The sequence below is a fragment of the Thermococcus marinus genome (assembly GCF_055389025.1).
In genome coordinates this window covers 1,526,965-1,637,202 of the sequence record NZ_AP042417.1, presented here as the reverse complement: position 1 = coordinate 1,637,202, position 110,238 = coordinate 1,526,965, and the positions used below count along the sequence as shown (strand labels likewise).

112 protein-coding genes, 2 pseudogenes and 1 CRISPR repeat array (1 of these 115 only partly in view) are annotated in these 110,238 nt (G+C 54.9%); of the genes and pseudogenes, 59 read left to right on the top strand and 55 right to left on the bottom strand.

The genetic code is table 11. The features are described from left to right. Positions 1–34 precede the first annotated feature (34 nt). On the bottom strand, positions 35–754 hold the full coding sequence (locus ACZ5ER_RS09035; protein ID WP_464934260.1) for a biotin--[acetyl-CoA-carboxylase] ligase: 720 nt from the start codon (positions 752–754) through the stop codon (positions 35–37). A gap of 95 nt (positions 755–849) precedes the next feature. On the opposite strand from ACZ5ER_RS09035, the gene fba reads away from it, so the two are divergent. From fba to ACZ5ER_RS08990, 9 genes are all read left to right on the top strand, one after another. Continuing rightward, on the top strand, positions 850–1,695 hold the full coding sequence (gene fba / locus ACZ5ER_RS09030; RefSeq protein WP_050003610.1) for a class I fructose-bisphosphate aldolase: 846 nt from the start codon (positions 850–852) through the stop codon (positions 1,693–1,695). 134 nt (positions 1,696–1,829) lie between these two features. Then, positions 1,830–3,629 (top strand): sodium-extruding oxaloacetate decarboxylase subunit alpha, encoded by a 1,800-nt coding sequence (gene oadA / locus ACZ5ER_RS09025; RefSeq protein ID WP_464934259.1) that lies wholly within the window; start codon positions 1,830–1,832, stop codon positions 3,627–3,629. Between the two features lie 149 nt (positions 3,630–3,778). Then, the gene (locus tag ACZ5ER_RS09020) at positions 3,779–5,518 is read left to right on the top strand and encodes a carbon starvation CstA family protein (RefSeq protein ID WP_050003608.1); all 1,740 of its coding nucleotides are present in this window, start codon (positions 3,779–3,781) and stop codon (positions 5,516–5,518) included. A gap of 39 nt (positions 5,519–5,557) precedes the next feature. Beyond that, the gene (locus ACZ5ER_RS09015) at positions 5,558–5,848 is read left to right on the top strand and encodes a DUF7990 family protein (protein ID WP_050003607.1); all 291 of its coding nucleotides are present in this window, start codon (positions 5,558–5,560) and stop codon (positions 5,846–5,848) included. Positions 5,849–5,857: 9 nt separating this feature from the next. After that, complete coding sequence (locus ACZ5ER_RS09010) at positions 5,858–6,850, top strand: ArsA family ATPase (protein ID WP_464934258.1); 993 nt, start codon at positions 5,858–5,860, stop codon at positions 6,848–6,850. Then, entirely contained in the window at positions 6,840–7,130 is a 291-nt protein-coding gene (locus tag ACZ5ER_RS09005; protein WP_050003605.1) for an iron-sulfur cluster assembly protein, read from the top strand. The genes ACZ5ER_RS09010 and ACZ5ER_RS09005 overlap by 11 nt, the downstream gene beginning before the upstream one ends. Position 7,131: 1 nt before the next feature. Continuing rightward, positions 7,132–7,785: a hypothetical protein gene (locus tag ACZ5ER_RS09000; protein ID WP_050003604.1), complete on the top strand. Its 654-nt coding sequence runs from the start codon at positions 7,132–7,134 to the stop codon at positions 7,783–7,785. Between the two features lie 69 nt (positions 7,786–7,854). After that, positions 7,855–8,640, top strand: a complete 786-nt coding sequence (locus ACZ5ER_RS08995; protein WP_464935176.1) for an alpha/beta hydrolase — start codon at positions 7,855–7,857, stop codon at positions 8,638–8,640. Positions 8,641–8,725: 85 nt separating this feature from the next. After that, positions 8,726–10,777 (top strand): ABC transporter permease/ATP-binding protein, encoded by a 2,052-nt coding sequence (locus ACZ5ER_RS08990; protein WP_050003602.1) that lies wholly within the window; start codon positions 8,726–8,728, stop codon positions 10,775–10,777. Here the strand turns inward: ACZ5ER_RS08990 and ACZ5ER_RS08985 are convergent. Beyond that, positions 10,770–11,789, bottom strand: a complete 1,020-nt coding sequence (locus ACZ5ER_RS08985; RefSeq protein ID WP_050003601.1) for an adenylosuccinate synthetase — start codon at positions 11,787–11,789, stop codon at positions 10,770–10,772. The two genes, ACZ5ER_RS08990 and ACZ5ER_RS08985, sit on opposite strands and share 8 nt — an antisense overlap. Positions 11,790–11,943: 154 nt before the next feature. Between ACZ5ER_RS08985 and ACZ5ER_RS08980 the strand changes: the two genes are divergently transcribed. Both ACZ5ER_RS08980 and ACZ5ER_RS08975 read left to right on the top strand, forming a co-directional pair. Beyond that, positions 11,944–12,222 (top strand): hypothetical protein, encoded by a 279-nt coding sequence (locus ACZ5ER_RS08980; RefSeq protein WP_050003600.1) that lies wholly within the window; start codon positions 11,944–11,946, stop codon positions 12,220–12,222. Between the two features lie 48 nt (positions 12,223–12,270). Then, positions 12,271–13,197 (top strand): SDR family oxidoreductase, encoded by a 927-nt coding sequence (locus ACZ5ER_RS08975; RefSeq protein ID WP_050003599.1) that lies wholly within the window; start codon positions 12,271–12,273, stop codon positions 13,195–13,197. Between the two features lie 46 nt (positions 13,198–13,243). Here ACZ5ER_RS08975 and ACZ5ER_RS08970 read toward each other — a convergent pair whose 3' ends face one another. Continuing rightward, positions 13,244–15,754 carry a CDC48 family AAA ATPase gene (locus ACZ5ER_RS08970; RefSeq protein ID WP_050003598.1) on the bottom strand — a complete coding sequence of 837 codons (2,511 nt, stop codon included), beginning with the start codon at positions 15,752–15,754 and terminating at the stop codon, positions 13,244–13,246. Then, complete coding sequence (locus ACZ5ER_RS08965) at positions 15,751–16,506, bottom strand: hypothetical protein (RefSeq protein ID WP_050003597.1); 756 nt, start codon at positions 16,504–16,506, stop codon at positions 15,751–15,753. Before ACZ5ER_RS08965 ends, ACZ5ER_RS08970 begins: the two co-directional genes overlap by 4 nt. Before the next feature lie 121 nt (positions 16,507–16,627). Here ACZ5ER_RS08965 and ACZ5ER_RS08960 point away from each other — a divergent pair, with 121 nt between their 5' ends. Together ACZ5ER_RS08960 and ACZ5ER_RS08955 are read left to right on the top strand one after the other, a co-directional pair. Then, positions 16,628–16,762, top strand: a complete 135-nt coding sequence (locus ACZ5ER_RS08960) for a hypothetical protein (RefSeq protein WP_265100825.1) — start codon at positions 16,628–16,630, stop codon at positions 16,760–16,762. Between the two features lie 107 nt (positions 16,763–16,869). Continuing rightward, on the top strand, positions 16,870–18,072 hold the full coding sequence (locus ACZ5ER_RS08955; RefSeq protein WP_464934257.1) for a molybdenum cofactor synthesis domain-containing protein: 1,203 nt from the start codon (positions 16,870–16,872) through the stop codon (positions 18,070–18,072). On the opposite strand, the gene ACZ5ER_RS08950 is transcribed toward ACZ5ER_RS08955, so the two are convergent. After that, the gene (locus ACZ5ER_RS08950; protein ID WP_050003595.1) at positions 18,069–19,154 is read right to left on the bottom strand and encodes an ATP-binding protein; all 1,086 of its coding nucleotides are present in this window, start codon (positions 19,152–19,154) and stop codon (positions 18,069–18,071) included. The genes ACZ5ER_RS08955 and ACZ5ER_RS08950 overlap by 4 nt on opposite strands. Before the next feature lie 115 nt (positions 19,155–19,269). Between ACZ5ER_RS08950 and serS the strand changes: the two genes are divergently transcribed. Next, the gene (serS, locus tag ACZ5ER_RS08945) at positions 19,270–20,637 is read left to right on the top strand and encodes a serine--tRNA ligase (RefSeq protein WP_464935175.1); all 1,368 of its coding nucleotides are present in this window, start codon (positions 19,270–19,272) and stop codon (positions 20,635–20,637) included. Positions 20,638–20,698: 61 nt separating this feature from the next. Here the strand turns inward: serS and ACZ5ER_RS08940 are convergent, their stop codons facing one another. Then, the gene (locus tag ACZ5ER_RS08940) at positions 20,699–21,133 is read right to left on the bottom strand and encodes a DUF835 domain-containing protein (protein WP_050003593.1); all 435 of its coding nucleotides are present in this window, start codon (positions 21,131–21,133) and stop codon (positions 20,699–20,701) included. Positions 21,134–21,336: 203 nt separating this feature from the next. Between ACZ5ER_RS08940 and ACZ5ER_RS08935 the strand changes: the two genes are divergently transcribed. After that, the gene (locus tag ACZ5ER_RS08935) at positions 21,337–21,564 is read left to right on the top strand and encodes an oxygen-binding di-iron domain-containing protein (RefSeq protein ID WP_227738710.1); all 228 of its coding nucleotides are present in this window, start codon (positions 21,337–21,339) and stop codon (positions 21,562–21,564) included. Here ACZ5ER_RS08935 and ACZ5ER_RS08930 read toward each other — a convergent pair. Together ACZ5ER_RS08930 and serK are read right to left on the bottom strand one after the other, a co-directional pair. Then, on the bottom strand, positions 21,552–22,220 hold the full coding sequence (locus ACZ5ER_RS08930) for an HAD family hydrolase (RefSeq protein WP_464934256.1): 669 nt from the start codon (positions 22,218–22,220) through the stop codon (positions 21,552–21,554). The genes ACZ5ER_RS08935 and ACZ5ER_RS08930 overlap by 13 nt on opposite strands. 103 nt (positions 22,221–22,323) lie before the next feature. Then, positions 22,324–23,052: an L-serine kinase SerK gene (serK, locus tag ACZ5ER_RS08925; RefSeq protein WP_050003590.1), complete on the bottom strand. Its 729-nt coding sequence runs from the start codon at positions 23,050–23,052 to the stop codon at positions 22,324–22,326. Between the two features lie 309 nt (positions 23,053–23,361). Here serK and ACZ5ER_RS08920 point away from each other — a divergent pair, with 309 nt between their 5' ends. Beyond that, positions 23,362–24,531 carry a pyridoxal phosphate-dependent aminotransferase gene (locus tag ACZ5ER_RS08920; protein WP_464935174.1) on the top strand — a complete coding sequence of 390 codons (1,170 nt, stop codon included), beginning with the start codon at positions 23,362–23,364 and terminating at the stop codon, positions 24,529–24,531. On the opposite strand, the gene ACZ5ER_RS08915 is transcribed toward ACZ5ER_RS08920, so the two are convergent. Further along, positions 24,528–25,184, bottom strand: coding sequence for a metallophosphoesterase (locus ACZ5ER_RS08915; RefSeq protein WP_050003588.1), 657 nt, complete (start codon positions 25,182–25,184; stop codon positions 24,528–24,530). The two genes, ACZ5ER_RS08920 and ACZ5ER_RS08915, sit on opposite strands and share 4 nt — an antisense overlap. 131 nt (positions 25,185–25,315) lie before the next feature. Between ACZ5ER_RS08915 and ACZ5ER_RS08910 the strand changes: the two genes are divergently transcribed. After that, on the top strand, positions 25,316–25,531 hold the full coding sequence (locus ACZ5ER_RS08910; RefSeq protein WP_050003587.1) for a hypothetical protein: 216 nt from the start codon (positions 25,316–25,318) through the stop codon (positions 25,529–25,531). 46 nt (positions 25,532–25,577) lie between these two features. On the opposite strand, the gene ACZ5ER_RS08905 is transcribed toward ACZ5ER_RS08910, so the two are convergent. Then, a complete protein-coding gene (locus ACZ5ER_RS08905) occupies positions 25,578–26,795 on the bottom strand; it encodes a methionine adenosyltransferase (protein ID WP_464934255.1) in 1,218 nt (405 codons plus the stop codon). A gap of 327 nt (positions 26,796–27,122) precedes the next feature. Between ACZ5ER_RS08905 and ACZ5ER_RS08900 the strand changes: the two genes are divergently transcribed. From ACZ5ER_RS08900 to ACZ5ER_RS08885, 4 genes are read left to right on the top strand one after another with little or no spacing between them, the layout of a single operon-like run. Continuing rightward, positions 27,123–27,749: a translin family protein gene (locus ACZ5ER_RS08900; RefSeq protein WP_464934254.1), complete on the top strand. Its 627-nt coding sequence runs from the start codon at positions 27,123–27,125 to the stop codon at positions 27,747–27,749. Then, complete coding sequence (locus ACZ5ER_RS08895) at positions 27,742–28,323, top strand: endonuclease V (protein WP_464934253.1); 582 nt, start codon at positions 27,742–27,744, stop codon at positions 28,321–28,323. Before ACZ5ER_RS08900 ends, ACZ5ER_RS08895 begins: the two co-directional genes overlap by 8 nt. After that, a complete protein-coding gene (locus ACZ5ER_RS08890) occupies positions 28,320–28,955 on the top strand; it encodes a DUF120 domain-containing protein (protein ID WP_464934252.1) in 636 nt (211 codons plus the stop codon). The genes ACZ5ER_RS08895 and ACZ5ER_RS08890 overlap by 4 nt, the downstream gene beginning before the upstream one ends. A gap of 57 nt (positions 28,956–29,012) precedes the next feature. Then, positions 29,013–29,222: a PRC-barrel domain-containing protein gene (locus ACZ5ER_RS08885; protein WP_050003582.1), complete on the top strand. Its 210-nt coding sequence runs from the start codon at positions 29,013–29,015 to the stop codon at positions 29,220–29,222. On the opposite strand, the gene ACZ5ER_RS08880 is transcribed toward ACZ5ER_RS08885, so the two are convergent. After that, positions 29,219–30,682 carry a DHH family phosphoesterase gene (locus tag ACZ5ER_RS08880; protein WP_464935172.1) on the bottom strand — a complete coding sequence of 488 codons (1,464 nt, stop codon included), beginning with the start codon at positions 30,680–30,682 and terminating at the stop codon, positions 29,219–29,221. The genes ACZ5ER_RS08885 and ACZ5ER_RS08880 overlap by 4 nt on opposite strands. Positions 30,683–30,807: 125 nt before the next feature. On the opposite strand from ACZ5ER_RS08880, the gene ACZ5ER_RS08875 reads away from it, so the two are divergent. The 5 genes and pseudogenes from ACZ5ER_RS08875 to ACZ5ER_RS08855 all read left to right on the top strand — a co-directional run bounded on the left by ACZ5ER_RS08875 (position 30,808) and on the right by ACZ5ER_RS08855 (position 36,566). Further along, positions 30,808–32,496 carry a hypothetical protein gene (locus ACZ5ER_RS08875; RefSeq protein WP_464934251.1) on the top strand — a complete coding sequence of 563 codons (1,689 nt, stop codon included), beginning with the start codon at positions 30,808–30,810 and terminating at the stop codon, positions 32,494–32,496. A 171-nt stretch (positions 32,497–32,667) separates the two neighbouring features. Further along, positions 32,668–33,589 (top strand): annotated as a pseudogene (locus tag ACZ5ER_RS08870) (DMT family transporter). A gap of 204 nt (positions 33,590–33,793) precedes the next feature. After that, entirely contained in the window at positions 33,794–34,360 is a 567-nt protein-coding gene (locus ACZ5ER_RS08865; protein WP_050003579.1) for a CBS domain-containing protein, read from the top strand. Positions 34,361–34,440: 80 nt separating this feature from the next. Next, complete coding sequence (locus tag ACZ5ER_RS08860; protein ID WP_320407199.1) at positions 34,441–36,339, top strand: ABC transporter substrate-binding protein; 1,899 nt, start codon at positions 34,441–34,443, stop codon at positions 36,337–36,339. A gap of 38 nt (positions 36,340–36,377) precedes the next feature. Next, positions 36,378–36,566, top strand: a complete 189-nt coding sequence (locus tag ACZ5ER_RS08855; protein ID WP_050003577.1) for a hypothetical protein — start codon at positions 36,378–36,380, stop codon at positions 36,564–36,566. Here ACZ5ER_RS08855 and ACZ5ER_RS08850 read toward each other — a convergent pair. Genes ACZ5ER_RS08850 through ACZ5ER_RS08840 form a run of 3 tightly spaced genes read right to left on the bottom strand, consistent with a single transcriptional unit; the run spans position 36,526 to position 39,271 of the window. Continuing rightward, positions 36,526–37,245, bottom strand: a complete 720-nt coding sequence (locus tag ACZ5ER_RS08850; protein ID WP_464934250.1) for an ABC transporter permease — start codon at positions 37,243–37,245, stop codon at positions 36,526–36,528. The genes ACZ5ER_RS08855 and ACZ5ER_RS08850 overlap by 41 nt on opposite strands. Beyond that, complete coding sequence (locus ACZ5ER_RS08845) at positions 37,233–38,153, bottom strand: ABC transporter ATP-binding protein (RefSeq protein ID WP_050003575.1); 921 nt, start codon at positions 38,151–38,153, stop codon at positions 37,233–37,235. The genes ACZ5ER_RS08850 and ACZ5ER_RS08845 overlap by 13 nt, the downstream gene beginning before the upstream one ends. Continuing rightward, positions 38,135–39,271 (bottom strand): WD40 repeat domain-containing protein, encoded by a 1,137-nt coding sequence (locus ACZ5ER_RS08840; RefSeq protein ID WP_081947235.1) that lies wholly within the window; start codon positions 39,269–39,271, stop codon positions 38,135–38,137. The genes ACZ5ER_RS08845 and ACZ5ER_RS08840 overlap by 19 nt, the downstream gene beginning before the upstream one ends. A 56-nt stretch (positions 39,272–39,327) precedes the next feature. On the opposite strand from ACZ5ER_RS08840, the gene ACZ5ER_RS08835 reads away from it, so the two are divergent. Next, a complete protein-coding gene (locus tag ACZ5ER_RS08835; protein ID WP_464934249.1) occupies positions 39,328–39,564 on the top strand; it encodes a hypothetical protein in 237 nt (78 codons plus the stop codon). A gap of 11 nt (positions 39,565–39,575) precedes the next feature. Here ACZ5ER_RS08835 and ACZ5ER_RS08830 read toward each other — a convergent pair whose 3' ends face one another. The 19 genes from ACZ5ER_RS08830 to ACZ5ER_RS08740 are packed head-to-tail and all read right to left on the bottom strand — an operon-like array spanning position 39,576 to position 55,061. Beyond that, a complete protein-coding gene (locus ACZ5ER_RS08830) occupies positions 39,576–40,079 on the bottom strand; it encodes a 4Fe-4S dicluster domain-containing protein (protein WP_050003573.1) in 504 nt (167 codons plus the stop codon). Next, entirely contained in the window at positions 40,076–41,131 is a 1,056-nt protein-coding gene (locus ACZ5ER_RS08825) for an FAD-dependent oxidoreductase (protein ID WP_464934248.1), read from the bottom strand. Before ACZ5ER_RS08825 ends, ACZ5ER_RS08830 begins: the two co-directional genes overlap by 4 nt. After that, positions 41,128–41,481, bottom strand: coding sequence for a hypothetical protein (locus tag ACZ5ER_RS08820; protein WP_050003571.1), 354 nt, complete (start codon positions 41,479–41,481; stop codon positions 41,128–41,130). The genes ACZ5ER_RS08825 and ACZ5ER_RS08820 overlap by 4 nt, the downstream gene beginning before the upstream one ends. 1 nt (position 41,482) lies before the next feature. Continuing rightward, a complete protein-coding gene (locus tag ACZ5ER_RS08815; protein ID WP_464934247.1) occupies positions 41,483–43,024 on the bottom strand; it encodes a proton-conducting transporter transmembrane domain-containing protein in 1,542 nt (513 codons plus the stop codon). 5 nt (positions 43,025–43,029) lie between these two features. Continuing rightward, complete coding sequence (locus tag ACZ5ER_RS08810) at positions 43,030–43,515, bottom strand: Na+/H+ antiporter subunit E (RefSeq protein ID WP_050003569.1); 486 nt, start codon at positions 43,513–43,515, stop codon at positions 43,030–43,032. Next, the gene (locus ACZ5ER_RS08805; RefSeq protein ID WP_050003568.1) at positions 43,512–43,889 is read right to left on the bottom strand and encodes a sodium:proton antiporter; all 378 of its coding nucleotides are present in this window, start codon (positions 43,887–43,889) and stop codon (positions 43,512–43,514) included. The genes ACZ5ER_RS08810 and ACZ5ER_RS08805 overlap by 4 nt, the downstream gene beginning before the upstream one ends. Then, positions 43,886–44,608, bottom strand: coding sequence for an MnhB domain-containing protein (locus tag ACZ5ER_RS08800; RefSeq protein WP_050003567.1), 723 nt, complete (start codon positions 44,606–44,608; stop codon positions 43,886–43,888). Before ACZ5ER_RS08800 ends, ACZ5ER_RS08805 begins: the two co-directional genes overlap by 4 nt. A 1-nt stretch (position 44,609) precedes the next feature. Next, on the bottom strand, positions 44,610–44,852 hold the full coding sequence (locus tag ACZ5ER_RS08795; protein WP_050003566.1) for a Na(+)/H(+) antiporter subunit B: 243 nt from the start codon (positions 44,850–44,852) through the stop codon (positions 44,610–44,612). After that, positions 44,845–45,177: a monovalent cation/H(+) antiporter subunit G gene (gene mnhG / locus ACZ5ER_RS08790; RefSeq protein WP_050003565.1), complete on the bottom strand. Its 333-nt coding sequence runs from the start codon at positions 45,175–45,177 to the stop codon at positions 44,845–44,847. The genes ACZ5ER_RS08795 and mnhG overlap by 8 nt, the downstream gene beginning before the upstream one ends. Beyond that, on the bottom strand, positions 45,174–45,443 hold the full coding sequence (locus tag ACZ5ER_RS08785) for a monovalent cation/H+ antiporter complex subunit F (protein WP_050003564.1): 270 nt from the start codon (positions 45,441–45,443) through the stop codon (positions 45,174–45,176). Before ACZ5ER_RS08785 ends, mnhG begins: the two co-directional genes overlap by 4 nt. Continuing rightward, positions 45,440–45,691 (bottom strand): hypothetical protein, encoded by a 252-nt coding sequence (locus ACZ5ER_RS08780; RefSeq protein ID WP_050003563.1) that lies wholly within the window; start codon positions 45,689–45,691, stop codon positions 45,440–45,442. Before ACZ5ER_RS08780 ends, ACZ5ER_RS08785 begins: the two co-directional genes overlap by 4 nt. After that, positions 45,642–46,412, bottom strand: a complete 771-nt coding sequence (locus tag ACZ5ER_RS08775) for an NADH-quinone oxidoreductase subunit B family protein (RefSeq protein ID WP_050003562.1) — start codon at positions 46,410–46,412, stop codon at positions 45,642–45,644. Before ACZ5ER_RS08775 ends, ACZ5ER_RS08780 begins: the two co-directional genes overlap by 50 nt. Beyond that, positions 46,409–46,906: a 4Fe-4S dicluster domain-containing protein gene (locus ACZ5ER_RS08770; protein ID WP_050003561.1), complete on the bottom strand. Its 498-nt coding sequence runs from the start codon at positions 46,904–46,906 to the stop codon at positions 46,409–46,411. The genes ACZ5ER_RS08775 and ACZ5ER_RS08770 overlap by 4 nt, the downstream gene beginning before the upstream one ends. Further along, a complete protein-coding gene (locus tag ACZ5ER_RS08765) occupies positions 46,897–48,537 on the bottom strand; it encodes a hydrogenase large subunit (RefSeq protein WP_050003560.1) in 1,641 nt (546 codons plus the stop codon). Before ACZ5ER_RS08765 ends, ACZ5ER_RS08770 begins: the two co-directional genes overlap by 10 nt. 4 nt (positions 48,538–48,541) lie before the next feature. Further along, positions 48,542–49,414 carry a respiratory chain complex I subunit 1 family protein gene (locus ACZ5ER_RS08760; RefSeq protein WP_050003559.1) on the bottom strand — a complete coding sequence of 291 codons (873 nt, stop codon included), beginning with the start codon at positions 49,412–49,414 and terminating at the stop codon, positions 48,542–48,544. A 1-nt stretch (position 49,415) separates the two neighbouring features. Next, positions 49,416–51,227: a proton-conducting transporter transmembrane domain-containing protein gene (locus ACZ5ER_RS08755; RefSeq protein ID WP_464934246.1), complete on the bottom strand. Its 1,812-nt coding sequence runs from the start codon at positions 51,225–51,227 to the stop codon at positions 49,416–49,418. Then, positions 51,228–52,652, bottom strand: coding sequence for a hydrogenase 4 subunit D (locus ACZ5ER_RS08750; protein WP_144244854.1), 1,425 nt, complete (start codon positions 52,650–52,652; stop codon positions 51,228–51,230). It lies immediately after the preceding gene. Further along, positions 52,649–53,146: a 4Fe-4S dicluster domain-containing protein gene (locus tag ACZ5ER_RS08745; protein WP_050003557.1), complete on the bottom strand. Its 498-nt coding sequence runs from the start codon at positions 53,144–53,146 to the stop codon at positions 52,649–52,651. Before ACZ5ER_RS08745 ends, ACZ5ER_RS08750 begins: the two co-directional genes overlap by 4 nt. Position 53,147: 1 nt before the next feature. Further along, positions 53,148–55,061 carry a molybdopterin oxidoreductase family protein gene (locus ACZ5ER_RS08740; RefSeq protein ID WP_464934245.1) on the bottom strand — a complete coding sequence of 638 codons (1,914 nt, stop codon included), beginning with the start codon at positions 55,059–55,061 and terminating at the stop codon, positions 53,148–53,150. Positions 55,062–55,308: 247 nt separating this feature from the next. On the opposite strand from ACZ5ER_RS08740, the gene hydB reads away from it, so the two are divergent. Genes hydB through ACZ5ER_RS08710 form a run of 6 tightly spaced genes read left to right on the top strand, consistent with a single transcriptional unit; the run spans position 55,309 to position 60,049 of the window. Next, positions 55,309–56,412 carry an NADPH-dependent hydrogenase/sulfhydrogenase 1 subunit beta gene (hydB, locus tag ACZ5ER_RS08735; RefSeq protein WP_050003555.1) on the top strand — a complete coding sequence of 368 codons (1,104 nt, stop codon included), beginning with the start codon at positions 55,309–55,311 and terminating at the stop codon, positions 56,410–56,412. Next, the gene (hydG, locus tag ACZ5ER_RS08730) at positions 56,409–57,299 is read left to right on the top strand and encodes an NADPH-dependent hydrogenase/sulfhydrogenase 1 subunit gamma (protein WP_050003554.1); all 891 of its coding nucleotides are present in this window, start codon (positions 56,409–56,411) and stop codon (positions 57,297–57,299) included. Before hydB ends, hydG begins: the two co-directional genes overlap by 4 nt. 10 nt (positions 57,300–57,309) lie before the next feature. Then, positions 57,310–58,101, top strand: coding sequence for an NADPH-dependent hydrogenase/sulfhydrogenase 1 subunit delta (gene hydD / locus ACZ5ER_RS08725; RefSeq protein WP_050003553.1), 792 nt, complete (start codon positions 57,310–57,312; stop codon positions 58,099–58,101). Further along, positions 58,098–59,381, top strand: a complete 1,284-nt coding sequence (gene hydA, locus ACZ5ER_RS08720) for an NADPH-dependent hydrogenase/sulfhydrogenase 1 subunit alpha (RefSeq protein WP_050003552.1) — start codon at positions 58,098–58,100, stop codon at positions 59,379–59,381. Before hydD ends, hydA begins: the two co-directional genes overlap by 4 nt. A 50-nt stretch (positions 59,382–59,431) precedes the next feature. Further along, positions 59,432–59,641, top strand: coding sequence for a hypothetical protein (locus tag ACZ5ER_RS08715; protein ID WP_050003551.1), 210 nt, complete (start codon positions 59,432–59,434; stop codon positions 59,639–59,641). 12 nt (positions 59,642–59,653) lie between these two features. Next, positions 59,654–60,049, top strand: a complete 396-nt coding sequence (locus ACZ5ER_RS08710; RefSeq protein WP_464934244.1) for a type II toxin-antitoxin system VapC family toxin — start codon at positions 59,654–59,656, stop codon at positions 60,047–60,049. A 1-nt stretch (position 60,050) separates the two neighbouring features. On the opposite strand, the gene ACZ5ER_RS08705 is transcribed toward ACZ5ER_RS08710, so the two are convergent. Further along, positions 60,051–60,779: a hypothetical protein gene (locus tag ACZ5ER_RS08705; RefSeq protein WP_464934243.1), complete on the bottom strand. Its 729-nt coding sequence runs from the start codon at positions 60,777–60,779 to the stop codon at positions 60,051–60,053. Between the two features lie 109 nt (positions 60,780–60,888). Here ACZ5ER_RS08705 and ACZ5ER_RS08700 point away from each other — a divergent pair, with 109 nt between their 5' ends. After that, a complete protein-coding gene (locus ACZ5ER_RS08700) occupies positions 60,889–61,332 on the top strand; it encodes a hydrogenase maturation protease (RefSeq protein WP_464934242.1) in 444 nt (147 codons plus the stop codon). A 78-nt stretch (positions 61,333–61,410) separates the two neighbouring features. Then, positions 61,411–61,599 carry a hypothetical protein gene (locus tag ACZ5ER_RS08695; protein ID WP_050003548.1) on the top strand — a complete coding sequence of 63 codons (189 nt, stop codon included), beginning with the start codon at positions 61,411–61,413 and terminating at the stop codon, positions 61,597–61,599. A gap of 103 nt (positions 61,600–61,702) precedes the next feature. Here ACZ5ER_RS08695 and smsB read toward each other — a convergent pair whose 3' ends face one another. The 3 genes from smsB to lonB form a co-directional block, all read right to left on the bottom strand. Then, entirely contained in the window at positions 61,703–63,043 is a 1,341-nt protein-coding gene (gene smsB / locus ACZ5ER_RS08690) for an SUF-like minimal system protein SmsB (protein ID WP_050003547.1), read from the bottom strand. Further along, a complete protein-coding gene (gene sufC / locus ACZ5ER_RS08685) occupies positions 63,040–63,780 on the bottom strand; it encodes a Fe-S cluster assembly ATPase SufC (protein WP_050003546.1) in 741 nt (246 codons plus the stop codon). The genes smsB and sufC overlap by 4 nt, the downstream gene beginning before the upstream one ends. A gap of 106 nt (positions 63,781–63,886) precedes the next feature. Then, positions 63,887–65,791 (bottom strand): ATP-dependent protease LonB, encoded by a 1,905-nt coding sequence (gene lonB, locus ACZ5ER_RS08680; RefSeq protein WP_050003974.1) that lies wholly within the window; start codon positions 65,789–65,791, stop codon positions 63,887–63,889. Positions 65,792–65,903: 112 nt separating this feature from the next. Here lonB and ACZ5ER_RS08675 point away from each other — a divergent pair, with 112 nt between their 5' ends. From ACZ5ER_RS08675 to ACZ5ER_RS08645, 7 genes are all read left to right on the top strand, one after another. Then, positions 65,904–66,695, top strand: coding sequence for a DUF2666 domain-containing protein (locus ACZ5ER_RS08675; protein WP_050003545.1), 792 nt, complete (start codon positions 65,904–65,906; stop codon positions 66,693–66,695). Between the two features lie 63 nt (positions 66,696–66,758). Continuing rightward, complete coding sequence (locus ACZ5ER_RS08670; protein WP_464934241.1) at positions 66,759–67,145, top strand: RidA family protein; 387 nt, start codon at positions 66,759–66,761, stop codon at positions 67,143–67,145. Positions 67,146–67,168: 23 nt separating this feature from the next. Continuing rightward, positions 67,169–67,537 carry a Mov34/MPN/PAD-1 family protein gene (locus tag ACZ5ER_RS08665; RefSeq protein WP_464934240.1) on the top strand — a complete coding sequence of 123 codons (369 nt, stop codon included), beginning with the start codon at positions 67,169–67,171 and terminating at the stop codon, positions 67,535–67,537. A 56-nt stretch (positions 67,538–67,593) separates the two neighbouring features. Then, positions 67,594–67,977 (top strand): ArsR/SmtB family transcription factor, encoded by a 384-nt coding sequence (locus ACZ5ER_RS08660; RefSeq protein ID WP_050003543.1) that lies wholly within the window; start codon positions 67,594–67,596, stop codon positions 67,975–67,977. Beyond that, positions 67,970–68,260, top strand: a complete 291-nt coding sequence (locus ACZ5ER_RS08655; RefSeq protein WP_227738707.1) for a nucleotide pyrophosphohydrolase — start codon at positions 67,970–67,972, stop codon at positions 68,258–68,260. Before ACZ5ER_RS08660 ends, ACZ5ER_RS08655 begins: the two co-directional genes overlap by 8 nt. Positions 68,261–68,444: 184 nt before the next feature. Further along, entirely contained in the window at positions 68,445–68,894 is a 450-nt protein-coding gene (locus ACZ5ER_RS08650) for an Lrp/AsnC family transcriptional regulator (RefSeq protein ID WP_050003541.1), read from the top strand. 71 nt (positions 68,895–68,965) lie between these two features. Continuing rightward, on the top strand, positions 68,966–69,682 hold the full coding sequence (locus ACZ5ER_RS08645) for a DUF92 domain-containing protein (RefSeq protein ID WP_050003540.1): 717 nt from the start codon (positions 68,966–68,968) through the stop codon (positions 69,680–69,682). 108 nt (positions 69,683–69,790) lie between these two features. Here ACZ5ER_RS08645 and ACZ5ER_RS08640 read toward each other — a convergent pair whose 3' ends face one another. From ACZ5ER_RS08640 to ACZ5ER_RS08610, 7 genes are all read right to left on the bottom strand, one after another. Then, the gene (locus tag ACZ5ER_RS08640) at positions 69,791–70,855 is read right to left on the bottom strand and encodes an SPOUT family RNA methylase (RefSeq protein WP_464934239.1); all 1,065 of its coding nucleotides are present in this window, start codon (positions 70,853–70,855) and stop codon (positions 69,791–69,793) included. A gap of 98 nt (positions 70,856–70,953) precedes the next feature. Next, entirely contained in the window at positions 70,954–71,556 is a 603-nt protein-coding gene (locus ACZ5ER_RS08635; protein ID WP_050003538.1) for a 30S ribosomal protein S3ae, read from the bottom strand. Between the two features lie 15 nt (positions 71,557–71,571). After that, positions 71,572–71,832 carry a KEOPS complex subunit Pcc1 gene (locus ACZ5ER_RS08630; protein ID WP_050003537.1) on the bottom strand — a complete coding sequence of 87 codons (261 nt, stop codon included), beginning with the start codon at positions 71,830–71,832 and terminating at the stop codon, positions 71,572–71,574. Then, on the bottom strand, positions 71,822–73,240 hold the full coding sequence (gene gan, locus ACZ5ER_RS08625; protein WP_050003536.1) for a GINS-associated single-strand DNA-specific exonuclease: 1,419 nt from the start codon (positions 73,238–73,240) through the stop codon (positions 71,822–71,824). The genes ACZ5ER_RS08630 and gan overlap by 11 nt, the downstream gene beginning before the upstream one ends. A 31-nt stretch (positions 73,241–73,271) precedes the next feature. Beyond that, positions 73,272–73,727: a 30S ribosomal protein S15 gene (locus ACZ5ER_RS08620; protein ID WP_050003535.1), complete on the bottom strand. Its 456-nt coding sequence runs from the start codon at positions 73,725–73,727 to the stop codon at positions 73,272–73,274. Positions 73,728–73,859: 132 nt separating this feature from the next. Beyond that, positions 73,860–74,738 carry an AEC family transporter gene (locus ACZ5ER_RS08615; RefSeq protein ID WP_050003534.1) on the bottom strand — a complete coding sequence of 293 codons (879 nt, stop codon included), beginning with the start codon at positions 74,736–74,738 and terminating at the stop codon, positions 73,860–73,862. Positions 74,739–74,805: 67 nt separating this feature from the next. After that, positions 74,806–78,876 (bottom strand): MMPL family transporter, encoded by a 4,071-nt coding sequence (locus ACZ5ER_RS08610; protein ID WP_464934238.1) that lies wholly within the window; start codon positions 78,874–78,876, stop codon positions 74,806–74,808. Positions 78,877–78,986: 110 nt separating this feature from the next. Here ACZ5ER_RS08610 and ACZ5ER_RS08605 point away from each other — a divergent pair, with 110 nt between their 5' ends. From ACZ5ER_RS08605 to ACZ5ER_RS08580, 6 genes are all read left to right on the top strand, one after another. Beyond that, on the top strand, positions 78,987–79,466 hold the full coding sequence (locus ACZ5ER_RS08605) for a PadR family transcriptional regulator (RefSeq protein WP_050003532.1): 480 nt from the start codon (positions 78,987–78,989) through the stop codon (positions 79,464–79,466). A 168-nt stretch (positions 79,467–79,634) separates the two neighbouring features. Then, positions 79,635–80,048: an ArsR/SmtB family transcription factor gene (locus ACZ5ER_RS08600; RefSeq protein WP_050003531.1), complete on the top strand. Its 414-nt coding sequence runs from the start codon at positions 79,635–79,637 to the stop codon at positions 80,046–80,048. Beyond that, positions 80,045–81,337, top strand: coding sequence for a hypothetical protein (locus ACZ5ER_RS08595; protein WP_050003530.1), 1,293 nt, complete (start codon positions 80,045–80,047; stop codon positions 81,335–81,337). The genes ACZ5ER_RS08600 and ACZ5ER_RS08595 overlap by 4 nt, the downstream gene beginning before the upstream one ends. Positions 81,338–81,342: 5 nt before the next feature. Then, entirely contained in the window at positions 81,343–81,480 is a 138-nt protein-coding gene (locus ACZ5ER_RS08590; RefSeq protein WP_156961740.1) for a hypothetical protein, read from the top strand. Continuing rightward, positions 81,477–82,130, top strand: a complete 654-nt coding sequence (locus ACZ5ER_RS08585) for a DUF4097 family beta strand repeat-containing protein (RefSeq protein WP_464934237.1) — start codon at positions 81,477–81,479, stop codon at positions 82,128–82,130. Before ACZ5ER_RS08590 ends, ACZ5ER_RS08585 begins: the two co-directional genes overlap by 4 nt. Positions 82,131–82,194: 64 nt before the next feature. Continuing rightward, positions 82,195–83,454, top strand: coding sequence for an MFS transporter (locus tag ACZ5ER_RS08580; protein ID WP_050003528.1), 1,260 nt, complete (start codon positions 82,195–82,197; stop codon positions 83,452–83,454). Here the strand turns inward: ACZ5ER_RS08580 and ACZ5ER_RS08575 are convergent. Further along, on the bottom strand, positions 83,447–83,962 hold the full coding sequence (locus ACZ5ER_RS08575; RefSeq protein WP_464934236.1) for a cob(I)yrinic acid a,c-diamide adenosyltransferase: 516 nt from the start codon (positions 83,960–83,962) through the stop codon (positions 83,447–83,449). The two genes, ACZ5ER_RS08580 and ACZ5ER_RS08575, sit on opposite strands and share 8 nt — an antisense overlap. Positions 83,963–84,116: 154 nt before the next feature. On the opposite strand from ACZ5ER_RS08575, the gene ACZ5ER_RS08570 reads away from it, so the two are divergent. Beyond that, a complete protein-coding gene (locus ACZ5ER_RS08570; RefSeq protein ID WP_464935171.1) occupies positions 84,117–88,346 on the top strand; it encodes a DUF4350 domain-containing protein in 4,230 nt (1,409 codons plus the stop codon). A gap of 44 nt (positions 88,347–88,390) precedes the next feature. On the opposite strand, the gene ACZ5ER_RS08565 is transcribed toward ACZ5ER_RS08570, so the two are convergent. The 3 genes from ACZ5ER_RS08565 to ACZ5ER_RS08555 form a co-directional block, all read right to left on the bottom strand. Beyond that, a complete protein-coding gene (locus tag ACZ5ER_RS08565) occupies positions 88,391–89,218 on the bottom strand; it encodes a translation initiation factor eIF-2B alpha/beta/delta subunit family protein (RefSeq protein WP_050003525.1) in 828 nt (275 codons plus the stop codon). A 9-nt stretch (positions 89,219–89,227) separates the two neighbouring features. Beyond that, the gene (locus tag ACZ5ER_RS08560; RefSeq protein ID WP_050003524.1) at positions 89,228–89,926 is read right to left on the bottom strand and encodes an RAD55 family ATPase; all 699 of its coding nucleotides are present in this window, start codon (positions 89,924–89,926) and stop codon (positions 89,228–89,230) included. 125 nt (positions 89,927–90,051) lie between these two features. Next, entirely contained in the window at positions 90,052–91,902 is a 1,851-nt protein-coding gene (locus ACZ5ER_RS08555; RefSeq protein WP_464935170.1) for a prolyl oligopeptidase family serine peptidase, read from the bottom strand. A gap of 94 nt (positions 91,903–91,996) precedes the next feature. Here ACZ5ER_RS08555 and ribD point away from each other — a divergent pair, with 94 nt between their 5' ends. From ribD to ACZ5ER_RS08525, 6 genes and pseudogenes are all read left to right on the top strand, one after another. Continuing rightward, positions 91,997–93,079: a bifunctional diaminohydroxyphosphoribosylaminopyrimidine deaminase/5-amino-6-(5-phosphoribosylamino)uracil reductase RibD gene (ribD, locus tag ACZ5ER_RS08550; RefSeq protein ID WP_464934235.1), complete on the top strand. Its 1,083-nt coding sequence runs from the start codon at positions 91,997–91,999 to the stop codon at positions 93,077–93,079. Continuing rightward, complete coding sequence (locus tag ACZ5ER_RS08545) at positions 93,060–93,614, top strand: riboflavin synthase (protein ID WP_050003521.1); 555 nt, start codon at positions 93,060–93,062, stop codon at positions 93,612–93,614. Before ribD ends, ACZ5ER_RS08545 begins: the two co-directional genes overlap by 20 nt. Positions 93,615–93,800: 186 nt before the next feature. Then, a complete protein-coding gene (locus ACZ5ER_RS08540) occupies positions 93,801–94,871 on the top strand; it encodes a hypothetical protein (RefSeq protein WP_464934234.1) in 1,071 nt (356 codons plus the stop codon). A 60-nt stretch (positions 94,872–94,931) separates the two neighbouring features. Next, positions 94,932–96,092: a bifunctional 3,4-dihydroxy-2-butanone-4-phosphate synthase/GTP cyclohydrolase II gene (locus tag ACZ5ER_RS08535; protein ID WP_464935169.1), complete on the top strand. Its 1,161-nt coding sequence runs from the start codon at positions 94,932–94,934 to the stop codon at positions 96,090–96,092. 18 nt (positions 96,093–96,110) lie between these two features. Continuing rightward, positions 96,111–96,575 carry a 6,7-dimethyl-8-ribityllumazine synthase gene (gene ribH / locus ACZ5ER_RS08530; protein ID WP_464934233.1) on the top strand — a complete coding sequence of 155 codons (465 nt, stop codon included), beginning with the start codon at positions 96,111–96,113 and terminating at the stop codon, positions 96,573–96,575. Positions 96,576–96,685: 110 nt separating this feature from the next. Continuing rightward, a pseudogene (locus ACZ5ER_RS08525) lies at positions 96,686–97,497 on the top strand (mechanosensitive ion channel family protein). Positions 97,498–97,555: 58 nt separating this feature from the next. Here the strand turns inward: ACZ5ER_RS08525 and ACZ5ER_RS08520 are convergent. Genes ACZ5ER_RS08520 through thiC form a run of 4 tightly spaced genes read right to left on the bottom strand, consistent with a single transcriptional unit; the run spans position 97,556 to position 101,019 of the window. Then, positions 97,556–98,149, bottom strand: a complete 594-nt coding sequence (locus tag ACZ5ER_RS08520) for an IMP cyclohydrolase (protein ID WP_050003517.1) — start codon at positions 98,147–98,149, stop codon at positions 97,556–97,558. Further along, positions 98,146–99,078, bottom strand: a complete 933-nt coding sequence (locus ACZ5ER_RS08515; RefSeq protein ID WP_464934232.1) for a formate--phosphoribosylaminoimidazolecarboxamide ligase — start codon at positions 99,076–99,078, stop codon at positions 98,146–98,148. The genes ACZ5ER_RS08520 and ACZ5ER_RS08515 overlap by 4 nt, the downstream gene beginning before the upstream one ends. After that, complete coding sequence (locus ACZ5ER_RS08510; protein ID WP_050003515.1) at positions 99,075–99,734, bottom strand: phosphoribosylaminoimidazolesuccinocarboxamide synthase; 660 nt, start codon at positions 99,732–99,734, stop codon at positions 99,075–99,077. Before ACZ5ER_RS08510 ends, ACZ5ER_RS08515 begins: the two co-directional genes overlap by 4 nt. A gap of 4 nt (positions 99,735–99,738) precedes the next feature. Then, positions 99,739–101,019 carry a phosphomethylpyrimidine synthase ThiC gene (thiC, locus tag ACZ5ER_RS08505; protein ID WP_050003514.1) on the bottom strand — a complete coding sequence of 427 codons (1,281 nt, stop codon included), beginning with the start codon at positions 101,017–101,019 and terminating at the stop codon, positions 99,739–99,741. 88 nt (positions 101,020–101,107) lie between these two features. Between thiC and ACZ5ER_RS08500 the strand changes: the two genes are divergently transcribed. The 3 genes from ACZ5ER_RS08500 to ACZ5ER_RS08490 are packed head-to-tail and all read left to right on the top strand — an operon-like array spanning position 101,108 to position 105,130. Beyond that, positions 101,108–101,860 carry a sulfide-dependent adenosine diphosphate thiazole synthase gene (locus ACZ5ER_RS08500; RefSeq protein WP_050003513.1) on the top strand — a complete coding sequence of 251 codons (753 nt, stop codon included), beginning with the start codon at positions 101,108–101,110 and terminating at the stop codon, positions 101,858–101,860. Between the two features lie 4 nt (positions 101,861–101,864). After that, positions 101,865–103,148: a bifunctional hydroxymethylpyrimidine kinase/phosphomethylpyrimidine kinase gene (thiD, locus tag ACZ5ER_RS08495; protein WP_464934231.1), complete on the top strand. Its 1,284-nt coding sequence runs from the start codon at positions 101,865–101,867 to the stop codon at positions 103,146–103,148. Positions 103,149–103,186: 38 nt separating this feature from the next. After that, complete coding sequence (locus ACZ5ER_RS08490) at positions 103,187–105,130, top strand: ATP-binding cassette domain-containing protein (protein WP_464934230.1); 1,944 nt, start codon at positions 103,187–103,189, stop codon at positions 105,128–105,130. Between the two features lie 39 nt (positions 105,131–105,169). On the opposite strand, the gene mrtA is transcribed toward ACZ5ER_RS08490, so the two are convergent. Genes mrtA through ACZ5ER_RS08475 form a run of 3 tightly spaced genes read right to left on the bottom strand, consistent with a single transcriptional unit; the run spans position 105,170 to position 107,753 of the window. Next, the gene (gene mrtA / locus ACZ5ER_RS08485; RefSeq protein ID WP_464934229.1) at positions 105,170–105,769 is read right to left on the bottom strand and encodes a CPBP family archaeomyxosortase MrtA; all 600 of its coding nucleotides are present in this window, start codon (positions 105,767–105,769) and stop codon (positions 105,170–105,172) included. Between the two features lie 3 nt (positions 105,770–105,772). After that, entirely contained in the window at positions 105,773–106,675 is a 903-nt protein-coding gene (locus tag ACZ5ER_RS08480; RefSeq protein WP_050003509.1) for a hypothetical protein, read from the bottom strand. 43 nt (positions 106,676–106,718) lie between these two features. Continuing rightward, positions 106,719–107,753, bottom strand: a complete 1,035-nt coding sequence (locus tag ACZ5ER_RS08475) for an FKBP-type peptidyl-prolyl cis-trans isomerase (RefSeq protein ID WP_050003508.1) — start codon at positions 107,751–107,753, stop codon at positions 106,719–106,721. Between the two features lie 111 nt (positions 107,754–107,864). Here ACZ5ER_RS08475 and cysS point away from each other — a divergent pair, with 111 nt between their 5' ends. After that, entirely contained in the window at positions 107,865–109,295 is a 1,431-nt protein-coding gene (gene cysS / locus ACZ5ER_RS08470; protein WP_464935168.1) for a cysteine--tRNA ligase, read from the top strand. A 96-nt stretch (positions 109,296–109,391) separates the two neighbouring features. Further along, a CRISPR array of direct repeats spans positions 109,392–110,238; the repeat unit is 30 nt; unit sequence CTTTCAATTCTCTTCGAGTCTTATTGCAAC (it continues 1,069 nt past the right edge of the window).

Here is a 110,238-nt window from a genome sequence, read left to right as displayed (position 1 = left end):
CTTATCCCAAGAAGCTTGACAAAATGACAAAAACTTAGAAAAGCCTTAACGAGACATCTCCATACGTGATTCTCCTTAACTGCCCACCAATGTCCATAAGCAACGAGCCGTCGTCCAGCACGTCCAGTGCTATACCTGAGATTCTTTCCTCCCCTTCTATCACTGTAACGGGCTTCCCCAGTATGAACGTCCTCTCGCGGACTTTTGCCATCAGCAGGTCGGGCCTCTCAAGGAAGACCCGGTACCAGCCGTCCAGGTGCAGGAGAAGCCTCTTCAGGACTTTTTCAAGGGGAAGCTTCGAGCCTATGAGCTCCATCATCGAAGTTGCATTGTCCTTCAGCTCCTCCGGAATGGGGTTGTTCACGTTGAGGCCTATCCCCAGTATGCTGTATTCTCCAGCTTTTCCCTCTGCCAGTATGCCGGATACCTTCCTTCCGCCGACCCACACGTCGTTGGGCCACTTTATTCCCGCAGAAATCCCGAAGTCCGCGAGCGTGTCCACCACCGCCAGCGCCCCGACGAAGGCCAGCCTCGGGTCAACCCGCGGGGGCTTTAAAATCACGCTCATCCAGATGCCTCCCTCGGGAGAAGCCCACGAACGCCCCTTCCTGCCCCTTCCGGCAGTCTGCCGCTTGGCAATGACCACAGTTCCCTCTGGAACCTCATGGGCAATAGTCTTGGCGTATTCGTTTGTTGAACCTACCTCGTCGAGCTGGATAACCTTGACCCCGATAATCCGCCTCATTTTCTCCATCTCACCACCGTTCACAGCTCGACCTCGGGCTTAAACACCTTTCCGTCAAGGAAAACCTTAAATTCTCAAAAGATATATCACTCCCGGTGATTAGTATGGATGCGTACCAGAACGTGGGCATAAAGAGGAGGATGAGGCGCTTCTTCAGGAGGGACGGAAGGGCCCTCATATTCGCGATGGACCACGGCTTCGAGCACGGGCCTACCGACTTCGAGGAGCACTGGGAGCATGTTAACCCGAAGGTCATCATAAGGAAGGTCGTTAGGGCCGGAATCGACGGCGTTATGATGCTCCCGGGCCTCGCTAGGATAGCCGGTGACGAAGTAAAGCCCAACGTCGGCCTCATGGTAAAGCTTACCAGCAAGACCAACCTCCGCCCGAAGGGAGACCAGCTCCTCCAGAGCCAGCTGGGCTTCGTTGAAGATGCAGTGAAGCTCGGCGCCGATGCAATAGCTGCAACCGTCTACTGGGGCAGCCCGGCTGAGGACGTTATGATGCGCCAGTTCGCCGAGATAGCGAGCTACGCCCACGACCTCGGCTTCCCGGTCGTTCAGTTCGCCTACCCGCGCGGGCCGTACATCAACGAGCGCTATGGTAAAAAGGAGGACTACCGCGTCGTCATGTATGGGGCGAGGGCCGCGGCCGAGAGCGGCGCCGACATGATAAAGACCTACTGGACGGGCTCAAGGGAGACCTTTGCTAAGGTGGTCGATGCCGCCGCAGGAGTCCCAGTCCTGCTCAGCGGCGGTGCTAAGACCGACAACCCCGTTGACTTCCTCAAGCTCGTCTGGGAGGTCATAGAGGCCGGTGGTGCCGGGGCAGTCGTTGGGAGGAACATCTTCCAGCGTGAGAACCCCGAGCCGTTCATTAAGGCCCTTATCAGGGTTGTCCACCGCAACGAGGACCCGGAGGAGGCCGCCAAGGCCGAGGGGCTCATCTGAGCCCGTTTTGTCCGTTTTTACTACTTCCCTTCTTTCGACACTTGCCGTAACATGTCTCACCCCATGTCGGAACATTTTTAAAGTGGTTCTCTGGTTAGGTGGCATATACGGAGTGACTGGCAGAAATGCGGGTGATGGCAATGGTGGAGATAATAGACACCACGTTTAGGGATGCCCACCAGTCCCTCATAGCGACGCGCCTCAGGACGGAGGACATGCTTCCCATAGCCGAGAAGATGGATAAGATAGGATTTTACTCGATGGAGGTCTGGGGAGGGGCAACTTTCGATGTCTGCATCCGCTATCTGAAAGAAGACCCCTGGGAGAGGCTCAGACTCCTCAGAGAGCATATAAGGAAGACCAAGCTCCAGATGCTCCTCAGGGGGCAGAACGTCGTCGGCTACCGCCATTATCCTGACGATGTCGTCGAGAAGTTCGTCGAGCTGGCGCACAAGAACGGAATTGACATCTTCCGCATCTTCGATGCGCTCAACGACGTCAGGAACATGGAGGTGGCGATAAGGAAGGCCAAGGACGTCGGCGCAGAGGTGCAGGGAGTTATAGCTTACACCACCGGCAAAATCTTTACACTGGAGTACTATATGAAGAAGGTCGAAGAGCTCCTCCAGCTCGACGTTGACGTCATAACCATCAAGGACATGGCCGGCCTGCTGACGCCTAAAAAGGCCTACGAGCTGGTCAGGGAGATAAAAGAAACATACGGAGTGCCCGTGAACGTTCACACCCACTCAACCACGGGAATGGCTGTGGCAACCTATCTCAAGGCCGTTGAGGCTGGTGCAGACTACATAGATACAGCAATAAGCCCCCTCGCCTTTGGAACGGCCCAGCCGGGAATACAGACGATATGGCACGCCCTTCCGAAGGCCGTCGGGAGCCACCTCGACAGGGAGCTAATCCACGAGGTCTCCCGCTACCTGAAGAAACTGCTTGAGGAGAAGTACTGGGGTCTGCTCCACAAGGAGGCACTCATGGTCAACCCCTACGTCCTGAAGTACCAGGTTCCCGGCGGGATGTACTCCAACCTCATAGCCCAGCTCAAGGAGATGAACGCTCTCGACAAGCTCGATGAAGTGCTGAACGAAATTCCGCGCGTCAGAGAAGACCTCGGCTGGCCCCCTCTGGTGACGCCTACGAGCCAGATAGTAGGGACGCAGGCCGTCCTCAACGTCCTCTTCGGGAGGTACGAGAGGATAACCAACGAGGTCAAGAACTACATCAAGGGCTTCTACGGCAGGCCGCCGGCGGAGATAAACCCGGAGCTCAAGAAGCTCGTCCTCGGTGACGAGGAGCCGATAACGGTAAGGCCTGGAGAGCTGCTCGAACCCCAGCTGGAGAAGTGCAGGAAGGAGCTTGAGGAGCTCGGCTACCTCCAGAAGGAGGAGGACGTTCTCACCTACTGCCTCTTCCCGCAGGTTGCCCTTGAGTTCTTCAGGGTAAGGGCCGAGGGAATCAGAAAACCTGAAATCCCGAAGACCGCGCAGAAGTTCAGGGTGTACGTTGACGGCGTGGAGTTCGAGGTTGGGGTCGAGGGGGTTGACCTCAGCGCCCTCAGGTATCTGCCCCAGATAGCGGGCGCTGGGGCTACTGCTCCAGTTCCGTCCGCTCCAAGTGCTCCGGCTCCTGTTCCTGCGCCTGCTCCAGCGCCTGCCCCAACACCAGTTCCAAGCGCCCCTTCGCCGGCCCCTGCGCAGGCTTCGCCGAATACTGTTACGGCCCCGATGCCTGGCAAGGTTGTTAGGATACTCGTGAGTGAGGGGCAGGAAGTCAAGACCGGTCAGGGACTCCTCGTGCTCGAAGCCATGAAAATGGAGAACGAAATCCCAGCACCAAAAGACGGCGTCGTAAAGAAAATCTACGTAAAAGAAGGCGACGCCGTAAACACCGGCGACCCACTGATAGAACTGGGCTGACGAAGAACCGTGTTAACTTTTTATTTATCTAAAATCTCTTTTTCCTCTGTTTTTTAGTGAAAAGCCGAAGTATTCTCAGGTTTTTGCCGAAAGGCATTTAAGTACATAATTTGTACATCATAGTGCAAAACTTTGATGGAGGCGCAGAAATGAACTCCGCTGTTATAATCCTACTGGCTGCGGCCATATATCTGGCCATGTACTTTACCTACGGTAAGGCCCTCCAGAACAAAGTTGTTAAAGCCGACCCTAACAGGCCGACCCCCGCACACAGGCTCTACGATGGCGTTGACTACGTCCCAGCACACCCACTTGTTCTGTACGGACACCACTTCGCTTCGATAGCCGGTGCTGGGCCTATAGTTGGTCCAGCGGTGGCAATGGCATGGGGATGGCTTCCGGGACTCATCTGGGTCTGGTTCGGAAACGTCTTCATCGGTGCGGTTCACGACTACCTGGCATTGATGTCATCTGTCCGCTACGATGGTAAGTCAGTCCAGTGGATTGCAGGAAAGCTTATGAGCAGGAGAACTGGAATCGCCTTTGAGGTCTACATCTGGTTCACTCTGTTGCTCGTCGTTGCGGCGTTCGTTGCGGTGACGGCGAAGCTTCTCACTACGACCCCAGAAGCCGCCACCGCGACGCTCCTGTTCTTAGTGGTTGCAGTGCTCCTCGGCTGGCTGCTCTACAAGGTCAAGATTGACTTCAAGCTGGGAACAATAATAGGCATATTCCTCCTCGCCCTAGCGGTCTGGATTGGCCTCAACCACCCGTTGGTCTTCGTGGAGGGCCAGACCACGGTGGATACTGCCCCCTACAAAACTGCATACCACTACTGGAACATAATCCTGCTCGTGTACATCATTGTAGCAGCTTCCTTGCCAGTCTGGGTGCTCCTCCAGCCAAGGGACTACCTCAACGCGTACATACTCTGGTTCGGGCTCATCTTTGGAGGAATCGCCTTCGTGCTTCTCGCCAAGGACTTCACTGCCCCAGCGTTCACTTCCTGGAGCGCCTATGTGGTCAAGGGCACAGAAGCAGTTCCATCGCCGTTCTGGCCGACTGTGCCGCTGATAATAGCGTGTGGTGCCCTCAGCGGTTTCCACTCCCTTGTGGGTTCAGGAACGTCTTCAAAGCAGCTTGACAAGGAGATACACGGTCTACTCGTAGGATACGGCGGCATGTTCACAGAGGGCTTCCTTTCAACAATAGTCATAACCGCCATAGCCGTCTACGGTGTCCAGCTCACCGGTCTTGACCCCGGACAGTGGGCAACAGAGTACATCAACAAGGGCGGTCTCGGAACCTTCATCGGAGGCTACGCTAAGGGTGTCAGCGAGTTCTACGGCGTCAGCGAGACCTTCGGAAAGACCTTCGCTACACTGTGGGTCTCGGCCTTCACACTGACCTCGCTTGACACCGCCACCAGGCTTGGAAGGTTCGCCTGGCAGGAGCTCTTTGGAATGGTTGCAGACACCAGCCAGGGCATATGGAAGACCATAACCAACAAGTGGGTGGCGTCAATAATCATAGCCGTTCTCGGAACTTACCTTGCATGGGGTGCCGGTTACAAGGTCATCTGGCCAGCGTTCGCAGGAATGAACCAGCTCCTTGCGAGCATAGCAATGATGACCGCCGCACTCTGGGCCGCCAAAGTTCAGAAGGCCGGAAAGTGGAGCTGGGCCGTACTAATACCCGCGCTGTTCCTTTGGATAACAGTGACCGCGGCTCTTGTATGGTACATAGTCACCGTGCCGCTCAGCGGAAGCACCCTCATAGCAGTGAAGGGCTCGCTCCTCGTCGGCCTGATCCTGAACTTCCTGCTGGCGTGGGACTTCTACCTCGCCTGGAAGAAGCCAGAGGAAGAGTATGCTGCAGCTGCGGCCTGATTCCTTCTTTATTTCTCCCATTTTCATTAGGTGGTGAGAATGAAGGATAGAGAAAAAAGCCCGGTAGAAAACCTCAAAGCTTTTTTAAGGGGGTTTTTCGGCGCGTTTAAACACAGCTCAACCGAATATCTTGAGTTCGAGCTGAGAGAGCTTGAGAACGTCTTCGCGCTCATCCTTATGGGCGAGTTCGTGGGAATCCCCAGCCCACCCACTACCCTTGTGATACGGCTCCTTCCCCATATGACGCGTGAGCTTTACGTTATGCAGCGCAGGGTCGTTGATATGGACGACATCCTCGGCGAACTGGCCGGCATGTTTGAAATAACGTGAGGTGAGCACATGAGGGAGTTCTTCGTCCCCAAAAAAGGCTACCGCGTCGTCTTTTTCATAGGAAAAGGTGGAGTCGGCAAGACAACCAGCTCAGCGGCGGCGGCAATCGCCCTCGCTGAGGGGGGATACAAAACGCTGATAGTATCTCTTGACCCGGCGCACAACCTTGGGGACGTACTGATGGAGAAGCTCTCTGATAAACCGAAGAAGATAACCGAAAACCTCTACGCGGCAGAGCTCGACATGGAGAAACTGATAAAGGCCTATCTAAAGCACCTTGAGGAGAGCATGAAGCACACCTACCGCTACCTCACTGTCATAAACCTAGAGAAATACTTTGAGGTGCTGAGCTTCTCGCCCGGAATAGAGGAGTACGCCACTCTCGAAGCGATAAGGGAAATCCTGACCAGGGGCGACGAGTGGGACGTCATAGTCTTTGATACCCCACCCACGGGCCTGACACTCCGTGTCCTCGCCCTCCCCAAAATCTCCCTCATCTGGACGGACAAGCTCATTGAAATAAGGAGAGCCATTCTTGACAAGCGCGCTGCGATAGCCAACATCCACGGCGAGCAGGAGTTTGTTGTGGAGGGCAAGAAGTTCAAGCTCCCGACAAGGGAAGAAGAGGACGCGGTTATGAAGGAGCTAAAGACCTACAGAGAGGAAGTTGCATTCGTCGAGAGCGTGCTCACAGACCCAGAGAAAACGAGCGTCGTGGCGGTGATGAACCCGGAGATGCTACCTCTCTATGAGACCGAGAGGGCATACGAAAGCCTTAGGAAGTTCAAGATTCCCTTCAACATGATAGTTATGAACAAAGTCCTCGAACTGAGGAATGATGTTCCTGAATTGAAAGCAAGGCTTGAGGCCCAGCGGAAGGTGCTCATGGAAGTTGAGAGGCGGTTCAAAGGGCTGGAGATTGTGAAGATACCCGTCTTTCCGGAGGAACCAAGAGGGGTCGAGAGGCTTAAGGAGCTTGGGGGAATAATAGTTGGACGTTGAGAAGGAGGTATACCAGAGGCTTAGACAGGTTAAAGAACCGATAACGGAGATGGACATAGTAAGCCTTGGACTTGTTGAGAAAGTCATTGCTGACGAGGACGGTGTAAGGATTTACCTGCGCCTTTCAGAGGGGCTACGACACCCGTTCCAGAACGCCCTCAGCTGGCCTGTGAAGCGGAGAATCGTTAAGGACATCGTTGCTATCCTCGATGATATCGCCCGTCTTGAGATACTGGATTCAAGAACCCTTGAAAGGTATTACCCGCTGGAGGAGGATTAAGATGGACAACCAGGCGCTGTTTGCGGCAATATTTGTCTTAGCTGGAATCTCAGTTATCCAGTACTACCGCGGAAGGAAGCTCAACCTGCTTTTGATGGAGCACTACATAAGGGCGATAAAGGAGGTCGTAAAGCCCGAGAGCGAGGACTATACGTGGCTCGGCGGATACATCGGCTTCCGCGCTGAATACAAAGTCAACCGCAACAACACCAGGAAGTTCGAGTATACTTTAACACTCTTGCCGAGGCACAGCATCCTTTACTTCCCGATTTCCCTGCTAACCAGCAGACACGACAAGCTCTACATTGTGGTCAGGCCCTTTGCCCAGATAAAGCGCGAGGCGCACCTCATCCAGAAGGGCTACTACAGGCTGAAGCCGGACATCGAGAACGAAGACTTCCTCCAGAAGGAGACGATTGAGATTGCCGGGAAACAATACGAGGCCTTATACGAGAAAAAGCGGGACATCGAAAACCTTAAGGAGCTCGTTGAAAGCCTCTCCAACCCCCACAACGTCAAGCACGTTTCGCTCACGCCGAAGACCAACGTATTCTACGTCCTGATGAAGCCAGAGCCGGACACAATTGGTGAGGACGTCCAGAAAATCGTCCGCTTTGCCAACGAGAGGATAAAGGAGAACCGATTTTCATATTAATCCGCACTTCGGGGTTCGCACTGAAAACCTTAAATCTTCCTTTTCTAAATTTCCCGACTGGCGATGACTATGGCTGAAATATATAAAGCCAAGTTCGGAACCCCCGAGCGGGGCTGGGTGGTTCTTGTCCACGGCCTCGGAGAGCACAGCGGGAGGTATGGAAGGCTGATTAAAGAGCTCAACGATGCCGGCTTCGCTGTCTATGCCTTTGACTGGCCCGGCCACGGAAAGAGCCCCGGCAAGAGGGGACATACGAGCGTTGAAGAGGCCATGGAGATAATTGATTCTATAATTGCAGAAATAGGCGAGAAGCCCTTCCTCTTCGGGCACAGCCTCGGCGGCCTAACCGTAATACGCTACGCCGAGACGAGGCCCGACAAGATACGCGGCCTCGTGGCCTCCTCGCCCGCCCTCGCCAAGAGCCCGGAAACGTCTGGCTTCATGGTGGCCCTCGCAAAGTTCCTTGGAAAAATAGCCCCAGGAATAGTGCTCTCCAACGGCATTAATCCAAACCTGCTTTCCAGGAATCCCGAGGCGGTTAAACGTTACATTGAAGACCCCCTTGTCCACGACAGGATTTCGGCCAAGCTCGGAAGGAGCATCTTCGTGAACATGGAGCTGGCACACATGGAAGCAGATAGAATAAAAGCCCCTGTCCTGCTCCTCGTTGGCACTGGCGACGTCATAACGCCCCCGGAGGGGGCAAGAAAACTCTTTGAAGAGCTCAAAATAGAGGATAAGACGCTTAAAGAGTTTGAGGGGGCCTACCACGAGATATTCGAAGACCCAGAGTGGGCTGACGAGTTCCACAGGACGATAATCCAGTGGCTGGTTGAGGGGGCCTCCCGGAGCTAGTGGGTCGATTGTGATTAATTGTAAACGCCGAGAAACCCAAAAAATATTTATCCTTTTACCCCGTTTAATTATATGGGGATTTACTATGGCGTGGGAACCGTCTATGGTACTTCTGGCCCCCGAGGACCTCGTTGTGGAGGGACTTGCCGAGCTCATTGGGAGGGCAGGTTTCTCGGAGACAGGGAGGGAGTATAAAAAGAGGGGGAAGGCCAGGCTCGCCGTGGTGATAGGGGAGCGCAACGACCCGTTCTACGGGCGAGAGACCCTTGCGGTTGCCCTTTTAAGGGGAAAACCCAAAAAGGACTGGCTTGAAAGCGTGCTGTCGAAGTACGGCAGGGCAGTTCTCATAGCACTAGATGACCTTGACTACGAGCTTGAAGGGATTGCCGTTTTTGGCCCCGAGTGGCTCTCCGAGACCTTTAACCGCTACTCCATAGCACCTCCAAAGACGCTTCTTGAGAAGCTCCTTCCAGAGGGCGAGAAGCCGGAGGAGCTGAAAGAGTTCGTTCTTGATGGGCCGCTCCTTGAATCGGTATCGCCACAGAAGCTCATCGAGGAGGCAAAGAAGGTAGTCTCCTACCGGTTTGGTATCCGGCCCGAGGCTCTCAAACTTGAGGGCCTAACGCTGACGCTTAAACCCGTCTACGTCGTTCCCTGGGTGCGAGAAAACGGCAGTGGTAAGGCTTTCTACGATGGTGAGAACCTCGTTCTAAACGTTGAAGGAGAGCTGAAGGGCAAGGCAATGAAGGCCCTCCTGGAGGACGTTGCGACGGTTCTGGCAACTGAAATAGAAGTGGAGAACGACGTTGACCCCGTAAAACCCGTGGTTGAGGAGGCCGCGAGGCGTGGGTGGCTTGACCTGCGGGCCACCAGCCCAAGAAAAGCATACGTGCCCAAAAAAGCCCAGGTGACGTTCTCAGCAGGTTCAAAGCCCGTGGAAGTTCTCTTCGATTTTGCCATAGGCCGCGTGAGCGCCAAAGCCGAGCCCCTAAGCGGGGAGGAGCTCGTTGAACTGGCAAAGAACCATGTGAGGGCAGAACTTGGCGAAGAGCCGGTAACCGTTGAAATCGTCACCAAAAGGCGCTTCAGCCTGATAAGGGGCAGAACGAGCAGATACCTCTTTGAAATCGAGGTCAATTCCTACAGCGGGGACGTTAGGAGGTTCCAGTCGGCTCTGACCGAGGATGCCATACTGAACGCAGTCCTGTCCAGGTACGGCGACGGTCAGGTAATAGGAGTTGAGAGGCACTCCGGTGCGGTCGTTGTTGACATTTTGAGCGGTGGGAAGGTTCTTGCAGTCCACCTTGACCAGCGGACGGGGGAAATTATCAGCACCCGCGACCTCGGCTCCCCGAAGGAAGTCCTGAAGAGCATCGCGGGCTGGGCCCTTGAGGTCGTCAGGGACATTGAGCTGAAGTCGTGCAAGGTTGCCGGCCACGCCCTTGTCAGAGCTGAGTTCGAGGGGAGCGGCATCAGGGCCCGCCTTGAGTACGACGGCGAGACCGGAAAAGTCCTTGAGTCCTCGCTGGAGGTTGGAGCTAATCTGGCCGCCGAGCTTGCGGTCAGGAAGTATGGGGACTACAGGGCGATATTCACCGAAGAATCTGAAAACGGGTTTATAATAACCCTGGAGGGTGAGCGGGACATCGTTAAGGTCTTCGTATCCCTCTCGGGCGAGGTTAGAGAGACAGACAGGTTCCTCAAGAAGAAGCGCGTCGAGGAAATCGTGCTCGCAAAAATCCTGGAGGTCGAGCCGAACCCCTCCATTGAGTGCCTCAGACTTTCTGACCACTGGGAAGTCGAGTTTACGGGCTCAAAGGCCTTCGGAAGGCTCAAAGTCCACAGGACAACGGGTGAAATTCTCGAATTTGAGCACCAGTACATTGAGAGCGCCATCACCAAAGCGTTCACCCAGTTCGTGAGGGAAAAGTACGGGGACACCATAGAGGTTGAATGGATAGTCCACAACATCGAGGAGGGCTATGCAGGGGTAAAAGGTGTTGGAAAAAAGGGGATATACTTCGGAAAGTACAACACCCTCACAGGGGAGCTGGTGGACCACGACCTCGTCAGGGGAAGCGGCATCTCGTCCAAGTTCAGGCTGGCTCAGGTCGAGAGCAAGTACGCCGTCAAATGACGTCCCGCCTGTCAATGATGTGCTCCAGCTCGGGCCCGGTCTTTATCAGCCCGACCGGGACGCCGACCCTTTCTTCTATCTCCTCTATGAACTCCTTGGCCCTCTTCGGCAGTTTGTCGTAGTCGGTGACACCGAAGGCCTCTTTGTCGTATTTGTCGAGCATCGTCACGGCTAGCATCGTCGCGCCGTTTATCCTCGCCGAATAGCGCGCGAACTCGAAGTCGAACCAGCCGACCCTTCTCCTCCTGCCTGTAACTGTGCCGTACTCAACGAGACCCATTTTCTCAGCCTCTTTCTGACTCATCTCGGTCGGGAACGGCCCCTCTCCGACGCGCGTCGGGAAGCTCTTGAAGACGACTATGACGTCGTCAACCCTCGTAGGCCCTATTCCAACGTCGCTCGCAATGGCAGAAGCTGTTGTGTCCTTTGAGGTCACGTACGGGTAAGTCCCGTAGTAGAGGCTCAGTCCAAAGCCCTGGGTCCCCTCAACGAGGACGAGCTTCCCTTCGTCGAGGGCGTCGTTTACCTCCTGGGCGACGTCCGTCAGATAGGGCTCAAGCTCCTTGATGTCCCTCGCGAGCTTGGCCTTCCTCATGACCCTGTCTGCATTAGCGGGCCCGCAGCCGCTTCCAGTTGTCCCTATCTTTTCGTGCAGGTGGCTGTTGGAGCGGTCTAGCTGTTTGTGCTTCTCCTCAATTATAGCGCAGCGGTAGTCAATCCCGACCCTCTCTGCAACGTTGAAGTCCTTCAGGTGCTCAAGCTCGTGGAAAAAGACCTCCGGGTCAACGAGAACTCCCGCTCCGACGAGAAGCCTGGCCTTGGTCTGCATGAAGCCCGTCGGGAGCTGTCTGACGGCGTACTTCCTGCCGTTGATAAAGACGCTGTGACCAGCGTTCGTTCCCACTCCACCGCGCGCTATTACTTCAGGCTTATCCTTCAGGGCAAGGTACGCTATTATTGACCCCTTGCCCTCGTCTCCCCACTGACCGCCAACGACTATGTAGCTCGGCATGGCTCCTTACCCAGGTTTAAGTCAATAAGTGACTTATAATGGTTTCGGAATGGACAAAAATTTGTTAATCCAAACACGATGCACCCAAAATTTTCATAGTCCGGGAGCACAACCTTAAAGTACTTCGATGACCAAGTAAGTAACGTGATGCCATATGGTGGAGAGCCAGAAGACCGGCTTTAGGGCAGTCCTTAAGGACGGGAAGCTGTTGCTTGTTGAGTGTCCCAGTGAGAGAGTCATCTACGAGTTCACCATTGACGACCTAGCCGACATCATAGAGTTCCGCTATGCCACCCCTTGGAACAAGAGCAAGGACATCATTGAAAAACTCTCCATGATTATAAACGACCTTGTGAGCATCTACTCGAACGTCTCTGGAAACCCACCCTCAAAGGAGGACATTATGAAGGCCGTGAAGCTCAGGATGATTTAACGAGAGAAAGAAACTTAAGGTCTCTCCCCTACATCCCAGGGGTTGAGCATGAGGAACAAGTTAATCGTTGTCACCGGGGGAGCGGGCTTCATTGGCTCGCACATAGCCTGGGAGCTTGTCAAGGACAACGACGTCATCGTCATTGACAACCTGTACACGGGAAAGGAGGAGAACGTCCCTCCGGGGGCAAAGCTCGTCAAGGCGGACATAAGAGATTATGACGCGATAGCCGAGCTGATAAGCCACGCTGACTACGTTTTCCACGAGGCGGCGCAGGTAAGCGTCGTCGAGAGCATACGCGACCCCGTTTTTACGGAGGAGGTAAACGTCCTCGGGACACTAAACATCATCAGGGCTCTCCTTGAAGGCAATGGAAAGCTAATTTTCGCGTCTTCCGCCGCGGTCTACGGCGACAACCCCAACCTTCCGCTGAAGGAAACTGAACGGCCAAAGCCCCTATCCCCTTACGGAGTCACGAAGGCAACCGCTGAAGAGTACCTCCGCGTCTACCACGAGCTCTACGGCCTGCCAGTCGTTTCCCTGCGCTACTTTAACGTCTTCGGCCCGAGACAGAGCGCCAACCAGTACGCAGGCGTGATAAGCATATTCATCAACAGGGCCTTAGCTGGAGAACCGCTTGTTATTTACGGCGACGGCAAGCAGACGCGCGATTTCATCTACGTGAAGGACGTCGTCAGGGCGAACCTCCTCGTCGCCGAGAGCAGGAAAGCCAACGGGCGGGTCTTCAACGTCGCGACCGGAAGGCAGACAACCATTCTTGAGCTCGCAATGAAAATCATTGAAATAACCGGAACAACGAGCTCGATAGTCTTCGACAAGCCGAGGCCTGGAGACATAAGGCACAGCCAGGCGGACATAACTGAGATAAAGAAGCTGGGCTTTGAGCCGGAGTTTTCACTCGAAGAGGGTCTCAAGAAGACGGTCGAGTGGTACAGGGAGCAGAGGGAAACGTAATTCCTAGAAAAGAGATTTAAAGAAAATTGTAAAGGCGTCAAAGCGGTCAGAACGTGTAGTAGTCCACGCCACCGCGCTCCTTTTCATGTCTCCTCTTTCTGCCCTCCTCGAAGTTCTTGTAGTACTCGATCATGTACGGCGTTATGCTGGGCTTGATTTTCTTCAGGGCCTCCTCGAAGTCCCTCTTTGATACCTTGAGCCTCTCAAGGAACTCCTCGCTCTCGCTCTCAACGAGCTCCGTGGGCAGTTCGCGCATGACCCTGCGCATAGTGATGAGCGCGGCTTCTCTGACGAGGGCTTCGAGGTCAGCTCCCGAGTAGCCTTTGGTCTTCTTTGCCAGCTCCGCGAGGCTGACGTCTTCCGCGAGCGGGACGCGTCTCGTGTGCACCTTGAGTATCTCAAGCCTGGTCTTCTCGTCGGGCGCTGGCACGAGCACGAGCCTGTCGAACCTTCCAGGCCTCAGCAGAGCTGGGTCGAGGATGTCCGGCCTGTTGGTGGCGGCTATGACAACGACACCGCTGTTCCTCTCTATGCCGTCCATCTCGGTGAGGAGCTGGTTGATGAGCCTGTCGGTTACTCTGTCCCCCTCGGCACCCCTCGCCGGGGCTATGGCGTCAATCTCGTCGATGAATATGACCGTCGGAGCGGCCTGGCGAGCCTTCCTGAATATCTCCCTAATCCTCTTCTCGCTCTCACCGACCCACTTGCTCAGCACTTCCGGCCCGCGGATGCCGATGAAGTTGGCCTCGCTCTCGTTGGCAACGGCCTTTGCAAGGAGGGTCTTACCGGTTCCAGGCGGACCGTAGAGGAGTATTCCCCTCGGGGGCGTTATGCCGAGCCTCTCGAACGCCTTCGGGTACTTGAGGGGCCATTCCACTGCCTCGCGGAGCTCCTGTTTAACGTCTTCTAATCCACCTATGTCGTCCCAGCGGACGTTCGGAACCTCTATGAGAACCTCCCTGAGAGCGCTCGGCTCGACCATCTTGAGGGCCTCATAAAAGTCTTCCTTCCTGACACGGAGCTCCTGGAGGACTTCGGGCGGTATCTTATCCTGCTCGGGGTTTATCTTGCCTTCATTGATGAGCCTCCTCAGGACGACCATAGCGGCCTCTCTCGCGAGGGCGGCTAAGTCAGCACCGACGAAGCCGTGCGTCTTCTCGGCAATCTCCTCAAGCATCTTGTCTATGAGCCTGTTTCTGACCTCCGCGTATATCTCGCCTTCGCTCTTGAGGATTTCCTTGATTTCTGCCTCGTCTTTGGCCCCCTCAACCTTCTGAATCAGGGCCTCTAGCCTTTCCTCGTTAAAGGACTTCCTGGACTTCATCTCCTTCAGAACCTTCAGGACGGTTGCCTTGTCGTAGTCCGGCTCGAGCGGCATTCCTCTGGTGTGTATCTGGAGTATCTCCTTTCTACCCTGCTTGTCGGGAACGCCGACTTCGATCTCCCTGTCAAACCTTCCGGGCCTCCTGAGGGCAGGGTCAATGGCGTCAGGCCTGTTCGTTGCGGCTATGACTATGATTTTGCCCCTGCTCTTGAGGCCGTCCATGAGCGTGAGGAGCTGTGAAACAACCCTCTTCTCGACCTCGCCGACGACCTCTTCTCTCTTCGGCGCTATGGCGTCAATCTCATCAATGAAGATGATGCTCGGGGCGTTTTCCTCGGCCTCCTTGAAAATCTCTCTGAGCCTCTCTTCACTCTCGCCGTAGAACTTGCTCATTATCTCGGGGCCGTTGATGGCTATGAAGTGGGCGTTGGCCTCGTTAGCGACGGCCTTCGCTAAGAGAGTCTTACCGGTTCCGGGCGGACCGTAGAGGAGCACTCCCTTCGGCGGTTCAATGCCCAGGCGCTCGAAGAGCTCTGGGTGCTTGAGCGGGAGCTCAACCATCTCGCGTATCTTCTGGATGGCCTCGTCAAGACCGCCAATGTCCTCGTAGGTCACCTCGGGGATGCTCTCCTCGCGGACTTCGACCGCCTGCGGGAGCACCTCGACCTCTGTGTTGTAGGTTATCTGGACGATTCCCTTGGGAACCGTGTTCACGACGACGAACTTGAGCTCGCCGAAGCCGATGGGCATCGCCTCGAAGAGACCCCTCAGAAGGTCGTCAAACGGAGAGCCGCCGTAGTAGGTCTCGCTCCTGTTGCTGGCGACTACGAGGTCTCCCTTAACTACGGGCCTGCCGAGCAGGTTCTGCTTCACAAGGTCGCCTGGAATCTGAATGAAGACGCCCTTCTGGGCTGGAGCAAGGACTACTTTCTTTGCCTCCTTGACCTCCGCCCTCCTGACGGTCACGTAGTCGCCTATGCTGACCCCCGCGTTCCTCCTGATGTAGCCGTCCATCCTGATGATGTCCAGTCCGCGGTCGTCAGGGTGGGCGTTGGCCACTATGGCGGCGGTGTTCCTCTCTCCGATCAGCTCAACGATGTCGCCCGGCTCCACTCCGAGCTGTTTCTGGTACTTCCTGTCAAAGCGGACTATGCCCCTGCCGACGTCCCTCTTGAGGGCCTCCGCGACCCTAAGCTTGATCTCATCAACCCTCTCTTCCTTTCCGAATATCATCTTGAACGCCTCCTGTGAAGTTCAATCGCCTCCTCAAGGGTTAGATTCCCGAGGGCAACCTCCCTCGCGAGGCTTGAGGGAATTGTTATGTTGCCGCTCAGCTCCCGGCTCCTCCTCTTTATGTGCTCTATCTCCTTTTTGGTCGGCTCTTTGACCTCAAGGAGTTCCCCTATCGTTGTCTCACGCCCCTCCCTCAGGCCGATGTTGATTGAGGCTACGATGTCCACGACAGAGGAGCTTTCTATTCCCCCGACTTTGGGGGTCGTCCTGAACTCGTTCACGACGATTATGGGGTAATCGTAGCCGAGGGCTCTGCCGAGGGCCTTGAGGGTCATTGTCCTGTGCCTCTTCGCGCCGTGGCCTATCTTTATCCTCGCACCGGGGTACTTTTCGAGCAGGTCAACAACGATTTCAACATCTCGCGGGCTTCCGAGGCGGTGGACTTCTATGACCCTCCCGTCTGCAACGACGCTTAAGCCGGGTCTCTCTCCGGGGTCTATTGCGATGAAGACGTTCTTAAACCTCTCCCTCCCTTCCAGTCTCGCGAGAAGTTCGTCTATAAAGTTCTCATCTCGGACGATGACCTTGACCGGAAAGTCCACCTTATCCTTCTCGCCCGTGAGGACTACCTCAACGTCGTAGGGAATCCTCTCACCTACCCTCAGGCTCAGGAAGGGGATTCCATACTCCTTCAGGACTTTTGTGGCCGTGTAATACACTCTCGCGTCGCCCGTGACAATCGCGACTCTCATGGTACTCACTTCTCACGGCTGATATAAACCTTTTTCGAAATCGAGCTCGGGGCGTTTAAACCTTTTTAAGCCCTGTGGGCTAAAGTTCAGTAGGTCAAAACGAAGCCAGGGTGAGGAGGACATGGAGCCGCCCAAGAAGAAAAAGGTTGAAGTCGAAGAGGAGCTCCTCGACGAGGAGTTTGAGCTCGAAGAGTGGGAGGACGAGGACTGGGAAGAGGAGTGGGAAGAAGACTGGGAAGAGGAGGACGAGTGCTGACCTCCTCCCCGCCCTAAAGGGGCGGGGCTTTCAAAAGAAAAAAGTAAACGCCCCCGTTTACGCAACTCATTTATACTTCAGCACTTTTCTTTTCTTCCGGTGATACGATGGCGTTCCTGAAGGTCGTTCCCCTCGAAAAGGCCCTTGAGGTCATAGACTCATTCCCCTTGGAGCCAAAAGTTGAGAGAGTCCCCCTCGGCGGGGCCCTCGGCAGGGTTCTGGCGGAGGACATAACGTCGCCCATAGACGTCCCGCCCTTTGACAGGGCAACCGTTGACGGCTACGCGGTGAGGGCAGAGGACACCTTTATGGCGAGCGAGAGCGAGCCGGTGAGGCTGAAGGTCGTCGGTGAAATCAACGCCGGAGACGTCCCTCAGTTGGAACTGAAGCCGGGGGAGAGCGTTTACATCTCCACAGGGGCCCCCCTGCCGAAGGGTGCAGATGCAGTCATACAGTTCGAGGACGTGGACAGGGAAGGGGACGAGGTGGTCATCTACAAGCCCGCCTACCCCGGTCTTGGAGTTATGAAGGCCGGTGCGGACATACAGAAGGGCCAGCCCCTGCTCAGGAGAGGGACGAGGCTCGGCTTCAAGGAGACCGCGCTCCTATCGGCCGTCGGGTTGACCGAAGTCCCTGTCTTCAGGAAGCCAAAGGTCGCCGTGATAAGTACGGGCAACGAGCTGATTCTCCCTGGAGAGGATCTCAGGCCCGGCAAGATTTACGATATTAACGGGCGGGCAATCACCGATGCCGTGAGGGAGCTCGGTGGTGAGGCCGTCTTCCTGGGCATAGCCAGGGACGACCGGGAGAGTCTGAAGGCGCTCATAGAGAAGGGAGTGGAGTGCTGTGACATCGTGATTCTGAGCGGCGGCGCGAGCGGAGGGATAAGGGACCTCACCAGTTCGATAATAGGGGAGCTCGGCGAGGTGAAAATACACGGCATAGCGATTCAGCCGGGCAAGCCGACGATAATCGGCCTCATAGACGGAAAGCCGGTGTTTGGACTCCCGGGTTACCCAACGAGCTGTCTCACGAACTTCACCCTCCTCGTCGCACCGCTCCTCAGGAAGCTCATCGGAAGGGAAAGCGAAGTCAGAAAGGTCAGGAAGAGGCTCGCCCACAAGGTCTTCTCGGTCAAGGGGAGGCGCCAGTTTCTCCCGGTCAGGATAGAGGGCGATAAAGCCATTCCAATACTCAAGGGGAGTGGTGCAGTCACTAGCTTCGTTGATGCAGACGGCTTCATTGAAGTCCCGGAGAACGTGGAGATATTGGGAGCCGGAGAAGAGGTTGAGGTCACATTCTTTGGCTAAACACCGTACTCCTTTGCCCATTTCTCGTATTTTCTCAGAAGCTCCTTCTTTATGGGGCTCTTCACCCTTCTGAATGCATAGCGGAAGTCTTCCGCTTCGAGAGGCCTTACTGTGAGCTCTTTTCCTGCTATCGAGCCCACCTTTAGAGGGTCGCTCAGCTCGGGGTTCATCTCCTCCAGCATGTGGAGGACCGCAAAAGTGCAGGCGTTGGCTATTTCTCTACCCGAGTAGAGCTTCCTAACGGCTATCCTGGCCAGCGACTCCAGCGTGACCCGCAGGGGAAACCCCCTTAGATGTATTGCGAATATCTCCTTTGCCCCCTTCTCGTCGGGGAGGGGGACGTAAATCCTCAGCGGAAAGCGGGAGAGCATGGCCTCGTCCAGGTCCCAGGGGGCGTTGGTCGATGCGAGGGTGATTACCCTGTCCGAGTCATGGAACCCGTCTATCTCCGCGAGAATAGTTCCCAGAAGCCTTCTCCCTGCGTCTTCCATTGCGGAGCGCCTCATACCAAGGGCGTCGAACTCGTCTATGAAAACGACGCTTGGGGCTTTCTGCCTCGCGAGGGAGTAGATAGACGAGGCTATCTTGCTGGACTCTCCAAAGTACTTGCTGAGGACGTCGCTCACCTTAACTCCTATGAACGTGGCCTTCATGCTCCCGGCCAGGGCCTTCGCCAGTAGCGTTTTTCCCGTCCCCGGAGGGCCGAAGAGGAGAACCCCCTTCCAGGGCTTGAACTTTCCCGGAACCTTCGCCATTGCTATCCCAACGGCTTGAGCGAGGAGCTTTTTTGCCTCTTCTAACCCTCCAACGTCCTCCCACGTTACGTTTGATGTCGTTATAAGCCTTTCAATTCCGTTGGAGCGCTTTTTAATCTCCGTATCAACGTTCTCAGCTTTTCTTTCCCACTCCTCGGCCAGCTTGAGGTAGTAGTGCGAGAACTGTAACTCCTCGGAAGCGAGCTTCCTCAGGAGGCCGGCGCACTGGAGGGCAAAAAAACGTGCCTTTTCAGGGTTACCCTCTTCAATGGCCTTTTCATAGAGGCGCTCGTACCTCTGGAAAAGTGATGAGTAAGCCATCTTCATTGCGCCGGCCCTCTAAGGAGTTTCTCACTCATTCTTATAGCGCTTTTGTGTAGGTAGTTGTGTAGCTTAGGAAACCTTTTTTAAACGCCGTTCGTTCTCTGGTTAGGTGTTGGCTATGCTCGACATAAAGCTCATCCGCGAAAAGCCGGAGGTCGTTAAGAAGGACCTCATCAAGAGGGGCGAAACCGAGAAGGTCAAATGGATTGACGAAATCCTTGAGCTCGATGCCAAGTGGCGCGAAAACCTGAAGAAAATCAACCAGCTCAGAAAGGAGCGCAACCAGCTGGCAGTCCAGATAGGCAAGTGCAAGAAGGCCGGCGAACCGGTAGACGACCTTCTCGCGAAGAGCAACGAGATAGTGAGGCAGATTGAGGAGCTTGAGAAGGAAGTCGAGGAGCTTAAGAAGAAAATCGACTACTACCTCTGGCGCCTCCCCAACATTACCCACGAGAGCGTCCCGGTCGGGGAGAGCGACGAGGACAACGTCCCGATAAGGTTCTGGGGCAAGGCTAAGGTCTGGGAGGGCTTCCTCGAAAGCTTTAAGGAGCAGAGCCTCGGGAAGATGGACTACGAGGTGTTGAGCTGGAGGCCGAGGCTCCACGTTGACATGCTTGAGCTTTTGAGAGGGGCTGACCTTGAGCGGGCCGCGAAGGTGAGCGGTGCGCGCTTCTACTACCTCCTCAACGAGCTTGTCATACTCGATCTGGCCCTCATACGCTTCGCCCTCGACAAGCTCATAGAGAAGGGCTTCGCCCCCGTCATACCACCCTACATGGTCAGGCGCTTCGTCGAGGAAGGCGCGACGACCTTTGAGGACTTCGAGGACGTCATCTACAAGGTTGAGGGCGAAGATTTATACCTCATTCCGACGGCAGAGCACCCGCTCGCTGGAATGCACGCCAACGAAATCCTCGACGGCAAAGACCTACCGCTCCTCTACGTCGGCGTTAGCCCCTGCTTCAGAAAGGAGGCCGGAACCGCGGGAAAGGACACGAAGGGAATCTTCCGCGTCCACCAGTTCCACAAGGTCGAGCAGTTTGTTTATTCAAGGCCAGAGGAGAGCTGGGAGTGGCACGAGAGGCTCATAGCGAACGCTGAGGAGATATTCCAGGAGCTTGAGATACCTTACAGGGTCGTCAACATCTGCACCGGCGACCTCGGCTACGTCGCCGCCAAGAAGTACGACATCGAGGCCTGGATGGCAGGGCAGGGCAAGTTCAGGGAGGTTGTCAGCGCGAGCAACTGTACCGACTGGCAGGCGAGGAGGCTGAACATTCGCTTCCGCGACAAGACCCACGAGAAGCCGAAGTTCGTCCACACGCTCAACTCGACGGCGATAGCCACTTCGAGGGCCATCGTTGCAATCCTTGAGAACCACCAGACCGAGGAAGGCGTCGTAAAGCTCCCGAAGGCGCTCTGGAAGTACACGGGCTTCAAGGAGATTCTGCCCGACCACATGAAGGAGAAGTGCTGCGGGGAGTGAGCTTTTCTACTTTTTGCTTTCAACCCCATTTTGGGGCCGCAAAGCGCAACCAGGTGCGGTTTTAGCCTTCAAGCCTCTTTAGAAGCGCAAACTCTCTGGGATCCCACGAGGATTCGTCGGTTATCAGGTAAACTCTGCCTCCGTGGAGGATTGCGTAATCCCGGACGTCGTTGAGGAACTTAAAAAGGGCGTTGAAGCCGTTGTGGAGGGCAAGGTACTCGGGGCAGGCTATGACGATTGCCCTGTCCGGGTCTTTACTGAGGCTTGATACGATACCGTCAAGAACTCTGTGAAGCTCTCTAGGGCCAAAAAAGCCGCCGGCGGCACCCACAGTCACGAGCTCCCATTCCGGTGGAACCTTTGTTCCCACCCTGCCAATTACAACCGCCCTTTCTTCACGGACTTCGTTGAGCGAGTGGACTATCCTAAAGTGATGTGCGGGCTTGCGCTTGCCCGTAATTGCCCCTGAGAGCAGGGGAGCAAACAATTCCAGCATGCTTTCACTCTCCCGCATATAAGAGGGCCCATGTGTTTATATCTCTTTTTTGTAAGTGGTTATGTAGGTAAGCCCTCGGTCAAGGCCGATGTCATCACGTGTCAGCCGGTTAATCCTTCGTCATCGGGCCTGCTGTTTTCTCTGCTTATGATTTTAACTGTTTTGTTGCTGGCTCAAGACCTTGGCGGCGGGACGGGAATATAGTGGGGATACGACCTCCTGCTGGAGCAGACTGTTTCCACAGGCGCTACGTGAGCTCAACGAAGGCCTTGAGGGTGTGGGTGCGCTTTGTTAGAAAGCTGAACCCCAAAATAATAGCGCCACCGCACGGGGCGATATTCAGGGACGATCACGTTGAGAACTTCCTCAACTGGCTTGGAAACCTTAAAGTCGGAATCGACGTCTTTGAAAAAGAATTCTATGGGGATTGACCCCCCATCATCTTTTTCACGAGCTCCACGAGCTCCCACAGGTCTTTCACGTAGTAGTCTGCGCCCTCAACTTTTCCGAAGCGCGTGACATTAACCACCTTCATGCCGGCGCGCTTTCCGGCGAGGACGTCGTGGTGGCTGTCCCCGACCATCAGGGCCTCTTGAGGGGCTACACCCAACGCTTTGAGGGCCTTCTTGACGAGGTAGGGGTCGGGCTTGACGCCGTCGAGGTTTGAGTAATCCTTGCCGTAGACGACGTCAAAGTACTTCCTCAGGCCAAAGAGATCCAAAACGAACTCGGTGCACTCCTGGGAGGCGTTGCTGACCGCGGCCAGCTTAAGCCCCATCTCTTTCAGTTCTTTTAGGGCACCAACATCGGGAAAGGGCCTTATCCGCCCGAGCTCTGCCATCTTCTTGCGGTACTCAAGGTTTACACTATCAACAATCTGCCAGAACTCAACGTGGTCTATTCCAAAGCGCTCGATATAGCTCCTCGGGAGATTACCCGTTACTGTCTTTTTGTAGGTCTCGTAGTCAAGCTCGATGCCATGCTTCCTGAGGGCGGGCATGACCCAGTTCTCGTACCATTCGCGGTGGTCGTAGCCCTCATAGTAGACGAGGGTCTCATCAACGTCAAATATCAGTGCCCGCAACATCATTACTCCCCCGGACGCACCTCAGATAAGCCCATGCGTCATCATCTTTCAGTGGGTTGATTCCTCATCGGCATAGGAAGTGAGAAAGGGAAGTTAAAAACCTTCAGAAGAGCTCTTCAAGCTTGACGTCAATCTTGTCCGGGTTGAACGGGAGGACGTGCCTGGTGGTCTTCGGGGAGTAGACCTCGCCGCGCTTGACGAGCTCCATGACCTCCTCCTTGCTCGGAGCCTTCCTGATGAACACGTAGTCTATTTCGCCCTTGCCCATGTCCTCTCTGGCGTCCTCCTTGAGGCCGTAGTAGATGAGCTCGATCCTGCCCTCGACGCTCATCTCGTCGAGAACCTTGCTGACCTTCTTCTGCTCCTCAAGACCGCCAGGAATAGCAAAGACCTTCTCACCGACGATGGCGAAGGCTATCTCGCCCCTCTCGGCCTTCTCCTCGGCCTCGGGGTCCTCTATAACCTCAAGCCCCTCGGCTTTGAGCCTCTCAAGGACTTCGTTGAGGTCGCCCTTGAAGGCCGGGTACCAGGTGTAGACCTTAACATCGGCGCTGAAGTAGTCGAGGATAACGGACGGGGCCCTTTTCGCGCCGAGCTTCTGAAGACCGGCCCAGCGGTGGTGGCCGTCAACGATGAGGTACTCGTCCGTCCCCGGAATCTTTGCGAGGAGCATGGGCTTCCAGAAGAGACCACTTCCCGTGACGCTCTCAATAAAGGCCTCGAGCTCCTTCTGGACAAGCTGCTCGTGCGGCTTCATCTTGTCGAGGTCAATAAAAACGTAGTCGACCTTGATGGTCGGGATGTCGTATTTTGGAACCTTTTCAACTCCCATTTTGAGACCCTCCACAAGTATTCAGATGAAAGTCGAACCGTCCCATAAAAAGGCTTTCCGTTGAAAAACAAAACATATTTGTGGAAATATGTAGGAGAAAATTGCGGGGATTCAAAAGTTTACCAACGTATCCATCAAAAATCCGAAAGTTTATTCTCCCGAACTTCTACCCGGTGCCTTTTCATGTGGTCTGGAGAAATAAGTTTTCCGCCAGAATTATGCCTTGAGGTCCGTTTAAGTGCTCTGCTGTCTATCTTTTTGTCGAGGTAAGGTTATAAACATCGCCGAGAAGGGAGAACGGTGATTATCATGGCGCTGAGCGACAGGCTTGAGATGGTTAACCCCTCTGAGATTAGAAAGCTCTTCGACCTTGCCCAGGGCGTTGAGGGTCTCATATCACTTGGAATCGGTGAACCTGACTTCGACACGCCGGAGCATATAAAGGAATACGCTAAGGAGGCCCTTGATAAGGGCATGACGCACTACGGCCCGAACGCGGGTTTGCCGATGCTCCGCGAGGCGATAGCGAGAAAGCTCAAGAAGCAGAACGGCATCGAGGCCGACCCGAAGAGCGAAATAATGGTGCTCGTCGGGGCGAACCAGGCTTTTATTATGGGCCTTGCAACGTTTCTCAAGGATGGGGAAGAAGTCCTCATCCCGAGTCCGATGTTCGTCAGCTATGCCCCGGCCGTCATTCTCGCCGGAGGAAGACCGGTTGAGGTTCCGACCTACGAGGAGAACGAGTTCCGCCTTTCCGTTGACGACCTCGAAAAGCACGTGAGCGACAAAACCAGGGCGCTCATCATAAACTCCCCGAACAACCCGACCGGCGCGGTTCTGACTAAGAAGGACCTTGAGGAGATTGCAGACTTCGCGGTCGAGCACGACCTCATCGTCTTCAGCGATGAAGTTTACGAGCACTTCGTTTACGACGGGGTCAAGAACCACAGCATCGCTTCCCTCGACGGCATGTTCGAGCGGACGATAACGATAAACGGCTTCTCCAAGACCTTCGCCATGACCGGCTGGCGCCTCGGCTTCGTCGCGGCCCCCGCATGGATAATCGAGAAGATGACCCGCTTCCAGATGTACAACGCCACCTGTCCGGTTACCTTTGCCCAGTACGCGGCCGCGAAGGCCCTCGAGGACGAGAGGAGCTGGAAAGCAGTCGAAGAGATGAGACAGGAGTACGACAGGAGAAGGAACCTCGTCTGGAAGCGCCTCAACGAGATGGGCCTTCCGACGGTCAAGCCCAAGGGAGCGTTCTACATATTCCCGAGGATTAGGGACACCGGCTTAACCGACAAGGAGTTCAGCGAGCTCATGTTGAAAGAAGCCAAGGTCGCGGTCGTTCCAGGCTCGGCCTTCGGAAAGGCTGGCGAGGGATACATAAGGATAAGCTATGCGACCGCCTACGAGAAGCTTGAGGAAGCTATGGACAGGATGGAGAAGGTTTTGAGGGAAAAAGAACTTGTTTAGAGCTCCTTTAGCTTGACGTCCTCTACCTTTTTTCTTTTCTCGGCAAAGTCTATGACCGCGTAGTACCCCCTGAAGAGTGGGCCTGGGTTCACGATTACCGTTTCCCCAACATGGTCAACGCTCCTCGCCTCGTGTATGTGGCCTGTAATGACGAGCGGGGGCTGGTTGTCCTCGATGAACTTCCTCAGCGCTGAACTTCCAACGTGGAGCCCTGAATGGACGCGGTCTGCCTTTGTGTCCTTCGGCGGGGCATGGGAGACTATAGCGTCGCCGGGGCGGTAATTTCTCTCAAGGATTTCGCGGATTTCGTCCTCGGTCAGCTCCCAGACTGTGTTGAAGGGTGTGATGTTCGAGCCCCCGATTCCAACGAATCCAATGCCGTTGAGCTCCCGCCGTTTGTTGTGGATGCCGATTCCAAGCTCCTCAAGGAGCTCTGGCATGTCCCTGCCGTCGCAGTTGCCATGGACGGCCAGGATTGGGACGCAGGTCTCAAGGAGGGGTTCAAGGACTTTCCTAGCGACTTCTGCCCCGGAGAAGTTCGTTACGTCTCCTGCAATAATAAGGGCGTCTGGCTTCTCCTTCTTCAGGTGCTCTGCGAGCCTCTTCGCCATCCCCCTGTTGCCGTGGATGTCCGTCAGGGCCACGAGCTTCATTCTCCCTCACCTCCGTAAAGAGAAAAAATAGGGGGTGCTTAAGTTTTTATTTAGTCAATTGTCGAGATTAGCTTTAACATTCACCGAAAGCCTTATAAGATTTAACGACCTCCAATATAGCAGGTGATACCATGGAGAGGGTTAAGTCAATCCTCCAGAGGAGGCTTGAGGTCGTTAAGAGGAGGAAGGAGCTCCTCGTCCTTGAGGAGGCCAAGCTTGTTAGGCTTGCCAGGCAGAAGAAGAACGTTTCCTCCAAACTCTCCAAGGTTAGGAGGGAGAAGCTGGCCATAATGGCGGAGGAAGCCAGGCTCCTGAGGGCCCTCAAGCAGAGCAGTTACTCCTACTGACTTCTAAACTTTTGGATTTCAGAACAGTGGAAAAGATAGAGGGAATTCAGAAGACGTTGAGCTTGTCTTCGAGAATCATCTTCTGTATCTTGGTTATGTTGGCGAGCCAGGCGTCGGCGATCTCGTAGGCCGGCTTCTGGAGGACATCAATTGAGTAGCCCTTCTTCGGGATTATCTGGACGCTCGCTACGAGGGGCTCGTCAATGGGCTTTCCTATCTGGCTCAGAATCCTGACGTAGACCTCCTCGACGCCCTCGACCTGCTCGGCGATGTCGTTGGCTATGAGCATCGAGAGGAGGTTGTAAATCTTTCCAACGTGGCTGACCGGGTTCTTTCCAGCGGCGGCCTCCATGCTCATGTGCCTGTTCGGGGTGATGAGGCCGTTGACGCGGTTGCCCCTGCCAACGCTACCGTCGTCACCGGCTTCGGCGCTCGTTCCGGTGACGGTGATGTAGTAGATGCCGTTCTTCGGGTCGTCGGCGGTGTTGACGTAGATGTTGACCTTCCTCTCGGTGTGGGCCTCGACTATCTCCTTGGCCTTCTGGTAGATGGCCTCCTTGACGGCCATGTACTCGTCCGGGTTGGCGACCTCGCTGTCAACTATGGCTGCAGCTATGGTGAGGTCAATCTCGTCGCCCTTCCTGAGGCCCATGACCTTGATGTCCTCACCGACTGCCGGCCACTCCTTCTTGAAGTCGTCGCTGTTGAGGGCCTTCTCGGTCTCGAGGACTATCCTCTCCGTCTCGCTGAGCGGGGCGTAGCCGACACCGAAGGAGGTGTCGTTGGCGAGCGGAATCGGGTTCTCCTTGGCCTTGTTGAAGACTCCAACGAGGTCAACACTTCCCTGCCCTATGCGGGAGTCAATGATGACGTGGTTCTCGATGTCGAGGTGCCTGACGGCCTTCTTGAGGTAGTCCTTGGCGGCCTTTATCGCTATCTCGTGAACCGGGAAGAGCTCCCTGTCAACCATCTCAACGGCCCTTCCAGAGAGGAGGATGTAAATCGGCTTGATGACTTCACCACCGCCGAACTGTGGATAGGCCCTACCGCCAACGACCTCGACCTGGTCGGTGTTGTGGTGGAGGATTATACCGTATCTCTTGATGTACTCCCTGCTGAGGGCCCTGCTGACGGCCTCGGCTATACCATCGGCTATGCTGTCGGGGTGGCCGATTCCCTTCCTTTCAACGAGCTCGACCTGCTGCATCTCGACCGGGGTTCTAACGAGCTCCTCAACGACGATGTTCCTAACCTTCTCAGCCATGAGCGTCACCACCTTTTTTATTTAGCAAGGCCCGCTTCGATGAAGTCTTTATATAATTTTCGGCATGAACCTGTAAGACCAACATTCCTGGGAGTTATTAATTTCGAAACCCTTAAAATTCTGCACGAAAAATTTTCTACGACGGTCCCGCCCGGTTGGCCCGCCGGACGGAGTGGGCTCTGCCTCCGATGATGTCCCGTGGACGATGCCGGGCGGACAGGGCTTGGCCTCCGGACCGCCTGAGAGTGGCTTCAGCCTTCAATGAAGGTGGGGGATAGCCAAGCCCACATTTTTAAGCTCCCTTTTCTAACACCGCCGGGTGATACCGTGAGCGGGGACATCGAGGCGATTATAGATTCCATAAGAAAGACCCTCGACGAAAAGGACTCGCTTAGGGAAGAGGCCCTTAAGGTTACCAGAGAGATAGTAAGGCTCAGCGGCGACACGGTCAAGGCCCTCCACAGGGGCGACCTCAGACTCGCCGAGCAGAGGTGGAAGGAGGCCAGGGAGAGAGTACTAAAGGTCAGAGAAATGCTGGCCAACCACCCTGACCTGTACTACGCTGGCTACGTCCAGACGGCCCATCAGGAGTTCGTGGAGGCCTCACTCCTCATGAGCTACGTTACAGGCAGGCCGTATCCTGAGCCCTCTGAGCTTGGAGTTCCAGAGGCCGACTACGCCCTTGGGGTTGGCGATTTCGTGGGGGAGCTGAGGAGGTATTTCCTCCACAGGCTGCTTGAAGGAGACATCGCGACTGCCGAGAAGGTTTACAGCGAGATGGAGAGAGTTTACAACGCGCTCATAACCCTTGAGTATCCGAAGGGGCTTGTCAACGTGAGGCAAAAGCAGGACCAGGCGCGCTACGTTCTCGAGAGAACCCTCGAAGACCTAACGAGGGCCAAGCTCAACAAGAGCCTCGAGGAAAAGCTTGAGAAGGCCCTAAAGAATGACTGAATTAAAGGATTACATAATTACCGAAAAACTCAAAAAGATAGCCCAGCTCCAGAGGGAGTTCTCAAAAAGGGTAGTCGAGAGACCGCTTGACGTAGATTCCATTGAGACCGTCGGCGCTGTTGACGTCTCGTACAGAGAAAACACGGCCGTCTCTGCCCTGGTTGTCTGTACGTTTCCGGACTGCGAAGTCCTGGAAGCGAGAACGACCAAAGCCAGGGCAACCTTCCCCTATATCCCGACCTATTTCTTTCTCAGGGAGACGAGGCCGGTTCTGCTTGTTGCCAAAAACGCGGACTTTGACGTTCTCCTTGTTGAAGGGCACGGTAGGGCCCACCCAAGGGGCTACGGGCTGGCCTCTCACATAGGACTGGTGCTCAAAAAGCCCGTCATCGGCGTCGCGAAGAGGCCGCTGCGCGGCGTGCCGGAGGGCCTCTACAAAAAGGTAGGAAAAGCTTATGTAAGCGTCGGGCATCTGGTTGATTTGAAGTCGGCCGCCGGGGTGGTTGGAGCACTTGGCGGAAGCTATCCGAAACCTCTTAAGCTCGCTGACAAGCTCTCAAAGGTGAGAACATGAAGAAAGTAAGACTCCTTGTTTCCCTGGCGAGAAAGGGTGCTGTAGGGAAGAAAGTCCGGGTCACCGTGAGGGAGCTCGCCGAAGAGCTTGGTGTCTCCCCACAGACGGTTCTGAGGCTCCTAAATGAGATGGAGGAGGAAGACCTAATCGAGAAGAGCGTTGAGGGGAAGAGAACCCTCGTAGGGGTGACACCGGAGGGTGCGAACTTCCTCCAGGCGCTCTGCGACGAGATTTCGGAGGCACTATCAACCGGTGTGATTGTCGGTGAGGTGGTCTCCGGGCTTGGTGAGGGGGCTTATTACGTCAAACAGTACTCCCCCATGATTCGAGAATACCTCGGCTTTGAGCCGTATCCCGGAACGCTGAACGTCCGCGTCCTCTTCCCAAAGACGGTCTTTGATGCCCTCTGCAACGTGAGGCCCGTCATAATCCCCGGTTTTACCAGGGAAGGCAGGACTTTTGGTGATGTCAAGGCATACAGGGTCAGGATTGACGGCGTCGAGGGTGCAATCGTCGTGCCCTCAAGAACGGTGCACCCTCCGAAGATTGCGGAGATAATAGCGCCGGTGAACCTGAGAGAAAAGCTCGGACTCAAAGATGGCGACAGGGTCAGGATTGAAGTCGTGGAGTAAGCGCCCGTGAAAGCAACGCTTAAATATGCTCATCAATAACCTAAGGCGGTGATTGAAATGGTGAGGAGGCTCTCGAAGCTTTACGGAAAACAGATTTACAATACGAAGGGCAACTACGTTGGCTACGTTGATGAAGTGCTGATAGACCTCGACAGGGGTAGGGGGCAGGTTATGGCGCTCGTCCTTCCGGGTGAAAAAGTTGGTATCCCCTACGACCGCGTCACGGCCATCGGGGACATAATCCTCGTTAGGGCTAAGGAGGATTAACTTTCTTTCACCTTTAATGCTTCTAGGAATCTCTCAGTTACCGCTTCTTCCACGAGCCTGAGCAGGGAGTTCTTGTCCTTGGCGAGCTTGAAGATTCCGAGGTGTATCCTGGCGCCGCCTGCTCTCGCGTGCCCCCCTCCGCTTCCGAGCTCGCCAAAGGCCTCTTTTAGGACGGCACCAATGTTGACCCTGACGTCTCTTGTCCTCGCTGAGATTTCAATCTTGTCGTCCACTATGCCGAAGACGAGGACGGTCGTTATGCCTTCGAGGCGGAGGAGAAAGTCCGCGGCTTCTGCCAGGGCGTCGCGGTTCGTGATGAAGCCCACGTTGCTTATTATGACGTTCTTGTAGATTTTCCTGTGCATTATTGCCCTCGCGAGGATTTCCGCGGTTTCTGTGCTTATATCTGGGTGCTCAATCTTGTCGAGGAGCTCGTAGTCAACCTTTCCCGCCAGGAACTCAATCGCCTTGAGGTCGACCGGGCTCAGCTTTGAGAACCTCTTCGTGTCCACGTAGATGCCGTAGAAGAGTGCCGTTGCGAGGGACGGCGAGATGGGTATGTTAAGTCCTCTAAGATACTCGACGAGGATTGAGGAAGCCGAGTTGACCTCGGGCCTTATGTCTAGGAACGCGTCCTCTGGAATAATGTCAGGGAGATGCTGGAGTATCTGGTGGTGGTCTATGATGATTTTAATCCGCTCGTAGTCCAAGCTCTCAAGGATTGTGATGTTCCCGTTCGGCTGGCAGTCAACGAGCGCTATGAACGGGTAGCGCCTTATCTCGTAAGAGCCCCTTGAGATGCGCGTTACGTCAATGCCAAGGAGGTTGATGAAGGCCCTGTTTTCGTGGTGGGTTATTTCGCCCCCGTGGACGATTTTCGTCTTGAATCCGAGCGTCTGGGCTATGACGCTCAGCGCGGCGGCGCTCGCGAGTGAGTCCGGGTCTGGGTTGTCGTGCATGGCGATGAGGAGGGAGTCACCCTCATTTTTCAGCTCGAGGAGCTTTTTCACGAGAAGGTTTACGTTCTTCTTCTCTCCTATCTGCTTTACCATATCAATGAGCGCGTTCTTGAGTGCAGTTCTTGGGGATATGGCGTAGTCAACCTTAACATCGGCCTCGAAGCTCTCTTTTATGCTCTCGGTGAGCTCGTCCAGCCCGATATCGTCCGGGAGTACTGTCATGATTGGGACGTCCTTGTTGTTTGTTCTGATCACGTATATGGTCTTTTTTATTGTATCCACGTTCATAGTGGTTATCACAACAAGTTCGGACTTCTCGATTCCGGCCTTTAGGAGCGTGGCCGTGTAAGAGAAATCTCCCTGGACAACGTGAAAACCGCTCTCCTCAAGGGTTCTGGCGCGGATTTCATCCTTCTCCACGATAACCACATCGAACTCTCCCTTGAGGGCTTCGGCTATTGAGCGTCCAAGGGCCCCACCACCCAGGATAAGGACTCTCATAAGCATCACCCGTGTCCTGCACAACAATGTTTAAATAGGGGCTCTGGTATACTAAACCGTGACATCGCCCTAAGTTCTTTATGTGGATTCGGAATGGGGAGTATATATAGCTAATGGTGGTGGGGATGCAGTTACCTGACAAGACCCCATTAGTTGAGAACGTGGTGGTGACATCAAAAAAAGACCTCACTGAGCTGGCCAAAAAAGCCCTCAGTGAAGGGAAGGGAGCCTTTCTCAAAGTATTCGCCAAGGATCAGCGCGGCAAGTACTACATAACAATACTCCTGGACAGCTCAAAGGTGCTGGCGGCTGAATGTCTCGTCGTTGATAATAAGCAGACACTCGTTGGAGAAGACGCATTAAACCTCTTTAAGGCCCTTCTTGGCAAGCCCATGGTAGTTGATGCTTATTCACTCGACGAGATTGAAATGAAGCTTTCAATAGCCGAAAACCTCGACGTTTATTCAGAGACTCCTAAGATTCCCCTTGATGAGCTGTTCTCAGGTTCGGCGGTACAGGTTAGGTCTAAGGAGGTACCGGAAGCAAAAGAGCCTGCACCTAAGCCCGAGCCGGTCCCAGAGCAGAAACCCGTGGCCGAGAAAAAGCCAGGAGAAAAGGCTGTCCCCAAGCCTGCTCAGAAGTCGGGAGGAAAACCGGAGATAGTCGTCAGCTTCACCGGTGGCAAGCTCCCGGAGGAGGCATTCAAAAAATACGCCGAGCACATAGTTCGAGAAGTCCGCAAGATGAAAGGAGTTTCCATAGACAAGATCGAGTTCGACGCCAACGTTGGAGAGGGCGTCGTTTACCTCAATGTCCACGTTTACGGAAGCGCTGGGACAGGGGATAGGCGGAACCTCGAGGTGGCCGAAAGGAGAATCCTCCACATAGTCAGCAAGCACGCGCCCGTGATCCTAAGGGAAGCGGAGCACAAGCCCATACTCAGAGACATAAGCGTTGTCCTCAACGGTGAGGAAGCGAGGCCACAGGAAATAACCTTAAAAGATGAGAAAAAGACAGGGGCAGTAACAAAGGACGGAAGGGTTAAGCTTTCCGTCCTCAAAGACGTCTGGCCGTACTTCAGCAATTTTGCAAGAACTGTGGTACAGGAACTCGAGACGGCTGGGATTAAAGTGGACAGCGCGTACTTTGACGTTAAGGGGTGGAGAGAGTTCGAGGTAAACCTTTCCATTGTCGTTGAGAGCCCGTTTGACAGGGCAACCACAGAGAAGACCATTAGGACCGTCCTTACCAGGCATGTTAAAGAGCTCTCGCGTTCAATAGGCCGCTACATCACAGTCCACAGTGTTGAAGTGGAGCTCGTGGAGAAGCCTTCCCTGGGGCACGCTCCTGCGAAGAAACCGGTTGCATCAGGAAAGGCCGCAGAAGTCCTGGCCAAAAAGGCGCTCCTTGAGAAGGAGGTTGAGAAGCTCCTTAAGGAGGCCGGTATAGATGAGCTCGCCCCGCTTACCGAACAGAAGAAGAAGGAGGCAGAGGAAACACTGCTGAAGAGCAGGGTGGAGCCGGCCATTGAAACGCTAAAGAACAGGATACGCGCCGAGCTCAAGCTGATGCCGAGGGTCATCTTCAAGTGGCTTAAGATTAACCACGAAGTACATGGTACGACAGTTTACATAGACGTTGAGGCTTCCTTTGTTAAAGAGAACGTTGGTGGGCTCTTTGGTGCCTACTCTGGAGTCTCGGACGAGAAAATAAAGAAAGACGTTGTGGACGTCATAAACAGAATAATCCGCGAGGTGTCAAGCGAGTACAGCGTTGCAATAAAACCAAGGAGCGTAAACGTAATCCTCCGCTGAGTCCTTTTCTCCGCTTATATTTTCAGCACTCAAGATCCTCATCATCCTGGCGTCAGCTCTGCCGAGGTCATCATCGCAGAGGGTTCGGTAGGGGCTATTAAGGCCTTTTTCATATATTCATCTAAACGCTAAAGCATTAATTTTTTAAGGGTTGCCTCCCGAGCAGGGAGCATGCAGGAGCTAGTCCTTGGGATCTTCGCGGCACTGCTGTCGGCCTTTTCGTGGGCCTCAGCGACGATACTGGTGAGGACGGGCTTGAAAAAGCTCTCACCTGTAGGCGCCAACATATTGAGGCTGTACGTTGCCTCGACCATTTTCCTGACAATCTTTGCTTTAATCTGGAAATCTGGGTGTTTTCAGGCTGCCCGTTAAACTGCTTGCCCTCGCGTTCATCTCCGCCCAGTTCGGATTCGTCATAGGGGACTACTTTTACTTCGGCGCCCTCAAGAGAATGGGAGTTTCTAGAACTGTCCCGATAACTTCAACATACCCGCTCTGGACAATCTTATGGGCTATACTCTTTCTGGGTAAGAAGGTCGAGCCCCACGTAATTATCGGTGCCGTTCTCGTTGTCCTGGCCATAATAGTGGTGAAGAGGGCCGAAGAAGAGGAGCATACAGACCGGCTCGGTTTTGTCTTTGCTTTTCTGGCCCCGATATCATGGAGCATCGCCATAACAATAATGGAGCACCTCTCCAGCAGTATCCCCACCATCCAGCTGGCTGGAGTCAGGATAGTCTTTGCCTCCATTGGGATTTCGGCGTTCCTGCCGAAGTACGGAAGGGAAGTGAGAGGAGTAAGCAGGAGAGAGGTCGCAGTCCTCGTGGGTGCGGCCGTTCTCGGGCTGGTGCTGGGGCAGTACCTCTTCGTGTATTCGGTAACCCTCGTTGGCTCCCCAATAGCGGCGCCGGTCTCTGCGATAAATCCGGTAATAGCGTCACTTCTCGCGGTGGTGCTCCTTGGGGAAAAGCCGAACGCGAAGATATTCGAGGGGCTGGTCCTGGCCGTTCTTGGAGTTGTCCTGATATCCCATCGGCTAAAGCTTTTAAGCCCCTTTTTCTATCTACTACTGCCGACAGCGAGGGGACAATAAGTCTCCTCGCACGGGCTCGGTTTTCCCGCCTCCGTGAGGTACTCGGGTTCGATGAACGGAGCGTGCTCACGCCGAGCCCACAGGGCCGGGAGCATCCACCCGCGTGAGCGAATGAGCGCGGGCCTCTGTGCCCGGCCCACAATTCGACGCCCTTCTGAGGAAGGCTTATAACCCCCTCGTTGCTTCAATAACTGGTGGTTATTTATGGTAGTCATTCCCCGGCCGATTGACCCCAGGGAAATCAAGCGAATTCGAAAGGAGCTCGGCATAACGCAGGAAGAACTTGCGAAAAAAGCCGGCGTAACGCAGGCCTACATCGCGAAGCTTGAGGCGGGTAAGGTAGACCCCCGTCTGTCAACGCTGAATCGAATTCTCCAGGCCCTCCTCGAGTGTAAGAAGGCCCAGCCCAAAGCAAAAGACGTCATGTCATCGCCCGTTATTTCAGTCAAACCCTACGAGAAGGTGGAGCGCGTTATCAAGCTGATGAACGAGCACAACATCTCCCAGATTCCCGTCGTCTCTGGGAACAAGGTCGTCGGTTCGGTGACCGAGCGAACCCTCGTGAGGCAGAGCCTTGAATACGAGGACATCTACGACCATAAGGTCATGGAAGTGATGGAGGAGCCCTTCCCGATAGTCAACGAGGACGAGGACTTGGAAGTCGTTAAGTACCTCCTCGAGGACCATCCAGCGGTTCTCGTCCAGAACAGGGAGGGCAAGATAGTGGGGATCATAACGCGGGTTGACCTCTTCAGGGTCGGCAAAACCTGACTTTTCTCCCCGACCACAACTTTAAAAACCCTTCCCTCTCAACACCCTTGGACATTTAATCCGGACAAAACGTCCAGGTGATGGCAATGAAAAGGAGTGCACTCATTGTCGTCCTGCTCCTGCTGGGAGCCGTTGTAGCAACGGGCTGTATCGCCTCAAATGAGAGCACGAGCTCCACATCGTCTCCCTCGGCAATATCTACAACCACACCCGCCACCCCAACGACGAATCCCCAAACCTCGACATCACCGACGACATCAAGCACGCCCCAGACCGAGAAGGGCTACTACCCGATAACGATTAAAGACTTCGCGAACAGGACGGTCACAATCAAGGCGGAGCCAAAGCGCGTAATTTCACTGGCCCCAAGCTTAACCGAAGACCTCTACTACCTCGGCCTGCTCGATAGGGTTGTGGGTATTACCGGTTACGAGGACTGGCCGCCAGAAGCCGTGAACATAACGTCCGTTGGGGGCTACGGCGCCTATGCAAATCTTGAGACGATAGCAAGCTTAGGGCCAGACTTAATCATAGCTGACAACGCCGTGTTGTACAAGGAGGGCTTCCTTGAGAACCTTGAGAAGATTGCCCCCGTTGTAGTCGTCGCCCCCAAGAGTCTCAATGAAATACCCCGCGCGATAGAGCTTCTCGGGGAGGTCTTCAACAAAAAGAATAAGGCCGGAGAAGTTGTTGAAGAGTTCAACGCCAAAATCAGCGCAATGAGGGAGCTTATGGAAGACAAGCCAAAGGTCAAAACCTTCTACGTTGTCTGGAACGACCCGCTGACGACTGCCGGCGGCAACACATTCATAAGCGACGTAATCAGCATCGCTGGAGGAGTGAACATTTTCAACGACGCCTCAAACTGGCCGCAGGTAAGCCTTGAGGAGGTAATAGCGAGGGACCCCGAGGTCATAGTCCTGACGCCCCACTGCGGCATGACGGTGGAAGACGCTTACAAGCTCTTCGCCGGCACAACCGCAGTCAAAAATGGGCGCGTTTATATGATAGACAACGAGAACGACCTTATTCACCCCAGCCCGAGACTTATCCGCGGAATCGAGACGATGGCAAGAATCCTGCACCCGGACGCATTTGAGACCAGCTACCCGCTTACCATCACCGACATGGCCAACCGGAGCGTCACAATCCGGGAGGAGCCTGTGAGGGTCGTCTCTCTTGCACCCAGCATCACCGAGACGATATTCTACATCGGGGCGGGTGACAAGCTCGTCGGCGTTACCGATTACGCGGACTGGCCCCCGGCCGTCAAAAACATAACAAGGGTGGGAGGCTACGGCGCCTATGCCAACCTCGAGGAGATTGCAAAGCTCAACCCCGACCTGATTATAGCGGACAACGCGGTCTTTTACAAGCAGGGCTTCCTTGAAAACCTTGAGAAGATTGCGCCGGTTGTAATCGTCAATCCGGAGAGCATTGAAGGCATTTATCAGCAGGTTGAACTTCTCGGAAAGGTTCTCAACAGGGAGAAGCAGGCTTCCCTTGTAATAGCAGAGATGAAGGCCCAGATAAGCTACATTGAAGGCCTTGTCGCCAACGCTAGCCGGCCGAGCGTTATGTACCTCGTCAGCACCTACAACGGCTACTGGGTAGGAGGGAAGAACACCTTCGCCGAGGGCATAATCAGGATTGCCGGCGGTAAGAACGCCTTCGGAGACGTTGATGGCTGGAAGGCCGTCAGCGCTGAAGAAATCGTTGCAAGGAATCCAGACGTCGTCATCATTGCCTCGGCCTACGTTGACCCGAGTGTGTTCTGCTCGGAGCCGCTCTCGACGATTAAAGCCGCCACCGAAGGAAAGGTCTACACCGTGAGCAACCCCAACGTCTTCCAGAGGCCCAGCCCGCGGATTGTGCTGGCGATTAGGGAGACGGCGGAGCTCCTCCACCCGGAGCTCTTTGACTACCAACCAGAACCGCTCACCTGCCCTGTCGGTGAGACTGCAAACTCAACCGGCTGATTTTTAAGCCCTTCTCCTTTTTCTTTTCCGGTGGTTGCATGGAACGGAAGACGCTCTACAGGATTATGCTTGTGGTTGTTATTGTGCTCGCTATAATCTTCACGCTCGGAGTTGCTGGAATAGTTCCCTTTGTCTGGAGCGAGTACATAACGGTCTTCATGGTAATCCTGTTCTTCGTCCTTCGTCTCAATAAAGGCCTTCGAGCCTGGAGGTTGACAGGTAAATGAAGACCATGGCCAGCAGGAGCAGGACGAGGAAAGAGTACACTGGATTGACGACGTCGTAGTAGTGGAGCATCGCGAAGCGGACACCTTCAACCGCGTAGGTCATCGGCGTGAGCAGGCCGACCGCAATGAACCACCTCGGGAAGAGCAGGAGGGACACTATCGCCCCGCTCGTGAACATCATCGGCAGTCTTATGAGGTTGAGCCACGTCATTGCGTTTATCGGGTTCTCGGGCACGAGGGAGACGTAGAGGCCAAAGGCAGAGAATACAACCGCTGAAATTGTCAGAAACAACACTAACAGCGGAATGTTCCAGATTGGATAGACCATGAAAAAGTGGAGAAAGGTAAGGCTGACGAGGCCCACAAAGATTCCAAAGGCCGATGCAACCAAAACTTTGGCAAGGGTAATCTCCAGGTAGCTAACGGGCGCGACGAGGAGCCTTTCAAACGTCCTAAGCCGTCTCTCGAAGACTACGGAGGAGGACACGAAAGATGTCGTCCCGAAGAGAACCGAAATCGTGAGCAGACCCGGTGCCAGGTGGTCAACGTCCCCAAAGCGCACCGCGAAGGCGAGGGTAAATACGAGCGGAAATATCACTCCCCAGCTTATTGAACCCGGCTTAAGGACGTATTCTTTGAGCTCCTTCTCGGCTATCGCCAGAACCTTCAAAGTGGGCACCCCCCGCAGGAACAGCCCTTTGTCAGCTCGACGAAGACCTCTTCAATGCCGGGAATCTCGGTGCACAGCCCCTCAATTCTGAAACCGAGCTCAGTTTTGAGAGAGTATAACTCATCGAGGAAGGCATCAACATCATCTACCTCAAAAACGAGTCCCTCCTCTTCAAAGGAGGGGTTGTAACGCTCAAGGGCCCTCAAAAGGGACGACGTCAGGGGCTCAACCGAGAGTTTAACAATCTTTTTCTTCCCAACCAGCTTCGCCAGTTCGTTCCTCTTTCCCTCGGCAACTATCCGGCCGTCCCTCATTATCGCTATTCTCTGGGGTATTGTCTCGGCTTCAACCATGTTGTGGGTTGTTATGAAAACTGTCATGCCCTTCTTATTGAGGTAGCGTATCAGGGCTCTGACGGCCTTGGCGGAGTGGACATCGAGCCCGTTGGTGGGCTCGTCGAGGAACAGCACCTCCGGCTCGTGGACGAGGGCAGCTGCGATCGTGGCCCTTCGCTTGAAGCCCGTGCTCAGCCTGCCGAACTTCCTGTCGGCTGGGAGCTCGAACTCCTTTATCAGCTCGTCCACTCTGCTTGGTGGGGCATCGTAGAGCTTGGCCATGAAGAGCAGGTTCTCTCGGACCGTCAGCTCGTCGTAGAGGTTGGAGACGTCGGGGACAAGACCTATCGAGCGCCTCACCGCGAGCTTCTCCCTTTTGACATCGAAGCCGTTCACGTATGCCTCGCCGGAGGTAATTGAAGTCAGTGTCGTCAGCATCTTTACCGTGGTTGTCTTCCCAGCCCCGTTCGGGCCGAGGAGGGCAAAGGCTTCCCCTTTTTTGACCGTAAAGCTTATCCCCTTCACGGCCTCGAAGTCGCCGTAGCGCTTGACGAGGTTCTTCGCTACGACCGCTTCCGCCATAACAGTACCCCCATAAGGACTACGAGGGCGATAAGACCCCCTGTGATGCACGGGTTAACGCCGGTCTTTCTATTAGATTCTTGCGCCGTAACTGTGGGGGTTCCGGTGAGGGCCCATGCGTCGATGGTGCCGTAACAGTTCTGGACGTCATGGGAGCCGTGTTCCGTGAGAAAGTAACCCTTTGGAGAGAACGCGACGTGATAAACCGTTCCGTTGAAGCGCTCGAACCAGACGACGGTTCCGTTGGGGGCTATTAGCTCCACCGTCTTTCCATAGCCCACCACTGTATATTTTTTCATCGTTGCGACATCGTAGGCGTAGCCGATCAGTGGTTTCGAGTAGAGGAGTTTTCCATCAATACTGAAGAGGGTGACGTTCCCAAAGTTTCCGGCGACTGCGATGTTTTCCCCATCAGTGTCGACGGCCCTTGCGTATCCAGGAAATCTGTACCGCCAGAGGATTTTCCCGTTTAGATCAAAGGCAACCAGCTCGCTCCAAGACTCGGATCTGGGGACAACGAGGGCTACCACCACATCGTCGGCTATCGAAGTCTTTCTCACGGGCCCGGGATTGGTGTCCCAGATTAGCTCCCCTTCTGTTGAGAAGACTGAAAGGCCATTGTTTGAACCAACAAAGACTTTTCCGTCCTGGAACACAACGGCCCAGACATAGTCGCTGATCTTTTTCTCCCACACAAGGTTTCCATCTTTAAAGAAGTAGACCCAGCCCGATGCGTCGCCGGCGACGGCAAAATCTCCGTTGGGACTTATTGAGACGCTAACAACGGCGTTATTGAGCTCTTTTTCCCATATTATTTTGCCATTTTCAAAGGCCTGAATCCATCTGCCTTCCGTTCCTATCAGGAGGATATTGTTCTCAGAAAGGGCAGAGGAATAGGCTATTCCCCTCGTAGGGCCCTTCCAGAGGAGTTTTCCATCGGGGCCCAAAAGCTCAGCGTAGTAACCAAACGCCAGACCGATGGAGCCGTTAGAGTTCATCGAGAGCGAGAACACTGCGCAGGTGTCGGAATAACTCCAGAGCTTGACGGGTGAGGCACTCACTGGGATTGCAAGAATTAGGAGCATGAGCATTAGCAGTCTTTTCATCTTACACCCCATTGGAGTTTGGTTCGCCTAATAAAAACTTTCTGGACGTTCTTTTTATCCTTGGTCGTATGGAATGGAAGACACTCTACAGGGTTCTGCTGCCAGCTGTGCTCGTTCTGGCGGTTGTTTATACACTAAGGATAATCGGCGCTGTGCCTTTTCAGTGGAGCTACCCTCTTCATGATAGCCTGTTCATCTACTTTGGGCTGGACAAGACGCCAAGGGGGAAGCAGGGAGCCGGGCGTCCGTCAGAACACCGAGCGGTTTTCCCGCCGGCATACGGCGAACTTATAAACAGAAACTGAAAAAAAGAAGGTCAAAGCATCTGACCAAAGCTCTCGAAGGACTCCGACGAAATCCTCTCCCTCGCTATCTTCTCCGCGGTCCTCCTCCTGACCCTGTCCTCTACTTCCTCCGGCTTTCCGAAGAATATTGCCTCAGCTGGGCACATCTCCTTGCACGCCGGCTCCATTCCAAGCTCGCGCCTGTCTGCACACATGTCGCACTTTGTGATTGCCCTCACTTCCACGTTGAAGCTCGGGACGCCAAACGGGCACACTGCAAGGCACATGAAACACCCAATGCACCTCTGGGGGTCCACGATAACAGCGCCGTCGTGGTCCCTTGAAATGGCGCCGACGGGGCATATCTCCATACACGGGGCCTTTTCACAGTGGCGGCAGTTTATCGGGATTGGGAGACCGCTCATTGTGTAGTATATCCTTATGTTTGGCTTTCCGTGGTGGAGGAACTCACAGACCCCCTGGCAGGTCTCACACCCTATACAGAGGCTGTAGTCAACGTGGAGTATCCTCCTCATTTTCTCACCTCCATAAGCCAGTGGTGCATGCTTTCGGCCGCCAAAAGGCCGTCCAAAACGGCCCTTCCAACCTTCGAGGGGCCGGTGGCAACGTCGCCGGCGGCAAAAACTCCCTCTATGCTCGTCATGTGCCTTGAGTCCACTATTATCCTGCCCTTCTTGTCAACGGCAATTTCAGCCCCCTTGGGTGGGGTCGGCCTCTGGCCCACGGCGAAGATTACGTAGTCAACGTCTATCTGGAAGTTCGAACCCTCAATGGGTATTGGTCTCCTCCTGCCGGTCTCGTCGGGTTCGCTCAGTTTGCACTTCTGGAGCTCAATGGCCTCCACCTTGCCGTTCTCACCGATTATGCGGACAGGGACTGTCAGCTCAAGCCACTTGACGCCCCTCTTCTGGAGGAGGTTAATCTCGTATGCTCCGGCAGGGGCCTCCCTTATTGTCCTCCTGTAACTCATGTAGACCTTTTCAGCGCCGAGGAGCAGGCTCTCCATTGCGGCATCAACTGCAGTGTGGCCGGCTCCAATCACCATAACCCTCTTTCCTTCGATGGGAACGACCTCGCTCCAGTCCAGGTGGCCGAGTTTGGCGCTCTTTATCCTGAACAGGTAGCCCAGCGCCGGGTAGACGCCCTCAAGCTCGACGCCTTCTATGTCCGGGATAAAGGACTTCCACGTCCCCGTGGCGATTAGGACGGCGTCGTAGTTCTGGACGAGCTCGTTGAAGTCCACGACGTTCTTGACGAAGTCGTCTCCCTCTTCTTCCTCGTCCCCAAAGCTTACTTTGGTGTTCGGGTAAAACTTGACTTCAAAGACGTTTTCGAGCTCCTTGTATCCCTCTCTGACGCGGTAGATGGGGATTCTGAACTCGGGGATTCCGAAGAGCATCAGTCCTCCAGGCTCTGGGAGCTTGTCGTAAACGTGGACATCGTGGCCGTGGCAGACGAGATAGCCCGCGGCGCTGAGGCCAGCAGGCCCCGCACCTATGATGGCGACCTTCTTCCCGGTGGGGCTGGGCTTTTCTCTACACAGGAATGCAAACCGCATTCCGTTCATCTTACCACCTCCTTAACCAGCATCTTGTCAAGGTTTTTGACGGTTGGAAGGGCTCCTTTCATCTCCAACAACTTCGGAAGATGGCGTGAGAGGAAGTCCTCTGGGTCGTACAAAATACGAAAGTCGTCCATACCACCGAACACTTCGGGGTGGAGCGTGTCAATTGAGTCCGAGAGCCACAGCATTACGTCGTAGCCCTTCTCGGCGAGGGGTTCGAAGACGTTTTCAGCCGCATCGGCCAGCAGTTCGACCTTGTCCCCCTCCCTTAGTATTACCAGCAGGGTGTCCCTCACCTGCGCAACTGCAAGCAGGTTGTCGCAGTAGTGCCTTTTCAGGAGTTCAAGGGGCATTTCACTTCCCTCCAAGGACGTTTATGGCCGCCTGTATGTATCCCTCGACGTCGAGGGCCTGCACTGCGGTGGGGTCAATCACGTCTTCGAGTATCAGTGGCGAGAGGATTCCAATCGCAAGGCACAGCACGGCCAGCAACAGCAGCACCGCAACCATGCTCTTGGGCTCTTTCGCATCGGTGCTGTTCTCGGCCTTCTTAATCCAGAGCCAGTAGAGCATCTTCATGTAGCTTACCAGTGCAAAGACGCTTGAGAGCACGAGGACGACTACAAGGGCCACGCTCTTCTCCAGGTAGGCGTAGTAGAGCACGAGCTTGCTGAAGAACACGTTGGTCGGCGGAAGGCCGACGAGGGATATCGTCGCTATGGCGAGGCTTACCGTTGTGAGGGGCATCTTCTTGCCGAGTCCAGCGAGGTCCTGGAGTTTTCTGCTTCCGGCCTCGTGGATAAAGACACCGACCGCAAGGAAGAGGAGCGCCTTACCCAGTGAGTGGTTGAGCATGTGGAAGACCATTGCCTTGGTTCCGAGTTCAGTCCGCAGACCTACCGCCATTGCGAGGTATCCCATGTGGAGGATCGTTGAGTAGGCGACAATCCTCTTGACGTCGTCGTGTGCGGTCATTGCCAGAGATGCCAGCAGTGCCGATATTGCACCAAGCCCTATCAGCACCGTTGAGACTGCCCTCACAGCGTTTTCAAACTCTGGAACCCCTGTGAACAGCCAGATGAACCTTGCCAGACCGTAGATGCCCGCGTTGACCACAAGGCCACTCAGGACTGCCGATATCGGGGACGGTGCTGAGGAGTGTGCCCCCGGAAGCCAGAAGTGGTTTGGCATGATTGCAGACTTTATGGTGAACGCCCACGTTATGAGCGCCATCGCGAGGGCGAAGGCCATCAGGAGGTTGCCGGAAGCTTCTGACACCGGGAACGGGTAGCCCCTCGCTTTCGCCGCGAGGTCTGCGAAGTTCACAGTGCCGAAGCCGTAGTAGAGCACGCCGAGCGCCAGGAAGTAGAAGGTCGTTCCAATGGAGCTTATGATGGCGTACCTGACACCGGAGTAGGCTGGATAGCCTTCCTCAGTGTAGAACATCACAAGCCCGTAGGCGGCGGCTGCGGTGACCTCGAGCATTACGAAGAGGTTGAACGCGTCTCCGGTGAGGAATATCCCCAGGAGTCCGGCCTCAAGCCCGAGGTAGAGTGTGTAGTACCACTCGACGCCGGTCTCGCGCTCAAGGTACCTGACCGAGTAGAACGTTATTATGAACATGAGGAACGACGTCGTGAGAGCGAGCAGTGCCCCGAACCTGTCCACCTCGTATATTATGCCTATCGGGGCCTTCCACCCGCCGAAGGTGTAAATCAGCGGCTTTTCTGAGGAGTACGCCGCCCTGAAGACGTCAAGGCTCAGCACGAACGTCAGGCCCGTGACTACCATGGCGTAGGCGTTGACGAACTTCCTGTTGCCCTTAAGTATCTGGGATAAGACGGGGAGCGCGAACGCAAACGCCATTGGAATCGTGGGGAGTATCAGTGCGTTCATCTGTATCACCCCTCAAAAATCCTCTTCGCGTGTTTTTCGAACTCCTCAAGGATCTCCTTCCTGGCCTCGTCAGGGTCTCTCGTCTTCACGTCTATCCAGTTGACGTAGGCGTATTCCTCGTCCATGTACACCGTTACGGTGCCCGGGGTGTTCGTTATCGAGTTCGCGACCAGGAACCGGGCGTACTCGTCCTTCACGGTGATGGGGACCTTAATGATGCCCGGGTTCGTCTCGCCGGAGATTATGCGCTTTATGACGTCCAGGTGGGCCTTGAGCTCGATTACCGTGATGTACTTGATGAAGTAGGCCACCATGGCAACCCATCTTGCAGGGTTGAGGGCCTTCTTGGGGTTCTTCACCAGATACCTGCCGAAGAGCAGGCCCGCAATGACCGCTGTTACTGCCCCCGTTGCGATGTCGTACGGAGTGGCCGAGCCGGTTATTATGATGTACAGTATGAACGCGAGCAGGGTCACCGGCAGGAACCTCATTCCTCCCACCTCGCGAGCTTTCTAACGTCCACGGTGCCGTACTTCCTCTGGATATGGATAGCACCGTAGGCCATGAGCACGGTTATTGCCAGGCCAATGACTATCGCGGTGATGGTGAGGGCCTGCGGAAGCGGGTCAACGGCCCCCCTAACGAGCTCCTCAACGCCCTTCTGCGAGTAGTCTGTGAGCACCGGAGGGAGGGGCCTCTCGACGGCGCGGTAGCCGAGCAGTATGACGGCCACGTTGATGATGTCGGAGAATATGCTGAGGCAGATTATCTTCTTCACGAGGTTTGGCCTCACGGCTACGCCGTAGAGTGAAATTACGATGATCGCGGCTATGCTGCTCACTATCAGCGCGAGGGCAAACGTCATGCTTCGCTCCCCCCCTCAGGGTTTGAAAGGAGCAGGAATATTATCGTGAACCCTGCTCCAACCGCAAGGAACTCCGCCATGTTGAAGAGGGACAGGCTTCCGCTGACGAGCATTCCGTGGAGCTCCTTCGGGTACACCGGCAGGTTCTGCATGAAGTAGCCTCCCGCGAGGAGGGGGTAGAACGCGACGATGGCTATTGTGAGGAGGCCTATCGTCCTAATGACGAGGGCCCTCTCCTTGGTGAGCCCAGCCTTCTCAAGGGCCTTCTTGGAGAACGCAACTATTACCAGCAGGGGCACCACGGCGAGCATTGAACCGCCCTGGAAGCCACCTCCGGGCGTTATGTGGCCGTGGAACGCGGTCGTGGCGGCCGCTACGAAGGTAATGAGTCCGACTATCTTCACTCCGGTTCTGGTGATGTCGGTGAAGCCGCGCGGGTGGAAGCTCACGCTGGGCATGTTCCTGAAGATTGAGACCGCGCCGATTATTGCCATGAACAGGACGGCGGTCTCAAAGTACGTATCAAGACCCCTGTAGTCCCAGAGGATTGCAGTCACGACTTCCGGCGAACCGGCGGAGTGCTCCCCGAAGTAGCTGTTTCTAATGTAGAACTCGCCAAGCGCGTTCAGCTCCGTCTTGGGGGGCAGGTGTGGGGAGAGGTAGTACGCCCCCGCTATGACCGCCAGCATGATGATGGAGAGCGTGATGACCTTCCTCACTTCAGACCACCTCGTGTCTCGTCGTTTTGCTTACCACGAACACCATAAGGCCGGTGGAGAGTCCCACGGATATTGCAACGTACGCGAGGATTACGTCGGGGGCCATCAGAACGTACAGCGTCAGCAGTATGAGTCCCCCGAAGACGCCAGAATATGCGACTGCCTTCAGCAGGTCTGTCTCGGTGACTATGAGGTAGCTGAGGGCCACTGCGCACAGGAGGAAAACCGCCGCCAGCTCAAACATCTTCCTCCCCCCTGAACTCGTCAAGCTCCATCTCCACTATCCTGGCTTTGCTCGCGGCGTAGGCGAGTGCGTGGCTTCCCACTGGGGTCGTGACCAGGACGAGGAGCGCCGCAAGTACCGAGATTCCGACCACTGGCCACAGGCCCTGCTCTGCCGCTATAAACGCCACTCCGAGGAGCGGGTAGAACTTTCCTCCAACGGTGCCGACGGTCGCGGCGTGCAGTCTGAGGTAGAACGTGTTAAACCGGTGCATTCCTATCGCACCGAGGAGGTCGCAGACTGCGCCTATGGCGAGGAGTATAAGCCCGATGACCGTGAGTATCAAGTTCCCACCTCCCCTCTCGTGAGGTATTTGGCCGCGAACACGTCCAGGATAAACGCCCAGAGCACCAGGAACAGCGCCCCGACTGCCAGGAACGAGTTCCTATAGTAGATTGACAGGAGCAGCGCTATCAGCGCGACATCGAGGGACACACAGTCCGCGGCGAGGATTGAGTCCACCACGGTTGGCCCCCTGAGTAGCCTGATGAAGTAGAGCAGGCCTGAGAGCCCGTAAACCGCAAACAGCACGTAAATTGCCGTCTCAATCATCTAAAGACCCTCCTCACGGCTATGAGGCCCTTCTCTATCTCGGGGAGCAGTCTGGCTATCGTCTCCCTATCCTCCTCCGGGTAGGCGTCTATATCCGTCACACCCTTCTCGACCAGCTCCGCACTCCTCTCGCTGACTTCTCCGACGATTTCCTCGGTTGAAAAGTTGGACTCGAAGTGATCGAGCACCCGTGCGACGTCATTTTTGAACTCCAAGTACTCTCCTTTTCTGACCAAGTATGTCTTCATACGTCCTCACCACCTCTAAGTAGTGCTCATAGAGCTTATTCAGTCCATACCTGAGCCGGCTGTCCTTTTCTTTGAGTTTCTCTTCTTCGACAAGCTTCTTGAGGGCTTCCGGCGTCTCTGCAACGTCCACGAGCTTCATAAACCTCTCAAGGAGCCTGTAGCCGTCGAAGTAGCCGAGCTCCTTCCTGATTCTCGCCTTGAGGATTACCTCAACCCATGCCTTGAACTGGGTGCGCGGGAGGACGAACTCTTCGTCCCTGTAGTGGCGAGGGGACAGCTTCTTCTCGGCAATCCCGAGCAGGAGCGCGAGCCCGTAGAGTATCTCCTCCGGCCTTGGCGGGCACCCCGGAATATACACGTCCACCGGCAGGAACTCAGAGGTTCCTCCGGCCCTCGGGTACTCCAGTCCGAGCCTTTCTGACTCCCGCCTCACGGCGTAGCTGTTGTAGAAGATTCCGCCACTGCAGGCGCAGGTGCCTATGGCGATGACTATCCTCGGCTTCGGGGGCATTGCCTCGTAGGCCCTTTTGGCGGCGTAGTAGGACTGCCTCGTTAGGGGCCCGGTGACCAGTAAGGCGTGAGCGTGCCTGGGAGTTGAGACGAGCTTGACACCCAGCCTTTCAACGTCGTAGTAGGGGGTGAGGACGTCGAGTATCTCTATGTCACAGCCGTTGCACGCCCCGGTGTTGAGGTGAAAGACCCAAACGGACCTGAGCTTCATTCTCTCATCTCCTCCTCGAACTTTGTGGCGTTAACAACCGTCAGGAGCCTCTTACATTTCCTGCAGAGCGGGAGCTTCTCTCTCACCCTGTCGAACTCAACGATGCCGGGAGGTATCATTGAGAGGACTTTCTGGAGCTGTCTCTCGGTGTAGTCAGTGTACTTTCCACAGCCCCTGCACCTTGCGAGCCTCAGCTCCACTACCTCCACGTGAGAGCTTCTGTCGTCGCTCGCCGCTTCGAACTCCTGCGTTAGCCTTATCGCTCCGGTCGGACAGACCTCCTCGCACCTCGCGCACCTTATGCACCTGCCGATGTCGAGGACTATCCTTCTCGTCCCCTTCTCGTAGTCGTCTATCTTGACCAGCGCGTCAGGTGGACAGGCGTTCACACATGCGGCACATCCAACGCACAGGCGCGGGTCTATCACCGGGATTCCCCTGTACTCTGGTGGCGCCTGCTCCGGCTCGAAGGGATAGTACTTTGTCACGGGCATGCCCCTATCCCTCCGCCCAGTGAGATTACCTTCGCCTTTCCTGACTCCACGTCAACGACCTGAACCCTCTCGGTACACGAGTAGCAGGGGTCTATCGAGGCCACTATCAGCGGAGCATCGGCTATTGTGTAGCCCCTCAGCATGTCCGGAACTGCCTGGAGGTTGTTGTACGTCGGCGCCTTCACCCGCCACCTGTAGATTCTGTTCACCTCCCCTGTCATCACGTAGTGGGTGTTCTCGCCCCTCGGGGCTTCAACGGCCGATATACCCTCCCTCCAGCTTGGGACTTCGTTGAACTCCGCTATCACGGGGCCGCCGGGAATAGCGTCAACCGCCTGCTCCAGCAGGGAGATGCTCTCCCTCACTTCGTCAATCCTCACGAGGGCCCTTGCCAGGACGTCTCCCTCCTTGTAGACGGGGACGTCAAAGCTCAGCTCATCGTATGCCGCGTAGGGGAGGCTCTTTCTTGTGTCGTAGTCAATTCCAGAAGCCCTCGCCAGGGGGCCGGCGGTGTCCCACTCCATAGCTTTCTCCTTCGGGAGCACACCGACGCCCTCGCACCTCTTTACGAAGCTCTTCGTTGATACGAGCATGTCAACGAGCTCGTCGAACTCTCTCCTCAGGTTCTTGAGAGTCTCAAGAACCAGGGACTTTCTGTAGTCCAGGAGGTCTCTCCTGACTCCGCCAACGAGAACAAGGCCGTACGTTTTCCTGTTGCCAGTGAGCCTCTCGGCGAGCTCCATGACCTGCTCCCTAATCTCCCACGAGCGCATAAAGGCCGTGTCAAAGCCGGTCAGGTGGGCCGCGACGCCCAGCCAGAGGAGGTGGGAGTGCAGTCTCTCAATCTCAAGGAGTATCGTCCTGATGTATCTCGCCCTGTCCGGCACTTCAATTCCAGCCGCCTCCTCGACGGCCTGGGCGTACGCTACGGAGTGGGAGAATCCGCATATGCCGCATATCCTCTCCGCGATGAATATTATCTGGTTGTAGTTCAGCCTTCCCCTTGCGAGCTTTTCTATGCCCCTGTGGGAGTAGAAGCCGCGGTAGTCCACGTCAACGATTTCCTCACCCTTGACGAAGAGCCTGAAGTGCGCCGGCTCGTCCAGCGCGACGTGGTATGGCCCCATCGGGTGCACCGTAGAGTCTTCGGGCGGCTCCTTGTAGGGGTAGCTCCTCGTTCCGGCTGGGGAGTGGTAGTACTGGAAGTCCTCCCTCAGCGGGTAAACTCCCTCTGGCCAGTCGTCGGGGAGTACAAGCCTTCTCGGGTCCGGAAGTCCCTCCGCTTTCAGGCCCAGTAGGTCCTGGACTTCCCTCTCGAACCATATTGCCCCCTTGTGGAAAGCGCCGACGCTGGGAAAGGTGGGTTCGTCTTCAGGGACGTAGAGCCTTATCCCGACGACTTCGTTGTCCTTCCAGTCAAGGAACCAGTAGGTCACGCTGAATGCCTCTTCGGTGTTCCTCTCGTCCATTCCTACCATTGTGAAGAGCCTTGTGTTCGGTCTGCTGAGAATGTAGTTGATTATGTTGGGAAAGTCCTCTCTCCTTACCATCAGCGTGTAAAGCACTTTGTTCTTTGCGATGACCTTTTTCCCAAGCGTCGAGCCAAATTTTTCTTCAAACTCCCTTATCATAGTCTCACCATCCCAGCCATGCGATTATCATGATTATCACACCGATAACGATGGCCTTGACCCCCTGCTTCGTTGCCTGGTCGAGCCTGTGGCGGGCGTTCAGGGACTCGTAGGTCACCATCAAGAGGTATGTGAGCAGGAACACCAGCAGCTGGAGGGCGAATGCGACGACGCCTTCAGCCACAGGGAGGGCCACGAAGGACGCGAACAGCCATATCATTGCGAACCTCTTTATCTGGAGTGCCCACTTGAACAGACCGAGAAGCCTTCCGCTGTACTCTGTGAGGGGACCTTCCAGGATTTCCGTCTCCGCCTCGGCGATGTCGTAGGGTATGAACCCGGACTCCACGTAGGTGACGTAGAGGAGCAGCAGGTAGGCTCCGATGATTGAGGGGCTCGGGGAGATTGAGCGGGCGATCTTGGTTATGCTCAGCGAGCCTGTCTTGAGGGCGAATATGCCTATCGTAACCGCGAAGAGCGGCTTGAAGATCAGCGAGAGCGTTAGCTCTCTGTTGGCACCAGCGTGGGAGTACGAGTTGTCTACGCTCAGGGCTCCAAACACCAGGGCCGCGGAAAACAGTGTGAAGACGTATATGAATGCTATCAGGTCTCCCCCGAAGTTTATTATCGCGCCTGACCCGTAGGGCAGCATGAGGGCCATGCAGAGGGCACTCGCGAGCGCGACGTAGGGGGCCATCCTGAAAGCGAGCGATGACGTTGGGAGTATTGATTCCATGGAGAGGAGCGTGATTATGTCGTACCACGTCTGGAGGATTGAGGGCCCTACCCTGTTCTGTATCATCGCCTTCACTTTCCTCGCGACGCCATCTAGCAATGGTGGTAAAAATGGAGCAATGATTGCCCCGATGAGCTCCATATCAGATCACCCCCACCAGTACGGCCATAGTCAGGATTATGGTGAACAGCGCCAGAAACGTCACCGCGAGCAGAGCGTTCAGGTTCTTGGACAGCTCCCTCATCACGTAGGAAGTCCCTGCCATCAGCCGGATTACAGGCATGAACACCATCTCATCGAGGTAGCCCATGTCCCTGGAGGAGTACCACCTCTCGAAGGCCGAGAGCTTATCCTCAATCTTCCCGCCGATGATGCTGAGCTTCTCACCCCACCTTGAGACCGGGGTGAACATGTGCTCGGGCTTCTGCTCGAACTTCTCAGCGGGCTCGCCCGTGGTCCAGGGGGCGTCCAGGTTCTTCTTTGTGGGCAGGGCTATTGCCACCGCGACTATGATTGAGAACAGCACCCCTGTAAAGAGCAGTGCGTTGAAAGTTGCCCCGCCGAGCGAAATCAGCCACGGGTTTCCGACGTCAACATCTGCCAGTCCCGCTATCACGCCGGGGAATATTCCAGCGGCCACACACAGGACTGCAAGGAGGGCCTCTCCCGCGAGCATGAGCGGGGCCGCTTCGTGGGCCTCAACGTTGGGCTCTCCCCTGAAGATGCGGTATATCTTGATGTAGGCGGCCAGAGTTAATGCGCTCGCGAACAGGCTTACCACTCCTCCCCCGACCAGCAGGGGGTCCTTTGAGAGGAACGTCGCCTGGTATATCAGCCACTTGCTTATGAAGCCGTTTAACGGCGGAACCGCGGACACAGAGAGGATTCCCACGACCATCATCGCCGCGGTGAAGGGCATTTTCTTTCCGAGACCCCTCAGCTCAAGGTCTTTCCTGCCCGTTGCGTGGAGCACGTTGCCCGAAAGCATGAAGAGCAGGTTCTTAAAGACGAGGTGGTTGAAGGCGTGGAGCAGTAGGGCAAGGAAAGCGATTTTCTTGAGGGTTCCGTCCAGCATTATGTAGGCCCCGAGCGCCAGGAACAGGTAGCCCATGTTGTCCACACTCGAATATGCCATGAGCCTCTTTATGTCCTTCTGGACAAGGGCCATTATCGCCCCAACCGCTATTGTGAGGACTGCAAGCACGACCATCGTCCTGGCGATTGCCTCGCTTCCCGGGAACAGCTCGACGACCCTTATCATACCGTAGATGGCCATCTTCAGCATCGTACCGCTCAGGAGCGCGGACACGTTGCTTGGAGCGACGGGGTGTGCCTCCGGGAGCCAGAAGTGTATGGGGAATATGCCCGCCTTTGACATGAAGCCAATCAGGAACGCCCAGAGTACCCAGGTCGGCACGTAGGCCCCCTGCAGGGCAGAGAAGCTGAGGGTTCCGAAATTGCTGTAGATGGCACCTATCGCGAGGAGGAGCGGTGCCGTGTTGAAGGCGTGCATTGCAACGAGGTAGATGAGGCTCGCCCTCTTGGTCTCTGGGTTGTCGTAGTACGTGACTATCAGCACGTAGGAGGCTATTGTCATGAGCTCCCAGAATATTATGAACCCGAGGAAGTCCCTGCTGAGCACTATGAGCGCCATTGAGAGTATGAAAGCAGGGTACGCGGCGAGGTTCAGGTGCCTCGGCTCCATGTACTCAGCGGTGTATAGTGAAACCGCGAAACCCGAGATTCCCACGAGTATGCAGAAGAACCTCGACAGGGTGTCGGTTATGAAGGTGAACTCAAGCCCGAAAATGGAGTAAGTAGCACTGATGCCGTTGAACGCCTCGACTATCAGGGCCAATGAGGCCAGAGCGGACAGTAACCCAACGACCTTTACCTGTTCTCGCCTGACGAGTCCTATTATGATTGCAATGGTGAAGAGGACCGCGAACAGCATTCACATCACCCCCAGGGCGAAGTACCCGATGTACGCCGAGACCAGGGAGAGGAGTATCAGCCCGGCCAGTGCGCCCTTTACGATGCCGTCAACTTTCTTTCCTTCTCCATCGCTGAACACCATCATGTTGATGCTCTTCAGCCCGACCGCCAGCAGTACGACGGAGTCCACAAGGATCAGGGCCAGCAGCAGTGCCCCGAGCGGGGAGCTGTACAGGGGGCCGGCGTTGAGGAAGAGGTAGAGCTTGCTGAAGAAAATGCCGAACGGCGGCAGTCCCGCGAGCCCGAGGAGCCCTATGGCCCAGCCGTATGCAAGTATCGGGGTCTCCTTGAGGCCCCTTATCTTCGTCATGTCCAGGGTGCCGTAGTAGTATGTGAAGGCTCCTGCGGTGAGGAACGCGAGGCCCTTGAGGTAGGCGTGGTTCATGAGCTGGAACAGCGCGATTTTAATCCCGACGGGGTGACCGAGGACTGCGGCCGCAACTCCTGTATACATTATGGCACACTCGGCTATCGTTGAGTAGGCGAGCAGCCTCTTGGCGTCGGTCTGCTTGGGATACGCGAGGATTGCTATCACCAGCGTCAGGGACAGGATTGCCGCCATCGGATAGAACGTCTCTCTGGGCGGATTCATGAACTGGACGACCCTTACCAGAAGGTAGACACCCATCTCGACCATCGCCGCTCCGTGAAGGAAGGCACTCGCAGGAGTTGGGGCCACCATAGCGTCAGGAATCCACGAGTAGAACGGGAACTGGGCGCTCTTTGTAAAGGCCGCAATCATGAGGCAGACGAACAGAATCAGTTTCTCGTTCCCGGGGAGGCTGCCGAGGAACTTCAGGCTGAGGTCGCCGTACTTGAACCCGAAGGCCACAGCGGTGTAGAAGCCGACCACTGCACCGAAGTTCGGTATCAGGAGGGCCTTGAGGGCGGACCTCTCAGATTTTCTGCTTCCATAGAAGCCCACGACACCCCAGCACGCCAGGCTCATCAGCTCGAAGAATATCAGCATCTGCAGTATCGTTGATGAGTATATGAACGTGAGCGTTGAGCCGAGGAATATCATCATCCACCCGTAGAACCTTCCCTTCTGGCCCCTGTGGGGGTGCCCGATGTTTCTATCGTCCATATACCTGACCGCGTAGGTCAGGAATATTGCACCCGCAGATGAAACCACCAGGGCCGTGAACACGCTCGTCGGGTCAATTATGAAGCCGTATACCTCACCGAAGCGCTCTGAGGCCAGCAGTTTAACATGAATCGTTGAGGGGGACGAGTAAAACAGGACGCCGGCGGCAACCTGAAGTATCGTCGAGGCCCAGAGGAGGGGGAGCATTACGGCGTCTGCCTTTCTGTCATCGAGGGCGAAGCAGACGGCACCGACATACGCGAGGATTATTGAAAGCGCTATGAGCTCGAATATCATACGGTTCCCCCCATTATCTTTTCAACCTTCTTGGCGAGCTCCTCAACCTTGGCAAGGTTCTGTTTGACCTTTATCTGGAGTATCTCCTCCTCGCTGGCGAAAATCAGCGCGTCCGTCGGGCAGGTCGTGACACACGCCGGAAGCTTGCCCTCCTCCCTGCGGTGACTGCAGAGGTCGCACTTGGCCATAATCTTCAGCTCGGGGACGAACTCAGGCGTGCCGAATGGGCACGCAACGGAGCAGAACATACAGCCTATGCAGTCCTGGGCCTTAACGCGTACGGCCCCGTCTTCGTCCCTGTAGAGCGCCCTGGCGGGACAGACCAGCATACAGGGGGCGTTTTCACAGTGCCTGCAGTTAAAGGACATCATGAGCAGTTCCGACGTCTCGATGAGCGTGATGTTGGCCTTCCCGTGGTGCTCCCTGGCGCAGGCAATCTCACAGGCCCTGCACCCTATGCAGTTCCTAAAGTCGATAAAGACCCTCTTCCCCATATCACTCCACCCTCTCAAGTTTGCATGAACATGCTTTCATCTGGGGTAGACCGGTTTCCTCATCAATCTTCAGGCTCATTATGCGGTTGGCGCCCTCGTGCCAGGGGGCCTTAATCGTGCCGGGAATGACTGTCCCGGACACCTTCACGGTTCCAATGTACTCCCCGTTCTCAGAGACGAGTTTTATCCTGTCGCCGTCCTTTACCCCCCACTTCCGGGCGTCTTCCTCGCTTACCAGGACGGGCAGGTCTTGCCACCTGACGTGCAGTGAGGGGCTTCTCTTGGTCATAGTTCCAGTCTGGAACTGGCCCACGTACCTGACGGTGATCATGACCGGGGGCTCAAGGGTGGGCATTCTCTCGGAAGTGTATGCCTTGACGGGCCCGGAGCGTGGTTCCGTGCTCCATATAACTCCCTCTGGCCTTCTTATCAGGGTGCGCGGGCCGGCGTTTGCATACTGGGGAACGAGGGTGCTTATCTCGCGGAGAATCTCCTCGGCGAAGTAGAAGTCAAACCCCTCAAGTTCAAGCGCATTTCCCAGCTCCCTTAAAATGGCCCAGTCTGGCTTGGCGTCCTTCGGGGGCCACTTCACCCTGGAGCTCCACTGGATTCTCCTCTCGGCGTTCGTTGTAGAACCGTCGCTCTCAAGGAACGCGGCCGCGGGGAGAACGATATCGGCAAGTTCCGTTGTCTGCGTCGGGAATATGTCCTGGGCAACAACGAACTCTGCGCGTTTTAGGGCCTTTTCGGCCTCCGGAAAGCTCACCGCGATGTTTGCTCCCATAATGTAAAACGCTGAAATGTTGCACTTTTGCGCCTCTTTGATTGATTTCGGAATGTCGAGCCCTGCTTCGGCCGGGAGTCCCTCGTTCTTCCAGGCCTCCCTGAAGAAGTCTACCTCGTCGTACCTCCTGTACCCGGGCAGTAAGTCGGGCACCACGCCCATATCCATGACTCCCTGGGAGTTGTTCTGTCCAGCAATCGGCAGGACTTTGAAGTCAACCATTGAGGCGAGTGTTATAATGCTCCTGATAACGTCGTAGCCGTTGGAGTGGAGTGCGATGCCTGAGCCCCACAGGATGACACCCTCTCCCCCAAGGGAGATGTCTCTGGCTATCTTCTCGATGTCCCTCGCAGGCACCCCGGTTATTTTTTCGGCGTGCTCCGGAGTGTACTTGCCGATTATTTTGAGGTCGGAGGCAGTAAAGTGGGCGCTCCTCGCGTTTCTCATTTTTATCAGGAGGTTTGTGAGTGCGTTTATCAGCGCAATGTCCGTGCCCGGAAACGGGCGGACGTGAGTGCTGGCAAACTTTGTGGTCTTGGTCTTCCTAGGGTCTATGACTATGACCTTGGCCCCCCTGTTCTTGGCCTTTAGAACCCTGCGGAAAATAAGCGGGGCGGTCTCAGCCAGGTTGGTTCCCCATACGATTATCACATTGCTTTTCTCAACATCATCGTACGTCGCCCAGTTCCTTTCGAAGCTTGCGTCCAGTATGGCCTTCACGGATACACCGTGGCAGAGGTGGCTGGTGTTGTCAACGTTGTTTGTCCCGATGCTCCTCGCGAGTTTCTGAAAGAGGTACGCAGACTCGTTGCTGACCTTTCCCCCCGCAATGAACATGAGCTTGTTAGGGTCGTCCTTTATGTAGTCCCGGATAAAAGATGCGATTTCATTTATTGCCTCCTTCCAGCTTATCTTTACGAATTTTCCTTCTTCAACGGCTTTCAGCGGGACTTTCAGTCTCTCTTTGCTGAGCAGGTGTTCAAACATGGCGTTCCCTTTCGGACAGAGCTTTCCGCGGTCATTGGGGACGTTTATATCGGTGACATACTCTATCATGAACGGGCGGGATAGTTCTTTCTTAACATACGCCCTGCACCCGGTTCCACAATAAGGGCAGGTGATGAGCTGCATACTTTTCCCTCCAGCATGTGTACAATTATGTTCATGTGACCATAAGTGTTCAATTGTCAGTCCAGTGAGAAACTTTTAAGGATTTTTTAAACCTTGATTGAACAACTAAAGGTTTTCTCAACCTTTGGTTTTGAAACTAAGGGTTCAGAAATGCTTTTTTACAGAATTGAATGACTATAATTGAGGCTTAGAGCATATATCAAATCAGTGACGTACAGACATTTTTTGACAAAAAGGGGTGGTGGAGTTGAGGTATGTTAAGCTGCCGAAGGAGAACACCTACGAGTTCTTGGAGCGGTTGAAAGAATGGGGCAAGCTATATGCCCCCGTTAAGGTATCGGAGAAGTTCTACGACTTCAGGGAAGTGGATGACGTCAGGAAAGTCGAGTTCAACTACAACAGAACCATAATGCCCCCGAAGAAGTTCTTCTTCCTGCCGAGGGAGAAGCTCTTCGAGTTCAACATTTCAGAGGCTGAGTACCGCGAGACAATTGAGAACGTTGAACCCTTCGTGGTCTTCGGCGTCCATGCCTGCGACATATTCGGCCTTAAGATACTCGACACAATTTACCTTGACGAGCTCCCGGACAAATACTACAAGGTTCGGCGTGAGAAGGGAATCATCGTAGGCATCAGCTGTGTGCCGGACGAGTACTGCTTCTGCAATTTGAGGGAGACCGACTTTGCAGATGATGGCTTCGACCTCTTCCTGCACGAGCTTCCCGACGGCTGGCTCGTCCGCGTTGGGACTCCCACCGGCCACAGGATAGTTGACAAGAACCTTGAGCTGTTTGAGGAAGTAACGCCCCAGGACGTGTGCAGCTTTAGGGAATTCGAAAACAAGAGGCACCAGATGTTCAGGTACCACGAGGACTGGGCTGACCTGAGGTACCTGCTTGAGCTCGAGACAGAGCACCCGATGTGGGACGAGCAGTCCGACATCTGTCTCGCCTGCGGTAACTGCAACACGACCTGCCCGACGTGCAGGTGCTTTGACGTCCAGGACGTCCCAAACATAGATGGGAACACCGGGGTAAGGGTGAGGAGGTGGGACTCCTGCCAGCTGGTCAGGCATGGAATGGTGGCGGGCGGACACAACTTCAGGCCGACAAAGAAGTCCAGGTTCATGAACAGGTATATGTGCAAAAACGCATACATTGAACAGCTCGGTCTCAGCTACTGTGTTGGCTGCGGCAGGTGCTCCTACTTCTGTCCCGCCGGGATAAACTTTGTGCGGAACCTCCGGGTAATTCTGGGCCTTGAAGAGGCAACGTGCCCGCCAAGAGTCTCCGAAGAGATTCCGAAGAAAGGGTTTGCGTACACACCTTCCGTTAGGGGTGATGAACTATGACCATTCCGAGGTTCATTTCTCCGGGCAACACCTTTGCGGAGGAGAACCCCTACGCCCTGGGAAAGGTCAGGGTTCTCAGGGTGTACCAGCTGACCGAGCTGGAAAAGCTGTTTCTGTTCAGGTTTGAAGACCCGACCATAGCCGAGAACTGGACGTTCAGGCCGGGCCAGTTCGTCCAGCTCACAATACCCGGCGTGGGTGAAGTGCCTATCAGCGTGTGTTCCTCCCCCATGAGGCAGGGTTTCTTTGAGCTCTGCATACGAAAAGCTGGAAGGGTGACCACAGTCGTCCACAAACTTAAGCCTGGTGACACCGTCCTCGTGCGGGGCCCCTACGGGAACGGCTTTCCCGTTGACCAGTGGGAGGGAATGGACCTGCTCCTAATAGCGGCAGGTCTTGGAACCGCACCCCTGAGAAGCGTCTTCCTCTACGCAATGGACAACCGCTGGAAGTACGGCAACATAACCTTCATCAACACCGCCCGCTATGGGAAAGATTTGCTCTTCTACAAGGAGCTTGAGGCAATGAAGGACATCGCAGAGGCCGAGAACGTCAAGATAATCCAGAGCGTCACCAGAGACCCCGACTGGCCGGGCCCGAAGGGAAGGCCGCAGAAGTTCATCGGCGAGGCGAACACAGACCCCAAAAACACGGCCGTGGCAATCTGCGGCCCGCCGAGAATGTACAAGGACGTTTTCGAGTCCCTCATCGAGCACGGTTACAAGCCCGAGAACATCTACGTCACGCTGGAGAGAATGATGAAGTGCGGAATCGGGAAGTGCGGCCACTGCAACGTGGGAACGAGCACCTCCTGGAAGTACGTCTGTAAAGACGGCCCAGTCTTCACGTACTTCGACATAGTATCAACACCGGGAATGCTTGACTGAGGTGGTGGGAATGAAAGGAAAACTTCGCATTGGGTTCTACGCCCTCACCTCCTGCTACGGCTGTCAGCTCCAGTTTGCCATGATGGACGAGATAGTCCAGCTTATCCCCAACGCCGAGATAGTGTGCTGGTACATGCTGGAGAGGGACTCCTACGAGGAAAAACCTGTGGACATAGCGTTCATTGAGGGGAGCGTGTCCACGGAGGAAGAGGTCAGGCTCGTTAGGAAGATACGCGAGAACGCTAAGATAGTGGTTGCCGTTGGTTCCTGCGCAGTTCACGGCGGTGTGCAGAGCTGGGAGAAGGACAAGCCAGTCGAAGAGCTCTGGAAGGCGGTTTACGGAAACGCAACGGTCAAGTTCAGGCCCAAGCCCGCCAAGCCAGTTGAGGACTACATCAAGGTGGACTACCGCATCTACGGTTGCCCGCCGGAGAAAAAGGACTTCCTCTACGCTCTGGGCACGTTCCTCGTAGGCTCCTGGCCTGAGGACATAGACTACCCCGTCTGCGTTGAGTGCAGGCTGAATGGGCACCCGTGCATACTAATAGAGAAAGGCGAGCCGTGCCTTGGCCCCATAACGAGAGCCGGCTGTGACGCCCGCTGTCCGGGCTTCGGAGTGGCGTGCATTGGCTGCAGGGGAGCGATAGGCTACGATGTGGCGTGGTTCGACTCACTCGCCAGGACGTTCAAGGAGAAGGGACTCACTAAAGAGGAGATACTCCAGCGCATGAAGATTTTCAACGCCCACAACCCGAAGCTCGAGGAGATGGTTGAGAAAATATTCAGGGAGGTGAAAGAATGAACAACGTCTACCTCCCCATAACCGTTGACCACATAGCGCGCGTTGAGGGCAAGGGCGGTGTCGAAATACTCGTCAGCGACGACGGGGTTAAGGAGGTTCGGCTCAACATCATAGAGGGCCCGAGGTTCTTCGAGGCCATAACCCTGGGCAAGAAGCTCGAAGAAGCCTTGGCAGTTTACCCGAGGATATGCTCCTTCTGTTCGGCCGCCCACAAGCTCACCGCGGTTGAAGCCGCTGAGAAGGCGATTGGCTTCACCCCGCGTGAGGAAATCCGGGCGCTCAGGGAGGTTCTCTACATCGGCGACATGATAGAGAGCCACGTGCTCCACCTGTACCTCCTCGTCTTACCGGATTACCTCGGCTACTCTGGGCCACTCCACATGGTTGAGGAATACAAGAAGGAGATAGGCATAGCCCTCGACCTCAAGAACCTCGGGAGCTGGATGATGGACGAACTCGGAGCGAGGGCAATACACCAGGAGAACGTTGTTCTGGGAGGCTTCGGGAAGCTGCCGGGCAAGGCCACCCTTGAGCTCATGAAGAAGCGCCTACAGGAAGCGCTCCCCAAGGCGGAGTACACCTTCGAGCTGTTCTCAGAGCTGGAGCAGTATGGGGACGTCGAGGGGCCGATAACGCACCTCGCCGTGAAGCCGAGAGGGCCCTATGGAATCTACGGCGACTACATAAGCGCCAGCGACGGAAACGAGTTCCCGAGCGAGGCATACAGGGAGCACATAAAGGAGTTCGTAGTCGAGCACAGCTTCGCCAAGCACTCCCACTACCACGGGAAGCCCTTCATGGTGGGGGCAATCTCTCGCGTCGTCAACCACTCAGACAAGCTCTACGGAATGGCAAAGGAACTCTACGAGGCCCACAAGGACCTGCTCAGGCCGACCAACCCCTTCGCCAACAACCTCGCCCAGGCCCTTGAGCTCGTCTACTTCACGGAGAGGGCGATTGACCTCATAGACGAGGCCCTGGCGAAGTGGCCGATAAGGCCGAGGGACGAAGTTGAGATAAAGGACGGCTTCGGCGTCTCGACCACCGAGGCACCGCGCGGAATCCTCGTTTACGCGCTCGAAGTCAAGGACGGAAAGGTAGCCTACGCGGACATCATAACCCCGACCGCCTTCAACCTCGCCATGATGGAGCAGCACGTGAGAATGATGGCGGAGAAGCACTACAACGACGACCCGGAGAGGCTCAAGTACCTCGCGGAGATGGTTGTAAGGGCCTACGACCCGTGCATCTCCTGTTCAGTGCACGTGGCGAGGCTCTGATTTCTCAACTTTTTTAAGGGCCTGGTGACAGAAAAATACTGGGGAGCACTATGGCCGAAGAAATCGTTGACCTTGTCATACACGTGAAAGTGCCCAAGAAGTACGCTGAGACCTTCAGGAAGGACGTTGAGGCTATGGCATGGTATCTCTCTCACAAGGACGAGCTCTTCGAAAACATGAAGAAGCTTAAGGGCATCATGAAGACCGATAAATCCTGGAAGGAACTCAAGAGGGAATTCTATGAGGGAATTGCTGATTGACAGCTCCTCATCGTGGAGTACTTCAAAGGTAGCGAACGGGCGGTTAAACTCTTTGAGTCCTTTGAGAACGAAGACGTAGCCCTTTACATCACCGAAACAGTGTTCAGTGAGGTTACGTATCTGCTCCTCGGCTATTTCTCAAACCTCGCACCCAGGACCCTCAAAGGAAAGAAGGATAAACTGCCACCTGAGATTCAGGTTGTTTTTAAAGCTCTGAGAGGCTTTGGGTTCATTGAGTCCACACAAAGAACGGTCTTTAAGGCAATGGAGCTCATCGAGAAGTACGCCATGCTCCCCAACGATGCACTGATTCTCGCAACCTGCATCGAGCACGGCTTTGCCTTGGCTACGCTCGATGAGGACTTCTTTGAACCCGCAAAGAAGGAAAGGGTGGAGCTGATTTCCTGAATCACTTTCCAGCTATCTCCTCGCAGGGGAAGTACACCTTTCCGACGAAAGCATCTCCCATCGGCCCGACGACGTGAATTTCGCCGATTGAGTATCTGTAGATTACTGTAACTCCACCGCTCGTTGTTTTGCAGACCTCGGGCAGGACGTAGGTGTCGTTCTTGAATTTAACAGATGGAGCGTTGGCGACTTGAATTGGCTCCGGCAGTTCAACAGTTACGTTGAAGGTCTCATTCCAGAGAGTTATCCTTTTCAGGGACCATCCGATGGGCCTGACGACGTAGTGTGTCCCATTCTTCTCGACATCGTAGTTGACGACCATGTCAATAACCCTTGTTGGAGTTCCAGAGAACTTTATGTTCGCTATCGCAACGGAGCCGTTTTTAAGCCATACCGTTAGGGAGTAGAACTTCTCTGAGGAGTCTTCGTCGAGGGCGGGAACGACAAGATAAACGTCCTTTGAGAGCCTAAAGGCCGAAACGTTGCTCACATCCGAACCCGCTTTTACTAGTATGGCAGGATATACATCGTTTATGACAAGACTCTTGTAGCCGACAAAGTTAGTACTCACGTTAATCTCAATAACAGTCACATTGAGGGGTACTTTGAAGGGGACGTAAATCACGTTGAGGACAAAGCCAGGGGACGTTGTCTCGCCTCCCGTCTGGACTAGACAACCTGCCGAGAAAACGACGAGCACCAGAAGCAACGGCGCAATCTTCCACGTCATTGGAACATCCCCCTTTTAAACTTTGAGATGGTCATGACTACTGCGAAAAGTATATAAGGGTTTCGATAAGGCTCATAAACCCCCGGGACAACCTTGTGAGGGAGGCAAAATGAGCACCCTAATCCTTGCACTCGGCAACGAGCTGATGAAGGACGATGGAATCGGGCTGAAGGCCGGCAGAATTCTGGCCGAGAAAGGTTACAACGTCCTTGAGGTCGGGACTGACATCTTCAGGCTCTCAAACCACTACAGCGGGGAGGATAGGCTGATAATCATAGACGCTATTCTGAGCGACGAGCTTGAGCCGGGGAGCGTCCTACACCTTGCCGGCGAAGAGGTCTTCGAGAAGCTGAAGGCGGAGATAAGGAGTGCCCACTTCATGGGTGCGATAGACGGGCTCAAACTCCTCATGAAGCTCGACGAAAAGCTTGCAAATGCGGAGATACACTTCATCGGCGTCGTCGCCAAAGAAATAGACCTCGGAATGGAGCTCAGCGAGGAAGTTGAGAGGGCCCTGCCGGAAGTAATAAGGCTTGTCGAGGAGCTTTATTGATACCCGTGATGTTACGATATACCCTTCCTGAGGAAGCATTAAATACTCCCAATGCGTAGATAAGAGCTGGGTGGTACTGTGCGCGGGCCGATTCCCGACCAGATAACTGTTAAGCGGTCTGAGATGCTGGCCAGTGAGAAAAACGAGCGGTATATCCGCGAAAGCAGGGAAGTGAAGCAGTATTCAACACTTGAAACAGTTATTGTGGCGATTCTTGGTCTCATAGCCCTTGGATTTGTGGTGTATGTGCTGATGCATTACGTCTGATAACAGGCTTGCAGGCAATATGGGCAATGCATTCTTTTTATTCGCGAGAATCTAAAACTGCCAAGCTCTAGAGGGAAGAAAAAGACAAAGATACCTGGCGAGTTCACATGCCCCCGCTCACGGCGAGCTCGATAATCTTCCTAATCTCGACCAGGAACTCCATCGGTATGTCCTTGAGCATCGGTTCGAGGAAGCCCTTGACTATGAGCTGGGTCGCCTTCTCCTCGTCCAGGCCCCTAGACATCAGGTAGAAGAGCTCCTCCTCGCGTATCTTGCCGATAGCAGCCTCGTGGCTCAGCTCCGCATCATCAACCCTACTGACGAGACCAGGATATGTCTCCATGGTGGCCTTGTCGCTCATGAGGAGCGCGTCACAGCTTATGTGGCCCCTGGTCTTCGGCGCTTCAGCCCTTATCACTCCGCGCGTTATAACGGTGCTCTCGTCCATTATGACGGACTTACTGGCGTTTATTCCCGCCGCCCCTTTGCCACGGAGGTACATCTCTCCTCCGAGGTCAATGAACCAGTCCTTCTGGCCGAGCAGAATGCCGTTCAGCTCTACGTAGCCGTTCTCCTCGACCCAGTACTTCGGATTCGCGACATTGCTCTTGCCCGTTCCGAGGCCGACGGTCGTGTTGATGAAGCGCGCCCCCTTCCCAATCTTCGCCCTGGTCATCGGCCTCGTGTGGACGTACTCAGGCCAATTCTGCAGAACTGTCAGCTGGGCTTTAGCCCCCTCGTGGAGGTATGCCTCGGTCATGTCGAGGTGTAGGGAGTGCTTGACGAGTATTGGAGCCGTACAGCCCTCTATGAGGTGGAACTCGGTGTTGGGCTCGGCGATTATGATTATGTGAGGTGCCTGAGCCAATGCACTCTCCTGTATCAGGAAGAACAGGTGGAGCGGGAACGGAACCTTGAGTCCCTCTTTGACGTACAGGAAGATTCCACCGTTCCAGACCGCAGTGTGGTAGGCCGTCAGCTTGCTCTCATCAACGCTGAAGAGCTTGAGGAAGTGCTCCTTGACAATATCTGGGTACTTTCTGACGGCCTCTTCCGTCGGGAGGACGATTAGCCCCTTCTTTGCCCACTCCTGGAGGAACTGGTTGTAGATGACACCCGTGTCGGTCTGAACTGCCAATCCTGCTATGTACTTCTGCTCGACCTCTGAAATGCCGAGCCTGTCGAGGAGGGCCTTCATTTCCGGCGGGAGGTCGTCGAGGCTTTCAATGTTCTCAGGGATGCCTTCCACCTCGGGCTTCGCTATGAACTGGAGGAGCTCCTCCTCGCTTATGACCGGGTCGTTTAGCGGGGCCTTCTCAAAGGCTTCGAGCGCCTTGTACCTTATCCTCGTCATCCATTCAGGTTCCCTGTTCCTCTTTGCCAGCTCCTCAATCTGGTTCTCGATTATCGCCTTGGCGTCGCTAATGGTTATCGTTTCAGTCATGCTCCCACCTCCTCGAATATTCCGGCGAAGCCCTCTCTGTCTATCCTGTCCACGAGCTCTCCTCCGCCGGTTCTCACAATCCTGCCGTCCTTCATCACGTGGACGGTGATGCTCTCCCTGTCTATGTGCTGGAGGATCCTGCCGTAGTGAGTTATCAAAAGTATCGCCGTTCCCTTCTTGTGGAGCTCTTCGATTTTCCTGCTGATGACGCTCAGCGAGTCAACATCAACACCGCTGTCCGGCTCGTCGAGTATGAGAAGCTTCGGCTCGATGAGAACCGCCTGCAGGAGCTCAAGCCTCTTCCTCTCACCGCCGGAGAAGCCGACGTTGACGTAGCGGTGCAGGTCTTCTTCCTTAAACCAGAACTCCCTGGCCTTCTCTACTATCAGGTCGTAGGCCTCAACCGGGTCAAGCCCCTTGAGCTCGACGAGAACCTGCTGGAGGAACTCGATTATCTTAACGCCCTCGACCTCCGGAGGGTGCTGGAAGGCGAGCATTATACCCCTCTTAACCCTCTCGTCGGGGCTGAGGTCGGTTACTTCCTCACCGTCGAAGAGAATCCTTCCGTCCTTGACCTCGTACTTCGGGTGGCCGGCTATTGTGAGCGCGAGTGTTGACTTTCCTGAGCCGTTTGGGCCCATAACAACGTGGAATTCACCGGGGTTAACCTCCAGGTCAACGCCCTTGAGAATCTCTTTGTTTTCGACGTTCACGTGAAGGTTCTCAACTTTGAGCATTAGCTCACCTCCATGGGTAACGTAAGTGGGACGTTTTTTAAGCATTACTGGACACAGATGTGAACTTTGAAACAATGGCAGAGAAGGGAGATAAAAAGAAACTGGTTTAGTTTCCGATTGGAAGGGCCTCGCGGATTTTCCTGAGGAGTTCGTCTTTGGCCGGTGAGTCTTCGAGGGCTATTTCGAGCACCTCGTCAATCCTTTCGACAGGGTAAATCTCTATCTTCTCCGCCTTGTCCGGGCTGAGGAAGACGTCCTTCTCGTTGGCCTTCGGGATTATGACCTTCTTTATGCCTGCCTCGATGGCCGCTTCAATCTTCGGCGTTGCGCCACCTATCGGCAGGACTTCACCGCGAACACTCAGAGAGCCGGTCATTGCAACGTCCTGCCTTATCGGAATGTTCTCAAGGGCGGAGATTACGGCCGTTGCAACGCTTATGCTGGCGGAGTCGCCCTCGACGCCCTCGTAGGTCTGGAGGAACTGGACGTGGATGTCGTACCTGCTGATGTCTTCTCCCTTGTAGCGCTTGATGATTGCCGAGACGTTCTGCACGGCCTCCTTTGCTATCTCACCGAGCTTTCCTGTGACGATTATCTTGCCCTCCTCCTTGCTCGCCGCGGGGGCCACAACGGCCTCAATCGGGAGGACTATACCGCTTTGCTCGCCTATGACGGCCAGGCCGTTGACCCTGCCTATCTCGCCGCCCTCCGTCTTTATGACCTGATATTCTTTCTTGTTCTCTATGTACCAGTCCGCGAGCTGTTTTTCTAGGGGCTTTGCCATTTTCATGGCCTCAAGCACGTCTTCCCTCTCAACGATGCTCTTGCCCTTCTTGATCGCGATGTCGCCGGCGGCCCTTACGATACCGCCGAGGTCGCGGAGGCGGAGGGTGAGGTGTCCCTTTCTGCCGGCCCTCTTCTGGGCCTCACGGACGATTTCCTCAACCGCGTCCCTCGTGAAGTGCGGAATCTTGCCGTCGCGCTTGACCTCCTGGGCGACGAACTGGACGAGCTTGCGCCTGTTCTCAATGGTGTCCGGCATCGTGGTGCGCATGTAGACCTCGTAACCGTATCCCCTGATTCTCGAACGGAGCGCGGGGTGCATCTTGTCTATCGTGTCGAGGTTTCCTGCGGCCACAAGAATAAAGTCGCATGGAACTGGCTCCGTTCTCACCATAGCACCGCTTGAGAGTTCGCTCTGGCCGGTAATCGGGAACTTCTTTTCCTGCATCGCTGTGAGGAGGCTCTGCTGCATCTTGAGGCTGAGGGTCGCTATCTCGTCTATGAACAGGACGCCCTTGTGGGCGCGGTGTATCATTCCGGGCTCAACACGCTCGTGGGCGGGGGTTCCGAGGCCACCGCTCTGGAACGGGTCGTGCCTGACGTCGCCGAGGAGCGCTCCCGCGTGTGCGCCGGTCGCGTCAATGAACGGAGCCTTGGTCCTTCCGCAGTTGTCAACGAGGAGCTTGGGGACTAGGACACTGTTCCTGAAGCGCATGTTGGAGAGCGCCATCATGGTGAGTATCACAACGAAGATGCCCATGAGGAGCGTAGTCGCGCTGAAGTCCATGAATATGGCGAACATCACGGTGAGCATGACGAAGAGCAGGATGTACGACTTTATGTTCTCCTGGTTCTTTGCCTTCTCGCGGTACTTCTCGACTATTCTCCTTCCCTGGCAGGCGGGCACCGTCTTAATCTTGGGCATGTTCTCGTCTTCGGGGTTCGGAAAGACCAGTACGTCCTCAAGGTTCTCCGTGGGGAGGAGCTCTGCCATCGCCTGGCCGAGCATGGACTTACCCGTGCCCGGCTCACCGATTAGGAGGACGTGCCTCTTCTGGGTCGCGGCGGTTTTTATGACCTCTACCGCGTGGTCCTGACCGATGACCTGGTCTATGAGCTTTTCAGGGACTTTGATTTCCGCTGTCGTCTCAAAGTCAATACCTAAGTCGAGTCTCTCCCCGTACTCGCCTGGGAGTGGTTTTTCCTTAACCATCTCCTCCTCGCTCATCTCCTTTCCCTCTCTCATCTCTAAAGGCCAATCAGGAAAGTGATTTATAACCTTTTTCGATTGCTGTGGAAAAAGCTAAAAGCAATACCAAGAACTCTGGTCAGGTGAGAGTATGAAGGTCGAAGAGCACATCTTGTTCACCGCTAAACACAAGGACTGGAGCGTCGCGAAGAAGCTGACCGACATGGAAAACGAGAAGATAGCCCACTTCCTGGCGGGGGTATCTAACACGGTCAACGCGAGGATTGGTGACTACCTCGGCGATGCCATAGATGTCAATGGCGTGAAGCAGCTCGCGGAAGAGCTGAGAAAAGACGCACTCTCCGAGACCGTTGTGGCGCTCAAGTCTCCGGGGACGGCCAGAAAGCTCGGTAGCCTTGTGAACGAGACGGACAAGAAGCTCAAGAAGCTTCTCGTTGAGGTTGCAAGGGCCTATCTCGTCAGAGAAACGCTGAGGCCCCTCACGAGTGTTGATTATCCAGAAGGGGCCCTTGAGGGAGCTGACGTTGAGTTCCCGTTCGAAGACGACCACGTGAACTTTACCGCCAAGCACGGGCGCTGGATAGTTGTTAAGAGGCTCATAATAGACGACAAAACCCTCATGCTGGACGTTGCGAGGCTCCTGGCGAGCATAAACGAGACCACCGTCCTCAAGCTCCCCGTTTACGCGGACATTGACCTGGAGGGTATTGAGAGCGAATTCTCGGCCTTCAAAAAGGTCAAAAAGTCCGACATCCCCAAGGTCATTGAGGTTTACGAGGCCTTTGAGCCTTCTCTTTATGTGGACGAGCCCTTCGAGGAGCACGCGAGGGTTTACGCCCTCAGGGCGGCCCTTGAAAAGGTCGGCCTTGCCCTCGATGTCCCAGCCAAGTCCCTTGAAAAGTACCTCGAAAAGAAAGGATGATGAGGCCGAGGACACCTGAGGAAACGATGAGGAATCTTCGCTTCGCTGATGGGGGTAATGAATATGGAAAAGAAAGCCGTCTACACGGAAAAGGCCCCCAAGCCGATAGGGCCCTACAGTCAGGCTGTGCTCGTTGAGGGCGGAAAACTGCTGTTCGTATCGGGTCAGATACCAGTTGATCCCTCGACCGGTGAGGTCGTCGGGGGCACGATAGAGGAGCAGGCCGAGAGGGCAATACGGAACATACTGGCAGTGGTTGGGGCTGCTGGAGGGAGCGCCGAGAACGTTGTCAAGGTTACGGCCTTCCTCCGAGACATCAGCGACTACCCCAAGTTCAACGAGGTCTACAAGAAGTTCTTCTCAGAGTCCAAGCCCGCCAGAGCCGTCGTTGAAGTTTCGAACCTACCAAAGAGCGTTAGGATTGAGATTGAGTGCATAGCTGTTCTCTAACTCTTTTTCTTTGAGGTGAAAGTATGAAGGTACGGATTAGACGGGAGCTCTTCGAGTACCTCTTGCAGCTCGCGAGGAGCGCTTACCCCAACGAGTTTGCGGGCTTTCTCCGGGAAAAGGATGGCATCTTTGAGGAGGTGCTGATAGCTCCAAACCAATATGCGGGGCGGAGGAGCGTATTCTTTGACACCTGGATGCTCCCCTACGACGAGACGATAAAGGGGACAGTCCACTCCCACCCAAGTCCCAATCCCTGGCCTTCCGCAGGTGACCTCGAGTTTTTCTCGAAGTTTGGGGGAGTTCATATCATAATAGCGTGGCCGTTCACGGAGGACACCGTAAGGGCGTATTCCAGCGACGGCAGTGAAATCCCAATGCAGATTGTCGATTAATTTCATATGAAAACTTTTATTAATCCAGGGTGATACTTTAGTTCTAGGTGGTACGCATGAAAGTAGTGGAGCTCTTGGAAAAGCTCGATGAGAAGCAGAAGAAGACCGTTCTGAAGTGCGTGGACAGGTGTGGAATTCCCGAGCTCGACGTGGAGGTAGACCCCACTGTGGACCAGGATAGCATACGGTTCCTCAAGGCGATATCCAACCCGCTCAGGTTTGCAATTCTGAAACTCCTCCGCGACCAGTGGCTTTGCGTCTGCCTCATATCGCAGGCCCTTGGAGAAGACCAGACCCTCATAAGCCACCACCTAAGGACTCTTAAGTCCCTGGGACTGGTCGAGAACAGAAAAGAGGGAAGAATGCACTTCTACAGGGCGAAGAAAGATGCGATTGAGAGGTACTTCCAGATGGTCAAGGGGGAGCTCCTCGGTGAATGAACTGCAGAAACTCGTTGATGAGCTAATCCAGGAGCTTGGGGGCTACTGGAAGCCCTTTGAGATGTTTGCCGCAGTGACCGAAGAACTGGGCGAGCTGGCGGACGCGATGCTGGCATACGAGGGCATCAAGGGGCACGCCGATAAAGACAAACTCCTCGAGGAACTGGGGGATGTCCTCTTTGCCCTCGTCTGCATAGCAAACTACTACGGCATAGACGTCCAAGACGCCCTGAAGAGGAGCGTGGACAAGTACCGGCTAAGAGACTCAAACCAAAAAGTTTGAAAACCGGGTAATTATTGTTGGGGTAATGATATTTCCACACGACACTTTGTTTTATGTCTTTTCTTTAGTCTCCCCTAATTAGGGGGTGGGGAGTAACCTTGTGGTAGGAGAATCGGAGTGAGACGAAATATTTTTATATGCACTGGTCGTTTTTTCCAACTAACCAGAAAGGAGGTGGGCAAAAATGAGGGATAAAATAACTGCCATCGACCTGAGGATCCTTAAGCTGCTCGCCAAGAATGCTCGCCTTACCTACAAGGAGCTTGCCGAACTCCTCGGTACAACGAGGCAGAGGATTTCGAGGAGAATGAACAGGCTTGAGCAGAGTGGGGTCATACTCAAATATACCATCATACCCGATTATGATGCCATGGGCTATATCCATGTCGTCTTAGGAGTCACCATCAAGCCCGATGTTGACATTGGGGAGGTCATAAACGTCCTCAAGAACGACGAGAACGTCAAGGTAATCCAGCGCGCAATCGGCTCCCACAACTTGGTTCTCCACGTAATTGGCCCCAAGGACATGAAGGAGCTTGAGAGGATAATTTCTGAGGTTACCAAGAAGATACCCGGGATAGAGAGCCTTGACATAACATTCATCACCGAGACGGTGAAGTTCGAGACCCTCTGATTTTTCTTCCCTATTTCGTCCAGGGAAAAACGTAATAAACTCAACTTATAACTTCCCTCAGGTGTCAGAGGATGCTCGGAAGGATTGTCACAGACGTTGCAATCGTTGCAGTGCTTGGCGTTGGTGCGTATAAAACGAAAGCCCTTGACTGGAGGGGCACAGTCTCAGCGGCACTTCTTGGCTTAGCAGTCCTTGAGCTCGGTGGAGTTTATCCGTTCCTCGCGCTTCTGACGTTCGTTGTCCTCGGTGTTCTTGCCACCAAGTACCGCTACGAGGAGAAGAAAAGGCGGGGAGTTGCCCAGTCCAATGGCGGAGTGAGGAGCTGGGGCAACGTCCTGGGCAACGGCCTCGCGGTGGTTCTCTTCCTCGTGATTGAAAAGCTCACCATGATGGACACCTTCTGGGCGGGCACGTTCTCGGCGATAGCTACCGTTAACGGGGACACCCTTGCGAGCGAGCTCGGCAAAGTCTTCGGGAAGAGGCCCAGGCTGATAACCAACCTCCGTCCTGTAAAGCCAGGTGTGAATGGGGGAGTCTCGCTTGCCGGTGAGCTGTTTGCTCTTATCGGCTCTCTGGTTATAGCACTCTTCGCGCTTCCCCTGACGGAATACAAGGGCCAGATGCTCCTTGCAGTTGTAACCGGTGGGTTTATCGGCGTAAACCTTGACAGCCTTATCGGGGCGACCCTTGAGAACTGGGGCGTTACCGACAACAACTCGACGAACTTCCTCGCGAGCCTGCTCGGTGGCCTTGCAGGGGCTGGTCTGTTCTATCTCCTCCTTCAGTGAAGTTTAAGAAACCTCTTCTCTTAAAGCCGAGGGGCGGATGATGACTACGGCGGATTCCTGAGCGGTGAGGACGACCTTAGGGGCTGACGCCGAAAAAAGGAAATGAAGTCATTCCCCTTCTTTCTCCTCTTTCCCGTTCTCCCTCAAAAACTCCTCGTAAACTTCCCAGAGGGAGACCAGCGTTGCAGGGATTCCATGCTCGGTGGCAAAGGTCATGTACGGGGCCAGGTCCACGACGTAGTCGGCAAAGCGGAAGACGCCGCGCGGGATTCCCTCACGGGAGCCTATGAAGACCACCACTTCCCTCGCGTGGTGCATGTCCCTCGCGAGTTCCTCCTTGACCTCCGCCAGCGTCGGGCCCTTCGGGTCGGTTATTATGAGAAGCCTCTTGTTGCGCCTCTTGTCCCTGACAACCTGGTAGAGGTCCCACACTGAGACCGGAACCTTCTCGACCTTCCAGGGATAGGCCTCGCGCTGTATCTTGTAGCGGCTTTCCTGTCCGATTTTGACTCCCTTGAGGAACTCCATCAGCTCAAAGGCGTCCATCTTCTCCTTGGGGGCTATTATAAGCTCCTTGACTTCAAACGCCTGTGCCGCCCTGCCTATCTTTTCGCCGAACTTCCTGCAGGCCTTGTAGTCTCCCCAGTAGGGCATCTGGACGACCGTGAGTTTTCTGAAGAGCTTCCTTGCGTCGATCTTGTTGGGAGTGTACTTCCTGTACTCCTCCCCCGGAAGAACCGAGATGTATGCCCTATCGCCGATTATCTCAACCTGGACGACCTTATCGGGCCAGCTCAGGTTGACGTCTGCCCCGCTCAGTTCCTTTATCCTCGCCCCAAGAACCCTGTTCACGTCTATGCTCGAAAAGTCGTGCTTTCCGCGCCTCTTCGTTTTGACGGCGTAGGTCTCGTTCTCCCCGATGAGGTGGGCAATCTTCTCGGCGCTCTCCGCTATCTTCTCAAGGTCGGCCTCGGTCTCGACGAGAACCGGGATAACGCGCTCCACCTCGGGTATCTCAAGGAGCTTCTCATAGGCATTCTCGTCTGCCTCCACGAGAACGAGCCCGGTGTAGCCCATCGGCGCAATCCAGACTTCCGCGTCGGGAACCGCTTCCGTAATGTAGTTGCCGGCAACGGCTTCCATGTCTCGCTGGGTCTTTACAAGGAACTTCATGTTCTCACCCCATTGAAGTTGGATGGACTCTTAAAAAGTTGGTCGTTGAGTTGAATAGAAAAGCACAGAGGGGTCAAAAGAGATTTTTCAGAGGGCCGTCAGGCCCCCGGCTCGGCGAGAACCTTTATCTTCCTGACCTCAGCGCGCTTGATCGGGTATATCTTCTTGGCCTCCTTGGCAATCTCTTGGGCGATCTGGCCGTTGACGGACTGGAGGACAAAGTCGGCGAAGTTGAGCTCCTCAGCCTTCTTGTAGATGATGTCCTGCATGATCTTCCTTATGGCCCTCTCCTGGCTGGTCTGAATCCTCCTGTAGGCGATGACCATGCCCATGACACGGAGCTTGTAGCCGTCCTTGGTGGTGATGTTGAAGATTCCGTCAACGCGGGTGGTCCTTCTCCTGACGAGGCTCCTTATGTAGCTCCTGGCGAGGGTGTGGCCCTTGAACTTGGTGTAGGCGTTCTGGCCCTTGACGTCGTAGACCTGGAAGTAGAGCTTGACATGGCTCTTGGTGAAGTCACCGGTAATGTCCCTGAGGGTGGTCTCGACGACCCTACCGATGACCTTCTCGGGGTCGTCAGCGGGGGTGAGGCCTATCTCCTTGCTTCCGAAGAACTCCGGAGCGTAAACCACGAACCACTCTTTCATCTTCCACTTATCCTTGGCAGCGGCTGCCTTACGCCTTGGGTTACCCTTTGCCATCTTAACACCTCCAGTTCATACCTTTTCGGTCATTTCCTCGGCGACTTTGACCGAAAACACCAAATCATCGAGTGCTTTGATGAGTGTCTCAATCTCACCCGAGTATTTAACCTTTGTTATAACGTCCCCATCAACCCATCGGGTTCGCACATTTAAACTTTTCTTTAGCTCCTCGGGCATTGCATCGTTGTCAACCTCTATAGCGCCGGCTATCGCTCTAGCCTTGAGCTCGTCGCCGTAGTGCCACCGTATCTCAACGTCCGCCTTAATCTTCATTGCCCTTCACCTGCTTTCCGAGTACTTCGTTGAAGAGTTTAATGAACTCGTCTATCTTGCCCTTGGGGAAGCGTATTCCGGCCGCTATCGCGTGGCCGCCGCCCTCTCCTCCGAGCTTCTCAGCGACCTCTTTCAGCGCCTCTCCGAGGTGGTAGCCCTTTTCCAGGGCCTTCTCGGTCGTTCTGGCGGAGGCCTTAACGAGGTTCTCGTCCTCCTCGCTGTCCGCTATCACGACGACGGGCTTCTCTGGGTTGGCCAGGCCCGCGTTGATGGCCATGTTGGCAACTATCCCCACGAGCGTGTCGCGGATGTTCCTGCCAGCGTAGAAGACGTAGGCATGCTCTCCTTCATCAACCATGCTCCAGTTCTGGATAAGGAACTTCCTAGCCTCTATCTGCTCCTTCTTGTAGTCTTCGAGCATCTTTCTGGCCTTCTTGTATGCATCCTCATCGCCGAGGCATATCGCCACGCCGAGAGTTCCCGCGTTCAACCTTCCCGTCGCGTTGAGGAGCGTTGCGAACTCCCTGGCCTCGTGCCTGACGTCGCCCTCGGGATACAGCGGGCTCACGACAACGTCCCCTATGAGCCTGTCTATGGCTTCTTTCGGTGCGGAGTGCTTTATCATGTGGACGAGCAAGGCCTCGTGGAGCTTCCTCTTCTCCTCCTCGCGGAGCTGCCAGTAGTGGAGTTCCGGGTCGAAGCCCCTCGCGCGGAGCCACTCTATTGCCTTTCGCTCATCGCCGGTTATCTCGGGTATCTCTGGATTGGTCGCGTAGGCCAGCATCTGGTAGAGGGGCCTGCTCTCCCTGCCGAAGAGCCTTAACTCCTTCCTGACCTCAAGGATTCCGAGCTTCTTGCCGTCCTCAAGGATTTCAAGGTTGAGGCCGTGGAAGGTGCCGTCTATCTCCTGCATGTCTCCAACCGCACCGACAGTGGCTATGTAAGCCAGGTCCCTGTTCTTATCGTTCATCTCCCTGGCAACGAAGTAGGCGACGCCCGAACCGCTCAAGTCGCGGACGCTGTTTGCCCCGAAGGGAACCGGGTTTATGAGGACCTTGGACTCGCTCGAAAAGTCGCCCTCCGGTGGGTGGTGGTCGGCCACAACGACGGTCGCAAAGTCGAGCTTTTTCTGAATCAGCTCGATTGAACCGCTTCCGAGGTCGCTGAAGACGTAGATTTCCCTCTTCTCACGTGCGAGCTCTTCTATGAGCTCTTCGCTGACCTGCTTGACGATGCTGAGCTGAAAGCTCCCGCCCTCTCTGGCTATTGCCTTGGCAAGAACAGCGCCAGCAGTTATTCCGTCGGCGTCGCGGTGGGAGATGAGCCTTATAGTGTGCCCTAACTCGATGTGCATCTTGATAAGCTCGGCTCCCTCGCGAACCCTCTCCAGAAAGGCTTCCCTGTCCACGGGGCATCACCAAGGAAGAAGAAGGAGAGGGTCAGCGAACAAGGAGCTTCGCCTGCTCTGGGTCGTAGCGCCACTTGGCCGGAAGCTTTCCGGTTCTCCTGTAGTACTTGACAAGGCGCCTAATCTTGCTCTCAATGAGCTGGAGGCCCCTCCTTGAGTGCTTGTCCTTGGGGTGCTGCTCGAGGTGCTTCCTGAGGTTCACGGCGCGCCTGATGAGGAACATGAGGTCTTCCGGAATCTCCGGGGCAAGGCCGTTCTCCTCAAGAATCTTGGTTATCTTCTTGCCGGTGACGAGCTTGACGCTGGGTATGCCGTACTGGTCACGGAGGATGGTTCCTATCATCGCGGTGCTGTAGCCCTCCTTCCTGAGCTTAACAACGAGCGCCTCGACCTCTTCAGCGGTGTACTCCACCCAGGTCGGCGGAGCGGTCCTTGGAGGCCTCTTTGAACCAGACTTACCCCTCTTTCTCGCGTGTATCCTTGCCATACAACCACCTCCCGGTGACGGCCAGCTCCCGCCAGCCGCCCCTTCGCGTTGGGAATTGAGGAGGTATTTAAAAAGGTTTGCCCAGGCTGGCATAACCCGTAGCCTTGAAGAGAATAAGGGAGAAGCGGCGTGCTATAGTACCAACTTCAACGCCAAAAACAGTCCGATGACGAAGAGTGTGAGGACGAAGGTTACGCTTATGGCTTCTTCTGCCTTGAGCCTGTACTGAGCCAGGATTGCGTTGGCCGCTATTGCTGGAGGCATGCTCGCCTCGACGAGAACCGAGTAAAAGACCTCCGGCCTTTCCCACCGGAGGGTGAGGAAAACAAAGGTGAATGGAATCGCTATCCTGAAGGCCCCAACTTCAGCGAGCTTGCGCCAGTCGAAACTCCTCAGCGTTATCCGCGAGCCGAAGTAGATGACGAGCAATGGAATGCTGAGCCAGCCGACGGTTTTTACCGGCTCAAGGATTTGGGCAGGAAGATGAACGCCGCCTATGACGAGTGCAAGGGCGAAGAGGTTCGCCACCGTCGGCGGGAACTTAAGGGCCTTGATGAAGCTTTCCTTAACGCTCGCGCCCCCGCTGGAGTAGTGGGCCGCTATGAAGGTGACGATTGGGATGACTATCATTGAGTTGGTCGTGGAGTAGAGTATCGCGGGCGTTATGTCGTCGAGGAAGAGGCTCGCTATGGGAAAGCCAAGCGCTGCCGTGTTGGGGTAGACCGAGAGAACCATCAGCGCGCCGGCCCAGGGGTTGTTTTTGAGCTTAAAGCGCCCGTAAAGGTAGGAGGTCGAGAGACTTAGTCCCACGATAATAAAAACGTAGAGAAAGACTGTTTTGATGCCCAGCAGATAGTTCAAATCCTTACTCGCAACGTTTCCGAAGATGAAGAGGGCCAGAAGGACATCGTTCACGATGATTCTGAGGTAATTGAAGGGCCTCTCGTCTTTGAGGATTAGCTTGAGGACGTAGCCGACCGCTATGAGGGCGAGCATCTCGGCGATGTTCATGGTGAAAGCTCCGGCTTAGCGTTTAAAAGTCTGCCGAATGGAAAGAAAAAAGAAGGGGGTTGGGGCTTCACTTCCTCTCGTCCTTCTTTCCGCCCTTGTGCAGTGGCCACCAGGCCTTCTCGCCGAAGAGGGCCATCGTGGCCGGACCTATCAGATAGACCGCCGCCGTAGCGGTGAGAAGCACTCCGACTGCCAGTGCAAAGCCTATCTCCCTTATTCCCCACGTTGCACCCGTCATCAGTGAACCGTATGTGGCGGCGAGCACCGCTGCAAGCCCGACGACCAGTGTGTCCATCGTTCCCGCGGCGACCACCAGTGCATCCTTCGCGCTCCTGCGCTCGAACTCGTCCCTGGCCTTGACGAGGTAGAAGCTGTTGTAGTCAATGCCGACTCCCAGGAGCACTATGAAGACGAGCATCGGCAGGAACCACATGACCTGCTGGCCAAAGACCTGCTCAAAGAGCCAGCTGGAGACGGTTATGCTGAGGAGCACGCCGGTGCCTATGGTACCTATAGTGGTTATTACGGCAGGCAGTCCCTTGAGCGTCGGTATGAGGGAGAGGAACATGAGCACGAGCGCCACCGGGAAGAGTCTGTGCCAGAAGACGTCGTTGATGAGGTCGCTGAGGTCGAGCGCCAGTGCGGTGCTTCCGCCGACCATTCCCGACTTTATCGCTCCCGACTCCTCCTCGTCCTTCACTACCTCCCTTATCGTCCTCACCATGTCCTTGGAGCGGTCGTCGGTGGCCCCGTACTCTCCGGTGACCTGGATAAGCACTTTGGTACTGTCCTCGGACAGGTAGCGGTTGCCCCCAATGGTCTTCAGCTCGTCCACACTCGCGTTCACGGGCTTTCCGTAGGGCTGGGTAAGGGTGTAGACGTACTTAACGCCCGGAACCTTCGAAACCCTCTCCGCGAGTTCGCTGATGGTCTTGAGGTCGCTGTCGCTCACAGGGTGCCCGAGGTCGATTAGGATGTAGGTCGGGGAGGTAACTCCTGCACCGACCGTGCTCTCGCTGAGCTTGAGGAAGTTGTAGGTCTCGCTGTCCTTGGGGATGAAGAGCTTTATATCATGGGTTCCGTTGAAGTTCACGAAGTTGTACGCCGCCGGAACGGCTATGAGGAGCGCTATGAGCACAACCACCTTGGCGTGCTTGACGGCCCACTCCGCGATTCTGCTCCTCTCGTGGAGGTCCACCCTCTCGATGTGGTGCTTTATGTGCCTCGGCCACCAGAATATCGGCTTGTCGCCTATGAGGACGGTTATCGCCGGAATGAAGGTTAAGCTGGCCAGGAGGACGACTATAACGGCTAAGGGCGCTATCATGCCGATGGTCTTGAATATCGGGAACTCCCAGGCGAGGACGAAGCTCGCGAAGGCCACAACGTCGGTTGATGCGCTGGCCAGAACGGCGTCTTTGGCCCTCTTAAGGGCCTCGCTCGCCGCCCTGTTGTGGTCGTAGCCTTCAGCGAGGTACTCCTTGAAGCGGTGGAGGTAGTAGGTCGAGTAGTCTATACCGAGACCAAGTGCCGTCGTGACGGTCAGCATCTGGGCCCAGCTCCCGACGTCGAGGTAGTCTCCCTTAGCGAGCAGGTAGAGGATTCCAAGTGCTGTGAGGGTCGCAGTCGCGACTCCTGTGAATGGCAGGAGCGTTGCAAGCAGAGCCGCGCCCATGAGGATGAACAGCACGATTAGAGCACCGACCACGCTGAACTTCGTGGTCTTGTCGTTGTCCTCCTTGCCGTACTTGATTGCCTCGTAGGTTTGAACGGGCGTTCCGGTTACGTACACCTCTACCTTCTGTGAGACCTTCTCGAACTCCTTCAGGGCCACTTCCTTTGCCTTCAGCGAGCTCTCATACTGGGCTTTACTCTGCTTTTCCAGGTCGCTTACGCCCTCCAGGCCCTTTGGAACGAAGAGAACCAGCATCGTCCTGTTGTCGGGGCTCTTGAGCATTCCCATGTAGTCCTTGGCGAGGCCGTAGATTGACGGGTAAATCTCCTCCTCTATCGGCCTAACGTCTTCTCTGGTTATCACGCTCGGGTCGTCCCTGAACCTGAAGGCTATCTCGACGAGCTGGGAAGTGTTGATGTGGAGCTCAACTCCAAGGTTTATGTCCCCGATGAACTTCTCAACGAGCTTCGCGGTCTTCTCCTTAACGAGGGCCTCGATTTCAGCCTCGCCCATCGGGTATTTTTCGGCAACAGTGAGCATAATCTCCTTCAGCGTCTCTTTAACGTCTTCTGGGGCGTTTACGTTGGCGAGCTCCTTGTTCACACCTTCCTCGAAGAGTTCATACGCTATCGTATAGGGGTCCTTTCCTGCGTAAACCTCGTCAACAACCTTTCCAAGGTCTATCGGTGCGTCCCCTGCAAGGTTCGTGATAATCTTCTTAACGGCCTCCTTCACGCCAATTCCCTTGGCGAGCTCCTCCGGGTTCTTGACGACGACGTTCACTATCGTCTCCGCGACCTTCTCGTCCCCGAGCCTCTCCGCCGTGTTCTGGACGAGCAGTTCCCTCACTATCGGTCTGATGTTTCCATTTGAGTCATAGACCTCACCTATGACGCTCTCCGGAAGCTCAACGCCTTTCTCCTTCACGAGCTCGGCGAGCAGTGAAACGGTTGCCTTCTTCAAGGTCTCGGGGTTCTTCGCCAGAACGCCTGTTGCTTTGGCGTCGAAGGCAACGACGGTCTTCGCTATCGGCTTGGCCAGGGACTTCTGCTCGGCTGGGAGCTTCTCGACCAGCGCCCCGGTGAGGAGGTTAATTTCGAGCTCCCTGGTCGGGCCGTAGACGAGGAGCGTTCTCAGTACCTCGTCGGCATTGGGCATCTGGAGGAGAGGACTACCTGCCATGAGTGCCTTCGCGACCTCGATTGTGGCGTTCTCAACGGCGGGAGCACTTGGGTTCCTTCCGAGGCCTATCGAGACGTTTACGATGTACGAGAGGGTCTTGGCGGGAACACTGCCGAAGCCCGGAACGGTGTAGCTTCCGCCTGCCTTTTCGATGAGGAGCGGGAGGTTGGAGAGTGCGTTGCCCGCTATCTCCTCGACGGGCTCAACCGCGTTCTCGCCGAGCTGTATGAGCGCGTAGTTGCTACCAGCCTGCCCGTCGAACGCCACAACACCGCCGTAGAAGGCGGCAGAGTAGGCCTCCGCTAGGCTCCTCTGCATCGGGTCGTCTATCTGGTTTAGGACTATACCCCTCGTGACGTTGACAAGGAGCGCATCGGTTACTGCCGATGGCCCGTAGGCCGAATAGACTTTGTAAGTAGCGTTGTAGACCGCGTAGACAAACTCGACGGGGACTCCGAGCCGGGTTGCTATTGCCTTGGCCGTCATTTCGCTGAGCCCGCTCTGGTAAGCCCCTGCCTTAACGAGCGCTCCGTAGGTTCCGAGAACGCCGAGGTAAGTCCTCGCGTAGCCGTCGCTCAGGTTGTAGAGGCCGAAGTTGAGGCCCGCTATCGTTGAGTTCAGCGTTTTCAGCTGTTCGCTTGCGGTGGTTAGGTTCTGGTGTAATTGAACATAGGCCAAGTCCGTCTGGTTGAGCGCTTCCCTTAAGGCTAGGCTCTGGTTGTAGAGAACGCTCAGGTTGGCATCGAGCGCGAGGTAAGCACCGGCGAGCTGGGGAAGGGTTTCGTTGAGCTCCTTTACCTGGTCGCTGAGGTTCTGGATCTGTGAAAGGAGCGCCCCATAGGTGTCGCTGGCATTGATGGCTGATGTATAGAAGATCCCCGTGAGGTTTGCGGTGGTCTTTGTGAGGTTTAACGCCATCTCGTAGGACTCGTTTTGGAGCATATCAACGGCGTCGTAGTAAGAGGTAAAGTTCGAGCCGTAGGGCGCTGCCTCGGCCTTGAAGCGCTCGTAGGCGTCCCTCGTTGCCGGGTCGTTCACGTCCACCCCGCTGACTATCATGTACGTCTGGTTGTTGCTGGTCGCGAACTCCGGGAACTCCTTCGTTAGGGTCTCCTGCACCTTAACTGACTCCACGTCCTTGGGCAGGAACTGGTCCGTGCTGTAGTTCGTGAGGTCGCTCAGCTTTGCCGCAAGGGGCATTGAGAGCATGACGACGATGACCCAGAGGGCCACGATGGCCTTTGCGTGCTTTACTATCCATTCGTTCCACGCCATGTCCATCACCATTGTCGTTTATCAACATGATAAATTCAAACATGTCAAATTTCGACATGTCGTTGAGAGAATTGCTTATAAGGATTGTGGTTTAACCTTCAATTACGGTGGTCGCAATGGGAGAAGACATGGAGCGGAAGATAATCAAGGGGCTCTTTACGGTTCCCCTGAAGAACATCATACTGGTCATCGTCGGCCTCAAAGGGGAAACCCACGGCTATGAAATCCTAAAAGAGCTTGAAAAGCTTGCAATCGGTCTCTGGAAGCCGAGCCACAGCAACCTGTACACAATACTCAACAAGATGGTCGAAGAAGGCCTTCTGGAGCCCCATGAGGAGTACCGCGGAAAGGTAAGGCGCGTTAAGTACCGGCTGACCGACAAGGGCTGGGAGTACCTGAGGACGTCAAACGACCTGGCTCTCCGGACCTTCTACACTGCAATAAGCTACCACGAGAGGCTTAAGAAGAAGATTGAAGAGACTGGCCGGGCGCGGAAGATTGACAAGGAAACGCTGAGGGAGTACCTTGAGCTCCTCAAGCACATCAAGAACCTGCTTGATGAGGAGATTAAGACTATAGAATCTCGGCTTGAGTGAGTCTTGTTGTCATTCTTCTTTTGTCCTGCTGTTTCGTATTTGGCTCTTGTTAACTATTGATTATGGCTCTTCATCTTTGACCCTTCTCACACCGATAAACTTTTATATACTTGGCGCACTAGTTAAGTACAGAAAATTGTACTACAAAAATCTGTACCTGGTGGTACCATGGAGAACGACCTGAAGGTTCAGCTCGAAGAGCTGAAGAAGAGGCTGGAGGTGCTGGAGGAAAACATTGACCCCGTTGATGAGGTCATGCTCTCGATAAAGGCCCGGCTCAGGAGAAAGCTCGAAGGCGGAAGCCTGCCCGAGATAGACGAGGAGAGAGCTGCGAAAACCCTCAAGGCCCTCGCCAACCCCGACAGGATTAGGGTGCTCAAGATGCTCTCCGAGGGGCCGATGAGCTTCAAAGAGATAAAGGAAGCGCTGGGCGTGGAGAGCCCGACCGTTTCGCACCACCTGAAGCTCCTCCTGAAAACGGGGATGATCAGGAAAGGCGAGAGGTATGAAATCTCGCCCAACGGCCGTTTGTTTTTGCGCCTGCTGGAGATAATTACCGCCCTTGAGGAGGTGGAAGAATGAGTGTTTGGAACTACAGCATTACGGGCTACGAAAGCCCGAGGTTTAAGATAGCTGAGTACCTCAAAAAGCTCACCGCAGTGCTCCTGATCGTCTGGCTCTTTAAAGGCCACCTCGGCCTTGAAGAGTACAACCACTACATTGTCTACGCGATAATAGCTCTAATCTTTGCCTTTGAACTGCTGAGCGTGGGGAAGTGGTTCGGCGTAACGCTGACCGGAATAATCTTCGCACTGGCAAAGGGTGCGTTTTGGACTGCCCTGTTCCTGTACTTCGGCGGCTGGCTCGGCATGCCCGAAGACCTCCACGACCTAGCTGGAAGGGCCTTCGCATACTCCGTTGTCCTCGCCATAGCGGGACTGCTCATCGGCAAGGGCGAAGAAAGGCACTTTCAGTGGAAGGTCGAGAAGAAGGCCTACGAGTTCAATGGGGCCGACTTCGGCGACGTGGGGCTAAGGGGAGAGGGAAGAGCGTACCCCGTAAAGTTCGGCGGGAAGCGGGTTGGCTGGGTGATAGATGGAAGCGTTGAAGTTGAGGTGGAGACTCCGCTCGGAAAGATAAGGAAAGCCCTCTCAAGTCCAGTCGCGGTGTGGGGAGAGCTGAAGGTTGGGAAGAAAACAAATGCTGACGAGGGCTTCGTTGAAACTGCAAATCGCTTGATTAACCCGGACAGGCTCTACAGAAAGACGAAGGGCGAGAGCGTAGTGGATTTGGGCATAATCAAGGTCTACGAGGGCGAGGACTTCGAGTACGTGAAGCTGCCTTTCATTGAGGTCGTAGATACACCGCACGGGGAGAGGGTCAGGATAGGCCCGATACACATCCATGACGGAATCGTTGGGGGGTTCAAGGATATGCTGACCATCAGGGAGCTCCGCAACGGCTTCCAGCTCACCAAGGTAGGCGAGAGGCTGAAGGTTCAGACCGACGAGTACTCCATCGAGGTCGACGGTGAGAGGGTGATCTACCGGAGCGGAAACGAGAGCCTCAGCTTGGGCGAAACCGTTTCCCTGCGCTCGGGCGACGTCTCGGTCAGCGTCGGCAGGGGAAGGGCCAAGATACGCATCGAGGACGTCGTAATCTCCGCCAGAGACGGCACGGTGCGCATAAGGACGGGGGGCAAAGCGTACACCATAGAGAACGGCGACGCCTATAGGCTGGTGGTCAGGAAGGCGAAGGAGATAGTGGAGGAGCAGAGCGCCGGGCTGATAGAGGGCCTCGGCATAGACAGGACCCTGCTCAACAGGCGCGTGAAGGAGCTCCTCGACGAGCTGACATCATACCTGGGGTGAGTGGGATGGAGACCGCGGCAATTTCAAAGGCTCCCGATACCATCACAATCGCCGATGGACGGGAGGAGTGTTGCGAAAAGAAGACGGGGCACGAGAGGCCCCTTTTCGATTTTGAATTTCATCCGCTGGAGGGTTTGATATGATATTTGAAAACGTCCAGGAAGTCGACATAAAGGCCACCAACGGCCGGATCGAGATTGAAGGCTGGGAAAATGACTACGTCGAGGTGGATTACACCGTCCACGGCGAGGTAAACGTTGAAGTCGAGCAGAAGGGAAGCAGGCTCGTCATCAGGGAGGAGCCGAAGAAAAAGTTCCTGGACCTGCTCAGGGAGAACGGTTGGGCTGAGATAGAGGTGAAGGTTCCGCGGAGCGTCCCGGTGAGCGCGAAGAACGTGAACGGCGAGCTTAAGGCCAGGGGCGTGCGCTTTGAGGAAGTCACGACGGTTAACGGCGAGATAGGCCTGAAGGACTGCGAGGCCGAAAAGCTCAGCACGGTGAACGGCGAGATAAGGGCTCACCTAACGGTTGCTGGCCCCCTGAAGGCCTCCACCGTGAACGGTGAAATCGAACTTACCATCGAGGAGCTCGAGGGGGACGTTGAGGTAAGCTGCGTCAACGGTGACATCGTGCTTCGCCTGACCGAGTTCTGCGATGCCAGGATAGTCAGCAAAAGGGTCAATGGAGACGTCAAACTGGTCGGCATAGACCCGGACGACCCCGTTATAGGGACGGGTGAGTTCGAGGTCCGGGCCAGCACTGTGAACGGCGACGTGAGGGTCGAGCTGATTTGATTCTTTAATTCCTAATCACTTAATTCAACAATTATGCAAAAATGGGGACAGAGGAGGTGGTGCCGTGAGCCTCAACAGGAACTTCTGGCTCTTTGCCGTTGGAAGGTTCGTTTCCCAGCTCGGCTGGGCGGTGCAGGACGTTGCCCTACCGCTCTATGTCCTCGACAAGACCCACAGCGGTTCGATGATGACGCTCTTTATCCTCGCCGAGATAATTCCCTCCCTCATAGTCATGCCCTTCGCAGGTGTCGTCGGCGACAGGTATAATAGAAAGTGGCTCATGGTTGGATTTGACCTAATCCGGGGGATTCTCCTCTTCGGTGTCATAGCCTTCAACTTCCTCGGCATCTACCAGCTTTTGGCAGTTCAGGTGGTTATGGCGGTCTTGGGTTCGTTCTTCTCTGCCGGAACCGGGGCGATGTTTCCCGACTTGGTGGAGCCCGACGAGCTTGAGAAGGCAAACTCAACGGTGTCTTCTTTCACGATACTGGCCCGCCTCGTTGGACCGGCCCTCGGCGGTTTAATCTACGGAATCGGCGGGATAAAGCTTGCAATCCTGATAAACGCGGTCAGCTTCTTCGGTTCAGGCCTCTTTGAGATGCTAATCCGCTACGAGTGGAAGGCAAAGCCAATTGAGGGAATCGGTCAGGTCTTCAGCGACATAAAGGAAGGCGTCCGTTTCATCTTCGGGCACCATTACCTGAGGACGCTGATGACCTTCGCGATATTCATGGGCATCTTTGGGGCCCCCTTTGGAGCGGTTCTGCTCCCATACGCAATGAGGGAAGTCCTCAAGTTCACGAGCTTCCAGTTCGGCCTCATGGAGAGCTTCTTCATGGGCGGGGCACTGATTGGGAACATTCTCATAGCGGTGAAGTTCGGGAAGGGGGCAGGAAAGTTCCTGTTCGAGGCGATGCTCCTCAACGGCCTCGTGATGGTTCTGTTCATATGGTTGATATCCCCTCTTTCAAAGCTTGAACGGGAGGGAGCTTTCATTGTACTTACGGCCACCTCTGTAGTTTGGGGAGTAAGCGAGGCTTTCATAAGCATTCCAATTGACTCCAAAATCCAGCGGGCCGTTCCGAGCGAGGTTCGCGGCAGGGTCTTCTCGGCCTTGGGAATACTGACGAACATAGCGACGCCCCTCGGCCTCGTCCTCGTCGGCCCGCTCCTGAACGTTTACCCCGCGTGGCTCGTTACCCTCGGCCTCTGGATTGGAATGGGGGCCGTCGCCCTCTATTACTGGCTGAGATACCGCGAAATTCTGCTGATGGACGTTCGGGCTAAAGAAAGACTGAAAGAAGGAAAGGAGACGCTCACTTGACCTCCTTCAGCTTTCCTTCCTTCTTCTCTATCGCCCTCGCCATTATGAAGAGCAGGTCGCTGAGCCTGTTGAGGTATATTAGGGCGTTCTGGCCGAAACCGTAGTCGAGGACGAGTTTAGCCACTCTCCTCTCGGCTCTCCTTGTTATAGCTCTGCAGACGTCGAGCTTCGCACTCGCTATCGTTGAGCCGGGCAGGACGAAGGCGCGGAGCTGGACTTCCTCCTCATACCTGTGGATTAGCTCTTCAAGCCAGCGGACTTCCTCGTCTCCGACCTTGGCGTACTTCCCCCTGCTCGCAAGCTCGGCCATCAGGTCGTAGAGCTGAACCTGGATTTTCTCAAGGATTTCCGTCATCTCTTCCGGGACGTAGTGCTTAGCCTCCCCCAGAAAGCTGTCGAGCTCGTCTATGGTGCCGTTGGCTTCCATTACTGGTGAATACTTCGCCACGCGGTCGCCTGTGAAGAGACCTGTTAAACCTTTATCACCTGTCTTCGTTGTTATTGGCATACCAACACCCCCACGCTTGTTGTTTCCATAATCTCTCTTTTTAGCCTTTGTGAAAAATCAGACAATCAAAAACTGGGGAATATACTTCAGCTTGATTATGCATAGTGGAAAAACTTATTTATACATAGGCGCCGTTCTTTGTAGGGTGGTCACAATGAGACGATGTGGATTACTGTTAGTCGCCCTGCTGATGCTCAGTTTGGTGCCGAGCACCGCTTTCCAGGGAGTTTCAGCGGCAACGACGACAATTCAAATAGAGCCCACGGACGACGCGTATGTATATCAAAAATATCCTGACAGCAACTATGGCTCGTACTACAGCCTCTACGTTGGGACCTATAATGGTGCCAAGGAAAGAGCCTATCTCAAGTTTGACCTTTCAAACCTGCCAGAAAACGCTGTCATTGTCAGTGCGACTCTCCATGCTTACACGTACAAAGGTGCCAGCTCAACCCCTGTGAACATAAGCGTCTACGCTGTCAGCGATGACTCGTGGACTGAGGGCTCTATCACATGGAACACCAAGCCCCAGGAGGGTGCGCTTCTCGACAAAGACCTCATTGACACTGCTGGAAATCACTGGTCTGTCTGGGACGTAACGGACTTTGTCACGCAGGAGTTCAATGGTGACAAGATTGTCAGCTTTGTACTCATCTCTGACGCGGAGGGTAGTATCCCAGAAAGCATAGGTTACACGTCCAAAGATGACACGAAGTATCCCGATCATCACCCGTATCTTAAAATTGTCTACACCCTCCCCAAAAACGTTCAAATCTCCGGCATTGAGGTTCCACAGCTCGTCTGGAAGGGAGAAGAGACAGAGATTTTGGTAACAGTGAACAACTCCGACACAACTGACTATTCTGGCTTCACCCTGACTGTGTCCGTGGACGACAGTGTCATTTATGGGGACACGTCCTTCTCCATAAAAGCTGGCGAGAAAAAGACCCTAAGCATACCGTGGACTCCAGAGGAGCTGGGTGCCCATGAAATTGCTGTTACGCTAAAAGACGAGAACGGTGCGCTGTTATCCTCTAAGACGGTTCAGGTTGAGGCAGGTGCAAAAGTTTCAGTCCAGGAAATTCAGAGCGACACAACGGACGGAGATGCCTCTGTGTATTCAGGTATTATCGTGCAGACCGAGGGTGTAGTCACTGCCGTTGGATCAAAAGAGTTCGTGATTCAGAACGGAACTGGGCCGTGGAGTGGTATCTTTGTGTACCTGGGTAGCTCCCCGAATGTTGAGGTTGGAGACTACGTCAGAGTAACTGGTCGTGTGAAGGAGTATTACGGTTTAACTGAGATTAGTTCTATCTCATATACCGAGGGTGTTGTAGTAGAAGTAATTGACAAAGGCAAACAAGTTCCCGAACCGGTTCTTCTTCCGACCGGCAGTGTTTCCCAAGAAAAATGGGAGGGCGTGCTTGTTAGGGTCGAAAACGCTACTGTAAAAGATGTTAACTGGGAGTACCATTACTGGGCCGTTGACGATGGTTCAGGTGTTGCTTATGTTGACAACGACTTCTATAGTGATGTTCCTCTCCCCTCCGTTGGTCAGAGTTACAAGTACATTGTTGGCGTTGTGAAGTACTCCCACGACCAGTACAGAATTAACCCCCGCTGGGCTAGCGATATTTCTATGAAAGTACCAGAAATAATGAACATTGAAGTGCCACGCCACTATGTGGGAGAAGGGCTTATCAATATAACCGTCAGGAACAACTACGAAGTTCCCACCGACGTAACTCTTAAGGTTGCAGTGAATGGCGCTGAGATTTATGTGGGCGAATTGACCCTTGCCAGAAACGAAATCAGATATATACCTGTGGAGTGGACACCCGCTGAATCCGGAACTTATATCGTAAACGCCACCTTAATGGATCGCGGCGGTAATGTCTTTGACGTCAAGCTACTAAATGTCGAGGTCTCTTACGGGGTCGGTATCAAGTCCTATGAAATTCCAAGGGTCGTTCTCGTAGACGAGCCGGTGGAGTTCAACTTCACACTGTTCAACGACTATTCCACTGCAAAGACTGTGAACTTCACAGTTCTCGTCAACGGTGACCTACTATATTCAAACGACAGCATCGTCCTGGAGAGTGGTAAAGAGCTTAGCCTCAGTATCCCGTGGAAAGCACCCCGCTACGGTAACTACACGATAAACGTAAGCCTAAAGTACGGTGGCGTTGTTGTTGAGGAATTTGATCAGCAGGTTTACGCCCAGTACGGAATTTCTCCGAGTGGAGAGAGCACTATTGAACCCGTGGAAGATGCGTACAGTTATTACTACAATGGCGTTGACTTCAGCTGGAGGGACTATTATCTCTACAAGGGAACTCGCTATGAGCTTGCAATTGGTAACAGTTCGACTTATGCAAGGGAGAGAGTATACCTAAAATTCAACTTGAGCTCTATACCTGACATTGCCAATATCACGTCCGCAAAGCTCTGTGTCTATGCGTTTTACGTCAAATCTCCAATGGAAGTGGGAGCGTACGCTGTGAACAGTTCATGGAGTGAGAAACAAAAGCCCAGTGAGCCGCCCAAGCTCGGGGATTTAATCGATGTGGCAGTTATGGAGAAGGGCGGTGAATGGTACTGCTGGGATGTCACCGACTATTTAACGGAAATGCCAGAAAACGGAACGGTCAGCGTCGCCCTTAGAATAGTCAAAGAGGACCAGGATAACATTGCCTGGATAGCATCTAAAGAGAACCCAGAGAACAGGCCGTACCTCGACGTTACATACTCAATTCCAATGGAAATCAAGAACTTCGAGAACGTTACCGTTGCGGTCATTGGAGAGGCCAACGTTTCCTCTGAAAACGGAGTCATCAGTGTGGAACTGAATGGGGAGTCCTACACTTTCTCGACGTCTAGTGCGAACATCTTTGTTAACGTTGCAGGTTTCAATACCAAGGAACCATCACTATTGGCCTACTGGAAAGCCACTCTGATGGACTATTCATCGGAACTCGTGGGAGAATCAACTCGCCGTATGGACGGAAAACAAGTCCTCAAAACAACCACGACCAAGGTAACCGTCGACCTGGCTATGGCAAAGGACGGCTCTGCTGTCTTAGTGATTCCACTTCAGGGGGATGAAGTAGTAGGCGTTGGCGTAGTCAAAGATGGAGAAAACATGGTACTTCACGAAAATGCTATCGACGACGAAGTTGGCTACTATTATGTCACAAATGATCACTTGGTAGTAGTCCTTAAGAAGGATCCCATACAAGTCATTGTGACCCTGGAAAGTAAGGAAATCATAGAGATTCCCGCCTCAATCTCGACGTTGTACGGGGTTTCACTGTACTATTCCATGTACCTCCACAGGAACACGCCCTACCTCGAAGAGCTTTATGCGAACTTTACAAACTTCACGGCAGAACTCGAAAAGTACAACGCCATTCTTGATAACGTTCCAGTGGAGGAAATAACTGAGATGATGGCGCAGTATAAGGAAAACCTCAATAGCATCCCAGAGGACATCTATAACTTCTCCAAGTACAAAATCAGAGTATATCCAATATTTATTCATGCAAAACAGGCATTCAATCTGTACAACGAACTCGTAGAAAAGCTGGAGCTTTGGAACCCAGTGCTTATGGAGACACTAGAAGAGGCAAAGAAATCCGGAGGGCAAGTCCCAATAGTCGTTCCAAAGCCACCGAGCGAAATTTCAGTTCTTATAGATGCCTCTCACGGGCAGTACTACGTGAACACTAATGGCGTCACGTCCCTAGTTAGCAGAATACAAGAGGAACTTGGTTGGTCCGTTACAATTAACAGGAAATCCCCCATCACCTACGACTTGCTGAGCAAGTACACGGTCGTCATAATACTCGATCCGAGCGAGGACTACACCCCCCAGGAAGTTGCGGCCATCAAGCAGTACGTGGAGAACGGTGGCGGTCTGTTTATCGCTGGAGAGTGGTTCAAGTACAGCAACGTCGATAACTTCAACTCTATCGTTGGTGATTACGGCATCAGGTTCAACGCCGACGAGCTCATGGACGACGAGAAGAACAGCGGCAAGCCGTACTATCCGTTCGTTGGAATATACAACAAGGCTCACCCGGCCATGAAGTTCGTGCCCGATGACTGGACAATCTACTACAACGGCCAGACTCTCACGATAAGTGGCGCCGCGGTCTGGCTCATCAAGGGCTACGATACCAGCTACTCCGTTGATGCCGATGGAAACGTTGTCATGGCCAAGGGCACAAACCCGATACTAGCGGCCGCTGTGGAGGCTGGAAAGGGCAGAATAATCGCCTACGGTTCAAGCAAGGCCCTCAGTGACGATTACCGCCAGAAGTACATCAAGAGCAACTGGCCCTTCATCAAGGGAGCCCTGCTCTGGCTGGCCCACCAGGAGTGAGCCTTCACTTTTCCTTTCTGTTTTCTATTCATTTTCTGTGGGCTTTAGATGTCTCTTGGAGGCACCAGGATTCCAAGCTCCGTTATTATGCCCCTCACGTACTTCCAGGGAGTAACGTCGAAGAGAAAGTTCCTGACCCTGTGCCCCTGCCTCGCGTAGGGCCTCTCAAGGATTTCCACGTCTTTGCTGTTTAGTTCCGGGTGGAGCTTGAAGCTCTCTGCAGCGACGTAGAAGGGGACGCCCTTCTCGTGGCAGGCAAGTGCTAAAAGGTACGTACCCGCCTTGTTTATCACAGCGCCGTCGCGCGTCACGTTGTCCGCGCCGACGAGGGCAAGGGTGGCCCTCTCAGCGAAAAGCCCGAGCTGAGCGTCGGTTATGACTTCAAAAGGGATTCCCTCCTTCTCCAGGGCGTTTGCCAAGGCTATCCCCTCATAATCAGGGGCGCTCTCAGTGAGGATTACCCTGAAGGTCTTTCCCCGGGCCTTTGCCGTTCTGATGACTTCAAAGACTGCTGAAGAGAACGAGTGAGTTATAACAGTGTCTCCATCGTCTATTAGCTCGCTCCCTATGTTCCCGATTGCATTTTTTGCCTCGTCAACCAGTCTAAGGAACTCGTCTACCCTGGACTTTACAAGGAGGGGGTCACCCGTCACGGGAATGAAGCGCGAGAGGTTGTAGAGCGATGCCATTGTGGGATTTACCTGCGGGAGTTCCCTCCTGAGCTCTGCCAGCGCCTTCTTCAGCTCCTCCCCCTCAAGGAGTTCTGCGAGAATTCTAAACGCCTCAGCCCCCCGCCTGGCCATCCAGCTCGCGCCGCGTATCCTCTCGGCACGGAGTTCTTCAAGAACCTCCCGGACTTCTGGGGGAAGCATGTTAGACCCTCATGGTGCCGTTTTGTCGGGGTGAACTACCATGCCTCTCTCTGTTATATCGTATGGCCTTATGACGTTATCAAAGCCGCTTCCACGGAGTTTGGTGATTTTAATTGCCCTCTTGAGCTCCCCGTTGTGCTCAAAGAGCTTCATCTCGATGATGCCGCTCACGAGGTACTCCTCTATGTCCGTCCGTTCAAGCTCTGAGGTTATGATAACCGTTGTCCTGAGGCGCATCATGGTCTTGACAAAGCCGAGAAACGCCTTGCGGTACTCAAGCTCTTCCTTTGAGGCAAGCTTCAGCATTGTTATTGGGTCTACAACAACCCGCGAGTAATATCGGGTTCGGAACTGCTCCTTTATGGATTCGGTGAGCTTGTTGAGGTTTTTGGCGAAGGATTCAGAGAAGTCTTCAACCAGGACGTAGTGCTCGGTCGTGGGCGTCGCGTCTATGAGCATGAAGTTCTCGTGATACACATCAAAGCCCATCTTTCCGAAGTCCTCTCTTATATTCTCAGCAGGCTCCTCAAGGGTTATGAACATCACGTTCTCGCCGTTTGCAACCCCTGCCATGGCAAAGTGCATTGCCAGAGTCGTTTTTCCACTTCCAGGTGATCCCTTAACCAGGTACACCCTACCTGGGATTAATCCCCCATTGAGCATGATGTCAAGTCCAGGAACGCCTGTTGAAATTCTTCCCGCAGCCATAGTCACTCAGCCATATAATTTAGCGGCGTTCACAATTATAAGCTTATCTCTTAATTGCGGGTATCAGACACTTTAAAAAAACGTCCAAAAGTTATGAAAAAGTAACATTAAAAGCCTAGAAGGAATCAAGAGAGGGTCTTAAGCACGAATGCGAGCAAGTCTGTAAGTTCCCTCGCCCTCGTCTCCGGCGATGCGCCCATGTGCCCACTCTTGGTCTCGACGCGGAGGTAGACGGGCGCACCTATCTCCCTCAGCTTCATGAAGAACTTGAGAGCGTGTGCCGGGTGAACGCGGTCGTCGTGGAGGCCGGTGTAAATGAGCGTCGGAGGATACTTCTTCCTGGGGTCAACGTTGTGGTAGGGGCTGTACTTCAGAAGGAACTCCCTGTCCTTCGGGTCGTCGGGGTTTCCGTACTCTGGAATCCAGACGCTGCCTATGTAGAGCTTGTGGAAGCGCATCATGTCTATGACAGGGTAGCCTATCAGTGCCGCGTCCATGACGTCCGGCCGCTGGGTGAGCGTGGCTGAGACCAGAAGCCCGCCGTTGCTCCTGCCCCATGCCGCCACCTTATACCCTTCGGCCTTGAGCTTGCCGAGAACGGCTATGAAGTCGTCGAAGACGTTCTGCTTGTTCTCGCGCATTCCGGCGCGGTGCCACTCCTCACCATACTCCGAGCCGCCGCGCAGGTTTGCCATGGCGAAGGTTCCGCCGCGCTTTATGAATGGAATCGCCTGCGGGAAGAACCTTGGAGTCAGGGAGATGTTGAAGCCGCCGTAGCCGAAGACCCAGGCCCTTTTCTCGTCCCTCTCGCCCTTCACGAGGAAGTAGTGCACCCTCGTGCCGTCCTTGGAGACCGCGAAGTCCTCCTCGACCTTAAAGTTCCCCTCAACCTCCTGTCCCTCCACGAGCTTGAGCTCACCCTCGAACTCGTAGAGCCTGTAGGGAACGGTGAAGCTCTCGTACCTTAGGAGGGCCTTCTTCCCGTCGGCGTCGAGCGGGTAGACGCTGCCCGGAAGGTCAAACCTCACTTCGTCCAGCTTCTCCCCGTCAAGGGAGTAGACCTCAAGGCGGTGGCTCGCGTGGACGAGCCTGCCGGCGAGGATTTTTCCGTTCACGATTCCGGCCCACTCAAGAGGGAAGTCGCCCTCCGGGATTATCTCCTCGACTTTTCCGTCTTTCACTGCGATGAGCTTTCCGAGCCCCCTTCCCTCTCTCGTGAGGAGGTAGAGTGTGCCGTCAATGACATCGATGGGCTCAACCGGGACGTCTGCAGAGTAAACCTTTTCCCACTTCTCAGGCTCGTCTATCGGGCCGGCGTAAATTTCCGCGCTGTTCCAGCCGAAGGTAACGGTGAGGATTGCCCACTTTCCATCGGTGCTCTTTCCAAGCCCGAGGAAGTAGCCGGAACCGAGGCCCTCGCCGAAGACCACCTTCTCTCCGTCCCTGTCTTTCCAGAAGAGCCTCACAGCTGGAGCTTTGACGCCGTCGGGCGTTTCGCCGTGCCTGTAGAAGCGGGAGAAGTAATAGCCATCTTCGAGGAATGTGATGTTCCACACCGAAGGCCTGAACTCCTCAAGGATTTCGCCGGTTTCGAGATCTATGATCCGGGTTATGCCCTCGTCTGCCCCACCTATCGAGAAGCTGTAGGCGAGGAGCTTTCCTCTCTTGTCCGCCGTGAACCCCTGGAGGAGAACCTCGTCGTTGAGCTCCTTTTCGAGGGCCTTCGAGTCTACGATAACGTCTCCGCCGAGCCACCTGATGACCTGTCTATCTTTCTCTTTGTACATCGCGATTACGCCCTTCTCAGTGAGCCTCACGGAGTGGAGCGTTGGCATCGAGTAGTACTCCCAGACCTCCGGGAACAGCTCTTCGCTTAGCTCCCCAACGAACTCCCTAAAGCGCCTGTTCTCCTCTTCGACAAGCTTTAGAACTCGCTCATCGTTCAGGTTCTCCATCCATATGTACGGGTCTTCCATGAAAACCACCATCTAAACGTTGAAGCAGAAGGTAAAAAGGGTTTGTTCTAACTGTAGAACAAAATTTTAAAAATTTTGGAACGAATGTCCAGTCATGAACAGTGAAGATGAAAAGTTCATGCGGCTGGCGCTTGACCTGGCGAAGCGCGGTGAGGGCTGGGTAAACCCGAACCCCATGGTCGGCGCGGTCATCGTTAAGGACGGGAAGATAATCGGCGTCGGCTGGCACCGGCGCTTCGGCGAGAAGCACGCGGAGGTCAACGCCATAGAGGACGCCAAGAGAAAGGGGTACGACGTCAGGGGAGCTACTATGTACGTCACCCTTGAGCCCTGCTCGCACTGGGGCAAACAGCCCCCCTGCGCGGACAGGATAATCAAGGAAGGGTTCAAGCGCGTCGTCGTTGCGATGGTTGACCCGAACCCGCTCGTAGCTGGAAAGGGAATCGAAAAGATGTGGAAAGCTGGAATAGAGGTTGAGGTCGGCCTGCTCGAAGAGGAAGCCAGAAGGCTCAACGAGATTTTCATCAAGTACGTGACGAGCAAGATGCCCTTTGTTTCGATCAAGCTCGCCATGACCCTCGACGGCTTCATCGCGACGGAGACCAGCTCCTCGCAGTGGATAACGGGTGAGAAAGCGAGACAGAGAGTTCAGGAGCTCAGGAGGGGGCACATGGCTATAATGGTCGGCGCGGGGACGGTTCTGGCGGACAACCCGAGGCTCAACTGCAGGCTGAAGAACTGCCCTGAGAAGGTGAAGGTAATCCTCGACCGCTCCGGCAGGGTTGCCAATGCCATCAGGGAGGGCAAGAAGTTCAGGCTCTTTGAAGATGGCCGGGTAATCTTCTTCACGGAGAGGCCGGAGCTCTTCGAGGGTATCGCCGAGGCATATCCGATAACCGAGCCGGGAGAAATCCTGAGGAAACTTGGTGAACTCAGCATTGACAGTGTCCTGATTGAGGGTGGGAGGATAGCCTGCGGGTTCCTGCCCTTTGCGGACAAGTTCTACCTCTTTTACGGGCCCAAGCTCTTCGGGAACGGAATAAAGCCCTTTGAGTGTCTAAAAGTCCAAAAGGCCAGCGAGGCTCCGGTGGTGAGAATTGAGTCAATAGAGAGGCTTGGGGAGAGCTTCCTCGTAACGGCCTACCCCGGTGGTGGAGATGTTCAGCGGAATCGTTGAGGGAACAGGCAAAGCCCGCTACTCGGCGGGAAAGCTTTACGTAGAGCTCCCGTTCGAGGTAAAGCCAGGAGACAGTGTCGCGGTGAACGGGGCCTGTCTGACCGTTGTCGAGTTCGACGGAAAAACGGCCGTCTTCGATGTGGGCGAGGAGACCCTGAAGAGGACTAACCTGAGGGAGGCAAAGCTGGTGAACCTCGAGAGGGCCCTGAAGCTCGGCGATAGACTTGACGGCCACATAGTTACGGGCCACGTGGACGGGACGGTTCGCTTTATCACCGCGCGGAGGAGCGGGAACACGACCTGGATGGCATTTGAGATGCCCCGTGAGAGGTGGGGAATAGCTGAGAAGGGCTCGATAGCGCTTAACGGCGTTTCTCTAACCGTCGCGAGGGTCGAGGCGAACCGCTTCTGGGTTCAGGTAATCCCCTACACGCTCGAGATGACGAACCTTGGCCACCTGAGGCCCGGGGACAGGGTGAACTACGAGATTGACGTTTTAGCGAGGTACGTTAGGAGAGCCCTAATGTGGAGGTAAAAGGGACCGCAATGGATTATATGTCCCAGAGGAGTTTAACAAAATTTCTTAACAGAAAGTTTAAATATTAAGAGTTTGTCTATTATTGATGGTAGTAGTGTACGAAGACTGGAGGTTGTGAGTATGGCAAAGAAAGGGAGACCAACCCTTATTTTTTTGCTCTTACTTCTTATCGTAGCAGGTGCAGTGGCCTTTTCTGATACCAACGGCAAAAAGCCGGAAAGACCGGATGAGGCTATTTCCGCAACGGCCAACGGCGACCTTCTCGTCTTCTCGGCGGAGAGGCTCGATAACACCGGTTACTCGGTTGAAGTGCTCGCCTGCTCGCTCAGGGATCAAGAGGTTACCTTCAGTGCCGAAGTTCCGGAGTGGATTGACTCAAAGGTTGCCTTCTACATCCTCTACCCCAACGCGGACTACCTGGGACTCAGGTGGGAAGGCATAAGGGAGCGGGTTCTCAATGTGAGCCGCGACCTCGGCCTCCATCTTGGAAAGGTGGAGTTCCTCAAACCCGCCCTCGGAAGGGTCCGCCACTCCGCCGGGAGGTTCACTTACTCGGCCAAGCTGAAGGCAGGCCAGTGCACCGTCCTCTCATTCAAGGGAGCCTTCAAAGAAATGCCGAAAAAGGTCTATCTGAGGAACGGAAAGGTCCTGGAGCTTCCCTCGGCGTCACTCTCGGGAGGGGAAGAATGGCTCCTCACACTGACCGTCCCCGACGGTTTTAATGCCTGGAACGCATCCATCATGGTTCCCAAGAGGCTCGGGAGGAGCGAGGAGTTCTTGCGCAGGTGCACGGAATATCGCGAGAATCTCATCTCGCTCGTGGGGAAGAGGGTAACCACTATGGAAGAGCTCGCCCAGATGGACGTTCCCGAGGAGCCCCAGCCCCCGGAGGACTACTGTGCCGAGCTCAGGGCGAACGGGAGCGACGTCTACTCCACCAGGCTCCTCGGAAATTCATGCCTCTACAGCGACGGCAGCTACTACGGCTTTGACTACTCTGGCAAAGGGGGGAGGGTGATTTCTGTAAGCTTCAACTCCACGGGCTGCAAACCTGCTGTGTGGGTGGCCTTTACAGGGAGGCTGAACATGTTCTCCCGGGGCGTTGCTGCAGAGGACGTCTGGGAGGGAAAACACGTTAGGTCCCTCTTCGGCGTTTTCGGAAACATCTCGGTCCACAACGACGATGGCGATGGTCCGCTAATGCCAGACTTTGAGGGCTTCCTCGTCCTGGACCTCGTCGTCCAGCCCGGGTGATTTTTCCATTTTTGGAACAAATTTTTAAAAATAATGTTCCTCTTATAGAACCTGATGCCTATGAACCTGGGAGAACTTAGAAAGGCCGTTCTCGATGGAAAGCCTGTGGTTCTCATCGACGACAGAAGGGAGTTCGAGGCCGATTTGATTTATCCAGCCGAGATAGCCTCAGCCGAGGTAGTGAACTTCATGCTCTCGGCCAAGGGCCTGCTGTGCCTCACGATGGACATGGAGGAGGCCCTAAAGAAGGGCTTCTTCCGCCTGCCGAGCAAGGAGGGCGAGACGAACTTTCTCGTTCCAGTTGACTACAGGGAAACCTTTACGGGCATAACTGCTGAGGAGAGAGCTTTAACCGCTAAAAAGCTCGCCGAAGGGTTGAGTGTTGAGCACTTCCGCTATCCGGGACACCTGCACCTTCTCGGCGGAATTGGACTCAACAGGCGCCGCGGCCACACCGAGAGCTCGCTCGAACTCATGGAGTTCCTCGGCTTCAAGCGCTACGCCCTGATCGTCGAGCTCCTCGACGAAAAGGGCGACTCCCACAACCGCGAGTACGCGCTGGCTTTTGCTGAGAAGCACGGCCTACCCGTTATCACGACGGACGACGTCTGGAAGGAGTTCGTGAGGAGGAAGCAGCTGATGAGGATCTACGCGAACGCGAGGCTCCCAACAAAATACGGCGAGTTCAGGATAATTGCCTTCGATAATGAGCTGGACTTCAAGGAGCACGTGGCGATAGTAAAGGAGCCGTACGGCGACGTTCCGCTCGTCAGGGTGCACTCGAAGTGCCTGACCGGGGACACGCTTACTTCGCTCAAGTGCGACTGCGGAAGTCAATTGGCAAATTCACTTAGAATGATAGCCCGGGAAGGCGGGATACTGCTCTACATGGACCAGGAGGGCAGGGGAATAGGTCTGAAGGAGAAGATCAAGGCCTACGAACTTCAGGACAAGGGGCTCGATACCGTTGAGGCTAACGAGGCGCTTGGGTACAAGGCTGATGAAAGAACCTATGAAGCGGCCTTCCAGATGCTCCGCGCCCTTGGAGTTTCGAGGATAAGGCTCATAACCAACAACCCTGCAAAGGTAAAAGCCCTGGAGGAGTTTGGAATAGAGGTTGTCGAGATAGTCCCTGCTCCACCAGAGGTAACCGAGCACAACAGACCGTACCTGAAGGTTAAGGCCGAGAAGCTCGGTCACAAGCTCCCGTTTGAAGTTTAGTGTTTAGGAGGTGTGCCTATGGAGGTAAGAACGATTGAAGGTGGCTTTATTGGAACCGGCCTCAAAATGGGCGTGGTAGTTGCCCGCTTCAACGACCTCCTCACTGAGGAACTGCTTAAGGGTGCGCTCGACTGCTTCGAGAGGCATGGGGTCGAGGAAGTTGAGGTTGTCAAGGTCCCTGGCTCCTTTGAGATTCCACTGGTGGCAAAGAAGATGGCCGAAAGCGGCAGGTACGACGCGATTTTAGCTCTGGGGGCGGTCGTAAGAGGAGAAACCAAGCACTTCGACCTGGTTGCTAACGAAGTCGCCAAAGGCGTTGCTAAGGTCTCCCTCGATACCGGCGTTCCGGTCATCTTTGGTATCATAACCGTCGAGGACGAACTGCAGGGCTTCAACAGGGCCGGAGTGAAGAGCAACAAGGGCTTCGAGTACGCTATGGCCGCTTTAGAGATGGCAAACCTGATGAAAAAGCTAGAGCGTTGATTGAATTTCTCATTACTTCACTTGACAAGACTACCTTGTTTTTCTACCCTTTGAGGATCCTCTGGAAAAGTGTTAAATGGAACGCTCCTAATATACTGTGAGGCGATACCATGGTGGCTTTTGATAAACCTCTACCCTACGTGGGGGTGACCCCCTCCAGATAGCTACTGCGGTAGCGATTCTTGTGATAGGGTGGGTGGTAACAAAGATACTCGTCGGTACCTTCAAGAGGGGATTGAAGAAGACCAAGCTTCCCGGACTTGTCGTTGAGTTCCTTGGCAGGTTTCTGAGCGCGCTCCTGTACGTCGCGGTGATCCTTCTCGCGGTCAGCGCGCTGGGAATCGGCGTTGGCTCGGTCGTCCTCGGCCTCTCGGCTGTGATAGGCCTGATACTCGGCTTTGGAATGCAGGACACCCTCACAAACCTCGCGGCAGGAGTGTGGCTCGCCGCCTTGAGGCCCTTTGACAAGGGAGACTTTGTGACCGTCGCCGGCCAGACGGGAAAGGTCGAAGCTGTTGGAGTTATGAGCACGGAGCTCCTGACACCTGACAACGTCCTCATAACAATACCGAACAAGCTCGTCTGGGGAAGCGTGATAACTAACTACACTAAGATGCCGACGCGCAGGGTCAGCATTGACGTCGGCGTCGCCTACGGCACAGACCTCGATAAGGCGATAAAGGTTGCGATGGACATCATGAAGAGCCACCCAAAGGTGCTGAAGGATCCCGAGCCGGCCGTCGTCATAACTGGACTTGGGGACTCCGCGATAAACCTGCAGCTCAGGGCATGGGCCAAGATCGAGGACTACGGAACCGTTAAGGGCGACCTCACAAAGGCCATCTACGAGGCTTATATGAGGGAGGGAATTGAGATACCGTTCCCGCAGATGGGGATTCACATAAAGGAAATGCCACGCTGAGCTCCTTTCCCTTTTGACTACCAAAGAAGTTAAAAGGGGAGAATAAAAGCTTTTAAAGCTATTCTGAAGCTCTTTTCCAGCCGAGCTCCCAGTTTTTCCCGCGTAGAATTCCGATAGCGAGCACCTTGTTCTCAAACGGGAGCTCCATGGTCTTCTCAGCCAGTTCCTGGGCAGTGTTGAACTGCGGAAACTCTATCTCTGTGAAGCCGAGGTTGTACGTGGCCGTGACGAAGGCCTTGCCTTCTTTCAGCTCCAGCTCCCTTACCCAAAACTCGTCCTTTCCAGCGAAGCCGAGCCAGCCCCTTCCGTCTTTTCCTATTATCCCGGCTATCCTTGGGGTGTTGTAGTCGTCCCTCTCGTAGTCGAGCGCGTCTAAAACGTGGATTAGGGCCTTCTTAGGGCTCTCCCACTCGAGGGTCTGGGCGATGAAGTCAGTTTGGAGTCCGTTGGTGACGACCGCGTAGTCTTCAAGGAGCCTGACGACCGGGTAGCTCACGTAGGGGTTGTCCGTCTGGGTTAGGTTCTCGATGTAGACGGCGTTTTCCCTCACGATTGCCCTCCTCCTTGGGAAAGAGCGGGAGCAGAGAAGGTAGAAGGCGAAGGGCTTGCCCTTCATCAGACCGATTCCAAGCGTTCTGCCCGTGTAGGTCAAGATACCACCTCCTCAAGCCTCTCCTCTTTGAGGGCGAGGTTTATCTCGCGCGCTATCCTCCTGCCCATGCTCATAGGCTCTCTCCAGTAGAGCCTTCCGTACCAGTGGAGCGCGTTGGAACCGCCGTCAATCCTCGATGCGAAGCCTATCGCCCTGAAGGCCCCGTCGTAGGCGAAGTGGAGCGCGAACGGCCCGATAATCCCCGGAGGTTCGAGCTTTCTCATCGCCTCGACGAAGGCCAGCCCGTAGTCGTAGAGCCTCGGCAGGAGCGACTCCCTGAGGGCGACTCCGACGTTTCCGGTTATCGTGTACGGCAGGGGCTTAACCGGCCAGCGGGCGTTTCCGTCCGCTATGACCACGCGCTCGTCCACCCCGAGCAGTTCAAGGCGCTCAAGAATTGGCGAGTAGAAGAAGTGGACGTACAGGTAGACCCCCGGTATGAACTCCTCGATTCTATGGGGTTCCTTAAGTCCCTCTAACTTTTCCTCGAGCTCTTCCCCGCGCGCTATGAAGTGCCCGCTTCCCCCCTTTGGCCCTTCTATCCTGACGAAGTAGAACTCTTCTGGTTCGACTTCCTCGGGCTTGATGACCCTCACCCTTGGGATTCCGGCCTCGTCGAGGGCTCTGTCCTGGAGCTCAAAGGCCGTCTCCCACTTGAGGAAGCGCCTGTTGCCGAAGAACCTCGCTTCTGCATTCTCTATTGCCTCAAGACCGAGGTATGCCACAAAGGAGCCGTGGGGGACTATTATTCCGTCGTCATTGAGGATTGCGCTCATGTCCTTTGTTGTTACAAGCTCATCTGCAAGACCGGTTGATGCGTAGAAGGCCTTCCTCTCCGGCTTTACATAGAGCCGAGTCCTGAATCCTTCCTCTTTCGCTCCGAGTAGTATCTGGAGGGAGGAGTGAGACGCTATCGTCGAAAGTATCACCTTATCACCCCCGACAGCTCTTCCTGCGTTAAAATCCTCCCGTCCTTCGCAACGCGCATCGTGTCCCCGCTCAGCTCGTCTATGATGATTAGACCGCCGTTGAGCCTTCCGAACTCAAGCTTGAAGTCCACGAGCTGGAGCCCCTTCGATGAGAGGAATTCCCTTAAAACCCCGGCGACCTTCCTGGTGGTCTCTTTCATCTCATCTACTTCGTTTTTGCTCGCGATTCCAAGGGCCCTAACGGCTTCCTCCACAATTATGGGGTCGTCAAGCGAGTCGTCCTTGAGGGTGAACTCCACTATCCCGAGCCTCTGAAACGGCTCTGCCCACCCTCTGTATCGCCTCAGGAAGCTCCCGTAGGCAAGCTCGCGGTAGATGACCTCAAGCGGGATTCTCTCCGCCCTCAGGAAGCGCGCCCGCCTCTCGTCAATCCGCTCAACGAAGTGCGTCTTTATACCGTTCTCCTCAAGGAGCCTGAAGAAGAACTCTGTCTGCTTTAAAACGAGGCTTCCCTTTCCCTCCTTCTCTCCTATAACCTCGTTGCCCCCGCTGTCTTCCCTGCCTTCCCTACCGAGAACGGTATCCTTGAAGTGGAAGACGAGGTAGGGACCGTCCTCGTAGACGTCCTTCGTCTTGCCTGAATAGACGAGCCTCAAGCTCTCACCCCTTCCTGAGCATGTCGTTGATGAGCTTTATCGCGCATAAATCACCGCACATCGAGCATGCCTCTGTCTTTGTGGGCCTCTCCTTCCTTATCTCGATGAACCTGTCCCTGTCGGCGCTCAGCTCGAACTGCCCCGCCCAGTCGAGCCTTCCGCGCGCGAGGCTCATGAGGTAGTCCTTCTTGAAGTCGGCCTCGAAGCGGGTCAAATTGACCGCGTGGGCGGCTATCTTCGCCGCTATGACACCCTCGCGGACGTGCTCGACCGTCGGCAGTCCGAGGTGCTCCGCCGGAGTGACGTAGCACAGGAAGTCTGCGCCGTTCATGGCCGCTATAGCACCGCCTATCGCCGCGGTGATGTGGTCGTAGCCGGGGAAGATGTCCGTGACGAGCGGACCGAGGACGTAGAAGGGCGCGTTGTCGGTTGCAATCTTGGCGAGTTTCACCTGGGCGGGAATCTGGTCAATGGGCACGTGGCCCGGCCCCTCGACCATTGTCTGGACTCCGGCCTCTCTCGCGCGCCTCACGAGCCTTCCGAGGGTGTAGAGCTCGGCGATCTGGAGCTCGTCTCCGGCATCGGGAAGTCCACCGGGCCTTAAACCATCACCAAGGCTCAGAACGACATCGTACTCCTTCGCGAGCTCAAGCAGGTAGTCGTAGTCCTTGTAAAACGGGTTCTCCTCGTCCCAGTGGAGAATCCACGCCGCGAGAAAAGTTCCACCGCGCGAGACCATGCCGACGACTCTCTTCGTCCGCTTCATCTTCTCGACGACTTCCTTGGTCACTCCAACGTGAATCGTGGTGTAGTCAACGCCGTCCTTGAAGTGCTTCTCGACGGCCTTCCACATGTCGTCCTCGGTCATCTCGATGATGGCCTTCCCTTTGGCTAACATCTCCTCGGCGGCCTGGTAGATTGGAACGGTTCCGATGGGCACATCAACGGCGTGCATTATGGCCTTCCTTATAGAGTCTAGGTCACCGCCGGTGGAGAGGTCCATTATGGTATCGGCGCCGTACTTGACAGCGACCTTAGCCTTTTCTATCTCCGCATCAACATCAACTATGTCGCGGGAGGTTCCGATGTTCGCGTTCACCTTGACGCGGACGACGTTGCCAACTGCCACGGGCTTTACCCAGTCGTGGTTGACGTTGCGGAAGATTACGGTGTGGCCCTTAGCCACGCTCCGCCTGAGCTTTTCGGCGCTTATGCCCTCCCTTTCGGCGATAAATTTCATCTCCTCGGTAATTACCCCTCGCTTGGCTTCTTCCAGCTGGGTCATTTTTACCACCGATAACCTGTTTATAACAAAGTTTTTAAATTCCAAAACTAAGTTTTGAACGCAACTTAAAAGGTTTTGGGTGGTGGCGATGCTTAAGGAGATTGAGATAAGCAGGGCGATAATCGAGACCTACATGAACGAGCTTCTTGAGAGGCTGAGCCTCGACGTCGCTATCGTCGGTGCCGGTCCCTCTGGAATGGTCGCCGGCTACTACCTGGCCAAGAACGGCGCAAAGGTTGCCATCTTCGAGAAGAAGCTCTCCATCGGTGGTGGAATCTGGGGCGGTGCAATGGGTTTCAACAAAATCGTCGTCCAGGAAGAGGCGAAGGAAATCCTCGACGAGTTCGGGATAGATTACAGGCCCTTTAAAAACGGGCTCTACGTCGCTGACGCAATCGAGACGGCAACGACGATAGCGAGCAGGGCAGTGAAGGCGGGGGTTAAGTTCTTCAACATGGTAGAGGTTGAAGACCTTGTCCTTAAAGAGAACCGCGTCGCCGGAATAGTGATCAACTGGACGCCGGTGATGATGACAGGTCTGCACGTCGACCCGCTCACCGTTGAGGCGAAGTTTGTAGTTGACTCGACAGGCCACGGGGCGCAGGTAAGCGGGCACCTCGTGAAGCGCGGCCTCCTCCAGGTTCCGGGCGAGGGCCCGATGTGGGCCGAGAAGGGCGAGGAGCTGACGGTGAAGAACACGAGGGAGGTCTTCCCGGGTCTCTACGTCACCGGCATGGCCGCGAACGCTCTCGCTGGGGCCCCGAGAATGGGGCCAATATTCGGCGGGATGTTCCTGAGCGGAAGAAAAGCGGCCCTCGAAATCCTTGAGAAGCTGAGGTGATGGAATGGCCGTCCTGATTGTAGCGGGCCTCGACACGGGTGGCGGGGCCGGTTTAAAGGCCGACATCGAGACGGTCTCAGCCCTGGGCGAGCACCCGCTTCCGGTTCTCACAGCGGTGACCTACCAGAACCCCTCCGAGGTGAGGGGCTACTACCCCCTCCCTTCAGAGGCAGTGCAGGAGCAGATAAGGGCCGTTAAGGCGAGCTTTGAAATCAAAGCCGTCAAAATCGGAATGCTCGGGAGCGGGGAGATTGCAAAGGTGGTTAAGGAAGAGACCTCGGGCTTTATCAGGGTTTTCGACCCGGTGCTGAGCTCAAGCTCTGGCTCTAGGCTCATTGATGACGTTGAGTCCCTCAGGACACTCGTCGAGGGCTCGATAGTCACGCCAAACGTCCACGAGGCCGAAGCGCTGACCGGCATCGAAATCCGCTCGGTTGAAGATATGGGAAAAGCCGCAAAGGTTCTCGTGGAAAACCTTGGCGCCGAGGGCGCGGTCGTAACGGGGGGACACCTAAACTTTACCGACGTCCTCTACTGGAAAGGGAGGCTCTACGAGTTTCCGGGAGAAAAGGCCGAGGGCTTCACCCACGGAACCGGCTGTGTTTTCTCATCTGCCTTAGCGACGTTCCTTGCAGGGGAGCTTGAGCTTCCGGAGGCCGTTAAGAGGGCCAAGGGGTTCGTCGAAGGGGCAATAAGGTTCTCCAATGCAGAGGCGAAGGCTGTTAACCCCCTCTGGGAGCTGGAGAGAAACTCTTATCGCTGGAGGGCTAAGGAAGAGCTTGAAAAAGCTGTTGAGAAGCTGGTGGTCTTTGGAGAGAGGCTCAATCCTCACGTCGCCGAAGTCGGGACGAACTTCGCCTTAGCAACTCCCCTTGGAGAGGTCTTCGCCGTTAAGGGCAGAATCGTCCGCTACGGGAAGACCGTAAAGCCCGTCGGCCCCGTTGAGCTCAACGCCAGCGACCACCTCAGGAGAGCCCTCCTCAAGATGCGCGAGTTCTACCCCGAGGTCAGGGCCGTGCTGAACCTCCGCTACTCGGAGGAGCTGATAGAGAAGGCGAAGGAACTCGGCCTCGTCGTTTCGTTCTATGACCGCAGGGAGGAGCCCGAGGAGGTGAAGAGGGCAGAGAGGGGAACTATGGAATGGGGCATCGAGACGGCCGTAAAGAGGGCAGGAAAAAGGCCCGACATGGTTTACCACCTCGGCGACTGGGGCAAGGAGCCAATGGTTCTAATCTTCGGCAAGGACGCGCGGGAGGTCGTGGAGATGGTGCGGAAGCTCTTGGGCTAACGTTTTAACTCCTTTTTCCTATTTATCCCGGTGGTCCCATGCTCATAAGGGGAAGGGTCGTCGGTAACGAAATCCCGCGCTTCAAGCACCGCTGGTTCGGAATCCTCGAAGTTGAAGCCGAGGGGGAGAAATACCGCCTCTACATGACGGGCAACGTCGCCCAGTGGTTTCTGAACGGTGATGAGGTGGAAATTGAAATCCTCAACAAACCGAATGGGAAGGACGGCGTTAAGGTTCTCGACTTCGACGATTATAATCTGTGGAAGTTCTACGAGGGCGACAGGATTCCTGTGTGGCCCCTCTTTGAGAAAACCGTTGAGGCCAAGCGCTACTCGCCTTTGACGGGCGAGCTCCTCTACACCTACAAAATCAGGGCGAGGGAGGCAAAATACGAGTCCGACTTCGAGGCGATAGCCGAGCTGGAGCAGTACCACTACGCGAGCCAGAAGGAGAAAGTCGCTCTTTGGCGCTGTGAGAACGGCCACATCTTCGAGGCCAACACCAGGCAGAGATGCCCAATCTGCGGTGCTGAAAGCCACATACTCGAGATAAAGGGCTCAACTCCAGCGTCGCGCTTCCTCATCTTCGAGCTCGTCGAGAGGGAAGAATACGAGCCAAGGATTCTCAGCTACGTCCGCGTTGACCCGCCGATACCGCTCATGCACCGCCGCTTGCCGAATGGCGAAATCGAGAAGAACATCCGCGAGAAAGTCTTTCCCGAGGAGTGGTTCCACCCCGCCTTCTGGCCCGAGCGCATAATGAAGGAGCTCTATGATGAGCTGAAGAGGAAGTACGGGAAGAGGAGAATAGCCCGTTCCTACCTTTGGGAGCAGGCCAAGTGGAAAGCTTTGGCAGAGACAAACACCGCTGGAGCAAGGATTGCGAGGGTTGTGGTTCACCCCGACTACCGCTCCGACGGGCTGGGACAGTTAAGCGTCAAGTCGGCCCTCGAGTGGATAGCCGAGCGCAGGATTCCCGAGATGAGGAAAAAGAAGCACATAGTCGAGACCATAGCCCAGATGGCCCGCTACAATCCGTTCTTCGAGAAGGTCGGCTTCAAGTTTCTCTGGGAGACCGCGAGCGGAAGGCCAGTTCTCTTCTACCCGCTGACGGAAGAAGCTAAGGAGTACATCGAGCGCTTCCTGCGCGAAGACCCCTACGCGCCTCCTGAGGGTAAGCTCTGGAAGCCGAGCTACGGGAAAGTTGAGCCTTTAGCTGGGCCGATAGTCTTCAGGAACGTGGGCAAGGTCTTCGAGAGCGAGCTTGACATCAAGGGCCTGCCCGAGGAGATTCAGGAACTGCTCAAGGCCTTTGGCGTCAGACACCGCGTCATCCAGAGGCCCGTTCTGAGGAATTTAAACTTCGAAATCCAGCCGGGCGAGCTAATAGCCGTTGTTGGAGCGAGCGGGGCCGGAAAGACGACACTGCTGAGGCTCATCCTTGGAGCGGCCAACGGCTGGTGGGAGGAGCGCTTCAGGCCGACGGAGGGTGAGATTGAGGTTCCAGACAACGCCAAGGTCTCGGTCATGATTCCCGGTGAGTTCGAGCCGACCTTCGGGACGGAGAGCATCTTGGAGCACGTTTACAGGAAGATAAGCGACCTCAACGCCGCGGTGGAGGTTCTCAACAGGGCCGGTCTGAGCGATGCAGTCCTTTACCGTGCTAGGTACAGCGAGCTGAGCACCGGCCAGAAGGAGAGGGCAAGGATAGCATCCCTCCTTGCGGAAAAGCCCAACCTCCTCCTCATTGACGAGTTCGCGGCACATCTTGACACGCTCACGGCGATGCGCGTCGCCAAGAAGGTCGCCGAAATAATCCGCGAGGCGGGGATAACTGCCCTGATAATCACCCACAGGCCAGAAGTGCTGAAGGCCCTCGACCCGGACAGGGTGCTGTTTGTCGGCTACGGCACGGCAAGGGTCGAGGACAAAGGAAAATCCGAAAAGGCAGGAAATCGGAGTAGCCTGGCCGGCATCGGTTGAATGGTTTTATTCTTTCTTCCCCATTAGAGTGCACTGCTGTTAAGGGGTTACGACGACACACAGGACGTCGAAGAGGGCCGAGCCGAGCCAGTGAAGGAGGAAGCTCGGGACGAAGCTCTCACCTTCCAAGTCCATTTTTGCGAAAATTATTCCCGCGATGAAAGCATACGGCACCTCTATCGCCGGTTTTCCTATGTGGACTATTGTGTAGGGGACGTTCTGGAGAAATATCGCCAGCCACACGTTCTTTCTTGCGAGTGGAAAGAGTAGAAAGCCCCTGTAAAACGCTTCGTGGGCGAGCATTATTATGCCCATGCCCAGCTCGCCAAGAACGAAGCCAACTACGCCTGAATACGGGAACACGGGGTAGTAGCTTCTCATTGAAGGAACGGTTGTCCCATAGATACTCAGGGGGACTGAGAGGACAAACAGGAGTGCAAAGAGCTTGAGCCCATTCCGGTTCGGAAGCTTCAGCCCAAGCTCCTCCGGCCTGAACCCGAGCGCAGTTGAGATGACGGCCGGGACGAGAAGGTAAGCAGTGAAGACGATTAAAACGTGTTCCCAGAAGGATGCGGGGATTAACGGGGGGACGAAGCTTAGGGGAAAGAGAATGGAATAGAGAAGCAAAGCCCTTCTCATCCCTCACACCATGAAGCTTATTTGGACGGTAGTGGGATAGCGCCTAATCTCTATTCCGCGGTTGGTGAAGGCTATTCCTATTTCAAGGGGCCTCTTGGGGTTCGCCCTTCTAATGACGCGGATTCCGATCTCCTCACCGATTCTGTCCTTGTTGAGCCTGTTGATATAGTCGTAGAGCAGTCTGAGGAAGTTCCGGTAGTCCTGCATCTCCTCTAAGAATTCCCTCTGCTCCGGGTTTAGCCTGGGGTATAGGTAGCGGTGGAAGAACCAGTCGAATGAGCTGTACGTTTCGGAGGCATAGGCGAAGAGGAGTTTGTAGAACTCAACGTTCTTGTTGCCGAAGGCCGAGTCCATGTACTCGATGGCCTTGCCGAGGTAGCTCGCGGCCTCGCTGAGCTTCATCCTTATGAGCCTGACCTCGAGGTCGTTGCCCCTGAGGAGGAGCTGGATGTAGCGGTTGTTCCCGTAGTCCAGGTAAATCGTGTTGTAAAAAAGAGCCAGCTTTGATGGCCGTATTCTCATGTACTGGACGAGCCTTCTTATTACGTCTGAAAGCCTGTTCAGACCCCTAGGGTCCCCAATCAGGAGGGTCTCAATACCGCTAATTGTGTCCTTGACGGCAACGTCGTTGTCGAGCCAGAACTCTACTTCCCTCCTCCAGCCGGGCATGTTGTAGCGGTTGAGCACCTTAAGGTCGAGGAGAGAGACTGGAACTTCCTTCTGAATTCGTCCAAAGCGTTTCTTGAAGATGACAACAGGGTGATAACCGCTTGATGGGTTCAGGTACGATACCGGGAGCTCCATAACGCGCCTCAGGGCGAGGAGTGCATCCCTAATCTTGGGTACGTCTTCCCTGCTGAACCGACTTTCCAAGTCTTTAAGCAGAATTTCAAGGCGGCTGTCCATGAGTATCCCCTAATGAATAGAGAAAAGGAGGAAGTTAAAAACTTCACTCAGAGCTCTCCTTCTCAGCGGCCTTGGTTTTCTTCTTGCTGGTGGTCTTCCTGGTGGTAGTCCTCCTGGTCTTCCTGCCCTTCGTGCTCCTTCTGGTGGTCTTCTTCTTGGTCTTTTTCTCGGCCTCTTTCTCCTGCCCCTCTGCTTCTTCGGTCTTTTCCTGCTCCTCTGTTGCTTCGGGCTCCCCGGTTTCCTCGGTCTTCTCAGTCTTCTCCTCTGCAGGCCCCTCCTTCTGCTCCTCTGTGCGCTCGGCGGTCTCCTCAGCGCTGGTCTCAACCTTCTCCTCTTCGGCGGCCTCTTCCTTCTCGGCTTCCTCCGGTGGCTTGAGGAGCTCCTCGACGCTTGGCTTGAAGGTTATCTCCTCGTAGCCGAGGAACTTCAGGTCGCTCTCAAGGAGTATCTCGCCGAGGACCATGGTTCCCTTATCAACCTCGTCCTTGACGGGGGTGAAGTCAACGACGACGTCCTTCTCGCCGACCTCGATGATGACCTTGTTGGCATCAACCCTCGGGAGGCGGAGCTCAATCATAGCCTTGACCTTCTCTATCGGGTCTTCAATCTTCTCAACGACCTCGACCTCGTAGACGAGGTGCTTGCCGGCGTAGGGGTGGTTGAAGTCAACCCTAACGCGGCCTCCGCTGACGGTGAGAACCCTTCCCTTGAGCTTCCTTCCGCTCTCGGTTTCAATCTCGACCGGCATTCCTGGGAACGGGATTATGCCCTGCCTCCTGAACTGGCCAAGGGTGAAGGTCTTGATGAGCTTCCTGTCGCGCTTTCCGAAGCCCTTCTCGGGTGGAACCTCTATCTCGTACTTCTTGCCGACCTCAAGGCCCTCAAGGGCCTCGTCGAGCCCCTTGATGACGTGACCCGCTCCAACCGCGATTGGGACGGGGCCGTAAACGCCGTTCTCCTTGTAGATGCCAGCCTGCTTGGCGACCTCCTCCTCGGTTGTGTCAAAAATCTCGCCGGTCTCCTTAATCTTCCCGGTGTAGCGGAGCTTTATGACGTCTCCCTTCTCAACCTTGACCATCTTTCTACCCTCCTCTTTCGGGCTCTAAACCGAGTTGTGGAGTTGGTTTTTAAGCTTTCCCGCAACGATAAGCTAATAAAAAGGCGCCCCCAACATGGCCTGGTGGTGGGAATGGCGATTAGGATATACAACACCCTGACGAGGCAGAAGGAGGAGTTCAAGCCCTTGAGAGAAGGCGAGGTTAGAATGTACGTCTGCGGTCCGACTGTTTACGATTACCCTCATCTCGGCCACGCTAGGACTTACATAGCCTTTGACGTTGTAAGGCGCTACTTCGAGCACAAGGGCTACACCGTCCTCATGGTCATGAACTTCACTGACATAGACGATAAAATCATCAAGCGCGCCAACGAGACAGGGGAAGACCCAAAGGAACTGGCAGAGAAATTCCTGAGGATTTTCCTCGAGGACATGAAAGCTTTAAAGGTCAAGCCGGCCGACGTTTATCCCCGCGTCACCGAGCACATGGATGACATCATTAACTTCGTGAAGAAGCTCCAGGAAAAGGGCTACGCCTACGAAGGTAGCGACGGCGTTTACTTCGAGGTCAGGAAGTTCAGGGACTACGGAAAGCTGAGCAAGATAAAGCTCGAGGACCTCGTTAAAGGCGCGCGCGTCGAGCCAGGCGAGGGCAAGAAGAACCCCGAGGACTTCGCCCTCTGGAAAAAAGCCAAACCGGGCGAGCCCAAGTGGGAAAGCCCCTGGGGAGAGGGAAGGCCTGGCTGGCACATAGAGTGCTCCACGATGAGCAGTAAGTACCTCGGCGAGAGCTTCGACATCCACGGCGGAGGAAACGACCTCATCTTCCCACACCACGAGAACGAGATAGCCCAGAGCGAGGCCTGCTTCGGCCACGAGTGGGTTCACTACTGGATGCACACCGGCTTCCTGATGGTGAACGGCGAGAAGATGAGCAAGAGCCTCGGCAACTTCGTGACCGTTAGGGAGCTCCTCAAGCGCTACGACCCGGAGGTAATCAGGCTCTTCGTCCTCCAGAGGCACTACCGCTCGCCCCTCGACTACAGCGAGGAGGGCATTGAGCACGCCAAGAACAACCTTGAGAGGCTCTACAACACGCTTGAAAACATCCGCGTGGCGATGAGCAAGGCGGAGATTTCCTTCCGCTGGGACGAGCCCGAGTTCAGGGCCTACGAGGCCATAAGGGACGCGAGGAGGAAGTTCTACGAGGCGATGGACGACGACTTCAACACGGCCGAGGCTTTAAAGGCGGTCTTCGAGGTCAGCAACGCAATAAATCGCTACCTCACCGAGGTCGAGAGGCCCAAGGAGAGCATCCTTAGGAAGGCCTGGGAGTTCTTCAAGGACGTCGGCGAGGTCTTTGGTCTGTTCGAGGACTACTTTAAGGAGCAGAAGGCCGGAAACGAGGAGGAACTAATAAACCTGCTCGTTGAAGTCCGCGCCCAGCTCAGGAAGGAGAGGAAGTTCGATTTAGCCGACAAAATCAGGGAGGAGCTAAGAAAGCTCGGAATCCAGCTGGAGGACACACCGCAGGGAACGGTCTGGAAGAGGATTAAGGTTTGAGGTTTCTTTTTCCTTGAATGTCCCATTTTTGTTCTGAGAAATCTTTGGTCTTATTGTAGCGTTTAACTTGATACCTCAAGCGGGGAATTCAAACTTATTTCAATTCTCTTCGAGTCTTATTGCAACTGATAAGGACATGAGCATACCGCCCGAGAAACTCCCAGCTTTCAATTCTCTTCGAGTCTTATTGCAACTTCATCAGGCCCTTTTCGGGTCTTCCCCGCTGACGACTTTCAATTCTCTTCGAGTCTTATTGCAACCGTCGCCTGCTCGGCAATGTTCTACCCGGACGAGCGCCTTTCAATTCTCTTCGAGTCTTATTGCAACTGGTGCCCAGGCTTCAGAAACTCGGGCTTCTCATACACTTTCAATTCTCTTCGAGTCTTATTGCAACCGCCAGCCACCATTGATTAGAGCCCCACCATAGTTTTTGCTTTCAATTCTCTTTGAGTCTTATTGCAACACGGTGGCACCGAGATAACGCCCGTCCCGTTCAAGGTCTTTCAATTCTCTTCGAGTCTTATTGCAACCTAGGCCGGTACTCCGCCAGGGACTACTTCGACGTCACTTTCAATTCTCTTCGAGTCTTATTGCAACGCGAGACGACGAAGTAAAAGTGCAGGTTGAATTCGACTTTCAATTCTCTTCGAGTCTTATTGCAACCTGTCCGTGATACTGTTCATTACACTAATTCTCATCTTTCAATTCTCTTCGAGTCTTATTGCAACAGGCGCGGAACATCGTTCGCGAGCTCAACGCCGGCGAGGTCTTTCAATTCTCTTCGAGTCTTATTGCAACGACAGGGTGCTTAACCACTTCGCACAACTCCTCAACTACTTTCAATTCTCTTCGAGTCTTATTGCAACCCACTCGGCAAGTGGTACGCCACGCTGGAGCACGTCGCTTTCAATTCTCTTCGAGTCTTATTGCAACTCGGGCTCCG

Coding starts and splice junctions, on each gene's coding strand:
- ACZ5ER_RS08895 (WP_464934253.1), top strand. CDS start 27,742: ATGACTGAATTAAAGGATTACATAATTACCGAAAAACTCAAAAAGATA.
- ACZ5ER_RS08795 (WP_050003566.1), bottom strand. CDS start 44,852: ATGTTTGAGCTGGCGGCGGTTTTCCTCCTGTGCGCAGTGGCCCTCAGC.
- ACZ5ER_RS08615 (WP_050003534.1), bottom strand. CDS start 74,738: ATGAACATCGCCGAGATGCTCGCCCTCATAGCGGTCGGCTACGTCCTC.
- ACZ5ER_RS08940 (WP_050003593.1), bottom strand. CDS start 21,133: ATGCTGGAATTGTTTGCTCCCCTGCTCTCAGGGGCAATTACGGGCAAG.
- ACZ5ER_RS08785 (WP_050003564.1), bottom strand. CDS start 45,443: ATGATTGAGACGGCAATTTACGTGCTGTTTGCGGTTTACGGGCTCTCA.
- ACZ5ER_RS09015 (WP_050003607.1), top strand. CDS start 5,558: ATGAAGGATAGAGAAAAAAGCCCGGTAGAAAACCTCAAAGCTTTTTTA.
- ACZ5ER_RS08670 (WP_464934241.1), top strand. CDS start 66,759: ATGGAAAAGAAAGCCGTCTACACGGAAAAGGCCCCCAAGCCGATAGGG.
- smsB (WP_050003547.1), bottom strand. CDS start 63,043: ATGACTGAAACGATAACCATTAGCGACGCCAAGGCGATAATCGAGAAC.
- oadA (WP_464934259.1), top strand. CDS start 1,830: ATGGCAATGGTGGAGATAATAGACACCACGTTTAGGGATGCCCACCAG.
- ACZ5ER_RS08545 (WP_050003521.1), top strand. CDS start 93,060: ATGTTCAGCGGAATCGTTGAGGGAACAGGCAAAGCCCGCTACTCGGCG.
- ACZ5ER_RS08740 (WP_464934245.1), bottom strand. CDS start 55,061: ATGCAGCTCATCACCTGCCCTTATTGTGGAACCGGGTGCAGGGCGTAT.
- ACZ5ER_RS08885 (WP_050003582.1), top strand. CDS start 29,013: ATGGTGAGGAGGCTCTCGAAGCTTTACGGAAAACAGATTTACAATACG.
- ACZ5ER_RS08570 (WP_464935171.1), top strand. CDS start 84,117: ATGAGACGATGTGGATTACTGTTAGTCGCCCTGCTGATGCTCAGTTTG.
- ACZ5ER_RS08985 (WP_050003601.1), bottom strand. CDS start 11,789: ATGCCGAGCTACATAGTCGTTGGCGGTCAGTGGGGAGACGAGGGCAAG.
- ACZ5ER_RS08590 (WP_156961740.1), top strand. CDS start 81,343: ATGGAGACCGCGGCAATTTCAAAGGCTCCCGATACCATCACAATCGCC.
- ACZ5ER_RS08490 (WP_464934230.1), top strand. CDS start 103,187: ATGCTCATAAGGGGAAGGGTCGTCGGTAACGAAATCCCGCGCTTCAAG.
- ACZ5ER_RS08705 (WP_464934243.1), bottom strand. CDS start 60,779: ATGACGTGGAAGATTGCGCCGTTGCTTCTGGTGCTCGTCGTTTTCTCG.
- ACZ5ER_RS08475 (WP_050003508.1), bottom strand. CDS start 107,753: ATGGTCAAGGTTGAGAAGGGAGACGTCATAAAGCTCCGCTACACCGGG.
- ACZ5ER_RS08865 (WP_050003579.1), top strand. CDS start 33,794: ATGGTAGTCATTCCCCGGCCGATTGACCCCAGGGAAATCAAGCGAATT.
- ACZ5ER_RS08595 (WP_050003530.1), top strand. CDS start 80,045: ATGAGTGTTTGGAACTACAGCATTACGGGCTACGAAAGCCCGAGGTTT.
- ACZ5ER_RS08650 (WP_050003541.1), top strand. CDS start 68,445: ATGAGGGATAAAATAACTGCCATCGACCTGAGGATCCTTAAGCTGCTC.
- ACZ5ER_RS09010 (WP_464934258.1), top strand. CDS start 5,858: ATGAGGGAGTTCTTCGTCCCCAAAAAAGGCTACCGCGTCGTCTTTTTC.
- ACZ5ER_RS09000 (WP_050003604.1), top strand. CDS start 7,132: ATGGACAACCAGGCGCTGTTTGCGGCAATATTTGTCTTAGCTGGAATC.
- hydD (WP_050003553.1), top strand. CDS start 57,310: ATGAAAGGAAAACTTCGCATTGGGTTCTACGCCCTCACCTCCTGCTAC.
- thiC (WP_050003514.1), bottom strand. CDS start 101,019: ATGACCCAGCTGGAAGAAGCCAAGCGAGGGGTAATTACCGAGGAGATG.
- ACZ5ER_RS08990 (WP_050003602.1), top strand. CDS start 8,726: ATGGCGTGGGAACCGTCTATGGTACTTCTGGCCCCCGAGGACCTCGTT.
- ACZ5ER_RS08630 (WP_050003537.1), bottom strand. CDS start 71,832: ATGAAGATTAAGGCGGACGTTGAGATACGGTGGCACTACGGCGACGAG.
- ACZ5ER_RS08820 (WP_050003571.1), bottom strand. CDS start 41,481: ATGCCCCTTGAACTCCTGAAAAGGCACTACTGCGACAACCTGCTTGCA.
- ACZ5ER_RS08605 (WP_050003532.1), top strand. CDS start 78,987: ATGGGAGAAGACATGGAGCGGAAGATAATCAAGGGGCTCTTTACGGTT.
- ACZ5ER_RS08560 (WP_050003524.1), bottom strand. CDS start 89,926: ATGGCTGCGGGAAGAATTTCAACAGGCGTTCCTGGACTTGACATCATG.
- ACZ5ER_RS08675 (WP_050003545.1), top strand. CDS start 65,904: ATGAAGGTCGAAGAGCACATCTTGTTCACCGCTAAACACAAGGACTGG.
- ACZ5ER_RS08480 (WP_050003509.1), bottom strand. CDS start 106,675: ATGGACAGCCGCCTTGAAATTCTGCTTAAAGACTTGGAAAGTCGGTTC.
- ACZ5ER_RS08930 (WP_464934256.1), bottom strand. CDS start 22,220: ATGTTGCGGGCACTGATATTTGACGTTGATGAGACCCTCGTCTACTAT.
- ACZ5ER_RS08970 (WP_050003598.1), bottom strand. CDS start 15,754: ATGATATTCGGAAAGGAAGAGAGGGTTGATGAGATCAAGCTTAGGGTC.
- lonB (WP_050003974.1), bottom strand. CDS start 65,791: ATGAGCGAGGAGGAGATGGTTAAGGAAAAACCACTCCCAGGCGAGTAC.
- ACZ5ER_RS08915 (WP_050003588.1), bottom strand. CDS start 25,184: ATGAAGCTCGTGGCCCTGACGGACATCCACGGCAACAGGGGGATGGCG.
- ACZ5ER_RS08535 (WP_464935169.1), top strand. CDS start 94,932: ATGAACCTGGGAGAACTTAGAAAGGCCGTTCTCGATGGAAAGCCTGTG.
- ACZ5ER_RS08750 (WP_144244854.1), bottom strand. CDS start 52,652: ATGATATTCGAGCTCATAGCGCTTTCAATAATCCTCGCGTATGTCGGT.
- ACZ5ER_RS08835 (WP_464934249.1), top strand. CDS start 39,328: ATGGAATGGAAGACACTCTACAGGGTTCTGCTGCCAGCTGTGCTCGTT.
- hydG (WP_050003554.1), top strand. CDS start 56,409: ATGACCATTCCGAGGTTCATTTCTCCGGGCAACACCTTTGCGGAGGAG.
- ACZ5ER_RS08585 (WP_464934237.1), top strand. CDS start 81,477: ATGATATTTGAAAACGTCCAGGAAGTCGACATAAAGGCCACCAACGGC.
- ACZ5ER_RS09020 (WP_050003608.1), top strand. CDS start 3,779: ATGAACTCCGCTGTTATAATCCTACTGGCTGCGGCCATATATCTGGCC.
- ACZ5ER_RS08500 (WP_050003513.1), top strand. CDS start 101,108: ATGCTTAAGGAGATTGAGATAAGCAGGGCGATAATCGAGACCTACATG.
- ACZ5ER_RS08565 (WP_050003525.1), bottom strand. CDS start 89,218: ATGCTTCCCCCAGAAGTCCGGGAGGTTCTTGAAGAACTCCGTGCCGAG.
- ACZ5ER_RS08955 (WP_464934257.1), top strand. CDS start 16,870: ATGGCGTTCCTGAAGGTCGTTCCCCTCGAAAAGGCCCTTGAGGTCATA.
- ACZ5ER_RS08780 (WP_050003563.1), bottom strand. CDS start 45,691: ATGAAGACATACTTGGTCAGAAAAGGAGAGTACTTGGAGTTCAAAAAT.
- ACZ5ER_RS08965 (WP_050003597.1), bottom strand. CDS start 16,506: ATGAGAGTCGCGATTGTCACGGGCGACGCGAGAGTGTATTACACGGCC.
- fba (WP_050003610.1), top strand. CDS start 850: ATGGATGCGTACCAGAACGTGGGCATAAAGAGGAGGATGAGGCGCTTC.
- ACZ5ER_RS08950 (WP_050003595.1), bottom strand. CDS start 19,154: ATGAAGATGGCTTACTCATCACTTTTCCAGAGGTACGAGCGCCTCTAT.
- ACZ5ER_RS08960 (WP_265100825.1), top strand. CDS start 16,628: ATGGAGCCGCCCAAGAAGAAAAAGGTTGAAGTCGAAGAGGAGCTCCTC.
- ACZ5ER_RS08920 (WP_464935174.1), top strand. CDS start 23,362: ATGGCGCTGAGCGACAGGCTTGAGATGGTTAACCCCTCTGAGATTAGA.
- hydA (WP_050003552.1), top strand. CDS start 58,098: ATGAACAACGTCTACCTCCCCATAACCGTTGACCACATAGCGCGCGTT.
- ACZ5ER_RS08715 (WP_050003551.1), top strand. CDS start 59,432: ATGGCCGAAGAAATCGTTGACCTTGTCATACACGTGAAAGTGCCCAAG.
- serS (WP_464935175.1), top strand. CDS start 19,270: ATGCTCGACATAAAGCTCATCCGCGAAAAGCCGGAGGTCGTTAAGAAG.
- ACZ5ER_RS08640 (WP_464934239.1), bottom strand. CDS start 70,855: ATGAAGTTCCTTGTAAAGACCCAGCGAGACATGGAAGCCGTTGCCGGC.
- ACZ5ER_RS08810 (WP_050003569.1), bottom strand. CDS start 43,515: ATGAGGTTCCTGCCGGTGACCCTGCTCGCGTTCATACTGTACATCATA.
- ACZ5ER_RS08910 (WP_050003587.1), top strand. CDS start 25,316: ATGGAGAGGGTTAAGTCAATCCTCCAGAGGAGGCTTGAGGTCGTTAAG.
- serK (WP_050003590.1), bottom strand. CDS start 23,052: ATGGGAGTTGAAAAGGTTCCAAAATACGACATCCCGACCATCAAGGTC.
- ACZ5ER_RS08975 (WP_050003599.1), top strand. CDS start 12,271: ATGAGGAACAAGTTAATCGTTGTCACCGGGGGAGCGGGCTTCATTGGC.
- ACZ5ER_RS08600 (WP_050003531.1), top strand. CDS start 79,635: ATGGAGAACGACCTGAAGGTTCAGCTCGAAGAGCTGAAGAAGAGGCTG.
- sufC (WP_050003546.1), bottom strand. CDS start 63,780: ATGCTCAAAGTTGAGAACCTTCACGTGAACGTCGAAAACAAAGAGATT.
- ribH (WP_464934233.1), top strand. CDS start 96,111: ATGGAGGTAAGAACGATTGAAGGTGGCTTTATTGGAACCGGCCTCAAA.
- ACZ5ER_RS08665 (WP_464934240.1), top strand. CDS start 67,169: ATGAAGGTACGGATTAGACGGGAGCTCTTCGAGTACCTCTTGCAGCTC.
- ACZ5ER_RS08875 (WP_464934251.1), top strand. CDS start 30,808: ATGCAGTTACCTGACAAGACCCCATTAGTTGAGAACGTGGTGGTGACA.
- ACZ5ER_RS08700 (WP_464934242.1), top strand. CDS start 60,889: ATGAGCACCCTAATCCTTGCACTCGGCAACGAGCTGATGAAGGACGAT.
- ACZ5ER_RS08845 (WP_050003575.1), bottom strand. CDS start 38,153: ATGGCGGAAGCGGTCGTAGCGAAGAACCTCGTCAAGCGCTACGGCGAC.
- ACZ5ER_RS08645 (WP_050003540.1), top strand. CDS start 68,966: ATGCTCGGAAGGATTGTCACAGACGTTGCAATCGTTGCAGTGCTTGGC.
- ACZ5ER_RS08905 (WP_464934255.1), bottom strand. CDS start 26,795: ATGGCTGAGAAGGTTAGGAACATCGTCGTTGAGGAGCTCGTTAGAACC.
- ACZ5ER_RS08815 (WP_464934247.1), bottom strand. CDS start 43,024: ATGAACGCACTGATACTCCCCACGATTCCAATGGCGTTTGCGTTCGCG.
- ACZ5ER_RS08765 (WP_050003560.1), bottom strand. CDS start 48,537: ATGATAAGGGAGTTTGAAGAAAAATTTGGCTCGACGCTTGGGAAAAAG.
- ACZ5ER_RS08620 (WP_050003535.1), bottom strand. CDS start 73,727: ATGGCAAGGATACACGCGAGAAAGAGGGGTAAGTCTGGTTCAAAGAGG.
- ribD (WP_464934235.1), top strand. CDS start 91,997: ATGAACAGTGAAGATGAAAAGTTCATGCGGCTGGCGCTTGACCTGGCG.
- ACZ5ER_RS08745 (WP_050003557.1), bottom strand. CDS start 53,146: ATGGGGAAGAGGGTCTTTATCGACTTTAGGAACTGCATAGGGTGCAGG.
- ACZ5ER_RS09035 (WP_464934260.1), bottom strand. CDS start 754: ATGGAGAAAATGAGGCGGATTATCGGGGTCAAGGTTATCCAGCTCGAC.
- ACZ5ER_RS08890 (WP_464934252.1), top strand. CDS start 28,320: ATGAAGAAAGTAAGACTCCTTGTTTCCCTGGCGAGAAAGGGTGCTGTA.
- ACZ5ER_RS08880 (WP_464935172.1), bottom strand. CDS start 30,682: ATGAGAGTCCTTATCCTGGGTGGTGGGGCCCTTGGACGCTCAATAGCC.
- ACZ5ER_RS08855 (WP_050003577.1), top strand. CDS start 36,378: ATGGAACGGAAGACGCTCTACAGGATTATGCTTGTGGTTGTTATTGTG.
- ACZ5ER_RS08830 (WP_050003573.1), bottom strand. CDS start 40,079: ATGAGGAGGATACTCCACGTTGACTACAGCCTCTGTATAGGGTGTGAG.
- ACZ5ER_RS08555 (WP_464935170.1), bottom strand. CDS start 91,902: ATGGAAGACCCGTACATATGGATGGAGAACCTGAACGATGAGCGAGTT.
- ACZ5ER_RS08805 (WP_050003568.1), bottom strand. CDS start 43,889: ATGACGTTTGCCCTCGCGCTGATAGTGAGCAGCATAGCCGCGATCATC.
- cysS (WP_464935168.1), top strand. CDS start 107,865: ATGGCGATTAGGATATACAACACCCTGACGAGGCAGAAGGAGGAGTTC.
- ACZ5ER_RS08770 (WP_050003561.1), bottom strand. CDS start 46,906: ATGCCCGTGACAAAGTACTATCCCTTCGAGCCGGAGCAGGCGCCACCA.
- ACZ5ER_RS08995 (WP_464935176.1), top strand. CDS start 7,855: ATGGCTGAAATATATAAAGCCAAGTTCGGAACCCCCGAGCGGGGCTGG.
- ACZ5ER_RS08840 (WP_081947235.1), bottom strand. CDS start 39,271: ATGGGGTGTAAGATGAAAAGACTGCTAATGCTCATGCTCCTAATTCTT.
- ACZ5ER_RS08760 (WP_050003559.1), bottom strand. CDS start 49,414: ATGGAGCTCATCGGGGCAATCATTGCTCCATTTTTACCACCATTGCTA.
- ACZ5ER_RS08660 (WP_050003543.1), top strand. CDS start 67,594: ATGAAAGTAGTGGAGCTCTTGGAAAAGCTCGATGAGAAGCAGAAGAAG.
- ACZ5ER_RS08755 (WP_464934246.1), bottom strand. CDS start 51,227: ATGCTGTTCGCGGTCCTCTTCACCATTGCAATCATAATAGGACTCGTC.
- ACZ5ER_RS08775 (WP_050003562.1), bottom strand. CDS start 46,412: ATGAAGCTCAGGTCCGTTTGGGTCTTTCACCTCAACACCGGGGCGTGC.
- mrtA (WP_464934229.1), bottom strand. CDS start 105,769: ATGAGAAGGGCTTTGCTTCTCTATTCCATTCTCTTTCCCCTAAGCTTC.
- ACZ5ER_RS08980 (WP_050003600.1), top strand. CDS start 11,944: ATGGTGGAGAGCCAGAAGACCGGCTTTAGGGCAGTCCTTAAGGACGGG.
- ACZ5ER_RS08610 (WP_464934238.1), bottom strand. CDS start 78,876: ATGGACATGGCGTGGAACGAATGGATAGTAAAGCACGCAAAGGCCATC.
- ACZ5ER_RS08860 (WP_320407199.1), top strand. CDS start 34,441: ATGGCAATGAAAAGGAGTGCACTCATTGTCGTCCTGCTCCTGCTGGGA.
- ACZ5ER_RS08575 (WP_464934236.1), bottom strand. CDS start 83,962: ATGCCAATAACAACGAAGACAGGTGATAAAGGTTTAACAGGTCTCTTC.
- thiD (WP_464934231.1), top strand. CDS start 101,865: ATGGCCGTCCTGATTGTAGCGGGCCTCGACACGGGTGGCGGGGCCGGT.
- ACZ5ER_RS08825 (WP_464934248.1), bottom strand. CDS start 41,131: ATGAACGGAATGCGGTTTGCATTCCTGTGTAGAGAAAAGCCCAGCCCC.
- ACZ5ER_RS08635 (WP_050003538.1), bottom strand. CDS start 71,556: ATGGCAAAGGGTAACCCAAGGCGTAAGGCAGCCGCTGCCAAGGATAAG.